A 115,099-nucleotide genomic window follows, 5' to 3' on the forward strand; every position below is an offset into this window, starting at 1 on the left:
GGCGCCTTCGCCGGAACGCCGGCTCCTACAGAGGGCATTCCGTGCATCTCTTTCCATTGCTGGTGAACATGAAACCCACACTGCTCGAACTCGAAGACGCCTTCACCCGCCTCACCCTCGCCCCCGAACTGGGCGGCAGCATCGTCAACTGGACCGTGCGCAGCACCGGCCAGCCCTTGTTGCGCCACGCCGATGAGCAGGCCTTGAATACCGGTCTTCCCGGTAAACTGGGCTGCTTCCCTTTGGTCCCGTGGTCCAACCGCATCGCCGAGCGGGGTTTCGACTGTCCGGATGGCTGGCTGGCCCTGGCGCCCAACAGCCCCGATCCGTTTCCGATTCATGGCAGCGCCTGGCAGCAGCGCTGGCAGGTGGTTTGCTCAACCGCTGACGAAGTGCTCCTGCAACTCGATAGCAGTGAGCCCTTTGCCTACAGCGCCCGTCAACGATTCCATCTGAGCGAAGGCCGCCTGAGCATCGAATTGAGCGTCACCCACCTGGCCGAACATGCGGCCTGGCATGGCCTGGGGCTGCACCCGTACCTGCCACGCAGTGTCAACACGAGATTGCAGGCCACGGCCCGACAGGTATGGATGTGCGATGAGAAAAAAATGCCGACGCAACGGGCTGCGTTACCGGCCGAATGGGATTTCCAGCAGCCCGGGGCGCTGCCCCGGACGCTGGTCGACAACGCGTTCTGCAACTGGGACGGCCACTGCCTGATCCAGCAGCCCGACCTCGGCTACGAGCTGGAATGCCAGGCCAGCGGCAGCGATTATTATCTTCTTTATTGTCCGCCAGGGCTGGCATTCTTCTGCATCGAACCGGTCAGCCACCCGGTCAACGCGCACCACTTGCCCGGCCGGCCGGGGTTGCGTTTGCTGGAGCAGGGGCAATCCACTGAACTGGCCTTCACACTGCAGTACCGCCCCTTGTAGGAGCCCGGCTTGCTGCGGGCGGCGTTCCGACGAAGGCGTCCTGAAGTGCGCCTTCGCCGGCAAGCCGGCTCCTACAATTTTTCAGAGGCGCGCCCGGAACAGCATGTAGACAGCGACGATCAGGCAGATACTGGCGAATCCCAGCTGCAACGCCCGCGCCGGCACCCGCGCGCACAGCTTGCGACCGACGATCATGCCGACGATGCTGGATACGATGAAGGCCACGCCCAGGCCGTCGATGCGCACCCCGGCATGCAAGGCGCCGATCACGCCGATGGCCGAGATCAAACTGATGACCATCAGGGACGTGGCGATGATGCCGCGCATCTGCACGTCGGTCAGTTGCTTGAAGGCCGGCACGATCAGAAAACCCCCGCCTACCCCCAGCAACCCCGAGACCACACCGGTCACCGCACCGAGGGCCGCGAGGGTCGCGGTGCATTTGGCGGTCCAGGAGAAGCGCCCGGTCTGCTGGTCGAGCATGCAGTTTTTCTGGCCCCAGTTGGCATGGCCATGGTCGCTCGGCCCCTCCTCCTTGCGCTCGCGCCGCAACATCCGCGCGGCCACCATGACCATCAGCAGGCTGAACAGGATCATCAGGACTTTTTCCGGCAACTGATGGGCGAAGTAGATGCCCAGCGGCGAAAAGACCGCCCCCAGCAGGGCAATCAACAGTGCCGCGCGATAGCGCACCAGGCCATGGCGCAAGCCATCGATGGCACCGACCGCCGCCGCGCTGCCCACCGCGAACAGGGCGACTGGCGCCGCCGTGGTCATGCTCCAGCCCAGTCCCAACACCAGCGCCGGCACCGCTAGAATGCCGCCCCCGGCTCCGGTCAAACCGAGCACCAACCCCATGACCACACCAAAAAAACTCGCCAGCAACATAGAACGCTCGTAATCCATGACAAAGGCCGGGAACGCCCGGTATCGATTGATGACAGGATAGAGCCCGCGTGGTTTTTTCGTTAACAGAATTGTCGCGGGCTGGTCAGCGCGGGGAAAATGAAACTACCCTCATGACTTACCCTTGAAGAAACAACCTCCATGCCAGCCCTGATTGAAGCCTTCTTCGACGACGCCTCGTCCACCTACAGTTACGTGATCTACGAAAATGACGGTGGGCAGTGTGCGATCGTCGACCCGGTGCTCGACTACACCCCGGCTGCCGGACGCACCGGCACCCTGCAGGCCGACCGGATCATCGCGTTCGTGCGCGAGCACCGCCTGCAGGTGCAATGGCTGCTGGAAACCCACGCCCACGCCGATCACCTGTCCGCCGCGCCCTACCTGCGGCGGGAGTTGGGCGGCAAGATCGCCATCGGCGAGTCGATCTGCAAGGTCCAGGGGGTGTTCAAGACCCTGTTCAACCTTGAGCCGGAATTTTCCATCGACGGTTCACAGTTCGATCACCTGTTCGCCCCGAACGAATCCTTCCGCATCGGCAACCTCAAGGCCACCGCCCTGCATGTGCCAGGCCATACCCCGGCGGACATGGCTTACCTGATCGGCAGCGACCTGATCCTGGTCGGCGATACCCTGTTCATGCCCGACGTCGGCACCGCCCGCTGCGACTTTCCCGGCGGCGACGCGCACCAGATGTTCGCCTCGATCCACAAGCTGCTGGCCTTCCCCGCCAGCGTGCGCCTCTACGTCTGCCACGACTACCCGCCCGAGGGCCGGGAACCGCAGTGCATGACCACCGTCGGCGAGCAACGAAAAAGCAACATCCACGTGCGCGACGGCATCGACGAAACCACCTTCGTCGCCATGCGCACCCGCCGCGATGCCGGGCTGGGCATGCCGACGCTGCTGCTGCCGGCGATCCAGGTCAATGTACGAGCGGGGAATCTGCCGCCGGCGGAAGACAATGGGGTGACCTACCTGAAAATCCCCATTAACAAGCTGTGAGATATTGATCGTTCCCACGCTCCGCGTGGGAATGCATCCCGTGACGCTCTGCGTCACATCCAAAGCGGAACGCGGAGCATCCCCGGCGGCATTGCCACGCTGCACGGGTGAACGATCAGGTACCCAGGGTCAAGCCATTGGCCGGCAACGGCAGCGCCGTCTTGTAGCGCACCTGCTTGAGCGCAAAGCTCGAGCGGATATTCGCCACCCCAGGCACCTTGGTCAGGAAGTCCATCATGAAGCGCTCCAGCGACTGAATGGTCGGCACCAGTACGCGAATCAGGTAATCCGGATCGCCGGCCATCAGGTAGCACTCCATCACCTCGGGCCGATCGGAGATGGCCTCTTCGAAATGCTGCAACGCCTCCTCCACCTGTTTCTCGAGGCTGACGTGGATGAACACGTTGACGTGCAGCCCCAGCAAATCGGCGTCCAGCAAGGTTACCTGCTCACGAATCAGCCCCAGCTCCTCCATCGCCTTGACCCGGTTGAAACACGGCGTCGGCGAGAGGTTGACCGAGCGTGCCAGGTCGGCGTTGGTGATGCGGGCGTTCTCCTGAAGGCTGTTGAGAATGCCGATATCGGTACGGTCCAGTTTGCGCATGAGACAAAAACACCTGTTTTTTATGTTTATGTAGATTTTTTATCTGCAAATGATCTTGAGCGCAATGAAACAGAGAGAAATATTCTTCTGGGCCGGGCCTATGATTGTTGTAGGACAAGATTTCTTCTACAGAACGAAATCTGTCAGCTCACTACAAGAAATTCACAAGATCGAGCGTAGAAGCCATGAACCAAGCGTACGAACCGCTGCGCCTGCACGTTCCCGAACCCTCGGGCCGCCCCGGCTGCAAAACCGACTTCTCCTACCTGCACCTGACCGATGCCGGCACGGTGCGCAAACCCCCTGTTGACGTTGAACCGGCTGACACGGCTGACTTGGCCCGTGGCCTGATTCGTGTGCTTGACGACCAGGGCAATGCCCTGGGTCCGTGGGCCGAAGGCGTGCCGGTCGAGATCCTGCGTAAAGGCATGCGTGCCATGCTCAAGACGCGGATCTACGACAACCGCATGGTGGTTGCCCAGCGCCAGAAGAAAATGTCGTTCTACATGCAGAGCCTTGGCGAGGAAGCCATCGGCAGCGCCCAGGCCCTGGCCCTGAACATCGACGACATGTGCTTCCCGACCTACCGTCAGCAAAGCATCCTCATGGCCCGCGACGTGCCGCTGGTAGACCTGATCTGCCAACTGCTGTCCAACGAGCGCGATCCGCTCAAAGGCCGTCAGCTGCCGATCATGTATTCGGTGAAAGACGCCGGTTTCTTCACCATTTCCGGCAACCTCGCCACCCAGTTCGTCCAGGCTGTGGGCTGGGCCATGGCCTCGGCCATCAAGGGCGACACCAAGATTGCCTCGGCCTGGATCGGCGACGGCGCGACCGCTGAATCGGACTTCCACACCGCCCTGACCTTCGCCCACGTGTACCGCGCACCGGTGATCCTCAACGTGGTCAACAACCAGTGGGCGATCTCCACCTTCCAGGCCATCGCCGGTGGTGAGGCCACCACCTTCGCCGGTCGTGGCGTCGGTTGCGGCATCGCCTCGCTGCGGGTCGACGGCAACGATTTCTACGCGGTCTACGCCGCTTCCGCCTGGGCCGCCGAACGTGCGCGCCGCAACCTCGGCCCGACCATGATCGAATGGGTCACCTACCGCGCCGGCCCGCACTCCACCTCGGACGATCCATCGAAATACCGTCCCGCCGACGACTGGAGCCACTTCCCGTTGGGCGACCCGATCGCGCGCCTCAAGCAGCACCTGATCAAGGTTGGCCACTGGTCCGAGGAAGAACATGCAGCCGTCAGCGCCGAACTGGAAGCCGAAGTGATCGCCGCACAGAAAGAAGCCGAACAGTACGGCACCCTTGCCGGCGGCCAGATTCCAAGCGCCGCGACCATGTTCGAAGACGTCTACAAAGAGATGCCGGAGCATTTGAAGCGCCAGCGTCAAGAGTTGGGGATCTGACATGAACGATCACAACAACAATATCGAGCTGGAAACCGCCATGACCACGACCACCATGACCATGATCCAGGCCCTGCGCTCGGCCATGGATGTGATGCTTGAACGTGACGACAACGTCGTGGTGTTCGGCCAGGACGTGGGCTATTTCGGCGGTGTGTTCCGCTGCACCGAAGGCCTGCAGGCCAAGTACGGCACCTCCCGCGTATTCGACGCGCCGATCTCCGAAAGCGGCATCGTCGGCACCGCCGTGGGCATGGGCGCCTACGGCCTGCGCCCGGTGGTGGAGATCCAGTTCGCCGACTACGTGTACCCGGCCTACGATCAGATCATCTCCGAAGCCGCACGCCTGCGTTATCGCTCGGCCGGCGAATTCACCGCGCCGCTGACCCTGCGCATGCCCTGCGGTGGCGGCATCTACGGCGGCCAGACCCACAGCCAGAGCATCGAGGCACTCTTCACCCAGGTATGCGGTCTGCGCACCGTCATGCCGTCCAACCCCTACGACGCCAAGGGTTTGCTGATCGCCTCCATCGAAAACGATGACCCGGTGATCTTCCTGGAGCCGAAGCGCCTGTACAACGGCCCGTTCGACGGCCACCACGACCGCCCGGTGACCCCGTGGTCGAAACACCCCGCCGCACAGGTTCCGGACGGTTACTACACGGTACCGCTGGACGTTGCCGCTATCGCCCGTCCGGGCAAGGACGTCACGGTGCTGACCTACGGCACCACCGTTTATGTGTCGCAAGTGGCCGCTGAAGAAAGCGGTGTCGATGCCGAAGTCATCGACCTGCGCAGCCTGTGGCCGCTGGATCTGGAAACCATCACCAGATCGGTGAAGAAAACCGGCCGCTGCGTGATCGTTCACGAAGCCACCCGCACTTGCGGCTTCGGTGCCGAACTGACGGCGCTGGTGCAAGAGCATTGCTTCCACCACCTGGAAGCGCCAATCGAACGCGTCACCGGCTGGGACACCCCGTACCCGCACGCGCAAGAGTGGGCGTATTTCCCTGGCCCGTCCCGTGTGGGCGCGGCTTTGAAACGGGTCATGGAGGTCTGAATGGGCACGCACGTCATTAAAATGCCGGACATTGGCGAAGGCATTGCAGAAGTAGAATTGTCGGTATGGCACGTCAAGGTCGGCGACATGGTCGTCGAGGATCAGGTGCTGGCCGATGTCATGACCGACAAGGCGATGGTGGATATTCCGTCACCGGTCCATGGCAAGGTAATCGCCCTGGGCGGCCAGCCAGGTGAAGTGATGGCGGTCGGCAGTGTGCTGATCAGCATTGAAGTCGAAGGCGCGGGAAACGTTAAGGAGTCGGCGCAACCGGCACCGGCCAAAGAAGCGCCAGTTGCAGCGCCGAAAGTCGAAAGCGTGGTGCAAAGCAAGCCAGTCGTTGCCGCAGCGCCAAAAGCCGCCGTGTGCCAGGGCCCGATGGTCGCCCGCGAAGCCAATGAGCGTCCCCTGGCCTCTCCTGCCGTGCGCAAGCACGCGCTGGACCTCGGTATCCAGTTGCGCCTGGTCCGTGGCACCGGCCCTGCCGGCCGAGTGCTGCACGAAGACCTCGAGGCCTACCTGGCCCAGGGTCAGTCGAATGCGTCGACCGTCAGCAGCGCTTACAGCCAGCGCAACGACGAAGAACAGATCCCTGTGATCGGCATGCGCCGCAAGATCGCCCAGCGCATGCAGGACGCCACCCAGCGTGCCGCTCACTTCAGTTATGTCGAGGAAATCGACGTCACGGCCGTGGAAGAACTGCGCGCACACCTCAACGAAAAGCACGGTGCCACCCGCGGCAAGCTGACCTTGCTGCCGTTCCTGGTCCGCGCCCTGGTCGTCGCCCTGCGTGATTTCCCGCAGATCAACGCGCGCTACGACGACGAAGCCCAGGTCATCACCCGCCTCGGCGCGGTGCATGTCGGCATCGCCACCCAGGCCGATATCGGCCTGATGGTACCGGTGGTACGTCACGCCGAAGCCCGCAGCCTGTGGGACAACGCCCAGGAAATCTCCCGCTTGGCCACCGCCGCCCGTAACGGCAAGGCCAGCCGCGACGAACTGTCCGGATCGTCCATCACCCTGACCAGCCTTGGCGCATTGGGTGGCATCGTCAGCACCCCGGTGCTGAACCTGCCGGAAGTGGCGATCGTCGGCGTGAACAAGATCGTCGAACGGCCGATGGTAGTCAAAGGGCAGATCGTGATCCGCAAGATGATGAACCTCTCCAGTTCCTTCGATCACCGGGTGGTCGACGGCATGGACGCGGCGCAATTCATCCAGGCCGTGCGTGGCCTGCTGGAACAACCCGCCACCTTGTTTGTGGACTGATATTTGTTGGAGAGCACGATGCAAACTCTGAACACCACACTGCTGATCATCGGCGGCGGTCCTGGCGGTTATGTGACGGCGATCCGTGCCGGCCAGTTGGGCATCCCGACCCTCCTGGTGGAAGGCCAATCCCTGGGCGGTACCTGCCTGAACATCGGCTGCATTCCGTCCAAGGCGCTGATTCACGTCGCGGAACAGTTCCACCAGACGCACAATCACAGCCAGCATTCGGCCCTGGGCATCAGCGTTTCGGCGCCAACGCTGGATATCGGCAAAAGCGTGGAATGGAAGGACGGCATCGTCGACCGCCTGACCACCGGCGTCGCGGCCCTGCTGAAAAAGCACAAGGTCCAGGTCATCCAGGGCTGGGCCAAGGTCGTCGACGGCAAGACCGTCGACGTCGGTGACACGCGCATCCAGTGCGAGCACCTGGTGCTGGCCACCGGGTCGAAAAGCGTCAACTTGCCGATGCTGCCCATTGGCGGGCCGATCATCTCCTCCACCGAAGCCCTGGCGCCGACGTCCGTGCCCAAACGCCTGGTCGTGGTGGGGGGCGGCTACATCGGCCTGGAACTGGGCATTGCCTATCGCAAGCTCGGTGCCGACGTCAGCGTGGTCGAAGCCCAGGAGCGCATCCTGCCGGCCTATGACGCTGAATTGACCCAGCCGGTGCACGATGAACTGAAAAAGCTCGGCATGAAGCTTTACTTGAAGCACAGCGTGCAAGGCTTTGATTCACAAGCCAATACTTTGCAAGTTCTGGATCCGAATGGCGACACCCTGAACCTGGAAACCGACCAGGTGCTGGTAGCCGTCGGTCGCAAACCCAACACCCAGGGCTGGAACCTCGAAGCGCTGAACCTGGACATGAACGGCGCATCGATCAAGGTCGACGACCGCTGCCAGACCAGCATGCGCAACGTGTATGCCATCGGCGACCTCAGTGGCGAACCGATGCTCGCCCACCGGGCCATGGCCCAAGGCGAGATGGTGGCCGAGCTGATCAGCGGCAAGCACCGCGAGTTCAACCCCACCGCCATTGCCGCCGTGTGCTTCACCGACCCGGAACTGGTGGTGGTCGGCAAGACCCCGGACGAAGCCAAGGCCGCTGGCCTGGATTGCATCGTGTCGAGCTTCCCGTTCGCGGCCAATGGCCGGGCGATGACGCTGGAATCCAGAAGCGGTTTCGTGCGCGTGGTCGCTCGTCGGGACAATCATGTAATTGTCGGCTGGCAGGCGGTGGGTGTCGGTGTCTCCGAATTGTCCACGGCGTTCGCGCAAAGCCTGGAAATGGGCGCGCGATTGGAAGACATCGGCGGCACCATCCATGCGCATCCGACCTTGGGCGAAGCCGTTCAGGAAGCGGCGTTGCGGGCCCTGGGGCACGCGTTGCACCTGTGATTCAAAGCGTACACCGAACCTGTAGGAGCCGGCTTGCTGGCGAAGGCGATGGATCTGGCACACCGAGTCGCATCGATCGCTGGCAAGCCAGCGCCTACAAGGAATGTAATCCGGGCTGCGAAATCGGTCCGGAATGAAGTATTGTTGTCCCATCCAGAAAACGTCAGAAACATTGAACCGTTTCGGCGGTTGTTAAGTGATAGAGGGTGTCATGGGTAACGAAAGCATCAATTGGGACAAGCTGGGTTTTGACTACATCAAGACCGACAAGCGCTATCTGTCGCACTTTCGCGATGGCGAGTGGGACAAGGGCACCCTGACAGAAGACAATGTGCTGCACATCAGCGAAGGCTCCACGGCCCTTCACTATGGCCAGCAATGCTTCGAAGGCCTGAAGGCCTATCGTTGCAAGGACGGTTCGATCAACCTGTTCCGCCCGGACCAGAACGCCGCCCGCATGCAGCGCAGCTGCGCGCGCCTGCTGATGCCACAGGTCTCTACCGAGCAGTTCATCGAAGCGTGCAAGGAAGTGGTCCGCGCCAACGAGCGCTTCATCCCGCCGTACGGCACTGGCGGCGCGCTGTACCTGCGTCCGTTCGTGATTGGCGTAGGTGACAACATCGGCGTGCGCACCGCACCCGAGTTCATCTTCTCGATCTTCTGCATCCCGGTCGGCGCCTACTTCAAGGGCGGCCTCACCCCGCACAACTTCCTGATCTCCAGCTACGACCGCGCCGCCCCACAAGGCACCGGCGCAGCCAAGGTCGGCGGCAACTACGCCGCCAGCCTGATGCCGGGCTCCCAGGCCAAGAAAGCCCACTTCGCCGACGCCATCTACCTGGATCCGATGACCCACACCAAGATCGAGGAAGTCGGTTCGGCCAACTTCTTCGGGATCACCCACGACAACAAGTTCGTGACCCCGAACTCGCCGTCGGTGCTGCCGGGCATCACCCGCCTGTCGCTGATCGAGCTGGCCAAGTCGCGCCTGGGCCTGGAAGTGATCGAAGGTGACGTGTTCATCGACAAGCTGTCGGACTTCAAGGAAGCCGGCGCTTGCGGCACGGCGGCCGTGATCACGCCGATCGGCGGTATCAGCTACAACGACCACTTGCACGTGTTCCACAGCGAAACCGAAGTCGGCCCGATCACCCAGAAGCTCTACAAAGAGCTGACCGGCGTGCAAACCGGCGACGTCGAAGCGCCAGCAGGCTGGATCGTCAAGGTCTGACCTGACGTCCCCTGCCATGAAAACGCCGCCCTCGACTTCGAAGGCGGCGTTTTTTTTGCCGCATCAATCATCCCGCGTCAGCACTTCCAGCAACTCGATCTCAAAGATCAGGTTCGAATTCGGCGTGATCTTGCCCATCGTGCGCTCGCCATAGGCCAGGTGCGCCGGCACCAGCAGCTTGCGCTTGCCACCCACCTGCATGCCCAAAATGCCCTGGTCCCAGCCCTTGATCACCCGACCGGTGCCGATCACGCACTGGAACGGCTTGCCTCGACTGTAGGAAGAGTCGAATTCGCTACCGTCTTCCAGCCAGCCACGGTACTGGGTGGTGATCAGCGCGCCCTTGACGGCGGCCTTGCCGTCACCCGGCTCAAGATCAATGATTTGCAGTTCGTCGTTCATGTTCTTAACTCATCTACAGTGCCCTGACTTGCGGGCGCGGACGCAGGTTTTCGCAGAATCCGCCGTCGATGGCAACCGTCGGAACCGAAAGGCCCCTGTGCCGCTCAGAACAAGTATCGACTTCGCACTCAGAAAGGATGCTCTGATGAACGACCTGCGCAGTTTTATTCCGCCGTACATCCTGCATCGTATCGTCGCGCACGGCTCCGAACGCCAGCGTCACAGCGCCATGAGCACGCTGGCCCACGTGCGCACCCTGCGGCACCCGCCTGGCCCACCGGAGCGCCCTGCTGCCGCCGCAATCCTGCCGCCTTCCGGCAAAGCCGGCCAGGCCCAGCGCAGCGTGCATGATGCCCAGGGCAAAATGCTCTTGCCCGGCATGCCGGTGCGCCTCGAAGGGCAGGCAGCGAGCGGCGATCCGGCGGTCGATGAAGCCTATGATGCGCTGGGAGCCAGCTACGATTTCTTCTGGAAGGTGTTGGGTCGCGACTCCATCGACAACAAAGGCTTCGCCCTGGTCGGCAGCGTGCATTATGGCCAGGACTACGAAAACGCCTTCTGGAACGGCGCGCAAATGGTCTTCGGCGACGGCGATGGCGAGATATTCGAGCGCTTCACCCGCTCCCTCGACGTGGTCGCGCACGAACTGACCCACGGCGTGGTCGAGAGCGAAGCGGGCCTGGTCTATGCCGACCAGTCCGGGGCGTTGAATGAATCACTGTCGGACGTGTTTGGCGTGCTGACCAAGCAGTATCTGCTGGAGCAGACCGCCGACCAGGCGGACTGGCTGATCGGTGCGGATTTGCTGACACCGCGCATCAAGGGCATCGGCCTGCGCTCGATGGCCCACCCGGGCACCGCCTATGACGACCCGCTACTGGGCAAGGACCCGCAACCGGATCACATGCGCAAGTTCGTCATCACCCAGGAGGACAATGGCGGTGTGCACATCAATTCAGGCATTCCCAACCGGGCGTTTTACCTGGCAGCCAAGACCTTGGGCGGCTTTGCCTGGGAAAAGGCCGGGCTCATCTGGTACGACGCGCTGTGCGACAAGCGCTTGGACCGCGAGACGTCATTCAGTGCCTTTGCAAAACTCACCCTGGAGCATGCATGGCGGCGCTTCACGGCCAAGGAAGCCCGGGCGGTGCAGCAGGGCTGGTCTGAAGTGGGTGTCGATGCGATGCAGGAGGAACCATGAAAACCTTGCCAACGCTGGATGAGCGCGCAGTCGTGTGCGTTTCGCGCCAGGGCGGTTTTGCCGCGATCCAGGCCATGACTCGCCCCCGGGAGATCGATTTCGCTCAGTGCAGCATCGATCAACGCTCGCGCATCTATGGCTTGCTTGAAGGTTGCCTGCCGCTGGCCAGTTCGGTCGCAGGTGGAGGCGACCAGCGTTTTTACCAGATCGAGTTGCACTACCACGAAGGCGAACACGACGACCAGATGGTGTTGAAGGTGCCGGAAGACCAGGCGCCCGCTGAGCTGGTGCGGCTCTGGGACCTGGGCGAATTGTTGTAGCGGCGTGGCATTGCCCGCCCATAATCTCTATCGCGCGATAGCGTTGACCCAAGACCAGCCTTTATCCTTGTCGACCCGCCGTACCGAGTTGATGGAGTTTTCTAATGCCCCATGAAGGCAGTCTGTTACAAGCCGCAGTCGTTTTTCTGCTCGCGGCCGTACTCACCGTTCCCCTGGCCAAGCGTCTGCAGCTGGGCGCGGTGCTGGGTTATCTGTTTGCCGGAGTGATCATCGGCCCCTCGGGGCTGGGCCTGATCGGCAATCCGGAAAGCGTCGCGCACATCTCGGAACTCGGCGTGGTGTTGCTGCTGTTCATCATCGGCCTGGAATTGTCGCCACGCCGGTTGTGGGTGATGCGCAAGGCGGTGTTCGGCGTCGGGCTGGCGCAGGTGCTGCTGACTGGAGCGCTGCTGGGGGCGTTGGCCCTGTATGTCTTCGGGCAACCCGTCAACACCTCTATCGTGCTGGGCCTGGGGCTGGCCCTGTCGTCCACCGCATTCGGCCTGCAGAGCCTGGCCGAGCGCAAGGAACTGACCAGCCCCCACGGGCGCCTGGCGTTCGCAATCCTGCTGTTCCAGGACATCGCAGCGATACCGCTGATTGCCATGGTGCCGTTGCTGGCGGGCAGCGCTGAAAGCGTCAGCGCTGCCGACGATGTGAACCAGGGCCTGCGCGTGCTGATCAGCATCGCCATCGTGGTGGTCGGCGGCCGCTACCTGCTGCGCCCGGTGTTCCGCGTGGTGGCCAAGAGCGGCTTGCCGGAGGTGTCCACCGCGACCGCGTTGCTGGTGGTGATGGGCACCGCCTGGCTGATGGACCTGGCTGGTATTTCCATGGCCCTCGGCGCCTTCCTTGCCGGCCTGCTGCTGGCGGACTCCGAATATCGGCACGAACTCGAAGCGCAGATCGAACCCTTCAAGGGCCTGCTGCTGGGGCTGTTTTTCATGAGCGTCGGCATGGGTGCCAACCTCAGCCTGCTCCTGCGCGAACCCATCGTGGTGCTGGGGCTGACCGTGCTGCTGATCGCCGTCAAGCTGCCGTTGCTGTTTATCGTGGGTAAAGTCGCCGGCGGCTTGAACAAGATCAGCGCCATTCGCCTGGGCATCGTGCTGGCGGCTGGTGGTGAGTTTGCCTTTGTGGTGTTCAAGATCGGCCGTGACCATGGCTTGTTCGATCCGCGCCTGTACGACCTGCTGGTGTTGGCGATCACCCTGTCGATGGCACTGACGCCATTGTTGCTGCTGCTATGCGCCCGACTGGTCAGCCCGAAGGTGCAACCGGTGGCGGTGCCGGAGCAGTTTCGCGAAATCGATGCCGACGAACCCCGTGTGGTGATCGCCGGCATGGGCCGTATGGGGCAGATCGTCGCGCGCATCCTGCGGGCGCAGAACATCAAGTTCGTGGCCCTCGACACCTCGGTGGAAACCATCGAACTGTCGCGCAGCTTCGGCGGCGTGCCGGTGTACTACGGCGACCCGATGCGCCCGGAAATCCTCAGCGCGGCCAAGGTCGGGAATGCCGAATTCTTCATCATCGCCACCGACGACCCGGACACCAACATCAAGACGGCCGAGCTGGTCCACAAGCTCTATCCGCACATCAAGATCATTGCCCGCGCGCGCAACCGCCAGCATGTGCACCGGCTGGTGGACCTGGGCGCCCACGCGGTGCGCGAAACCTTCTACTCCAGCCTGGAAATGAGCCGCCAGACCTTGATCGGACTCGGACTGACCCCTGAGCAGGCCGATGCACGGATCAAACGTTTCAAGCATCACGACGAACAGGTGCTCGAAGCCCAGCATGCGATCTACGACGACGCAGTGAAGGTCAAGCAGACGGCCCAGGAAGCGCGGGCGGAACTGGCACGGTTGTTTGAGTCGGACCAGTTGGAAGAGCAGGCCAGGAACGGTTGAGGTGAACCTGGCCGCTTTGCGATAAACCACAACCACACGGAGTACACCATGGCTGGCGACACATCCCCCGCGCTCAAGGAAATCTTCAACGCCGAACGCCTGCGGCACATCGCCGCCGAGATGACGGCGGTGTATCCCGGCTTCAATGCCAAGGGTTTCCTGAAACTGGCCAACAACGGTCTGGCCGAGTTGTCGGTGATGCAGCGTCTGGCTCGCGTCAGCGAATGCCTGCACGCGGTATTGCCAGCGGGGTATGAAGCGTCCCTTGCGCTATTGCGCGAACTCGCCCCTCGCCTCAACAGTGGCTTTGTCAGCATGTGCCTGCCGCATTACGTGGCGACCTATGGCGCCGACCGCTTCGAACTGTCGATGGAGGCGCTCAAGTACTTCACCGCGTTCGGTTCTTCGGAGTTCGCCATCCGCCATTTCCTGCGTGCCGATATGCAGCGCTCGCTGAAACTGATGCATGACTGGTCACTGGACGCCAACGAGCATGTCCGGCGCCTCGCCAGCGAAGGTAGCCGACCGCGCCTGCCGTGGTCGTTTCGCCTGGAGCAGATCCAGGCCGACCCGCGCCTGGCGGCGGCAATCCTCGACAACCTCAAGGCCGACCCCAGCCTTTACGTGCGCAAGTCCGTGGCCAACCACCTCAACGACATCACCAAGGACCATCCCGAGTGGGTGCTGGACCTGATCGAGGGCTGGTCGCTGGACAACCCACACACTGCGTGGATCGCCAGGCATGCGTTGCGCAGCCTGATCAAACAGGGCAATTTGCGAGCCCTGGCGATCATCGGCGCGGGGGCCAAGCCTGAAGTGCAGATCATCGATGTGCAGGTCAATCCGCCGGTGATTGGCCTAGGCGAAAAAATCACCCTGTCCTTCGCGGTCAAATCCACGGCCCACAACAGCCAGCGCCTGGTGATCGACTACGCAATCGATTACGTCAAGGCCAACGGCAGCACTTCGGCCAAGGTCTTCAAGCTCAAGGCCCTGACGCTGCCGGGCAACGCGACACAATCCATCGCCCGTGGCCAGCACATCAAGGAACTCACCACTCGCCGGCATTACGCGGGCAAGCACGCGGTGCATGTGCTGGTGAACGGGGAGCGGCTGGCGAGCACCGCCTTCGAAATCCTGGGTTGAGATGCGCGACTGAACATTGCGTTGGTCTTCCGGGCGCCATCGCTCTCACGGCTGGCCCGTTCAACTGTAGGAGCTGGCTTGCCAGCGAAGGCGGCCTGCCAGCCTACCCATCTCTCTCGCGCCCACACGCGATCCACTGTAGGAGCTGGCTTGCCAGCGAAGGCGGCCTGCCAGCCTGCCCATCTCTCTCGCGCCCACACGCGATCCACTGCAGGAGCTGGCTTGCCAGCGAAGGCGGCCTGCCAGCCTGCCCATCTCTCTCCGCCCACACGCGATCCACTGTGGAGCTGGCTTGCCAGCGAAGGCGGCCTGCCAGCCTGCCCATCTCTCTCGCGCCCACACGCGATCCACTGTAGGAGCTGGCTTGCCAGCGAAGGCGGCCTGCCAGCCTGCCCATCTCTCTCGCACCCACACGCGATCCACTGTAGGAGCTGGCTTGCCAGTGAAGGCGGCCTGCCAGCCTGCCCATCTCTCTCGCGCCCACACGCGATCCACTGTAGGAGCTGGCTTGCCAGCGAAGGCGGCCTTGAACATTGCGTTGATCTTTCGGGCCCCATCGCTGGCAAGCCAGCTCCTACAGAGGACCGGGTATAGCGAGAGAGATGGGCAGGCTCACTCACAGGATTTTCACCCCCCGGGAAGAGGATTGGGCCCCAGCAACAATTCCTGCTCCCGCTCACACAACTCCACCACGTAATCCCACATCACCCGCAGCCGCACCGACTTGTGCAGCTCGCGGCGGGTGCTGATCCAGTAGCTGCGCAGGATGCTCTCCTGCGGGAGCAACGGCACCAGGGCGGGATCGTCGCTGGCCATGTAGCACGGCAGCACGGCGATGCCCAGGCCCGCGCGTGCGGCCTGTTGCTGGGCGATGACGCTGGTGCTGTGGAAGACCACCTGCGGGTTGCGGCAGAAGCTGTTGAGGAACATCAGTTCCTGGCTGAACAGCAAGTCGTCGACGTAGCCGATCCAGGCGTGCCGCCCCAGGTCTTCGCGATTGCGCAGCGCTGGCGAACGGTCGAGATAGTCCTGGCTGGCGTAAAGCGCCAAGCGATAGTCGGCCAGCTTGCGCGTGACCAGCATGTCGGCGGCCGGGCGTTCCAGGTGGATGCTGATTTCCGCCTCGCGGTTGAGGATGCTGACGAAACGCGGCACCGCCACCAACTCGACTTCCAGCCCCGGGTAACGCTCGAACAGACCGTTCATGCGGCTGGCGAGAAACATGATGCCCAGCCCTTCCGTCACCCCCACCCGGATCTTTCCCAGCGGCGCCGTGGATTGGGTGATTTCTTCCTGCGCCAGCAGCGCGACGTTCTCCATGGCCTCGGCGTGCTTGAGCAATGCTTCACCGGCCGGGGTCAGCTCGTATCCCTGGGCATGCTGCACGAACAATGCGCTGCCAAGGCTCTTTTCAATGGCCTCGATGTGCCGCGCCACGGTGGCATGGGTGGTGTTCAAGCGGCGCGCGGCAGTGAGCAAACGCCCGCTACGCTGGAGCTCGAGAAAGAAGCGCAGGTCATTCCAGTCGAACATCATCCATCCTTAGGTCAGCGTTGTTTAAAAACGCACAGCAGCTGGGTAAAAACTAACATTCTTTAAACGAAAGCTAACAACTAGGATGGATCCCAACAAGAACAACAAGCGAGGTCAGGGATGCAAGCTTCCCTTGATGAATTCGACTACATCGTGGTTGGGGCAGGTCCCGCCGGTTGTTTGCTGGCCAATCGCCTGTCGGCCAACCCGCAGCACCGGGTGCTGCTGCTCGAAGCCGGCGGTCGCGACAATTACGCGTGGATTCACATCCCGGTGGGCTACCTGTTCTGCATCGGCAACCCGCGCACCGACTGGTGCTTCAAGACCGAGGCGCAACCCGGCCTGCAGGGCCGCACCCTGAGTTACCCGCGCGGCAAGGTCCTGGGCGGCTGCTCGTCGATCAACGGCATGATCTACATGCGCGGCCAGGCTGGCGATTACGACGGCTGGGCGGCCGACGGCAACCCCGGCTGGCGCTGGCACGACGTGCTGCCGTTGTTCAAGAAGAGCGAAAATCATTATGCCGGCGAATCAACCTTCCACGGCGCCAGCGGCGACTGGCGAGTGGAACGCCAGCGCCTGTCCTGGCCGATTCTCGATGCCTTCCGCAGCGCCGCCGAGCAGAGCGGCATCGCCAGCATCGACGACTTCAACCAGGGCGATAACGAAGGTTGTGGCTACTTCCAGGTCAACCAGAAGGCAGGCGTGCGCTGGAATGCAGCCAAGGCGTTCCTCAAGCCGATACGCCAGCGCCCCAACCTGACGGTGCTGACCGGCGTCGAAGTCGACCGGGTGCTCCTGGAAAACGCTCGCGCCTGGGCGGTCAGCGCCCGTTGGCAAGGTCAGGCCAGGACCTTCAAGGCGCGCAAGGAAATCGTCCTGTGCGCCGGGTCCGTCGGTTCACCGAGCATCCTCCAGCGTTCCGGCATCGGCCCCCGCCCGCTGCTGCAGCGCCTGGGCATCGGCGTCGTGCATGAACTGCCAGGGGTCGGCGGCAACCTGCAAGATCACCTGCAACTGCGCCTGATCTACAAACTGGAAAACGCCCGCACCCTGAACCAGATGGCCGGCAGCCTGTGGGGCAAGATGGGCATGGGCTTGCGCTACCTGTATGACCGCAGCGGCCCCCTGTCCATGGCACCGAGTCAATTGGGGGCATTCGCCCGCTCGGGGCCGGAGCAGACTTCAGCCAACCTGGAGTACCACGTGCAACCGTTGTCGCTGGAGCGGTTCGGTGAACCGCTGCATGCCTTCCCGGCGTTTACCGCCTCGGTCTGCGACTTGCGTCCGCAAAGCCGTGGCCGGGTGGAAATCCAGTCCGCCAACCCGCAGCAAGCGCCCTTGATCCAGCCCAACTACCTCAGCCATCCCGAGGACTTGCGGGTGGCCGCCGATGCCATTCGCCTGACCCGGCGAATCGTTGCCGCACCCGCCCTGAAGGCGTTCAAGCCGGTTGAGTATCTGCCCGGCGACAGCCTGCAGAGCGAGGAACAGCTGCACGAAGCCGCCGCGCGGATCGGTACCACCATCTTCCATCCCGTCGGCACCTGCCGGATGGGCAACGACGCGGACGCGGTGGTCGATGCCGAACTGCGCGTGCACGGCATCCCCGGCCTGCGTATCGCCGACGCCTCGATCATGCCGCGCATCACTTCGGGCAACACCTGCTCGCCTACGCTGATGATCGCGGAGAAGGCTGCACACATGATCCTCAACCCCGCCACACGGAGCATCACCGAGACAATGGAACTGGTCACACATCCGTGACCCCAGCACGGACACTGCAGGAGCGAGCCTGCTCGCGATGGTCGCCAACGATAACGCTGGAAACATGACACCACGCGGCGTTCCAAGGCCCTTCGCGAGCAGACTCGCTCCCACAGGAAATGCGTACATCCGACACAACGACAGTAGCGGCGCCAGCCCACAAGGAAAGCGCCGACAGTGGAACAACAAAAACAATCACTGTGAGGGATACCGATATGTCAGAACACGTTCAACCCCTGGAAGCCGTGCGCAGCGCGGGCACCAGCCAGGAAACCCAGAAAGTCATCTTCGCCTCGTCGCTCGGGACGGTCTTCGAGTGGTATGACTTTTTCCTCTATGGCGCCCTCGCGGCGGTGATCAGCAAGCAGTTCTTCGCCGGGGTCAACGACACCACGGCGTTCATCTTCGCCCTGATGGCGTTTGCTGCCGGCTTCATCGTCCGGCCGTTCGGCGCCCTGGTGTTCGGCCGGTTGGGGGACATGATCGGGCGCAAATACACCTTCCTCGCCACCATCGTGCTCATGGGCCTGGCCACCTTCTGTGTCGGTTTGCTACCCAATTACGCGAGCATCGGCATTGCCGCGCCGATCATCCTCGTGGTGCTGCGCATGCTCCAGGGCCTGGCGCTGGGGGGTGAATACGGCGGCGCCGCGACTTACGTGGCGGAGCACGCCCCCATCGGCAAACGCGGTTTCCACACCAGCTGGATCCAGTCCACCGCCACCCTCGGCCTGTTGCTGTCGCTGCTGGTGGTACTCGGTTGCCGGTACTTCACCGGCGATCAGTTCGAAGTCTGGGGCTGGCGCATTCCGTTCCTGTTTTCGATCGTCCTGCTGGGCATCTCGACCTGGATTCGATTGAGCCTGCACGAGTCGCCTGCGTTCGTGAAAATGAAAGAGGAAGGCAAACTCTGCAAGTCGCCGATCCGCGACTCCTTCGGTAAATGGGACAACCTCAAGGTGGTCCTGATCGCCCTGTTCAGCATCAATGCCGGGCAAGCGGTGACCTTCTACGCGGCGCAGTTCTATGTGCTGTTCTTCCTCACCCAGTTCCTGAAAATGGACCCCGCAGTGGCCAACGGCCTGCTGATCGTCAGTGTGACCATCGGCGCCCCCTTCTTCATTTTCTTCGGCTGGCTGTCGGACAAGGTCGGGCGCAAACCGGTGCTGATGCTCGGCCTGCTGCTCGCCACGGCGCTGTACTTCCCGATCTTCAAGACGTTGGCCCACTACGCCAACCCGGCCATCGACCAGGCCAGCCGCCAGGCCCCGATCACCGTGCTGGCCGACCCGGCTACCTGCACCTTCCAGTTCGACCCGGTGGGCAAGGCGAAATTCGACAGCCCCTGCGACAAGGTCAAGACCTTCCTGGTCAAGCAGGGCCTGCCTTACCAGAGCGAAGCGGCCCCGGCCGGCAGTGGTGTGCAGGTCAGCGTCGGTGACATGAAGATCGACGGCTTCGACGAAGCGGCCCTGCGTGGCGCGGTGACCCTGGCGGGTTACCCGCAACAGGCCGATATGCAGCAGATCAACAAGCCGATGATCGTGGCATTGATCGTCGCGCTGATCATCATCTCCGCCATGTGCTACGGCCCGCTGGCGGCGCTGATGGTCGAACTGTTCCCGACCCGCATCCGCTACACCTCGATGTCCCTGCCCTACCACATCGGCAACGGCTGGTTCGGTGGGTTCCTGCCGACGGTGTCATTTGCCCTGGTGGTCTATACCGGGGATATTTTCTACGGACTGTGGTACCCGGTGGTGATTACCGGGGTGAGCCTGGTGGTGGGGCTGCTGTGCCTGCGTGAGACGCGTAACGTCGACCTGGATAAAAACTGACGTTTACCCAATGAGCCTTCGCCTGTAGTTACCCACTGCCGGCGAAGGCGGACTGATAGCCAACCCAGCTCCCACGGCCGCACCTGATCCACTGTAGGCGCTGGCTTGCCAGCGATGAGGCCCGAAAAACGAGCGAAAGGTTCAAGACCGCCTTCTCCGGCATGCCGACGATCTCACTCGTCAATATCAATCAACTCAAACGTCACCTGATCCGGATAGTACGCCACATACTCCTGGATCTGCCTCACTGACACCTTGGGTTTTTCATAGCTCCACGCCGCATTAGCGCCTTCGTGTCCCGGTACCTGCAAGCTGAAATAACTGGCATCGCCCTTGTACGGGCAATAGCTGGTGTGATCGGTACGGGCGTAATACTTCTCGTCGATGTCCTCGCGCGGCACGTAGTACACCGGCGGGTAATTGGCTTCCAGCAACACCAGCGCACGAGACGTCGCTGCCACCTGGAATCCGTGAAATTTCACCAACAGGCAGCCGGGCTGCTCGGCGATGGTGATGACGGGGCTGGGGCCGGAGCTTTTCATGGAATACGCACCTCATGACGGTGATGGACCTGTAACTGCAGGGCTGCACGACGCCCCGGAAACCTCGGTTTATCAGGTATAACCCAAGTAGCCGGCCTGCGACGGCTGCGCAGCCGAACGGATTCACCGGGTCGGGCAAACAGATGCAACGTTTTTGCTGTACATCCATACAGATAATGATTGCTCTCGCGCGCGACTCCCGCCATCCTGTGCTCCTCCCGGACACTGATCGACGATGGTGGTTATGCGGCTGTACCTCTGTGAAAAACCTTCCCAGGCCAAAGACATTGCGGCCGTGCTTGGCGCGCGGCGGCGCGGTGATGGCTGCTGGCTGGGAACGGACGTCACGGTGACCTGGTGCATCGGCCACCTGCTGGAGACCGCGCCACCGGATGCCTATGACGCGCGCTACAAGCGCTGGGTACTGGCCGACCTGCCGATTATTCCCGACAAGTGGAAAATGACCGTCAAGCCGCGCACCGCCAGTCAATACAAGGCGGTCAAGCGCCTGCTCGGCGAAGCGTCCGAGCTGGTGATTGCCACGGACGCCGACCGCGAGGGCGAGATGATCGCCCGGGAACTGGTGGAACATTGCCGCTATCGCGGACCAATCCAGCGCTTGTGGCTATCGGCGCTGGACGATGCCTCGATCCGCAAGGCCCTGGCCGCGCTCCGGCCCGGTGCGCAGACCTTCAGCCTCTATCATTCGGCGCTGGGGCGCTCTCGGGCCGACTGGCTGATCGGCATGAACATGAGCCGGCTGTTCACCTTGCTGGGACGCCAGTCGGGGTACCATGGCGTGTTGCCGGTCGGCCGGGTGCAGACGCCGACCCTGCGCCTGGTGGTAGACCGCGATCGCAGCATCGCCGACTTCGTGCCCGTGCCCTACTGGGCTGTCGAGGTGCAGTTGCTGCACGACGGCAGCACCTTCACCGCGCAATGGCGGGCGGCGTCCGACGTCTGCGACGACCAGGACCGCTGCCTCAACCAGGCACTGGCGCAACGGGCAGCGGCGGCCATGCGCGCGGCCGACAGCGCCAGGGTCATCAAGCTGCGCACCGAGCGCATGCGCGAAGTGGCGCCGCTGCCCTTCGATCTCGGCACCTTGCAGGAGGTCTGCTCGAAAAAGCTTGGGCTCGGTGCCCAGGAAACCCTCGACATCGCCCAGGCGCTCTACGAAACCCACAAGGTCATCACCTACCCGCGCAGCGACTGCGGTTACCTGCCCCTCAGCCAGCACAGCGAAGCACCGGGCATCCTGGCAGCACTGCGCCAGGCCGACCCGACACTGGACGCCTTGCAAGACTACCTGGAACCCCAGCGCCGTTCACGGGCCTGGAACGATGCCAAGGTCAGCGCGCACCACGGCATCATCCCCACCGCCGCGGCGAAGAACCTCGATCGCCTGGTGGGCAAGCAGCGCGCGGTCTACACCCTGATCCGCGCCCGTTACCTGGCGCAGTTCCTGCCCAATCACGAATTCGATCGCACCCAGGCCGACTTCGACTGCGCCGGCGAGGCCTTGCGTGCCGTTGGCAAGCAAATCGTCGAACCGGGCTGGAAACGCGCCCTGCCCGAAGCCCTTGCGCCGGCCAAGGGCCGCGAGGTACCTGCCCCGCAAACCCTGCCCAGCCTCAGGGAAGGGCTCGATTGCGCGGTGGCCGACGTGTTACTCAAGGACCTCTGGACCCAACCGCCCAAACCGTTCACCGAGGGTGACCTGATCAAGGCCATGAAGAACGTCGCCAAGCTGGTGGAAGATCCCTTGCTCAAGCAGAAGCTCAAGGACACCACCGGCATCGGCACCGAAGCGACCCGCGCCTCGATCATCCAGGGCCTGCTCGACCGTGGCTACCTGATCAAGAACGGCAAGGCGCTGGCGGCGACCCCGGCCGCTTTCAGCTTGATCGATGCCGTCCCGCGCGCCATTGCCGACCCGGGCACCACAGCCATCTGGGAGCAGGCCTTGGACATGGTGCAAAGCGGGGAAATGAGCCTGGACGAGTTCGTCACCAAACAGGCTGCCTGGATGAGCAAGCAAGTCAGTCGCTGCGCCGGCCTGAGCCTGACCATCAGCGGCCCGGCCAGCCCTGCCGGGCGCGGTGCCACGCCGTGGAAAAACAAACGCAAGCCGGCCAAGCGCAAGCCCGCGCCCAAACGCACAACAAAAGCTCCTGTGTAGGAGCTGGCTTGCCAGCGATAGCGGAGGTAGAAACGACATAAATGTCGCCTTACGCCCCATCGCCATCAATACCAACCAACCCTTAAACATCTTTTTCGTTTCTGCGCCGCTTTTGCATTTCTGTGCGACAGATCCCACTTCAGAGGCTCCCCCATCCCCCCTTAGCAGTGTAAGTTTGCAGATCTTTCTGATTAAACGATCAGATATTTCCTACAAACCCACCTGCAAAGGAATGCCTCCAGCAATGGACTTTTCACTCAAGCACCTGGCCGCGGCCACCCTGATGTTCGCCAGCCTGTCGTCGTTCACCACTGCTGCCCAAGCCAACATCACCCCGCAACAGAGCGCGATCATCCTCAAGACCTTCAGTGATGAGTCGGTCACCGATTTCCGGCAGTTCCTGACGAGCCTGGCCAAGAGCGACGTCGCTAAAACCTCTGACCTCGGCCCGGCCATCAGTGCCTTCCAGGACAACAAGACGCTGACGCCTGGACAGCAAAACGAAATCCACCGCCTGCTTGGCCTCTATACCCGGATCAAGTACGGCAGCGCGGCCACCGAAACCCTGCGTGAACTGGTGGCCATCCCCACCGTGCGCGTGGACGGCGTCGCCCAGCACGACAATCCCGAGTTCATCAGGATCGCCGAGAAGATCAAGGGCCTGGCCCAGGCATTCAACCTGAGCTTTCGCAACATCGACAACCGCGTCTATGAAATCTCCCTGGAAGGCACCGGCGATGAAGTCGTGGGCATTCACGCCCATGCCGACGTGGTGCCGGTGACGCCAGAGAACTGGGTATTGCAGGACGGCACCCGGCTCGACCCGTTCAAGGTCACCCTGGTTGGCGACCGTATGTATGGTCGGGGTACCGAGGACGACAAGAACGGCATCGTGGTCGCGCTCTACGCCATGAAAGTCATCAAGGAAGAGAAACTGCCGCTGGCCAGGAACTTCAAGCTGCTGGTCGACACCACCGAGGAAACCACCGGCGACGCCATCCCCTACTATTTCGAACGCAACCCCACGCCCAACTACAACCTGGCGCTCGATGGCGGGTACCCGGTGGTGATCGCCGAGAAAGGCTACGGCACCGTCATGGCCAGCTTCGCCAAGCGCCAGGGTCAGGGCAACGGCGCCGAAATCACCTCGATGACCGGCGGCCTGGCTACCAACCAGATTCCGTCGACCTCGGTCGCCACCCTGCTGACAGACAAACCCGCAGAGCTGGCCGCCAGCCTGCAAAAGGCCGGCTCCGAGTACGCCAAGCGCAATGGCGGCAACTTTGAGGTCACCGCCAAGGTTGACGGCAAAGATGTCAAGCTGACCGTCACCGGCGTGTCCGCCCACTCCTCCGAGCCCGAGTCCGGCGTCAACCCGGTGGCCAGGATGCTCGACTTCATCAACAGCCTCGACGGCAAGGTCGCGCTCAAGCACAACCACATCACTGACGCGGCGCGCTACGCTGCCGACAACTGGGGGCTGGACTACCTGGGCGGCAAACTGGGGGTGGGCTTCTCCGATGAGTTCATGGGCCCGTTGACCACCTCCCTGACCTACGTCGGGATGGATGAAAAAGCCTTCAAGCTCGCGGTCAACCTGCGCGTGCCGAAGGGCAAGTCGCCGCAAACGCTGAAATCAGAAATTGCCACCAAGCTCGATGCCTGGAGCAAGCAGAGCAAAATCGCCCCGGCGTTGGACTACTCCATCGCCGAGCCGATGTACCGCAACCCCGAGGGCGAATGGGTCAAGGCTTTGCTCGCCGTGGCCAGCGAAAACCTCGGCATGGAGCACAAGTTCGGCACCTCCGCCGGCGCCACCTCGGTGCATGAACTGCCTAATGGCGTGCAGTTCGGCCTGGCCATGCCGGATGTCAAGTACACCGGTCACAACGACAACGAGTTCAAGACCACTGAGCAGTTCCTGCTCGACCTGCAGATCGTGACCGAAATGATGGGCCGCATCGGGCAGTTGCCGAAACTCTGACCCACCTGGCGCCCCTGCCGTTCTGGTGGGGGCGCTGCGTCGCGGTCGGCTGTACATAGTCATTCCGTCTGTTCGGGCGGATCGACAGGTTACTGGGTTTGCGGTGTGGCCGTCCCGTAGGCAACGGCGCACGGTCCTGTGGCTTTCAAGAAGTAACCTTGAACACGCTTAAACAAGCATTTTCAAGCGAGGCTTGATGCCCTTGCTGCTAATACTGATGCCAAGCGAACGCCAGCGATGAACGCCGCCATCACTCAGTGGTCACAACAAGTGATGGCATCGCAACTGATCACTTGTACCACTCAGCCGCGACGCTTGCATTCCACACATTCCAGGGTGCGCCGGATAACGTCCAGTGGTTTCGGTTCCTGTCTGAAACAGGTGCTGACTGCTGCCATCCAATGCTCCCTTATCGGAGTACGCAAATGACTCAATCAATACGGTTGTTCCTGACGGCCTGGCTTGCGGTTGCCGCACTGGCTTCGGCCAGTTTCCTGAACACGGCAGGCGCCGCCACCGCCGAGGACCTCAACACCGACTCCCGGCAAGCGCTGCAAACGCTGTACAAGACCAACCCCACATCCGAATCCATCTCGCAAAAAGCCAAGGCCGTGCTGGTCTTCCCGAAAATCATCAAGGCGGGCCTGGTGTTTGGCGGCAGCTACGGCGAAGGTGTCTTGTTCAAGGGCAACAAAGCCGTTGACTACTACAACTCGGTCGGCGGCTCCTGGGGCTTGCAGGCAGGCGCCCAGTCCTATGGTTATGTGGTGTTCCTGATGACCGACAAGGCAGTGAAATACATCACCGAAACCAAAGGCTGGGAAATCGGCGTAGGGCCAACGGTGGTCGTGGTGGACGAAGGGGTTGCCAAGAACCTGTCCAGTTCAACGCTGAAGGACGACGCCTACGCGTTCATCTTCGACCAGCAAGGCTTGATGGCCGGGATCAGTATCGAAGGGACGAAGATTTCCTTGATCAAACGCTGAAACCGGCAGTTCAGTGGAATGGCAGCCGGGCCTGTGGAGGTGGTTTATCCATCAGGCAAGGCTGCCACTCGGTCTTGGCAACACGTGACACCGCCCCGCCACCTGGCACGCGGTGATTGACTAAGTGCCCGGGCGCCCTCGCCCTGGATCGGGCCTCCCTACACGCAACGAACGCAAAGCCATGGCCCGTCCGATCATGGCATCACCACGTTAATGGTGATCGTCGTGCACAAGCCCAAGAGACACATGATCCCGACACCATAGAACAGGGTGCGCCAAGGCTGCACGCCCTTGAGGTATGCCAACGTGTGCAGGACTCTGGCGAGGGTGAACAGAACGCTTAACCATGCCGTGATGCAAGCAGGTGCATTCATGGCAACGGCGAGCCCGCCCAGCGCGAAGAATGCCGGAATGCTTTCCAGGTCGTTCGTCCAGGCCCTTGCCGCGCGAGTCACTTGCGCAAGCTCGTTTTCACGAGCGATTCGATTGAAAACGGCGGCGTCCTCTGTGTTCGTGAATGCCCTGAAGCGTATGCGCAAGAAGCCCTGGTAACAGGAGATCGCGAACATCTTGAGGAACAGCACAACCACGCAGAGTGCGTAGACGGTCATCGCACTGGTCATGCCTGGCGCGCCCTGTCAAAGCCTTTGACCACGAGGTAAAGCAACGGCCCCACGGAAACGAATACAGCAGTCAGTATCAGGTAGGGAAGCAGGCCAATGAGTGAACCACCTCGCGATCGGTTGTCTTTCGCCATCCAAATGCAGGCCAGCGCTGCCATAAGGTACAAGTCGATGACCAACTGGGCAGTGTCAGGTCGGGAAATCAGCTCACGCCCAAAGGCCAACAGCGACTGCTCAGCATTGAGCATCGTCCAGCCGGTATACATCGAAAAGAGCACCAGCGATGCCAGTGCAATGAGGCGAAGTACCATAGTCCTGTCCTTGGTAGGGTTTCTGGCACAGTAGTGGTAGGGTTGCTGGCGCTCAATGACCTGTGAGGTCATTGAAGCCAGGCACAAGGACGTCAAAGGCGAAGCATGAGCAATCACCTGTTCCATCATAAACATCCCCCGCCAGCCACATCGGCGGGCCAGCACTTGCGCCTGCTGCGTCGGCAGGCAGGGCTAAGCCAGCTCGATCTTGCACTCATGGCCGGGGTTTCTCAGCGCCACCTCAGTTGCGTTGAAACCGGCCGTGCCAAGGCGAGCACCAGTACTTTGCACGCCATACTTTCGGCCCTTGGGGCGCCGCTGGATCACTGCAACGAAGTCTTTCTTGCCGCTGGGTACGCGCCTCGCTACGCCGCAACATCGCTCGATGCACCCGCCCTGGAAATGGTCCACACGGCCATCGATCACATCCTGCGTGCGAACAATCCGGCGCCTGCCATCGTTATCGACAGCAACTGGGATATCACTGCTGCGAACGTGAGCACGGGGCTACTGTTGGCGATGGCGGGAGTGGCGCAGGACGTGGCGTCAGGTTTCAATCTGCTGGAAACACTGCTCTGCCCCGGCGGGCTCGGTGATCGGTTGGCCAATGCACAGGAGATTCGCGCTGCTGCGTGGCAGCGCGCCTCCAGAGAGTCAGTCGGCAATCCAGCCCTCGCAAAGCGCTTGCACAACCTGCCAGCTCCGGCCATTGCCTTGCAGACACCCGCTGCCAGCCCTTTGCTGCTGACCCGTGTGTGCACCCCGGATGGAGAGTTGAGCTTTCTCTCAACCTTCACTACCTTCGGCATGCCCCTGGACATCACCGTGGAGTCGCTGCGAATCGAACATTTGATACCTGCCGATGTGATGACCAGGTGCAGGATGATGCAAGCCTTCGAAGATTGGAACGCGGATGGCGGCCAATCATGAGTGGCCGCAATCGAGCCGAGCAGCCGGTCACGTGTCTATCAAGTCAGGGGCGATTCAAAAAGCCCTGCTCTAGAATGGCCCCCAGGTGAGCGGGGATCGCTTGCCAAGTTTTCACTCAAAGGATGAACACGATGGGCCGCACCAACCATATCTGCCTGATGGCGAACTATAACGATTGGATGAACGCAAAGGTTTATGAGGCGGCCAGAAGCCTGACAGATGAAGAGCTGTCAGTGGACAGGAAAGCATTCTTTGGTTCTATTCTCGGGACGTTGAACCACCTGGTGGCCGGGGACACTATCTGGCTAAAGCGATTTGCCAAGCACCCAGCGAACCACTTGGCTCTGGAGCCGATTCGACAGCTCCCTGCCCCCCAAAGCCTCGATCAGTCACTGCTCTCGAATATTCGAGAACTTTCGGCACATCGCGTTTGGCTCGATCAGGTAATTGTCGAGTGGTCTCGCTCGATGACAGAGTCGGATCTGGATTACACGCTCAATTACACAAGCATGAATGGAACCCCCGCTGACAAGAACTTTTATGGCTTGGTCATGCATTTCTTCAACCACCAGACCCATCACCGAGGCCAAGTTACGACTTTGCTGTCACAAGGTGGTGTCGATGTAGGCGATACTGATCTGGTCCTCCTCATTCCTTCCGAGTCCCATACATAATCTAATAATCAGCACTAGCTGGTCGCAGGCCACAGTGTCGATGACACCTTCGAGTCAACGGCTACCCGTCCTCGACGACGCGCACGCGCTTAACGATCAACCCAAACCTGCGACAATGCTGCCTCTTCGGGCTTGGTAACTTGCGTGGCAAACGTTCAGGTATTTGAATAACAGATTCGCGAGGAGCCGCCACATTGGAATTGAGACAACTGCGCTATTTCGTAAAAATCATCGAGCTTGGCAGCCTGGGACGTGCGGCACTTGAACTGGACGTTGGCGTGTCAGCCCTCAGTCAGCAAATCTCCAAGCTGGAAAGCGAACTGTGCACCCGCCTCCTGAATCGAACCTCCACCGGTGTGACGCCCACTAGCGCCGGGTTTGCGTTTCTACACCATGCCCAATTGACGCTACGCCAGGCTGAAAACGCAATCATGGCCGCTCATCGCGGGCGAATGAGCGGTTATGTCAGCGTCGGCTTGCCGCCGACTACCGCAACAGTGCTCGCGTTGCCGTTGATCAACGCAATGCGTGCGCGTTATCCGGACATACAACTGCATTTGGTGGAAATGCTTTCCGGCCACTTGGCGGCGCAACTCAACGCACGGCAAATTGATCTGGCCATCCTGTTCCAGCTCGAAGGGGGTAAACGCTGGAGCGTGACGCCGCTGCTGGATGAAAAGCTCTTTGTCATTGCCTCGCCCAGCCTGCCACAGGCGCCTTCCGGTGAAAGCGTGCAGTTAGCCGACCTCGGCGGCCTGCCGCTGGTGATGCCCAGCGCGCAACATGGATTGCGCTCGGCATTGATGAGCGCGTTCGAGCGGGTCGGGCTAACACCCAATGTCATTATGGAAGTCGACGGTCTGGCTGTGTTGATGAACGCCGTTCGGGCAGGTCATGCAGCAACGATACAACCGGGGGCGGCCGCTGCATTGAAGGACAGGTCCGGACTTTCAGTGATCAGGATTGCCGATCCCCATGTGGGCCGGCGTAATCTTCTGGCGACGCTGGCTGACGACGAACTTTCTCCGGCGGCGCTGGCAACGCGGTTGGTCATCGTCGATGTGGCGCGACAGCTGGTCGTCGACAGACAATGGCCTGGCGCTACGTGGATAGAAGGGGTAGACGTGTCATCCTCCTTCACCTGACGACCAAGCCTTTAGAAAAACTAAACACCCCGCGTCAAAAGCAGCCTTTCGACCACTCCTTCCCCACCCTATCGTTCTCCCCACTCGCAAGGAGCACTTCGTTCCCGCTTCCTTGCAAATCGAGGAGCGATAATGATCGATGTCTTAATCATAGGGGGTGGCAACGCTGCCTTGTGCGCCGCGCTGATGGCGCGAGAAGCGGGCGCCAGCGTGATGCTGCTGGAAGCCTCGCCGAAAATCTGGCGCGGTGGCAACTCCCAACACACCCGTAACCTGCGGTGCATGCACGATGAACCGCAGGACGTGCTGATCGATGCCTATCCGGAAGAAGAATACTGGCAAGACCTGCTGAAGGTCACCGGTGGCCTTACGAATGAAAAGCTTGCACGCATTGCCATTCGCGCATCGTCTTCTTGCCGCGATTGGATGCGTTCACACGGCGTGCATTTTCAGCCACCGCTGTCCGGCGCGCTGCACGTGGCACGGACCAATGCATTTTTCATGGGCGGCGGCAAAGCGCTGGTCAATGCCTATTTCCGCAGCGCCGAGCGCCTGGGTGTAAAAGTTCGCTACAACGCGCAAGTGACCGACATCGAGTTGGATGAGGGGAAATTCGTCGCCGCCCATGTGGGCGAACATGAGATCGATGGTCAGCGTTTCGCCGCCGAACGCATTGAAGCCCGGGCCTGCGTGTTGGCGGCCGGCGGTTTCGAATCCAACCGAGAGTGGCTGCGCGAAGCGTGGGGTCAGAACGAACGCGGTGAATGGCCATCGGACAATTTCCTGATCCGGGGCACCCGATTCAACACCGGCATTTTGCTACGGCGCATGCTCGACCTTGGCGCCGATGTGATCGGCGATCCGACGCAAGCACACATGGTCGCGATTGATGCCCGTGCGCCACTCTACGACGGCGGCATCTGCACCCGAATCGACTGCGTATCGCTGGGTGTGGTGGTCAATCGTGATGGCGAACGCTTCTACGACGAAGGTGAGGATTTCTGGCCAAAACGGTATGCGATCTGGGGACGTCTGGTGGCCGGACAACCCGGTCAGCAGGCGTATTCGATCATCGATCAACAAGCCATCGGCCGCTTCATGCCGCCGGTCTTTCCCGGCACCACCGCCAATACTCTGCAAGACCTTGCCCGCCAGTTGAAGCTGCCTCAAGAAAAATTCGTCAAGACGGTCGAGGACTACAACAGCGCCTGCCGCGTTGGCACGTTCGATCACACGGCGTTGGACGACTGCCATACCCAAGGACTGATGCCCGCCAAAACCCATTGGGCGCGGCCATTGGTGAAACCACCTTTCTACGCCTACCCGCTTAAACCGGGTGTCACGTTCACCTACCTCGGCCTCGCCACCGACGAAACCGCTGCCGTGCATTTCAACGGCAAGGCGAGCCCCAACCTGTTCGTCGCGGGAGAAATGATGGCCGGCAATGTTCTGGGCAAGGGCTACACCGCCGGCATCGGCATGGCCATCGGTACCGCGTTTGGCCGCATCGCCGGTGTGCAGGCGGCCGCTTCGGTGGGCTTTGGCGTTTCATCTGCAAACACGGAGTCTCGACATGCAACTGTTTGATCCCCAAGCGTCGGGCGGGTTGATCCCGGTGTTGAACCTTGACGAAAGTGAAGTCCAGCGGCAGATGACTATCTGCAATGCCTGTCGTTATTGCGAAGGCTTTTGCGCGGTATTTCCGGCGATGACCCGGCGCCTGGAATTCACTCAGGCCGACATCCATTACCTGGCGAACCTGTGCCATAACTGCGGCGCGTGCCTGCACGCCTGTCAGTACGCCGCCCCACACGAATTCGACGTCAACATTCCCAAAGCCATGGCCAAAGTGCGCCTGGATACCTACGCCGAATACGCCTGGCCGCCCGTGATGGGCAGGTTGTATCAGCGCAACGGCCTGACCCTGGCGCTGGCTTCCGGTGGGGGACTGGCCTTGTTTTTATGCCTGACCCTGATGCTCATGGGCAACCTGTTCACGGCCATTCCCGGGGGCAACTTCTACAGGATTTTCCCGCATAACACCCTGGCGCTGATGTTCGGCTCAGTGTTCGGCTTTGCGGTCCTTGCCCTGACCATGGGGGTACGGCGCTTCTGGCGCAACGTTTCACCGGTCGCAACGCCACTGCCGTTGAAAACGTCCGCTGCACTGGAGGCTACGGCCAACGTCGCGAAGCTCAAATACCTGGACGGCGGCCATGGCGAAGGCTGCAACAACGCCGACGATCAATTCACCTTGTGGCGCCGCCGATTCCACCACCTCACCTTCTACGGCTTCATGCTGTGCTTGGCCGCCACCGGTGTCGCCACGCTCTTTCACTATCTGCTGAAGTGGTCGGCGCCTTATCCGGTCTTCAGCTTGCCGGTGATGTTGGGGATTGCCGGTGGCATCGGCCTGTTGATCGGCCCGGCGGGTCTGCTTTGGCTGAACCTGCGTCGCAACCCTGCGCACGGCGATGAGAACCAAAAACCCATGGATCGCGGCTTCATCGCCCTGCTGTTTCTGGTCAGCGCAAGCGGCCTGGCGCTACTGGCTTTGCGCGAAACCAGCGCCTTGGGCTTGATGTTGGCTATCCATCTCGGCCTGGTCATGGCGTTTTTCTTGACCATGCCCTACAGCAAATTCGCCCACGGAATCTTCCGCAGCGCAGCGCTGCTCAAACACGCCATCGAGAAGCGTCAACCCAACCCGATCAACGCCGGCAGCGACTGACGCTTAAAGCACTCATTCCAAAAACAATAGTGAGCATAACGGTAGCCATGATGAAAACGACAACGGCAACAACCCGAGCCAAGGGGTCCAAATTGGGCGCCATTTTGCGGGTCACCAGCGGTAATTTTCTCGAGCAGTTCGACTTCTTTCTGTTCGGGTTCTACGCGACCTACATCTCCCAGACCTTCTTTCCAGCCACCAGCGAGTTTGCCTCGTTGATGATGACCTTCGCGGTCTTCGGCTCCGGATTCCTCATGCGTCCGTTAGGCGCCATTGTGCTGGGGGCGTACATCGACAAGGTGGGCCGTCGCAAGGGGCTGATCGTGACGCTGTCGATCATGGCCGCCGGTACCGTATTGATCGCCCTGGTGCCGGGCTATGCCACCATCGGCGTGGCAGCACCGATTCTGGTGTTGTTGGGCAGGCTGCTCCAGGGCTTCTCCGCCGGCGCGGAAATGGGTGGTGTTTCCGTGTATCTGGCGGAAATTTCCACCCCCGGTCACACCGGTTTCTACACCAGTTGGCAATCGGCCAGCCAACAGGTGGCGATCGTCGTCGCGGCGGCGTTGGGCTACACGATCAATGCCACGATGCAAGCCGCTGAGATCGCCGATTGGGGCTGGCGTATTCCGTTCTTCATTGGCTGCGTGATCATCCCGTTCATTTTCATTATTCGCCGCTCACTGGAAGAAACCGCTGCCTTCACTGCTCGCAGCCATCGTCCAACCACTCGCGAAGTGTTTCGCTCGATGCGTGACAACTGGCGCACCGTACTGGCGGGCGGCTTGCTGGCGTCCATGACCACCACCACCTTCTACCTGATTACGGTCTACACACCGACGTTTGGCAGGACAGTACTGAACCTGAGCACCACCGACAGCCTGGCGGTCACACTGCTGGTCGGTATCAGCAACTTTATCTGGCTGCCCATCGGCGGCGCCCTCTCCGACCGCATTGGCCGTCGGCCACTGTTGCTGGCGATATCGTTGCTGTGCATCTTCACCGCCTATCCCGCCATGCACTGGCTGGCCGAGGCGGCGAGTTTCGAACGACTGCTCGCTGTTCTGCTGTACTTCTCATTCTTCTTTGGCATTTACAACGGCGCCATGGTCGCGGCACTGACCGAAGTCATGCCACAGAACGTGCGGGTGGTCGGGTTTTCACTGGCCTTCAGTTTGGCCACCGCGGTGTTTGGCGGTTTTACCCCGGCCATCTCGACGCTGCTTGTCCAGGCCACCGGTGACAAGGCATCACCTGCCTACTGGCTGATGTTCGCGGCGGTGTGCGGGTTCACGGCGACGACGATCCTGTATCGCCGGCAAAAAGCTTTGGCAGTCAAAACCGTTTAGCTGTCGCGGTCGGAACCGACGTTGGTCACCTCGTGCGCGACGATCAGAGGGTGCTGCATGTCGATCGCTGTCTGCACGTTGTAACCAACGATTTCGGTGCCGCGCATCATCATGGAGCGGGCGTCCGGATCGGTCAGTGAGACCTCAAGGTGACGGCAGGTAAGCCATCGCGCGCGTCTCGCCCATCAGCAGCGAACGATTGAGTTCCGCGCAGGCGCGCAGGTAGTCGGCGACCAGGGTGATCCGCTTGAGCTTGCGCAGATCCTCGCTGTAGTACATCCAGAACTGTCGAGTGACCTCCACCTGGTCCGGCAGCACTTCACACAGGCGCGGGTCGGGCCCCGCGAGAAAGCAGGGAAGGATGGCCAACGCACGCCCTTCCAGCGCCGCATGGTACTGGGAGACTACGCTGGTGCTGCGCAGGCGGCTTTGTGCGCCGGGCAGCAGGTCGTTCAGGTAGAGCAGCTTGAAACTGAAGGCCAGATCCTCGACATAGGTCACGAACGGGTGACTCGCCAAATCCTCGCTACGGGTGATCGGCGGATGATTGGCCAGGTACTCCGCAGTCGCATACAGGCGCAAGCGATAGTCACACAGTCGCGAACACACGTACGGTCCGCGCTCAGGCCGCTCCAGGGTGATGGCAATATCCGCCTCGCGCCGTGACAGGTTGACGAAGTGCGGAACCGGCAAAATGTCCACTGAGATGTGCGGATAGTGAATGATGAAGTGACTCATCTGCGTGGTGATGAAGCAGGAGCCGAAGGCTTCGGTACAGCCGATGCGCAGGTGCCCGGCGAGCCCCCCGGTGGTTCCCGAAACCTCCCCGCAAGCTGCCAGTAGCGTACTTTCCAGTGTTTCAGCGTGACTGATCAGCCGCTGCCCCTCGACAGTCATGACGAATCCCGAAGTTCGGGACTTCTCGAAAAGCAGCGCGCCAAGACTTTGCTCAAGGGCACGGATGCGCCGCGACACCGTGGTGTAATCCACCCCCAAACGACGTGCTGCGCCACTCGCGGTGCGAGCGCGGGCGACCTCGAGGAAGAAACGCATATCGTCCCAATTCACGTGAGATTGCGTTGTGCGTTTTTGCATATTCATCAGGCTTTTCCGCCAATTCTTATTGGAAATTAGCCAACATATACTCGCATTCAGCCTGGCTTGACCAGCATCGTTTCTCAACCGGAAAAGCCCCGATTTCAAACAGGGCCAACGGCCTGGATGCAGGGTAAAAACACTGCTTTCAAGCCGAAAAAGGCATCTGCACGGCAGCGCAATCACTGCCATTTTCGCCCCCGCCGAGGGCTCATACGGCGGGTTACCTTTCGGCGCCACACCCATGGCATTTCAACCTTCCCTCGCCTTCGGAAGATCGCCAGGGCAGCAATGACTCCAGCAGCATTCAGGCGATGTCCCGCATCGGGTCGTCGCCCGGGTACCCGTACGCCCCTGAAAAGGCCGGCAAACAACAACAATTAAAAGCGGAGCCTCACTATGACGATTGACCATCCGAACCATGTCCAGACCTGCGCCCAAGTCAGGGCCAATCCCAAGTTCCAGCACCTCACTCGCCAGCGCGCGCTGCTGGCCTGGTCACTGAGCGGCGCAGTCCTGACCGTCTATTACAGCTTCATCATGGTAGTGGCGTTCGCCCCTGCCTGGTTGCACTTGCCACTGTACGACGGCAGTCACCTCAGCCTCGGTATGCCAATTGGCGTGGCAATCATCTTGCTGTCCTGGTTGCTCACCGCCTGGTACGTGCACACCGCCAACACACGCTTCGACGCGCTCAGCGCGCAGATCCTTCAGGAGACCCGCGCATGAAACGCCTGCCCGCCCTCCTCGCCCTTTGCCCCCTGCTGGTCAACGCCGACACCATCACCGCGCAGAAGCAACCGCTCAATCTGCATGCCATCGGCATGTTCTTCGTCTTCGTCCTCGCCACTTTGCTGATCACTTGGTGGGCGTCCCGCCGTACACGCTCCGCTGCCGATTTCTACAGCGCCGGTGGCGGTATCACCGGTTTCCAGAATGGCCTGGCGATCGCCGGTGACTACATGTCGGCGGCCACTTTGCTGGGCCTCTCGAGCCTGGTGTTCACCAGGGGCTATGACGGCTTCATCTACATCATTGGCTTCTTCGTAGGCTGGCCCATCGTCACCTTCCTGATGGCCGAGCGCCTGCGTAACCTGGGCCGCTACACTTTCGCCGACATTGTCTCTTTCCGCCTGGATCAGACGCGCGTGCGCAGCTTCGCCGCCCTCGGCTCGTTGACGGTGGTGTGCTGCTACCTGGTGGTGCAGATGGTCGGCGCCGGCCAGTTGATCAAGCTGCTGTTCGGCCTCGACTATCGCACGGCGGTGGTTGTGGTCGGCTTGCTGATGCTGGTCTACGTGATCTTCGGCGGCATGCTCGCCACCACCTGGGTGCAAATCACCAAGGCCGTACTGCTATTGGCGGGCGGCACGACCCTGATGCTGATGGCCCTGAGCCGCTTCGGTTTCAGCTTCGAGACGCTGTCGGCCCAAGCTGTAGCAGTGCATGCCAGCGGCGCGCAGATCATGGGCCCGGGCACCTTGCTGGCCGACCCGATCAACGCGGTGTCACTGTCCCTTGGCCTGGTTTTCGGCATCGCCGGCCTGCCGCACATCCTGATGCGTTTCTTCACCGTGCCCAATGCCAAGGAGGCGCGTAAATCAGTACTGTTCGCCACGGTGTTCATCGGCTTCTTCTTCCTCGTGGTCTGCATCCTGGGCTATACCGCCATCGTCATCGTCGGGACTGACCCGCAGTATTACGTCGACGGCAAGCCAGGCGGCGCCATGATCGGCGGCGGCAACATGGTGGCCATGCACTTGGCCAAGGCGGTGGGCGGCAACCTGTTTCTCGGGTTCCTCTCCGCCGTAGCCTTCGCCACCATCCTGGCCGTGGTTGCCGGCCTGGCCCTGGCCGGCGCCTCGGCGATTTCTCACGATCTTTACGCCTCAGTCCTGAAGAAGGGCAAGGCCGACGAGAAGCAGGAAATGCGCGTATCACGCATTGCCACTGTCTGCCTGGGCATTGTCGCGATCTCCCTGGGCATTCTGTTCGAGGGCCAGAACATCGCCTTCCTGGTCGGTTTGACGTTCGGCATAGCCGCCTCTGCAAATTTCCCTGTACTGATCATGGCCATGTACTGGGGTGGCCTGACCACCCGTGGTGCCCTCTATGGCGGTTTGACCGGCCTGGTCAGCGCCCTGGCGCTGGTCATCGGTTCGCCGTCTGTGTGGGTCGGTGTGTTGGGCCACGCCCAGGCGATCTTCCCCTACGACCAACCGGCACTGTTCTCCATGCCTTTAGCCTTCCTGGTCATCGTGGTGGTGTCCAGGCTGGACCGCAGCGAGCGCGCCGACCGTGAACGCGCTGCCTATGCCGATCAGTTCGTCCGCGCCCAGACCGGCCTGGGCGCTGCCATGGCCAGCAGTCACTAGCGCTGCCGTTTTACGGGTCTATGCCCCGAGCGCGAGTGCGCCCCTTAGCGTCGCGCTTTTTTACTCCCCCCTGCTCCGCCTGGCGCAGGGCACCTTCAACGAGCCTTCCCGCCACTGGCCCCGATCAGTGCGGGATCGGCTTGCTCATAACAACACTTCTTCTAATAACAAGAGACAAGCAATGAAACCCACCCTCATCATCCTGTTCCTGGCCGGCAGCAGCCTGGCCTCCCAAGTCCACGCAAGCTTCCTCGCAGACAGCAAAGCCAGCCTGGAACTGCGCAACTTTTACTTCAACCGAGATTATCGTCAGACCAACGCAGCCCAATCCAAACAAGAGGAATGGGCCCAGGGCTTGCTGCTGCGCTATGAGTCTGGCTTTACCGAAGGTCTGGTCGGCGTCGGTTTCGACGCCATCGGCCTGCTCGGCGTAAAACTCGACTCCAGCCCCGATCGCGCCGGTTCCGGCCTGCTCAAACGCCACAGCGACACACGCAAGGGTGCCCAGGACGAATACGGCGAACTGGGCCTGACCGCCAAGCTGCGCGCCTCCAAAAGCACGCTCAAGCTCGGCACGCTGCTGCCCAAGCTGCCGACGGTATTGGCCAACGACTCACGGCTGCTGCCGCAAACCTTCGAAGGCGGTCAGTTGACCTCGCTGGAAATCGAAGGCCTGACCGTGGATGCCGGGCGGCTGACCCAGGTCAACCAGCGCGACTCCTCGAACTATGAGGATATGGGCATCACCCGCACCGGCGCCAAGGGCATCACCAGCCGCCAGGTGGGCAGCGACAGCTTCGATTTCGCCAGCCTGAACTACAAGTGGACCGGCAACCTCACCACCGGCTACGCCTACGGCCACCTCGACAACTTCTACGACCAGCACATGGTCAACCTGACCTACGTACTGCCCGTGACCGCCGGCCAGTCCTTGAAGACCGACCTGCGTTACGCCCGCTCTACCGACGATGGCGGCAGCAATGTCGACAACAACGCGATCGGTGCCATGTTCACCTACAGCCTCGGCGGCCATGCCTTGGGCCTGGGCTACCAGGGCATGAGCGGCGACACCGGTTTCGCCTACATCAACGGTGCCGATGCGTTCCTGGTGAACTTCGTGCAAATCGGCGACTTCGCCAGCAAGGACGAACAATCCTGGCAGGCACGCTACGACTACAACTTCGCGGCCATGGGCGTGCCTGGCCTGTCCTTCATGACCCGCTACCTCACCGGCGACAACATTGACCTGGGCAGCAACCGTCCCGAAGGCAAGGAATGGGAACGCGATACCGACATTGGTTACGTCGTACAGAGCGGGCCGCTGAAAAATGTCGGCGTGAAATGGCGTAACGCGACGGTGCGCTCCACCAACTTCGGCAGCGACCTGGATGAAAACCGCCTGATCCTCAGTTATACCCTGGCGCTCTGGTAATCCCCCCGCAAGACGGGGCCGCTCGTATCGCCTGATGGTGCGAGTGGCCTCGCGTTCAACGCGCCTTAGCTATGATTTTTTTGCACAACGCACCGGTGTTTATGAGCGTTTTTAATTGATTTTTGCATGCATATACTGAACTCAAGCGCCCGGTCTCGAACCGGGCCAGTCCCAACAAAAACAAACAAGGGCATCCACCGTGAAGACATCCATGCTTGCCATCGTCTCCCCGCTTTCAGGTACCTGCACGCGTCCCGTACGCATTGCTGCGCGCAGCGAAGCCCCCCTCGCCGCTTGACCATCCCGTACCCGTTACCGCGCCGATCGCCCTCGCGATCGATGGAGACTTTAATGAACAGCAACTGCCAACCCTTCCTCGCCGCTCGCGATTTCCTGCTGGCCCACCGCACCGATTACGCCACCGCCGCGCGTGACTTCCGCTGGCCGCAACTGAACGAGTTCAACTGGGCACTGGATTACTTCGATGCCATGGCCGAGGGCAACCAGGCCAACGCCCTGTGGATCGTCGAAGAAGACGGCAGCGAGCAGCGCTACAGCTTCCAGCAACTGGCCGCGCGCTCAAACCAGGTGGCTAACCACCTGCGTGCACTTGGCGTGCGCCGTGGCGAGCGCGTCCTGCTGATGCTCGGTAACGACGTCGCCCTGTGGGAAACCATGCTGGCCGCCTTCAAACTCGGCGCGGTTGTCATCCCTGCCACCGCCCTGCTGACTCCCGATGACCTCGGCGACCGTATCGAGCGCGGCCAGGTTCGTCACCTGGTGGTCGGTGCCGCCCACGTCGACAAGTTCGACGGCCTGGGTGAAGGCTGCAGTCGCATTTGCGTCGGCCCGGCCCCCGCCGGCTGGACGCCGCACAGCGCCGCCAGCGAGTATTCCGAACAGTTCGACATCGAAGGGCGCACCCTGGCCACCGACCCGATGCTGCTGTACTTCACCTCCGGCACCACCTCCAAACCGAAGATGGTGCTGCACAGCCATCAGAGCTACCCGGTCGGCCACTTGTCGACCATGTACTGGATCGGCCTGCAGCCGGGTGACCTGCACTTGAACATCTCGTCACCGGGTTGGGCCAAGCACGCCTGGAGCTGTCTCTTCGCCCCGTGGAACGCCGGCGCCTGCATCTTCATCCACAACGTCGCGCGCTTCAGCGCCCCGGCCCTGCTCGGCGCCCTGGAGCGCTACGGCGTCACCAGCCTGTGCGCTCCGCCCACCGTGTGGCGCATGCTGATCCAGGAGGACTTGACCAGTTACAAGGATCGCTTGAACCTGCGCGAGCTGGTGGGTGCCGGTGAGCCGCTCAACCCGGAGATCATCGAGCAGATCCTGCATGCCTGGAACTTGCCGCTGCGTGACGGCTTCGGCCAGTCGGAAACCACCGCCCTGGTTGGCAACACGCCCGGTCAACTGCTCAAACCCGGCTCCATGGGCCGTCCGCTGCCGGGCTACCAGGTGACCATGCTCGACCCTGACGGTGTCCCCGGCAATGAGGGCGAGGTTGCCCTGCCGCTGGACGTGCGTCCGCTCGGGCTGATGCTGTGCTATGAGGACAGCCCGGAAAAAACCGCCGAAGTGATGCGCGACGGTTTCTACCGCACCGGCGATACCGCTCAGATCGACGAGGACGGTTATGTCACCTTTGTCGGCCGCGCCGACGATGTGTTCAAAGCCTCCGACTACCGCATCAGTCCCTTCGAGCTGGAAAGCGCACTGATCGAGCATCCGGCAGTGATGGAAGTGGCCGTGGTGCCTAGCCCTGACCCGCTGCGCCTGGCCGTACCCAAGGCGTTTCTGATCCTGGCCCATGACGAACCCGGGAGCGCCGAGCTCGCCGGCAATATCCTCGCCTTCGCCCGCGAGCACCTGGCGCCGTACAAGCGGGTGCGGCGCATCGAATTCGTCAGCGAACTGCCCAAGACCATCTCCGGGAAAATCCGCCGGGTGGAACTGCGACAAATGGAAGTGCAGCGCCGGCAGAGTGATGCACGCGGCGCTCATGAGTACTTCGAAGAAGACTTCCCACAGCTCAAGGGCTGAACCCGGGCCGGTTCGCCGGCCTTCCTGAATTCAATTCCGACCGCTCGGCCATCCAGGCCGAGTGGCTTAACTCGCCCCAAAGAAAGTAGGCAGAACTGAAAATGACCTCTTCCAGCATTCCAAGCGTCAAGCTCCTCATCAACGGCGAATTCGTCGAATCGCGCACCACCGAGTGGCGCGACGTGGTCAACCCGGCCACTCAGGAAGTCCTGGCTCGCGTACCCTTCGCCACCGCCGAGGAAATGAACGCCGCCGTGGCCAGCGCCAAGGAAGCCTTCAAGACCTGGCGCAAGACGCCGATCGGCGCTCGCTCGCGGATCTTCTTCAAATATCAGCAACTGATCCGCGAGAACATCAAGGAACTGGCCGCCCTGCTCACCGCCGAACAGGGCAAGACCCTGCCGGATGCCGAAGGTGATGTATTTCGCGGACTGGAAGTGGTCGAGCACGCCACTTCCATCGGCAACCTGCAGATGGGTGAATTGGCCAACAACGTCGCCAATGGCGTCGACACCTACACCCTGATGCAGCCGCTGGGCGTGTGCGCCGGCATCACCCCGTTCAACTTCCCGGCGATGATCCCGTTGTGGATGTTCCCGATGGCCATCGCTACCGGCAACACCTTCATCCTCAAGCCATCCGAGCAAGACCCGTTGGTGACCATGCGCCTGGTCGAACTGGCGCTGGAGGCCGGTGTACCCAAGGGGGTGCTCAACGTCATCCACGGCGGCGTCGATGCGGTGAACCTGATCTGTGACCACCCGGACATCAAGGCCGTGTCCTTCGTCGGTTCGACCAAGGTCGGCACCCACGTCTACAACCGCGCCACCCAGAACGGCAAACGCGCACAGTGCATGATGGGCGCCAAGAACCACGCCATCGTCCTGCCCGATGCCAACAAGCAGCAGACGTTGAACAACCTGCTGGGCGCCTCGTTCGGCGCCGCCGGCCAGCGCTGCATGGCCCTGCCGGTGGTGATCCTGGTGGGTGAAGCGCAGAGCTGGCTGCCGGACCTGATCGAGCGGACCAAAACCCTCAAGATCAATGGCGGCACCGAACCAGGCACCGACATCGGCCCGGTGATCTCCTGCGCGGCCCTGGATCGGGTCAACAGCCTGATCGCCAGCGGCATCGAAGAAGGCGCCCGGCTTGAACTGGATGGACGCAACCCAAGCGTGCCGGGTTATCAGGACGGCAATTTCGTTGGCCCGACCATCTTCTCCAACGTCACTGCGCACATGTCTGTGTACCGCGAGGAAATCTTCGGCCCGGTGCTGTGTGTCATGCACGCCGCGAGCCTGAGCGAGGCGATCGAGATCATCAACGCCAACCCGAATGGCAACGGTACCGCCCTGTTCACCCGCTCCGGCGCTGCGGCCCGGCACTTCCAGGAAGAAATCGATGTCGGCCAGGTGGGCATCAACGTGCCCATTCCAGTACCGGTTCCGCTGTTCTCCTTCTCCGGTTCGCGCGCCTCCAAGCTCGGCGATCTGGGCCCTTACGGCAAGCAAGTGGTGACCTTCTACACCCAGACCAAGACGATCACCCAGCGCTGGTTCGACGAGGATGACACCGGCGGTACGGTGAACACCACCATCACCCTGAAATGATCTCTGCCGGCCGGCGCACAACGTCGGCCGGCCAGAAACTGAACGGTGCAATACCAGCCATTTCTGGTCGATGTGCACTAGCGCGTCACCACTCGCAAAAGGTAGTCATCATGCATATCGGTTTTCTCGGCCTGGGCAACATGGGCGGCCCAATGGCCCGCAACCTGCTCAAGGCTGGCCACAGCCTGACCGTCTTCGATCCCTTCCCGCAGGCAATCGCCGCCTTGGTCGAGGCCGGCGCCAGCGCCGCGGACTCGCCTGCCGGCGTGGCCAAAGCCGGGGTTGAAGTGATCATCACCATGCTACCAACCGCAGACCACGTGAAGCAGGTCTATCGCGGCAAGGACGGCCTGTTGGCCAATATTGGCCAGGGCGTGCTGTTGATCGACAGTTCGACCATCGACCCGCTCAGTGCCCGCGAGGTGGCCAAATTCGCCCTTGCCCAAGGCAACCCAATGCTCGACGCGCCGGTCTCCGGCGGCACCGGCGGCGCGACGGCGGGCACCCTGACGTTCATGGTCGGCGGCCCGGTCAGCGTGTACGACCAGGCCCTGCCGATCCTTTCGGCGATGGGCAGGAACATCGTGCATTGCGGTGCAGCAGGTAACGGCCAGGTGGCCAAGATCGCCAATAACATGCTGCTCGGCATCTCCATGGTCGGCGTCGCCGAAGCCATGGCCCTGGGTGTGGCCCTGGGCATGGACGCCAAGGTGCTGGCCGGGGTCATCGGCACTTCCACGGGTCGCTGCTGGAGCTCGGAGATCAACAATCCGTTCCCGGGCGTGCTGGAAAATGCTCCGGCCTCGCGCGGTTACAGTGGCGGCTTCGGTACCGACCTGATGCTCAAGGACCTGGGCCTTGCCACTGAAGCCGCTAAACAAGCGCGTCAGCCGGTGGTGCTCGGTGCTGCCGCGCAGCAGCTGTACCAGACCTTCAGCCTGCAAGGTAACGGCGGTCTGGACTTCTCCGCCATCATCAAACTGTTCCGTGGGGAAGCCCAAGCATGAGCCCGCAGCAAGCCCCGGTGCTGGCCACTGTGCGCAACCGCATCGGTCACCTGACGCTGAATAGGCCAGGCGCGTTGAACACCCTGGACCTGCCCATGGTGACGCTGCTTTGCCAGCACCTGTGGGTCTGGGAACAGGACCCCGAGATCGTCGCCGTGACCCTGCGTGGCGCCGGGGAAAAAGCGTTCTGTGCCGGTGGCGATATCCGCATGCTGTACGACAGTCACAAGGCCGGCGACAACCTGCACGAGCGGTTTCTCGAGGAGGAGTACACCCTTGACGAGTACCTGCATGGCTACTCCAAACCGGTGCTGGCGCTGCTCGATGGTTTCGTCCTGGGCGGCGGCATGGGACTGGCGCAGGCTGCCTCGCTGCGAGTGATCACCGAACGCACGCGGATGGGTATGCCGGAAGTCGGCATCGGCTTTTTTCCCGATGTCGGCGGCAGCTATTTCCTCCCGCGCCTCCCGGGTGAGTTGGGTATCTATCTGGGGGTCACAGGCGGCCAGGTACGTGCCGCCGACGCGCTCTATGCCAAGCTGGCCGACTACTATCTGCCCAGCGAGCGGCTGGCCGAACTGGATGCCGCGCTGGATCACTTGAACTGGACTTGCGCGCCCGACGAAGACTTGCAAGACCTGCTCGCGGGCCTGGCCACCGAGCGTATTGCGGGATCGGAACTCAAGGCGTATCGCCAGGTGATCGATGAATATTTCGCCCTGCCCGATGTGCCGGCGATTCGCAATGCGCTGCAGCGCGAGCAGCGCCCCGAGTTGCGCGACTGGGCCGAACAGACGGTCGAGCTGCTCGACAGCCGCTCGCCGCTGGCAATGGCTACGACACTGGAACTGTTGCGGCGCGGTCGATACCTGAGCCTGGCCGATTGTTTTGCCCTGGAGCTGCACCTGGACTACCAGTGGTTCGACAAGGGTGACCTGATGGAAGGTGTGCGCGCCCTGATCATCGACAAGGACAAGACCCCACGCTGGAACCCGCCAACCCTGGCGGAACTGATACCTGCGCGGGTGCAGGCCTTTTTCAGCGACTTTCACCCGGCCTCTGGCAAACCCCTTCGCACCGCCCGTTCGGCAGGAGACTCGCAATGCACGATATCGAATTGAACGAAGAACAACGCATGATCCGCGACATGGCGCGCGACTTCGCCCGCAGCGAAGTCGGCCCGCACGCCCCGGCCTGGGAAAAGGCCGGCTGGATCGATGACGCCGTGGTGGCGCAAATGGGCGAACTAGGCCTGCTGGGCATGGTCGTGCCGGACACCTGGGGCGGCAGTTACACCGACTATGTGGCCTACGCCCTGGCCGTGGAAGAAATCTCAGCGGGCGACGGCGCCCTCGGCGCATTGATGAGCATCCACAACTCAGTGGGCTGTGGCCCGCTGTTGAAATATGGCAGCCCAACCCAGCAAGACAGCTGGCTGCCGCTTCTGGCCAGCGGCCAGGCCATTGGCTGTTTCTGCCTGACCGAGCCACAGGCCGGCACCGAAGCACACAACTTGCGCACGCGCGCCGAACTGCGCGACGGCCAGTGGGTACTCAATGGCGCCAAACAATTCGTCAGCAACGGCAAACGCGCCCGGCTGGCTATAGTCTTCGCCGTCACCGATCCGGAGCTGGGTAAAAAGGGCCTGTCGGCTTTCCTGGTGCCGACCGACAATCCCGGATTCGTAGTCGATCGCAGCGAACACAAGATGGGCATCAAGGCATCCGATACCTGCGCGGTGACCCTGAACAACTGCACGATACCCCAGGATCATTTGCTGGGTGAGCGCGGCAAAGGCCTGGCCATTGCCCTGTCCAACCTGGAAGGCGGTCGCATCGGCATCGCCGCCCAGGCCCTGGGCATCGCCCGTGCCGCCTTCGAGGCCGCGCTGGCGTATGCCCGCGAACGCATCCAGTTCGGCAAGCCGATTATCGAACACCAAAGCGTGTCCAACCTGCTGGCTGATATGCACACCCGGCTCAATGCCAGCCGCCTGCTGGTGCTGCATGCCGCGCGTCTTAAAAGCGCCGGGCAAGCGTGCCTGTCAGAAGCCTCGCAAGCCAAGCTGTTTGCCTCGGAAATGGCTGAGCGCGTGTGCTCCAGCGCCATGCAGATCCATGGTGGTTATGGCTACCTGGAGGATTACCCGGTGGAACGCTACTACCGCGATGCGCGCATTACCCAAATCTACGAAGGCACCAGCGAGGTCCAGCGCCTGCTGATAGCCCGCGAGCTGGCCCACTACGCGCTCTGAGCCCCAGGCCGGACGCTCCCTGCGTGCGGCCGCCCCTTTTTCTGCCCGCCTTCCGGAGTTGCCCATGCTCGGCCTGCGTAATATTCCCATCAGCCGCCGCCTGTGGTTGATCCTGCTGACGTCCATCCTGATGCTGCTGACGCTCGCTGGCCTGATGCTCAAACAGAACCATGACGACCTCCATGGGGCCAAGGCGCTGAAAACCCGCCACGTGGTCGAGACGGTCAGCGGCATCCTGCGCCATTTTCACAACCTTGAAGGCCAGGGTCTCGATCGTGAGCAAGCGCAACAACGGGCCAGCGCGGTCATACGTGAGCTGCGCTATGACCGTGGGGATTACTTCTGGATCGAAGACCTCGACACCCGCATGGTCATGCATCCCAATGCCAACCTCGAGGGCAAGCGCATGGCCGGCACCCGCGACCCTGATGGCAAGGCACTGTTCGACGAGATGGTTACCGTGGCAAACCGCGACGGCTCCGGCCTGGTGCACTACCGCTGGCCAAAGCCGGGCTCCGACGTGCCGCTGGAGAAGGTTTCCTACGTCGAACTGTTCAAGCCCTGGGGCTGGATCGTGGGCTCGGGTATCTACATCGACGACGTGCAAGTCGAGTTCCGCCGCCAGCTGGTTCAGGCCTTCGTCATTGTGATGACGATCGCCCTGCTGCTTAGCGCGCTGATCCTGCTGATCGCCCGCAGCATAGCCTCGCCACTGGCGCAGGTGGTCAATGCAATGGAGAACATCGCCAGCGGCGAAGCCGACCTGACCCACAACCTGGACAGTCGCTGGCGTGATGAGCTGGCCGCTGTGAGCCGCCACTTCAACGGGTTTACCAGCAAACTGCGCTCTGTGATCGGGCAGTCCGTGCAGACCGCCGACAGCCTGGACAAGGCCTCGCATTCGCTCGGAGAGATTGCTGGCGACAGCCAACGCCACAGCCAGCAGCAGTCACAGCAAATGGAACTGGTGGCCGCCGCCATTCACGAAGTTTCTTACGCTGTGCAGGAAGTGGCGAAGAACGCCGAGCACGCTGCAAATGAGGTACGTCAGGCCGATCAGCAGGCGCGCCAAGGTCAGCACAACATCGACAGCAGCCTGCGCCAGATCGACCAGTTGTCCGACACCATCGGCCAGGCCGTCGAAGTGATCCAGAGCCTGGCCCAGGAAAGCACCCAGATCGGCAGCGTACTGGAAGTGATCCGCGCCATCGCCGAGCAGACCAACCTGCTGGCGCTGAATGCCGCCATTGAGGCGGCGCGAGCTGGAGAACAGGGCCGCGGATTCGCCGTGGTAGCAGACGAAGTGCGCCTGCTGGCCCAGCGCACTCAGCAGTCCATCACGCAGATCCAAGTCATGATTGAGCGCCTGCAGGGCAACTCGCAAGCGGCGGTAAAAGTCATCAATGCCAGCAGCCAAGCCGCTCAACAAACCGTGGAGCAGGCCCGCGAAACCGGTGAAAGCCTGTCCCAGATCATCACTGCGCTGCGCAACCTCACGCAGCTGAACGCCTCAATGGCCAGTGCCACCCTGGAGCAGTCCCACGTCGTCGAGGACATCAACCAGAACGTCATACGTGCAGCTTCGCTGGCCCACGAAAATGCCCTGGCAGCAGACCAGTCCAACGAAGCTAGCCAGAAACTGCGTCAACTGGCGGGCCAGCTCAATGGGCTATTGGGGCAGTTTCGCGTATGAGATGGATAAGCGCGGATGGAAATGATCCCATGACTGCCTCCCAGCCAATGACGTCCCGTTGCACCAGCCCGAAATCTGTTAGGGCGAGCCCCACCGAACAAGTGCACCACTCGCGCTTCCTGGAAACCCGCAGTAAAGCGCTCGAGCTGTTCGCCAAGTGTGGCTTCAGCCGGGTAAGCATGCGCGACCTGGCCTCCCATCTGGGCATCAAGGTCGGCTCCATTTACAACCATATTGATAGCAAGGAAGCACTGCTGTACGAATTGATCGAGGAACTCTACGAACAGTTGCTTCATGGCGCCATCCTGGTAAGCCGTCGCAAATCCGCACCCGCCGAACGACTCCACGGCCTGTTTGAGGCGCACCTCCTGCTGCATGAGCGTATGGGGGAGCATTTCCGCCTGGCGGAATATGATCTCCATTGCCTGAGCCACGAACAGCAAGCCTTGATCCTGACCCTACGTCGGCGCTATGAGGCACACTTGGTGGGAACGATAGAGCAGCTCACGGGTACAGCGGCGAGCGCCATCCAGCGCGCTACCTTGAGCAGCATTGTTTCCCTGCTAAACCAGCTGCCGGCCTGGATTGGAGAGTCCCAGGCTGGTAAGGGAGCACGGCGCAAGTTGCTGCATGAGATAGCCATGGGAGCCCTCCACGGTGCATTGCAGGCGACTCATGCATCCGGTTGAAATCTCGAAAAACCGATCATCTAACGCGCGTGAGACAGCGCCCCTAAATGCCAACATGTACATTCGGCTGTAGCTCGTTGAGGCAGTCCCTTCCACCCGCTGCACGTTAACATGTTGGCGGGTTAAATCAGCGCCTGACCCCAGCGGAAGCCTCCCTCATTAGTCGAAACCTGTGAGGGCAAGCTTGCTTGCGCAAGCGGTGGGTGACTCGACAGGGATGTTGAAGCTTCTGGCTTCTTCGCGGGCAGGCTCGCACAGCAGCACAAAGCGACTACGCCACCTGCATCAACTTCGCATACACCTGCAAATGGTGGTCGTCATCGCCAAACTGACGGGCAACCATCAACAGGTGCTTGGCATGGTGCGACTGCATGTATTCCCAAGTCAGGCCGATGCCGCCGTGCAACTGGATGCCCTGGTCGGCGACAAAGCGGCTGGCGCGGCTGACGATGAACTTGGCTGCGGACAGGACCCGGCTGCGCTCGTCACTGTCGGCCTGATCGGCGACGCAGGCGGCGTACAGGGTCATTGAAGTGGCCTGGTCCAGCTCGATTCGCATATCGACCATGCGGTGCTGCAATGCCTGGAACTTGCCGATCGGCTGGCCGAACTGCTGGCGGGTCTTCAAGTAATCGAGCGTCAACGCACAGGCTACCTCCATGCTGCCAACGGCCTCCGCGCATTGGGCTGCGATGCTGCGGCCCTGCTGGTAACGCAAAGCCGGCAAGGCCTGGCCCGGTTCGCCAAGGAGCGCGTCGCTGTCGACGAACACATCTTCGAGAAACAGATCGCAAGCCTTGCGCCCATCCACGGTGTCGAAGACGCGCCGATGCACGCCGCGAGCTTGCGGGTCGAGCAGGAACAGGCTGATGCCGTTCTCATCGCGCACGTTATCGCTGGTGCGTGCCGAAACCACGATCAACCCGGCGCTTTGCCCACCGACAATCACGGACTTGCGGCCGTTGAGTTTCCAGCCACCGGTTACCGGCTCGGCGAAGGTCTGCACGTCACGCAATTGGTAATGACTCTGCGGCTCATCGACCGCCACCGCCAGTTGCAGGCTGGCGCTGGCGACTTGCGGCAACAGTCTGTCTTTCTGCGCTTCGCTGCCCAACTGGGCGATCAGGCCACCGGCAAAAATCACCGAATGCAAGTAAGGCTCAAGGCAAAGCCCGCGACCCAGCTCGGTCATGATCAGCATGTTCTCTATGCCAGTACCCGCATAGCCGCCATACGCCTCGTCAAAAGGCACGGCGCACAACCCCAGTTCGCCCAACTGCTGCATGAACGACGCGCTGAAGCCGTGGGTGCTTTGGCGATACTGTTCACGATGCTCGAAACCGTAAACATCGCGCACCAGGCGCGCGGCGGTTTCCTGCAGCATCAGTTGCTCTTCTGTCAGTTTGAAATCCATGATCGGGTGCGCCTTAGAGTTCGAGGATCATTTTCGCGATGATGTTTTTCTGGATTTCGTTGGCCCCGCCATAGATCGAGGCCTTGCGCGCATCCAGATACTGATAGGTGGCCGCGCTGCTGTAGTCCGTGTACAGCAACGGCTCACTGCCGTAATCCAGTTCATCCTGAATGAACGGCATGGCATACGGGCCCACGGCTTTGCTAATCAACCAGGTGATCGCCTGCCGGATCTCGGTACCCTTGATCTTCAGGAGCGAGCTCTCCGCGCCAGGGACTCCACCATCGCGAACCGCTGCCAAAGTACGCAGGCTGCTCATTTCAGCGGCCATCAACTGCATCTCGACTTCGGCGATTTGTGCCCGAAACAGCGGGTCGTCTATCAATGACCGGCCATCGCGCCGTTCTTCACTGGCGATGTGTTTCAGACGGTTGAGCAGCGCTTTGTTGTGCGCAATTCCGCCAATGCTTGTGCGTTCATGAGTCAGCAAATACTTGGCACAGGTCCAGCCCTGATTTTCCTCGCCGACCAGATTGGCCACCGGTACCCGAACGTTGTCGAAGAACACTTCGTTGACTTCATGCTCGCCGTCGAGGGTGATGATTGGTCGTACAGTGATGCCCGGTGTCTTCATGTCGAGCAGCAGGAAGGAAATGCCCCGCTGCTGGCGAGCCTCCGGGTCGGTGCGTACCAGGCAGAACATCCAGTCGGCATAGTGCGCCAGGGTGGTCCAGGTTTTCTGGCCGTTGACCACGTAGTGATCGTCCTCGCGTACGGCACGGGTTTTCAATGACGACAGATCGGAGCCCGCACCCGGTTCGGAGTAACCCTGGCACCACCAGTCATCGCAGCTGAGTATGCGCGGCAGAAACCGAGCCTTCTGCTGCGCCGTACCGAACTTGATGATGACCGGGGCCACCATCTTCAGGCCGAACGACACAACCTTGGGAGCGCCGGCCGCGAAGCACTCTTCGTCGAAGATATGCTTCTGCACGTCCGACCAGCCCGTGCCACCGAACTCGACGGGCCAGCCTGGAGCCAGCCAGCCCCGGCGGTTCAGCGTCCGCATCCACTGCACTTGATGCTCTTTGCTCAAGCGCTTGCCTTGGGATATCCGCTCGGCGAACTCGGTCGGCAGGTGGTCGCGCAGGAACGCCCGGACGTCCTCGCGAAAGACGCGTTCGTCCGCTGTGAAATCAATGTCCATCCATCCACTCCAAAAAAACCTTTGCTCAGGCACTTATCCGAATGCTGCAAAAACCTGTGGAGTCGGGCTTGCCCGCGTCCACAGGGATCAGAGGCTATTCAAGGATTTCACTCGTCGAAAATGATCACCGAGCGAGCCAACTCACCACGGCGCAACTCATCGAACGCATCGTTGATCTGCTCCAGCTTGATGCGCTGGGAAATCATTTCGTCGAGCTTGAGCTTGCCGGCCATGTAGAAATCCACCAGGCGCGGCATGTCCACCGGGAAGCGGTTCGACCCCATCAACGAGCCCTGGATGCGGCGTTCGTGCAGCAGTTGCAGCGGGTCCAGTTCGATTTTCAGACCGGGCTTGAGCATGCCGATCACGGTGGCGGTACCGCCGCGCGCCAGCATGGCGAATGCTTGTTCGGCGGTTTGCTTGAGGCCGATGCATTCGAAAGCGTGGTGCACGCCGCCCCGGGTCAGCTCCATCACTTGCTTGGCCGCATCGCCGTTCTTGCCATTGATCAGGTCGGTGGCGCCGAACTGCTTGGCCAACTCCAGTTTGGAGTCGAGCATGTCGATGGCGATGATCCGCCCGGCCCCGGCCAGTGCCGCGCCGTTGATGGCTGCCAGACCGATACCGCCACAACCGATCACGGCCACAGTTTCACCCGGACGCACCTTGGCAGTGTTGAATACAGCACCAGTGCCGGTGGTGACGGCACAACCGAGCAGCGCGGCCCGGTCCAGTGGCATGTCACGACGAATCGCGACACAGGCGTTTTCATGCACCAGCATCTGCTCGGCGAATCCTGACAGGTTGACGAACTGAGGGATTGGCTTTTGCACGTAGGTCAAGCGTGATTCTTCGTCCTTGCCACGCTTGGTTTCCGGCGACACGCAGCGCGCCAAGTGGCCGGTCACACAGTGATCGCAGTGGCCGCAAAACACAGTCAGGCAAGTGACTACGTGATCGCCCGGCTTGACCGAACGCACTTCGGAACCGACCTGTTCAACCACGCCGGCGGCCTCATGACCCAATACCAACGGCCCCGGATACGGGAACGAGCCATCAATCACATGCAAATCCGAATGGCAGACACCGACCGCTTTGGTACGGATCAGCACTTCACGCGGCCCCGGTTTGCTGATGCCCACTTCTTCAATGACCAGCGGGGCTCCAACCTGGTGGAATACAGCAGCTTTCATGGCAGTTCTCTCAAGAATGAAATGGGGTTCAGGCCGGGTTCGGTGCGGTACGCAGCACGGCTTTGGCATGGCTGAAGGTGCGGAAACCGTCGATGCCGTGATAAGCACCCATGCCGCTCTGACCGACGCCGCCGAACGGCAGGCCTTCGGTACTGGCATGGCTCAACACGCCATTGAGGGTCACGCCACCGGAACAGGTGCGGCTCAGCACATGCGCTTCCTCGGCGGCATCGTTGCCGAAGTAATACAGGGCCAACGGACGCGGGCGCGCATTGATCCGGGCGATCACTTCGGTGATGGAGTCGTAGGGTTTGATCGGCAGCAGCGGGCCGAAGATTTCGTCCTGCATCACTTGCAGGTCGTCTCCCGGGTCGCGCAACAGAGTCGGCACAATCTTGTTGCGCGTCCCCTCGTTAAAGTCTTCCGCGGCCGCGTTCAGTTCGATCAGCTCGACACCGGCGTCGCGCGCTTCACTGAGGTAGCCCAGCAAACGCTCGTAATGGCGGCTGTTGATGATCGAGGTGTATTCGGGGTTGTCCTTGAGCGTCGGCAAGAACCCGGCAACCACTGCTTTGGCAATGGCAATGAAGGTATCGACCGATTCCCTTGGCACAAACACGTAATCCGGCGCGACGCACAGCTGCCCGGCGTTGAGCAGCTTGCCGATGACGGTCTTGGCCACCGCGTCCTTGAAATCCGCAGTACGGGAAATGATGGTAGGCGACTTGCCGCCCAGTTCCAGGGTCACCGGGACCAGGTTTTGCGCCGCCGCGCGCAGAACGTGTTTGCCGATGCTGGTAGCCCCAGTGAACAACAGATGGTCAAACGGCTGACCGCAGAACGCCTGGCCAACATCCGCACCGCCCAGCACCACCGCCACTTCGTCTTCGGCGTAGACCGAACGGATCAGCCGCGCAATCAGGGCCGAAGTATGCGGGGTGAATTCCGAGGGCTTGATCATCACCCGGTTGCCGGCGGCCAAGGCGCCGGCGAGTCCGCTGAAGACCATGTAGCCCGGGACGTTCCACGCGGTGACAATGCCCACTACACCCAGGGGCTGATACTGAACCCAGGCTTCACCGGCTCTGGCCTTACGCTTTTCAGGACGCATCCACTCGGCCACTTCGGCCTGGGTCTGCTTGAGGGTGGCCAGCGGCGACAACACTTCGCTGCCCCTGGAGAATCCAGGGCTGCGATGACCGAAGTCAGCTGTCAGGGCGTCGATGATTTCCTGCTCGTGGCGGACCAGTAGACCGATCGCCCGCCCGAGCAGTTCGCAGCGCTGCTCGGCGCTCCAGGGTTCGCTGCCCAGGAAGGCCGCCCGCTGTATTTCCAGAACCGAACGGATGTCCGTGCTCGTCCAACTCTCGATGGCGCTCATCACTACCTCTCTTGTTGTTGTCTGGACGCCACCGCGATTGCGCAGCAGTGCGTCGGGTTGGCTGCATGGTTGTCCATCGGTCGCGCCGCGCCGCCACCCGGATCAGGTGGGTGGCGATTCAAGACGACCGGTTCAGGCCAGAATGCCCATCGCCTTGGCGCTGTTGATGGCCTGGGTACGACGGCAGGCGCCGAGCTTGACGTTGATGTTCTTAGCGTGGCTCTTGACGGTGTTCACCGAAATGAACAGACGATGGCTGACTTCGCGCACCGACATGCCTTCGGCCAGCAGCTTGAGCACCGAGACTTCGCGCGGTGTCAGGCCGTCCTGGTAATCCGCCACGCCGGCAGGACGCGCCGAGGGAGTTTCATCGCTGTAGCCATCGATTTCACGGGTCTGGTTCCGGGCTTTTTGCAGGCCAATTGGCTCCTGATAACACACACGGTCGATCTTGCCCCAGTGCATGCGCCGCTCGGCTTCGTGCAACAGTAAATGCGCCTTTTCGCTGTCATCACTGCGCGAGGCGATCTCGGACAACAGCAGGTAGGCATTGAGCACAAATGGCGCGCAGCAATCGCGGACCTGCAATAGACCCGCTTGCAGGACCTGTTCTGCTTCAACCATCCGTCCTTGCTGCACCAGCAACTCGCCCTGCAGGAGCATCAGCCGTCCGAGCAGTGGATAGGGTTGGGTCCGGCTGCCCGTCAGTTGCGCAAGTTCGGTGCGCAACAGCGATTGCGCCAACCCTGGCTGCCCTTGAAGCATCATCAAGCGCACCCGATCGCTGTTCACCAGCACTTCGGCCTCACGACTGCCCCGCCGCCGGGCAAGCTCCAGCGAGTGCTCCAACAACACCTGAGCCTCGCTCAGTTCGCCGGATTTCATGGCGATGCGCGCCAACGTGCACTGGCACAACAGCACCGATAGCCAGTCCTGGGCCGTCAAATGGCGAAGTGCCGAATGGCAGTGCAGACGCGCCGGCTCGTGCTGCCCACGCAGCGCGTGCAGGGTTCCATACAGCGCCTGCCAGTTCGCCAACAGACGTTGATTGCGCTGCTGATCGGGCAGCGGGAAAAAATGCCCAAGCCGTTCCAGGCATTCCTCGGCTTCGTCCAGCCGGCCGCTGAACAGCAGCGCCTTGGCGCACAGGTAAATCAGGCGCGAGCTGCTGTGCAGCAACTGCGGTTCGATGCGTTCGCGCCAGTCCATGAAGCGGTCCAGGTGCCGTTCGCTCAAGATCCAGCTCAGCCATAACCGCTCCATGTAACTGGCCGCCACTTCCGGCTGATCGGCACTGAGCGCCTGCTCGACTGCATCATCGACCTGACCCAGGACGCTGAGCAGTTGGCAGGCACGCAAGCGCAGCCGATTGAGCGGCAGGCCGCTCAATCGGTCTTGCAGCGCCTGCGCCACAGCGGGCAACAAGCGAAACCAGCCGGGCTGCTGGTCGATCTGGACGAGAAAAGCCTGTTCGTCGAGCAAGCTCTTGAACACCCGGGCGCCCTGCTGTCCTTCCCAGAGTTGCTCGCAAAGGTCGGCGCTGGCCTTGGACAAGTGGGCCAGCCCGTAGAGAATCTCGCGCTGTTCGTCGTTAAGGCGCGCACACAGTTCACGCTCAAGGTACGGACCGAGCAAGGCCGAGGGCAGCAGACGAACTCCCGCACACCACCCAGCCGTTTGATGCCACAGTTCTTCCTTGGCGGCGGTATCAGCGGTCGGCATGAGCAAACTGACCAGCGATTCGAATTCATCAGGTTGCAGGGCCAGTTGCCGGGAGTCCAGCTCCAGCAATTCGCCGCTGAGCATCAGTTGCGGGAGGTTCCATTCAGGGCGTTGGCGGCAGGTGACCAGGATTTGCAAGTTTGGGTTTTGCAGGGACAGGAGCTGGTCGAACCAGTGGTTCAGATCCGTTGGCATTTGCGACGGCAGATCATCGAAGACCAATCGAAGTGGCACGACCGCTGAGGCATTATTGCCTGAAAGGGACTCTTCGCTGGCCAGCCAGCTGCTACAGGAGTCAGCGAGCCCTTGCAGGAGCTGGCTGGCCAGCGAAGGCGATGGATCAGCCGCCACCCACCCCAGGGCATCAGCCAGCATCAAGCCCAAGGACTCCAACGTCTGCGCTCGCCCGCCAAGACTTACCCAGACCACCCGCCCCGGCTCAGCCTCTACCCGCAAGTACTCGCGCAACAACGCTGTTTTTCCATAACCGGCAGGCGCGCAAAGCAGCTGCAACCGGCGCTGCTCGCGCTTGAGTTCGTCGCACAAATGCGGCCGTGGCACAAACATGGCGGACCTCGCTGATGGTGTGAGGTTGCCATCATTGGACGAGAAAACTGTTTGCGCGCCACCCACATCAGGTGGGGGCTGTCGGAATGCACAACGCCCTGCGAACAGGGCGTTGGTTCCAGCGAGGTTGAACACTCAGCGGATGCCGGCGTTACGCAGCGCAGACGGGGTGAAGTCGGTCATCTTCGCGGTCATGCCATAGGCCGTTGCATGTTTGGCCTCATTGGTCATCGCCAACACATTGTAGCGACCCGCAATCAGGTCATAGATCCCGAGCATGGCGAAGTTAGAGGCACCACGCTCGTAGTCGTTGATTGCATAACCTTCGGCGACACGCCACAACTGTCCACGGCCGTCGTAGTGATCGACTTCGGCAAGCTGCCAGGTATCTTCGTCGAAATACAAGTCACGCTTGGCATACACATGGCGCTGGCCAGGTTTCAGGGTCGCCTCGACGTGCCACACGCGGTGCAGCTCATAACGGGTCAGGTCCTGGTTGATGTGCCCCGGCTTGATGATGTCGTCGTACTTAAGCTTCGGCGACTGCAGGCGGTAGTTGTTGTACGGGATGTACAGTTCCTTTTTTCCCACCAGTTTCCAGTCATAGCGATCCGGCGCACCGTTCATCATGTCGGTGTTGTCAGCGGTACGCATGCCATCGGAACCATTGCCTGGTCCGTCGTAGGCCACTTGCGGGGCGCGACGCACGCGGCGCTGACCGGCGTTGTAGACCCACGCCAGACGCGGCTCCTTGACCTGATCGATGGTCTCGTGGATCAGGATCACACTGCCGGCCATGCGCGACGGAGCGGTGATTTCCTGTTTGTAGTAGTACAGAACGTTTTCGCCCTGACCGCCTTCCACGCCTTCCATCAACTGCGGGAACGCCAGCTGGTCGTTGTACTCGACGATGGAGTACGAACCATTGGTTTGCGGTGCGGCCTGGGCCGCCTGGCGCTCCATGTTGCCGCCGCGATAACGGTTGGTGTGATTCCAGTAAACCTCGACACCGTTCTTCGGAATGGGGAACGGAAAGTAACGGGTTTGTGCGAAGTTCAGCAGGCCGTTGCCGTCCGGCGTCAGTTCGGTGCTCACCGCGCTTTTCTTGGCAATGTCATAGATGTTCTGCGGCGAAGCCGCTGTGCGCTGGGTCTTGTACACCGGGATCTTGTAGCTATCCGGATAGCGCTTGAACATCGCCAGTTGGCCCGGTGTCAGCTTGTCCTTGTACTGGTCGGCATTGGCCGCGGTGATCACCAGTTGCGGCTTTTCACCGGCGAACGGATCGCCGAGAAAGCCGTTGTCGAGTGCCGCCGCGCCGGGTTTCAAACCACCGGTCCAGGCAGGAATACTGCCGCTGGCATTGCCCTCTTTCTGGGCGCCCAATGGCGTCAGGCTAGTGCCCAATTGGGCGGCTTCCTGTGGGGTAACCGCAGCCATTACACCCGTGGCCAGCAGCGACAGACTCAGGGCGCCAGCGCGCAGGATCAGACGTGCGTTCATGTTCAGACAGTTCATGTTCAATTACCTCTGGGGCAGCGTTGCGTCAGAAATTCACGCCGAAGCTGAGCGCAACGTAGTCGCGGTCGACGTTGGTATTGAAATCGCCACCGAAGTAGTTGGTGTAACTCAGGCTGGCGGTGTAGGTGTTCTGGTAATCGGCATCGACGCCCAGACTGACGGCTTTGGAGCCTTCATCGAAGTTCGGGCCGTAACCCTCGACGTCGTGGGACCAGGCGATGTTGGGCGACAGGTTGATGCCGGCGAACACGTTCTGGTAATCCAGCTTGCCGCGCAGGCGATAGCCCCAACTGTTGCTGGTGTAGAAGCCATCGTCATTGCATTCCTGCGCCGGGTTGCTCGCCGATGGCGTACCGGAGGCGGTGCCGCGACAAGTGGCCGCGCCCGCAGCGCCCGGCAGTTCGCCGGAACCGAAAGCCGGGCTGCGACCGAAGCGCAGGTCCGAACCATCCGCCTTGCCCAGGTCATTGATGTGGTTGTAACCCACCTCGCCCACCAGGGTCAGACGACTGGCCCCCAGCACCTGATCGAAGAACTGGGTCGCGGTCACTTGCGCCTGGGTCACCGGCATGCGCTTGTAGCCATTGACTTCGGCGCCCAGGTTGCGACCGGCGAAACCGGTGGTAATCAACGGCGAGGTCGCACCGAAGGTGGCGGCGGACAACAGGTCAGCGGTGTTCAGTTGCAGCGGCATGTTTGGCCGGTAGCTGACTTCCCCCCCTAGCGACACACCCGAGACGTTGGTCTGGAAGCTCAGGCCGTACAGGCGAATGTCTTCCGGATAATCGATGAAGTAGCCGGTGCTGCGTGCAGAGGTCACGCCACCGGCAGCGCTGCTCATCTGATGGATGCTCAGGTACGGGTTGCGGCTGTGGTAGTTCATCGCGTAGGCGCCGAACTCGGTGTCGTTCGCCTCCGGAACGTACCAGCGCAGGGCCAGGCCATATTGACCGCTATCGCGGGCATCGTTGTCTTTGAGGCGAGGAATGAACGCGTCATCCGAACCGGCTGCAATGGCGGCCAGACCGCCGGTATTGCTGGCCTTGCCCGGGGGCAGGTCAAGACCGGCGATTACCAGCCGGTCGTTACAGCCTTGCGGCACGCCATCATTGCCGAAAAACGTACCGCAGTTGTCGACGATCGATTTGTCCCACTCCAGCTGATAGAACGCTTCGGCGGTGATGTTGTCCGCCAGGCCCTGCGACACATAAAGCAGGTTGACCGGAATCAAACCTTCTTTCACCTCGGCACCCGGGCGACGCAAAGCAGCGACGTCGATTGGGTTGATGCTGTTAATCGAGTTGCCAATGAACGTACTCTCGCCCCAGCTCACCACTTGCTTGCCCAGGCGAACGTTGCCGACCTGATCGCCGATGCTGTAGTTGTGGTAGACGAAGCTGTCGAGGAACATCGCCCCGGACGATTTCGCCGCGCGGTCACGTCCCGAGTCATCGATGTCGTAGGACGGACGGCTCTCGTCCATCAGTTCGAAGTCATACCAGTATTTGCCCCGCACAAAGGCGCCGCTGTCGCCGTACTTCAGTTCCAGGTCATGCACACCCTTGAAGATCTTCGAGAAAGTTTCACCTTTCTTGAAGTTCAGGCGGTTGTCGTCGGTGGTCCGCGAGGCGGACTCGCCACCGCTGACGCCCTGAGAGTTGAAGTTGGAAATGAACTGTTTGTCCGGATCAGCCACAGACCAACTGGCGCCGATCGACAACGACGAGTCGAACGTCCCTTGAATCTCCCCGATATTGAAATTCACAGCGTGAGCCTGATTGCTCGCGCAAGTGGCAAACATTACAGCTACGGCCAGCAGACTTGGCTGGAAGACTCCGCGCATTGTTGTTTTTGTCATGCGGTTTCCCCGATTGAAGATGACGTGGTGAGTGCCCATGCTAGCGAGGCTCCCCTGTTGTCCTCACACCCGAATGGGTGATTTGGATGAAGCGTTTTTCAAGGTTTTTTCTGACGCGTAACGCCCGGTTCAAGATGCGCTCGGCGGGCGTTACGCTCGGTGACACTCAAGAGCAATGTGTTGGGTTGGCGAGCTCGCTTGATCGTTAACGACCATCGCGAGCAGGCTCGCTCCTACACTTTTCCGTACAGCGTGACCACGCAGGCACCACCCAGGCCAAGGTTGTGCGCCATCGCCAGGCGCACGCCCTCGACCTGGCGCTGCTCGGCGTTGCCGCGCAATTGCTGCGTCAGCTCATAGCACTGCGCCAGACCGGTAGCGCCCAACGGGTGCCCCTTGGACAGCAGGCCACCAGACGGGTTGATGACGATTTGCCCGCCATAGGTGTTGTCGCCGTCCATGACGAATTTTTCCGCGCCGCCCTCGGGGCAAAAGCCCAGGGATTCGTAGCAGATCACTTCGTTTTGGGCGAAGCAGTCGTGCAACTCGCAGACGTCGATGTCTTTCGGACCGACGCCCGCTTTCTCGTAGACCTGGCCGACGGCGGCGTGCGTCATGTGCGTACCGACCCAGTCAAGCATCGACGGCTTTTCGAAATTGAAGGATTCAGGGGTATCGGTGGTCATCGACTGGGCAACGATTTCGACGTCACGGCGCAGGCCATGCTTCTTGGCAAAACGCTCGGAAACCAGGATCGCCGCCGCGCCACCGCAAGTAGGCGGGCAGGCCATCAGGCGGGTCATGACGCCTGGCAGAATCACCGGGTCGTTCATCACGTCTTCGACGCTGAGCACCTTGCGAAACAATGCGAGCGGGTTGTTGGCTGCATGACGGCTGGCCTTGGCGCGCACAGCGGCGAAGGTTTCCATTTTCATGCCGTATTTCTGGATGTACTCGCGCCCCGCACCACCAAACGTACGGATAGCCTGAGCCATGCCATCCATATCGGCGGTCAGACCACGCAGGATCGGCAGGAAGCGTTCGCGGGTCGGCGGGCGGTCGTCCCAATGGGATTTCAGCGCACCTGCCTGCATCTGTTCGAAGCCGACCGCCAGTACGCAATCGACAGAACCGGACTCAATGGCCTTGCGTGCCAGGTACAAGGCGGTAGAACCGGTCGAACAGTTGTTATTGACGTTGACCACCGGAATCCCGGTCATGCCGACTTCGTAGAGAACAGTCTGGCCGCAGGTGGAATCGCCGTAGACATAACCGGCGTACGCCTCTTGCACCAGCTTGTAATCAATGCCCGCATCGTCCAGGGCGCGACGCACCGCTTCGGCGCCCATCTGTACGTAGGTCGGGCTCTCGCTGGGCTTGCGGAACGGGATCATGCCGACGCCGGCTACCAGTACTTTTTCGCTCATATTGTCACCTGAAAAAATGAGGGGGAAAGGATCACAACTGGCGCGCGATGAGTTCGCGCAGCACTTCGCTGGTGCCACCGAAGACGCGGGTCACGCGCATGTCGACGAAGGCGCGGGCGATTGGGTACTCCATCATGTATCCGTAGCCGCCGTGCAGCTGGACCATGTCGTCGATGCACTTCCACAGGGTTTCGGTGGCGAAGAGCTTGGCGATGGCCGACTCCTGCACCGTGAGGCGCCGACGCATGTGTTCGCCGATGTAGTGGTCGATAGTCAGGCGCACGGCCGTGGCCTGGGCCTTGATATCGGCCAGCTTGAATTTGGTGTTCTGGAAGTCCCAGACAGTCTGGTTGAAGGCCTTGCGGTCTTTCACGTACTCGACGGTCTGCTCCAGCAGGCGTTCGAGTTTGGCGGCGCAATACAGCGCGATCACCAGGCGCTCCTGCGGCAGCTCTTCCATCAGGTGCATGAAGCCTTTGTTTTCTTCACCGAGCAGGTTGCCCACCGGCACGCGCACGTCGTCGAAGAACAGCTCGGCGGTGTCGGCGGCGTGCTGGCCGACCTTTTCCAGCTTGCGCCCGCGACGGAAACCTTCACGGTTGCATTCGACCATGATCAGGCTGCACCCCTTGGCGCCGGCGCTCGGGTCGGTCTTGCACACGACCACGACCATGTCGCAGGTCAGGCCGTTGCTGATGAAGGTCTTGCTGCCGTTGATTACCCATTCGTCACCGTCACGCACTGCGGTAGTGCGGATCGCCTTGAGGTCGGAACCAGTGCCAGGCTCGGTCATCGCCACGGCCAAAACGGTTTCGCCGGTGCAGATTTTCGGCAGCCATTTGTGTTTTTGCTCTTCGGTGCCCAGACGCACGATGTACGGCGCGACGATGTCCGAATGCACCCCCAGGCTCCAGCCCGAAACACCGGCGCGGTACAGCTCTTCAATCAACACCGCCGAGTGACCGAAGTCACCACCGCCACCGCCGTATTCAGTCGGCACGGTGAGGCACAGCAGATTGTGACGACCGGCCTTGAGCCAGGTTTCCCGGTCAACCTGGCCAGCGGCGTCCCACTGCGCCTGCTTGGGCAGGCATTCACGCTCGAAGAAACGCCGCGCGGATTCACGCAGCATTTCGTGGTCTTCACGGTAGACAGTACGGTTGATGTGCATCGGGATCTCCAGTGGGTGGCCAGGCAAGGCTTGCGCCTGGTTCGTGAGTCCACTGTATTGACGCGGGCGGGTAGTGAAGCCACCCGGATCGGGTAGCGAATGGCTGGAGGAAAACGATCTGAAGCACTGGCGCAAAAACTGTGGGAGCGAGCCTGCTCGCGATAAGGTCGTCACATTCAGCATTGATGTTGACTGGCATACCGTCTTCGCGAACAGGCTCGCTCCCACAGGAGTTGTGGAGGGGTTATTTGCGCAGTTCGCGCTTGAGGACTTTGCCGGCTGCCGAAAGCGGCAGCTCGTCGCGGAACTCCACGCTCTTCGGGCATTTGTAGCCGGCGATGAACTCCCGGCAATACAAGCGCAATTGCTCGGCATCGACCTGGGCGCCGGGCTTGCGCACCACCACCGCGTGCACCGCCTCGCCCCATTGCTCATGGGGCACGCCGATCACCGCCGCCAGCGCCACCGCCGGATGTCGCGCGAGGACATTTTCGACTTCCGCCGAATAAATATTTTCACCGCCGCTGACGATCATGTCCTTGAGGCGGTCGACGATGAACAGGTAACCCTGCTCGTCCATGTACGCGGCGTCGCCGGTGTACAGCCAGCCATCGCGCAATGCCCTGGCGGTTTCTTCGGGTTTGTTCCAATAGCCCTGCATGATGTTCGGCCCGCGCACGATAATCTCGCCCACCGTGCCTCGCGGAACTTCCTGGCCTTGCGGGTCGACGATCCTCACGTTGACGCCCAACCCGCCCCGCCCGACTGAACGGGACAAACCGCTCTGGCGCGCTTGCGGCGTGTGATTGCACGGCAGATTGCTCGACACCACCGGGCAGGCTTCGGTCAGCCCGTAGGAATGAGAAAGCTCCAGTTCCGGAAGCCGGGCCAACACCTGTTCCACCATTTCGCCGGCGCTGGGTGACGCACCGTAGGTCAGGCGTTTCAGGCTACCGAGGTCATGGCGATCGAAGTCTGGATGGGCCAGCAACGCGAGGATCATGGTTGGCACCAGCAACGTCTCGGTTATCCGCTCCCGCTCGATCACCTGCAGCACCTCATCCGCGTCGAAACTCGACAGCAGTACATGGCTTTCACCGGCCATGAACTGGATCAACGCGCGGGCCATGCCGGCAACGTGGAACAGCGGTGCGACGTGCAACAACCGGCCATCGCGTATCGGCGGCATGTCGACCATGCGTGGCATGCACGCCGACCACAGGTTCAGATGGGACTGCATGACCCCCTTGGGAAACCCGGTGGTGCCGCCGGTGTACATGATGCAGGCAAGGTCTTCCCCGCCACGCCCGGCATCCTCGACCGGCGTTGCCTGGGCCAGCAACTGCTCGAAACCGAGCATGCCCGGCGGCACTTCACCGTCCCCGGCGTAGATAAACCGTGGCGCCTGACGGGCGCTCTTGCGGATACCTTCGGCCATCGCCGCGAAGTGCTCGTCGACAATCAGGAAGCCGGTGGCGCAATCGTCCAGCGAATAGACAATCTCCGCCACGCTCCAGCGAATGTTGACCGGGTTGAGCACCCCGCCGCCCCACCACACGCCCATGATGTATTCAAGATAACGGTCGGAGTTGAGCGCCAGCATGCCGACCCGGTCACCCGCCGCCATGCCGAGGTTCTGCAAGGCGCCCGCCAGGCGAGCGACACGTTCACCAAACTGGCGATAGGTCTGGCGGCGATCGCCGAAGATCGTCGCCAGGTGCTCCGGGTTTTGCTGCAGGGTGCGTTGCAGACACTGGGTCATGTACATGGTGTCTTGCCTTTCCAGGTGGTGAAGACACCGTTGGCCCGCAACACCAGGCGCTCGCCGACCTTCAGCAGGCAGCTGGCGTTGATGAAGGTGCCACCGGTCTTGAGCACTTCCACATGCGCCTCCAGCCATTCGCCTTCGCGCACCGGTCCGATGTAATCGACGTTCAGGTTGACCGTCAGCGCAACCGATGGCGGCCGCAAATGGCGCCGTAACACGACGCCGAAGGCGCTGTCCGCAACCGTGGCGAGGAAACCGCCATGGGCGATGCGCACATAGTTGAGGTGGTGCGGTTGCAGACGCACGGCCATGATCGGCCGTTCATCATGGAGGAAGAAGTCACCGCAATTGCGCAGGAAGCCCGAGAGGCCCTCCAGCGCTGTGAACCCCTCGGGAATCGTTGCCCCTCCATTGTCCAGCGCCATCAGCTCACACCCCGATCCCTGCCGGCCCAGAACGGTTCGCGCAGGTCGCGCTTGAGCACCTTGCCGGCACCGGACAGCGGCAGCGCGGCGCGGAACTCGACCGACTTCGGTGTCTTGTAGCCGGCGATCTGCCGACGGCAATGCTCGATGATCTCGGCGCCAGCCGCTTGGCGATCCGGTTTGAGCACGATCACCGCGTGCACCGCCTCGCCCCACTGCGCACAGGGAATGCCGATGACCGCGCAGGAGGCGACCGCCGGGTGACTGGAGATAGCGCTTTCGACTTCCCCCGAATAGACGTTCTCGCCACCGCTGACGATCATGTCCTTGAAGCGGTCGACAATATAGATATAACCCTCGTCGTCCATGTATGCGCCGTCGCCGGTGTGCATCCAGCCGCCCCGCAGAGCCTCTGCGGTTTCTTCGGGTTTGTTCCAGTAGCCCAGCATGATATTCGGGCCACGCACAAGCACTTCGCCAACCGTGCCACGCGGGACTTCATTGTCCTGTTCATCGACGATGCGCACGGTCACACCGAGTCCAGGACGCCCGGCCGAACGCAATCGACCATTGGCGATGCCCTCGGGACCGTGGTTTTCCGGGCCGTTGGCGGAAATTGGCGGCGCGGCTTCGGTCATGCCGTAGCCTTGGGTGAACTCCACATTGGGCAAGGCTTTCAGGGCAAGTTCCAGCAAAGGCACGGCAATCGGCGAGGCGCCGTAGGTCAGGCTGCGCAGGCTGCTGAGGTCATGACTGGCAAACTCCGGATGCATGATCAACGCCTGGACCATGGTCGGCACGATCAGGATGTCGGTGATGCGCTCGCGTTCGATGGCCTGCATCACGTCAAGCGGGTCGAAGGCCGGGACGAAGATGCTCGGCAAGCCCAGCAACGAAATCAGAATCACCCGCGACAGCGCCGCCAGGTGAAACATCGGCGCGATGTGCAGGGTCAGCGCATCGGCTGGCACCGGGACATCGGCGGCGCGGGCCACGGCAGCCGTCCACAGGTTCATGTGCGACTGCATCACGCCTTTCGGCCGGCCGGTGGTGCCACCGGTGTACATGATGCTGGCCAGGTCATCACCACCACGGAAGGCATCATCGACCGGCTCGGCATCACGAATGAGCTGTTCGTAAGACAGCATGCCTTGGGGGGCCGGACCATCGCCAATATGGATCAGCAGCGGTCGTACTTTGGCAGCGCTAGCAATGGCTTCGGCCATCGGCAGAAAGGTGTCGTCGATCATCAGGATACGGGTGTCGCAGTCGTCCAGCGAGTAGGCGATTTCCGGCACGGTCCAGCGGATGTTGACCGGGTTGACCACGCCACCGCCCCACCAGGTGGCGAGGTAGTACTCGAGAAATCGGTCGCAGTTCAGACCGAGCAAACCCACGCGGTCGCCGGTGTGCATGCCTCGTTGCTGCAAGGCGCTGGCCAGGCGAGCAACGCGGTCGGCCAACTGTGCGTAAGTCTGGCGCCGGTCACGGAAGACCGTCGCCAGAGCGTTGGGGCGTTGCTGCAAGACACGGTGTAGTCCTTGGGTCAGATACATGGTCGTTTCCTGTGAATTATTGTTGTCAGGCCGAGGCGAATACTTGGGTGAAGTGCGCCGTCAGGCGCCGGTGTATTTGGGCGCGCGCTGCTCGACACTGGCCACGCGCCCTTCGGCGTAGTCCTTGCTGTCGCGCAGCAGCCCCCAGTGAAGATGGGCCTGGGTGACGAAGTCACGGGGAGTCAGGTGCGCGGTTTGCAGCGCCAGACGCTTGATCGACTGCACCGCCAGAGGACCGTTGGCAGCGATGCATTCGGCCAGGCTCATAGCCGCCGACAGCAACTGGTCCCGGGGCACCAGGTCGACGATCAGGCCGATCCGCAAGGCTTCCTGCGCGCTGATTGGTTCCCCGGTCAGGGCCATTTTCATGGCGTAGGCCGAGGGCACTGCACGCAGCAGGTACTGCACGCCGCCGGCGGCAGGAATGGTGGCGTCGCGCACTTCGGGCAAACCGAAAGTGGCGCCCTGCGCAGCGAGGCGCAGGTCGCATTGCAGTGCGAGCTCAAGGCCCCCTCCGAGACAAGCGCCATTGACCGCCGCAATGAGCGGCTTCCAGACCTCAAGATCGCTGAGGTCGAACAAGCGCGTGTAGCCGCCCTCCTCGGCTTCGGTTTCGCGACTCTTCATGGAACTGGCGACATGACCGACTGCCGGCAACAACGACTCCTTGTGGCTCGCGCCGCAGCAAAACACCCGATCACCGGCACCGGTCAGCACGATGACCCGCACCTGCTCATCATCCTGGCAAGCCACCAGGGTCTTGCGCAGGTGCATCAGGTCACTGACGGTCAGTGCATTTTTCGACGGTTGCGCATCGAGCATAATGAGTGCCACGTGATCGATGATCTTGAACTGAATGGCCATGAGCTAACTTCTATGTTGTTTTTATGGGGGGAAGATCAGGCCTTGAAGCCCAGACCCAGGGCATGCAAACGCTCGAACAATTCCAGCTCGGCGGCGACACTTTCCGGATGCTTCAGCTCCAGTGCGACCGTGCGGCGGTTGCGCCCAGCGATGTCCGCATGCTTGCCTTCCAGCTTCGGGCCCAGGTCGGTCGCCTTCACCGGACGGTCGATACGCACAACTTCGCCGCCCATATCGGCCAGCAGTCTGGTGCCAAAAGGAGCCGGACCGATTGCCTCAAACTCCACTACTCGAATGCCGCTCAGTACGCCCATTGCCGCCGTTCCCTTGTTCTGACAGAGCACCAGCCAGCCCTCCTATTTTGTCCCATCCAGTAAATCAATCCGCTAACTTGCGACCACCACCCAGATCGGGTGGCGGATGCCAAACACAGGGTCATGACTGCCCGACGGTGCGTTACACTCCTGAGAATTCAGTGCAATCTCATAACAAAAAAAACTCGGATAGCCCCATGGACAAACCCCGCAAGTCCAATGCATCGGACACGCCTGCCAGCCTGGCCTCGAATCCGACTCAGTCGCCGATCGTCAGCACCAAGCTGGTCCCGCCACGCAACGCCGGGCGGTTGATTTCCCGCGAGCGCCTGCAAGAGCAAATGCTCAAGGCACGGCGCCAGCGTTGCATCGTGCTCAAGGGGCCGGCCGGTTGCGGCAAGACTTCGACCCTGATCGCCTGGCGTCAGGCGCTGCTACCGCTGGGCTTTGATGTGGCCTGGTTGACCTTGTCGGCCGACGACAACGAACTGACGCGGTTTCTCGACTATCTGCTGGCCAGCCTCGGCCAGGTTGATCCTGTGCTCATTCAGGAAGCCATCCAACTGGAAGGTCGCGGTGTCGACAGCGAGGCGGTGGAACGCACGGTCATCACCCTTGTGCGCAGCATTGCCAACCGTTCCCGCGAATTGGTACTGGTGCTCGACGACCTGCACCATCTGACCGACGTCGGTATTCACCAAGCCTTGCAGTGGCTGATCGATTACGCGCCCGCCAATCTGCACCTGGCGCTGGTGTCACGTAGCGCCGTGCCTTTGTCGCTGGCGAGGTTGCGCAGCCAGGAACTGGTGCTGGAATTGAACCTGCGAGATTTGCGCTTCACACCCGTCGAGTCCGAACAGTTTCTCAAGGCGCAACTGGGCGATATCAGCGCCCAGGACGCCAAGCGGATGCATGAACTGACCGACGGCTGGGTTGCTGGGCTGCAACTGCTGGCTGTCAGCCGCAAGAAAAATCGACCGGTCGTCGCAGCAAACGACCAGACACAGGTGCGCGACGATCAGGCGTTCGCGAAGTTTTTTGAAATCGAAGTGCTGTCCCATCTGTCGCCGACGGATCTGGACCTGCTGCTGCTGATGGCCGTCTGCAACCGTTTCTGCGCCTCGTTATGCGCCGCCCTCGGTGGTAACCCGGAAGCGGTCCGCGAAGCCAATGCCCTGCTGGCACACCTGGAACGGGACAATCTGTTCCTGATCCCGGTGGACAGCGCCCAACGTGAGACCTGGTATCGCCTGCATCCGTTGCTACGCGAAACATTGCTCAAGTACTTTGATTCGCGCAGCAAGACAGAACAGCAGGCGGTGCACGCGCGGGCCTGGGCCTGGTTCCGTGACCATCAGCATCTGGATGAAGCAGTGCACCATGCCGTGATGGCTGGCGACCCCGATGCCGCTGCCGACCTGGTGCAACAAAACGCCGAAACGCTGTATGCCCACGGCGACTTGCGCATGTTGATCGAGCTGGTTCGCCTGCTGCCGGTCGAGCAGGTGCAGGCGCGGGTCAAACTGCGCATTCTCAAGGCACGCATGCAACTCTATGCCCGGGATTTCGTCGCCTGCGCCAATAGCCTCGATCAACTGTTCAACGACGTGCCCGAGCGTGATGTCCATGATCGATTCATGATCGCGTTACTGCGTGCCTCTCTGGCGCTGCAGCGCGATGACACGGACGCGGCAATGACGGTACTGCCGCAATTGCTCGATCCGCCCCAGGGCAGCAACAGCGTGTCCATCGGTTCATGTGCCAATATCCTTTCCTGGCTGTACATGCACCGGGGCGAGTACGAAAAAGCGCGCCAGATACAACTCGACCGGCCCCTGCTGCTGATCAATGGCGAGCCCCTGCTGGGTACCACCGCCGGCAGCCTGCAAGGTCGCTGCATGATTGGCTTGAGCCACGCTCTCGAAGGCCAGATGAAGCAGGCGGAGCGGGTCTATCGGGATGTGATGCATGAAGCCGCGCAGTGCGGCAAGGTCGGTGCCGACGCGACTTATCTATCCGCTGCGTTGCTGGGCGAAGTGCTGTACGAGACTAATGACGTTGACGCCGCGTTCAAGCTGCTGTCGGGCTGGATCGATATCCTGGAACGAATCTCCATTCCGGATTCGGTGCTGCGCGTAATGCAGGTGCTGTGGAATGTGCAATGGCTGGCGGGCAATCATCAGGAAGCCCTGGCCTATGTCGAGCGACTCGATGAGTACGCGACCAAACTCGGCCTGGAACGCCTGCAAGCCTATTGCCTGACCTGGCAGGTGCGCTGGCTGATGATTCTCGGCGAGCACTCCCGGGCACACACCAAACTGGCGCGCCTGGAAGCCATCGATGCGCGCCACCCGGATGCCGGGCAAAGTGCCCTCAAGGAAATCCACATCCTGGCCGAGAACGCCCGGGCACGCTGGCAGATTCAACAAGGCGACCTGGTCGGTGCCTTGAAGCGTATCGAACAACTGATCGAAACCTGCGAACGGCACCGCCGCCAGCTTGGCACCGTGCGCCTGCTCGTGTTGAGCGGGGTGATCGAGTTCCAGCGCGGCAATGTCGATGCCGCGCGTGATCACGTCATGGAGGCGCTGCGCCGTGGACAACGCTTCGGCTTGTTGCGCAGCCTGCTCGATGCTCACCCGGACGCACTGAAACTGATCTCCGATATCGCGAGCAAAGAGACCCTGGACCCGGTGCTCGCGTTCTACGTCGAGCGCCTGCAAGCGGCCCAGGCGACCGCGCCCGCCGTGCCGGGCGATAAACCTTCCACTCCCCCTGCAAGCAAACCCCTTGCCGCCGGCATGGAACCCTTGAGCGAACGGGAAATTGAAGTGGTGCGCTTGCTCGCCCAAGCCTTGCCCAACAAAAAAATCGCCCGCGCGTTGGGTCTCTCCCCGGAAACCGTGAAATGGCATTTGAGCCATATCTACAGCAAGCTTGGCGTCAGCAGTCGTGATGAAGCAGTGGCACGGGTGCGGGATCTGGAATCGCAGCACCGCGAAAACACTTAAGACCTCACGTGGACCTGTAGTCGCTGGCTTGCCAGCGACGGCGTCTGCGCCTTTCCACAAAAAGTGATTTTTACCTTGCCACCCGCCTCGGGTGGCGTTCCAAGACGTCCTCCACCCTATCGTAACCCTCAGTTCAAAGGCGCACCTCGCGCCTTGCATCAGCGCCAGGCTCAAGCAAGCCGGCCCGTGATCATTGAGGAGTCTTGCGTGCATATCGCCCGAACCGTTTTCCGCGACGACCATGAAATGTTTCGCACCACCGCGCGCCGTTTTTTCGAACGCGAATGCGTGCCGCGCCAGGCCGCCTGGGACAAGGCCGGTCAGGTCGACCGGGAAACCTGGCTCAAGGCCGGCCGCGAAGGCTTGCTCGGCATTACCCTGCCCACCGAATACGGTGGCGGTGGGGGTGACTTTGGTCACTGCGCAGTATTCAACGAGGAGTTCGCCCGGGCGGGTGTGAGTGGTGCCTATTTCGGCATGCACTCCGACGTTATCGCGCCGTACATCAATCGCTGCGGCAACGAAGAACAGAAACAGAAGTGGCTGCCGGGCATCTGCTCTGGCGAGATCATCCTGGCCATCGCCATGACCGAACCCGGCACCGGCAGCGACCTAAAGGCCGTGCGCACCACCGCCGTGCGCGATGGCGACGAGTACGTGATTAACGGCAGCAAGACCTTCATCAGCAACGGCCTGACGGCTGACCTGGTCATCGTCGTCTGCAAGACCGATCCAGCTGCCGGTGCCAAGGGCATCAGCCTCATCGCCGTGGAAGCCAGCCGCGCCGGCTTCAAGCATGGCCGCAAGCTGGACAAGGTTGGCCAGCATGCGCAGGACACTGCCGAGTTGTTCTTCGACAACGTCCGCGTGCCGGTCGGCAACCGCCTTGGCGAAGAAGGCCTGGGTTTCTCCTATCTGATGGGTGAACTGCCGCAGGAGCGCTTCTCGATCGCGGTGTCCGCCGCCGCCAAGCTGGAGCGCCTGCTGGAGCAGACTCTCGAGTACGTGAAGGACCGCAAGGCCTTCAACCAGACCGTGTGGGACTTCCAGAACAGCAAATTCAAGCTCGCCGACATCAAGGCCCAGGCCACGGCGATGCGGGTGATGGTCGACTACTACCTGGGCGAGCACATGCGCCGCCGCCTGACCCTGGAAGAAGCGGCCATCGCCAAGCTGTACACCACCGAAACCCTGTGGAAATGCATCGACGACATGGTCCAACTGCACGGCGGCTACGGCTACATGATGGAGTACCCGATCGCACGCGCTTTCGTCGACTCACGCGTCAATCGCATCTACGGCGGCACCAGTGAAGTCATGCGCGAAATGATCGCGCGCAAGCTCTGACCCTCAAAACAAAAAGGAAAAACACGATGAGCCAAAAGGTATTCGTTGCTGGCGTCGGCATGATCCAGTTCAAGAAACCGGGGACCAATGAGCCCTACGATGTCATGGGTGAACAGGCGATTCGCCAAGCCCTGACTGACTCGGGCGTGAACTTTAATGACATCCAGCAGGCGTACGCCGGATACGTCTACGGCGACTCGACCTGTGGTCAGAAAGCCCTGTACCGCGTGGGCATGACCGGCATCCCACTGGTCAACGTCAACAACAATTGCGCCACCGGTTCCAGCGCCCTGTTCCTGGCGCGCCAGGCCGTACAAAGCGGCGCTGTGGATTGCGCGCTGGCCTTTGGTTTCGAACAAATGAACCCGGGCGCGCTGAAGTCCGCCTGGACCGACCGTGCCCCCGCCACCGAGCGGGCGCTCAAGCTGACCAACGAACTGGTCGGCATGCCGGACCTGCCAACGGCTATCCGCCAGTTTGCCGGTGCCGGTTACGCGCACATGCAAAAGTACGGCACAAAGCTTGAGACCTTCGCCAAGATCCGCGCCAAGGCCAGTCGTCACGCGGCCAATAACCCGTTGGCAGTGTTCCGCAATGTGGTCAGTACCGAAGAAGTTCTGGCTGCGCCGATGCTATGGGAAGGCGTGCTGACCCGCCTGATGGCCTGCCCGCCGACCTGCGGCGCGGCCGCCGCCATCGTGGTCTCCGAAGCGTTCGCGAAGAAGCATGGCCTGCGCACCGACGTGCTGATGGCTGGCCAGGCGCTGACCACAGACCTGCCAAGTACCTATGACGCCAAGGACATGATCCGCGTGGTCGGTTTCGACATGACGCGCATGGCCGCGGATATCGCCTACAACCAGGCCGGCATCGGGCCTCGGGACATCGACGTCATCGAGTTGCACGACTGCTTCGCGCAGAACGAACTGCTGACCTATGAAGGCCTGGGCCTGTGCGTCGAGGGCGGTGGCGAGCAATTGGTCAACGACGGCGACAACACCTATGGCGGCGAATGGGTGACCAACCCGTCCGGCGGCCTGCTCTCCAAGGGCCACCCTCTGGGCGCCACCGGCCTGGCCCAGTGCTATGAGCTGACCCACCAGTTGCGCGGCACCGCCGAACAACGCCAGGTGCAGAACGCGCGCATCGCGGTGCAGCACAACCTCGGCCTGGGCGGCGCCTGCGTGGTGACCGTGTACCAGAAGAACTGACGCGCCCGCTCAGCAAAGGAGCCATTTCGATGATCGACAAGAAACACATCGGCAGACAACTGCCCACCTTCCTCGTCAACGCCGAAGCCGGGCAACTGCGCTTCTTCGCCAAGGCCACCGGGGAAACCAATCCGATTTACTTCGACGAGCAGGCTGCCCGCGATGCCGGTCACCCCAACCTGCCGCTGCCGCCGACCTTTCTGTTCTCGCTGGAGTTCCAGATCCCGTCGAACGCCTGGCGTGACGAATTGGGCATCGTCACTGCGCGCATCCTGCATGGCGAAGAGTCGTTCCGTTACCACCGCATGGCCTATGCCGGCGACACGTTGCGATTCGATGTGCGCATCGCCGACATCTACGACAAGAAAGGCGGTGCCCTGGAATTCGTGGTGCGCGAAACCCGAGTCACCAATCAGCACGGTGAGCACGTCGCGGACCTGCGCAGCGTGCTTGTGCAGCGCAACAGCTGAAGCGGAGAACACAGATGAACGCGATAAGCCTGGACAAAATCAACATCGGCGACACCCTGCCGTCACTGGCCCTGCCGCCCATCAACCGCACCACTCTGGCCCTGTTCGCCGGTGCGTCGGGTGATCACAACGCCATCCACATCGACACCGATTACGCCCGCCGGGCCGGCATGCCCGACGTGTTCGCCCACGGCATGCTGTCGATGGCCTACCTCGGTCGCTTGCTGACCCAGTGGGTTGACCAGCGCCAGTTGCGCGAGTTCGGCGTGCGCTTTCTCGGCATCACGCACCTGGGTCACCAGGTCACCTGCACCGGCACCGTGGTTGACCGCTTCGAAGCGGACGGCGAGCAAAGGATCAAGGTCGAAGTGCGCACCACCAATCAATACGGCGAAACCAAGATCGTTGGCGACGCCGTGATCGCTCTGTAAACAAAACTGATAACTGAGGAGCAACATCCCATGGCAAAACTCGAAGGCAAAGTCGCACTGGTGACCGGTTCCGGTCGTGGCATCGGTCAACAGATCGCCCTGAAACTGGCGAGCGAAGGCGCGCGCATCGTGATCAATGACCTGGACGCCGATCCGGCCTTTGATACCGCTGAAATGATCCGCAAGATGGGTGGTGAAGCCGCCGTGTGCCACGGCAACGTCAGCGCACCGGACTTCGGCGACCGCTACATCAAGACCGCGATGGACAGCTTCGGCAGCGTCGACATCATCGTCAACAACGCCGGCTACACCTGGGACGACGTGATCCAGAAGATGAGCGACGAGCAGTGGTACGCGATCCTCGACTGCCACATGACCGCGCCCTTCCGCATCCTGCGTGCTGCTTACCCGATCCTCAAGGCCCAGGCCCAGGCTGACGCGGCGGCAGAGCGTGAAGTGTTCCGTAAGGTGGTAAACATTTCCTCGGTGTCGGCCCTCAATGGCAACGCCGGGCAAACCAACTATTCCTCGGCCAAAGCCGGTGTAATCGGCATGACGCGTGCATTGGCCCGTGAATGGGGTCGTTTCAAGGTCAACGTCAACGCCGTGGCTTTCGGCTTCATCGAAACCCGCATGACCAAGGCCGATGCCCATGCAGGCGCTACGGTGAACATCGAAGGTCGCGACATCCGTGTCGGTATCAGCCCGGAAGCCGCCAAGTCGTTCGCCCAACGTAACCCGCTGGGCCGTCCGGGCACCGTGCAGGAAGCGGCGGATGCCGTGTACCTGTTCTGCTCGCCAGAGTCGAACTACATCACGGCGCAAACCATCGCTGTCGCCGGGAATCTGCAATAAACAAACCGTGGGAGCGAGCTTGCTCGCGATGGACGCCAACGTTGACGCAGGCCGCCTGACTGACCGCGTTGTCCTGACGTTTTTCGCGAGCAAGCTCGGTCCTACAGGCCGCAGGATCACACCATGAACATGACTGATAGCAACATCCGCCTGGCCGCCATCAAACTGATCTCGCGCAATGGCGACGGCTCGCTGAGCTTGCGTCAGATCGCCACTGAAGCCGGCGTCAACCCCTCGACGCTGTGCCTCTACTACAAAGGCAAAAACGAGTTATTGCTGGAGCTGATTCTCGAGTACTTCCAGGCAGTATCCCGGGAGTGGGCCCGTCGTTGTCCCAAAAAGATGGCGACCGCCGATGTGAAACTGCTCACCTTCATCGCCTGTCACATACGCTATCACCTGGAACACCAGAAAGAGGCCATGCTCGGCAATCTGGAGTTGCGAAGTCTCCCCGAAGAGGATCTGGAGCTGGTCCGCCAAGCCCGACGCCACTATCTGAAAGCGCTGCAGGCGTTGTTGGAACAAGGCGTCAAGGAAGGTTCGCTGAGCTGTGCCGAACCCAAACTGATGGCGCGCACCCTGTTCAACATGCTGACCCATGCCTGCGTCTGGTACCGGACCGGTGGCCGCCGCAATATCGATGTCGTCATCCGCCATTACTCGGAACTGGTACTGAAAATGCTTGGCGCCGCCCCCCCACCTTCGCCTCCTGTGCCTGCTCCGCGAGCCGTGATCACCCGCCGTCCCATGCTTTTGGATGTGCACCCATGAGCGATCTCATGCAACCATTCTCCATGGCTGGCAAGACGGTTCTGGTGGCCGATGCGGCCACTCGACTGGGCGCACATTTTGCCCGCCTGATCAGCCGTGCCGGAGCCCGTGTAGCCCTCGGTGGACAACACCCGGCACAGTTGGAGCAACTGGCGGCGGACTTGCGTTGGGATGGTGGCGAAGTCTTGATCGTTGCACTCGACAGTGCCCGCCGACCGAGCATCGAAGCCGCACTGGATACCGTCCAAAAACGCTTCGGCAGCGTCGATGTGCTGATCAACAACAGCGCCGAACGCGAACACATCGCCCTGAACAATCACGTCGTCCACTGCACCAGCCTGCACATGATCAGGGCCGAGCGCGGTGGCAGCATCGTTAACATCGACCCGCCGCCGCGCCCGATCAGCGAGCCGAACCCGTGCCTTCGTTCCAACAGCAGCCTGATCCGCATGAGCCGCGCGATGGCCCAGTCGCTGACGCCACACCGTATTCGCGTCAACGTTATCGCTGCCGGTCGCGGCAAGGATGCAGGCCTGCAGGAACTCGACGGTCCATTGCTGTTGCTGGCCAGCGGCGCCGGAGCCAGCGTCACCGGCGCGGTGCTGCACATCGACAACCGCAACGCCTGACACCACACCATTCACTGCAGGCGCCTGTCCAGCCACCTGATACGGGTGGCGCGATCCTTTTGACGACGCTTGAACATGGCCGCTGTTCGCTCTGCGCGACGCCCGTCAACAAGGAACCAGTCAGATGACTCGCATAAAAAAATGGCTGCCGAAACTCGCCCTCCTGGCAACAACGGTCATGGCATTGTCGGCAACTGCCGGGGCTGCCGAAAAACCCAACATTCTGGTGATCTTCGGCGACGACATCGGCCAGACCAATATCAGCGCCTACTCAATGGGTGTGGTCGGCTACAAGACGCCGAACATCGACCGCATCGCCCATGAAGGTATGTTGTTCACCGATTATTACGCGGAGAACAGCTGCACCGCCGGACGCTCGTCGTTCATTACTGGCCAGTCACCACTGCGCACCGGCCTGTCCAAGGTTGGCGTGCCGGGCGCACCGATCGGTATCCAGAAACGTGACATCACCATCGCCCAGGCCCTCAAGTCACTTGGTTATGCGACCGGTCAGTTCGGCAAGAACCACTTGGGCGACAAGGATGAATTCCTCCCGACCAACCACGGTTTCGACGAGTTCTTCGGCAACCTCTACCACCTCAACGCCGAAGAAGAACCCGAGCGCCCGTATTGGCCCAAGGATGACCCGGACTTCGTCAAATCAAGAACGCCACGTGGCGTGATCCACAGTTATGCCGACGGCAAGATCGAGGACACCGGTGCCCTCACCTCCAAGCGCATGGAAACCATCGACGACGAAACCACTGCTGCGGCGCAAACATTCATCGAGAAGCAGGCCAAGGCCGATAAGCCGTTCTTCGTCTGGATGAACACCACGCGCATGCACGTGTTCACCCACGTGCGTGAGTCAATGAAAGGCCAGAGCGGCATGCCCGGCAACGAATATGCCGACGGAATGCTTGAACACGACGGCGACGTCGGTAAATTGCTGAAAACCCTCGACGACCTGAAAATCACCGACAATACCATCGTCGTCTACACCACCGACAACGGTCCGAACCAGTTCTCTTGGCCGGACGCGGCAAATACGCCGTTCCGTAACGAAAAGAACTCCAACTGGGAGGGTGCGTACCGGGTCCCTGCCTTGATTCGCTGGCCGGGCAAGATCAAGGCGGGTGAAGTGTCCAACGAGATGTTCTCGGGCATGGACTGGTTCCCTACCCTGCTCGCGGCAGCGGGCGAAACCGACGTGAAAAACAAGCTGCTCAAAGGTTGGGCACCTACTTCGGGCGGTACCAATTTCAAGGTGCACCTGGACGGTTTCAATCAATTGCCTTACCTGACCGGGCAGCAACCAAAGGGCGAGCGCAAGGAGTTCTACTACTTCAACGACGACGGCGTACTGGTGTCGATGCGGTATGACAACTGGAAAGTCGTCTTCGCCGAGCAACGCGATCCCGGTGGATTCACGGTGTGGAGCAGCCCGTTCGTGCCGTTGCGAGTCCCGAAACTGTTCAACCTGCGAATGGACCCTTATGAGCGAGCGGACATCGTCTCTGACCAATATTACGATTGGACGGTGAAGAACTCTTATCTGCTGGCGGCGGGAGTGGCCAAGGCCGCGAGGTTCCTCCAAACCTTCGTCGAATACCCGCCTAGCCAGAAACCGGCAAGCTTCAGCATCGATCAGATTCGTGCGGTGGTGGACGCGAAAATCGAAGAGAAAAACAAAGCTCAAGCCAAGCCATGAGATGAGGCCGCCACCGACCTGCCGGTCGGCGGCAACATTAGTGGTTCAGCTTCGCGTTATAGGGGAGACTTCCTTTTTTCACCGGCAGCTATCGGCCGACTCCATCACGTATCCCCCACAGGGCGATCATTGCTTTGTGCCGAGTGCCGCCATGTAGCGGGCGACCGCTTCGGCATCGGCCTGGGAAAGTGCATGATCCTCCGGCAACATCGGCGCACCGTTGGGGCGTTGTCCGGTCTGCTGAAGCACCATGATCTGATGGCTCATATAGCTGGCATGCTGGCCCGCCACCCGTGGAATCAGCCCATTGCCCCCGCCGTCCGTCCCGTGGCAAGCGCTGCACGCTGGGACGCCCCTCGCAGGCAAGCCCTGGCGAAAGATCACTTCGCCTCGCGCATCTGTCGACCCGGTGTCAGCCTGCATGGCTCGCTGGCTCGCAAAATAGTCGGCCAGTTCGGCAATCTGAGTCTTGGTCAAATGGGACAATCCCCCCATGTACCGGCTGTCAGTTGCAGCGCTACGTCCATGGTTTTTGAAATCGGTCAGTTGCAACTGCAGATACTCGTTTTGCTGACCCGCCAACTTGGGAAACACGGGTGAGACAGACTCCCCCGTCAGCCCATGGCACAGTGAACAAACGCTGTCCACCATGGCTATCCCCGACTGGGTGGACGTTTGCTGGAGCGCCTCCTCGCTTGTACCCATACAGCCCATGAGCGTAGCCAGGCAAAGGGCCAGAACAAGAGGTGACCCGCTATCCGAAGGGCGCATGCTGGATACGTTCATGACTGTTACCCCAAGCGTTGGCGAATCACTATCTTCGCCTGGGGGATTGCGCTCTTTATTGATAAACCTCAACCAATCGTCTTTGGGGGGGAGGAACTCAAAGCCCTTTCGGCGCGGCACACCTCAAGGATTTCGTCCGCCAGTTCGGAATCATCCGGGCGGGCTTTTAGTTGACCCCGCTATTACCACTGTTGGTATAGCTATTTGTGTAGTGAGGCATGACCCTGCCTTGCAGTATTCGGATAGCGCGGATCACCCGATCCGGGCATCATCACCGCCCCCGCTCATAGCCCTTCCTCCGACAAGAATGTACTGCGTCAAATCCGGCCTCATAAACCGTCTCTATACTCAGCCAGAACCACAGAACGGAGGACTCCCATGCGCTACGCCTTCAAATTGAAAAATGGTGCCATGGTCCTTTTCGATCCAGACACCGCCTTGCTTAGCATCACGACACCCCATGGAGAAGTTCAAAGCACAACGATAGGGAGAGCTGAATCGCGTCTACTGGACCTGCTGCTCATGGAGCCCGGCCAGACTAAAAGCCGTGAGGAGATCATCGACTACACCTGGAATGACCGCGTCGTCGCCTCTGGCAGTTTGAACCAGGCGGTTTTTTCCCTTAGAAACATTCTCAACGACAGTCGTGATCACGAGATCCTGATGACGGTTCCGCGAAGAGGTTATTGCTTCAACCGTCTCTATGTAGTCGAAGTTCCCACAGAACTGCCGACACCCTCAGAGGAAGCCACGCAAACTCCTGCGCTCGGCATTGAAGAGCCAGCGCCAAACCGCCCTGATGATCTTGCAGTGCCTTCAAAAAAGAGCCGAACATCAACTTTCCTGACCAAAGCCCAGGTAGTTGGGTATGTCCTGACCTTGGCTGTCTGCGCGTACACGGGTTTCCACTCTGGTTTCGACACACCAAAAATGGAAGTTTCCAGCGTAAAACATAACGAACTGGTCATCCACGCCATAGGCCAGAGTGTCGCCGAAGCGCAAACACTGAGGGATCTTTCGGCGAACCAGGTTCAACAGCTGTCGCCAAACCTCAAAGGCGAGGTCTGGCTGAACCAGTTTAAATCAAACTACTCTGTTTCGTGTGTTCGTCCGGATCTAAGCACTACAAACCTGCAACTCAATAGCGAGCAAAAAGACCTTGCACCGATGATTCGGCAATGTTTGGAAGTCACCCTATGAAGTCAATTTCGTCCTCAACTATTCACTGGATCGTGCTTGCAATCATCAATGCCGCCTGTATTTTTTCCCTGACTTATTCGCCCTCTTATTACATGGAAAATATCAGTTATCAAACCATGACCCGACAATGGCTGGAGGATTCCAATCAACTCAACACAGAGGAATACCTGACCATCGGCCATGGCCGCCTGACACAAACCACGCTGGAAAGCCTGAATGGAAAAATCCGTAACGCTACCATTTCGGCCCAGATTATCCGGGAAAGCAATCATCATGTGCAGATAAAAATCAGTAACGTCAAACTCAGCCAAGACAACGAATTATTCGCCATTGAAAAGACACCCGACCTGTTTTTCAGGCGTCAATTCGTGTTGCAGGAAGGCGCCGTTCTAAACTACGAACTGCTCCCCACCTCCAATAAAAACGCCGTTTGTTTTTATGTCCACGATATAGGCCGCTTGCGCTGCATGAATCACTGAGTTACCCGCAATCGATCAAATCAGAACAAAAATAATAATTACTAATTTGAATCAATCCCCTGCCCCCCGCAACATCCCGCCTTTATAGCGCTCGGAGTCGCTTGTTGGCGTTCAGCGCACCATGCCGGCTCCACACGCCCGTTGAAAACATGCATTTTTGCGAGCCGTCAGATCAATGATAACCAGGATCCTCGCCGTTCTAGCTCTTACTGCAATATCGTTTCACTCAGCGGCACACAATAGCACTCCATCGGCAGCACCGACATCGAATTCTACGAATTGGAGCTGAGGCCGAACGAAACAATCAAGCTCAGACAATTGAAAATATACTCTGAAAAGGAAGTCCATGATGATGAAGATGCGCTTGGCAACGCCCTGCCTGCCCCGCCACACAATATCAACAATCAGAGTCACGATCTGTCGCTGACTCCAGTTTGAGCAAAATATGGGTTTTTGACTTCAACCAGCACCGTGGGAGCAGGACTATCCGCCGGCACTGCCTGAAAACATCATCAACAAGGAACGCACGTCAATGCTGCTAAAAAACCTCGCAACCGTATCCTTTGGTGTATTGCTGTCTCTCAAGGCCTTGGCTGATGACAAGGAACTCTATGGCGCCAACCTGACCGGTAATGAAAGCAAAAAGAACACCCCAAACAATGAAAATTCTGACTACAGGATTGTCACAGACTATCGTGCTGAGGTTTTTTTTGCGTTTGATGCGGCAGCCATCGGTCCGGCAAACCAGAACACCGCGATTTTTGGTTCGAAACTGCCACCCGATAAACTTCAAGGCCTGGTCGAGTTATCCTCGGGCGACGCGTACGTCTTTACTGCGGCATTGTCGATGCCTGAGAAAAATCCGGGCACTGTCCATTTAGCTGAAGAGCGTTCTATTCCATGAGTATCATGATCCCTGATGAAATCTTTCATGTAACGTCCACTCCCGCGGACATGGCCCAGCGAACAGTTGGCCATTGGCAGTTGAGCCTCGCCCCATTGGAGCACGAAGCAAACATCAGGCAGCACACGCTCTTTCAGGGTGCCAGGCTTCAATGCAGTCGGCTGGAGTTTGATTCAGCCGTCACCCTGATCGGCTCTGTCCCACATGGTTTTGTCACCTTGGCCATTTCACAGGCTGTGGTGGCTCGCCCCACTGTCAATGATCATCAATTGTGGCCTAACGAAATGATCGTGGTGTATAGCGACGAGCCCGTTTACTGCACCTGCGGGCCCAATGAGACGCTTTTCACCCTGACCACGACGTTGGAACATTACACTCATTGCCTTGGAAACCATTCAGCCATCGACGTGCTGGTAGATCGAAAGGAACAGCGCTTTCAGGTTGCGCATTTCAAGTTAATGCAATCTGCCATCCAGGCCATCAACGCCTACTCTGTTGAGATCAACGAGCCTCATTTGAAACCGCTCAACCACGCTGAAGTTTCAGCGGCGGAAAGTGCGTTGCTGATTTCCCTGCTACGGGCCCTGACACCTGTAGGCCGCCGCACGCTCAACCCGCCGAGAAGAAGAACAATCGCAATACAAGCAATGCAATACATTCATGAAAATACCCGCAAAGCCCTCAACATGAAGGCGCTGGTCAGGCAACTGGAAACCACAACCCGTAGCTTGCACCATGGTTTCATCGAGACATTCGGAGTTTCACCGATCGCTTACATCAAGAACCTGAGGCTTGCTAATGTCCACCGAGACTTGATCCGCAACACTTGGCCAACGGTCACTGAAACGGCCATGTATTGGAACTTTCACCATCTTGGCCGGTTTTCCAAGGCTTATCAGGATGTCTATGGAGAAACGCCCTCGGAAACGGCCAGGCGCAACGCTGCAAAACTGGCAGCGGCCGCCAAAAATAACAATCAATAATTTTCATCCAACGGCCTGAATTGTCAGCATGCTTATTTCTACCCAAGGGGATAAGCATGCGCTATCGCTTGAATTCGCTACCACTCAAACAGAAAGTCATCTTTTGCCTTGCCGCCTATTTATCGGGGGTAGCGTTAGCCTGGTTAATCAACACCTATTAACCGCATTCAAAAATATCAATCAATGATTTCAATCAGTCGTCCTGTTCATTCAAATTCTCGACCAACACCCATCGACAACCTGTAGAAGGACCCTGCCTCACATGCTATTTCGAAACCTTGGCTTCGTTTCCCTGCTTTCGCTGCTGTCTTTTCAAGCGCTCGCTGATGACAAAGGTTTATATCTTGGCGCTGGCGTAAGCAGCATTGAAACCGACAAAGTCCATTTGAACGATGAGGACACCAGTTATAAGGTTTTTGCAGGTTATCGCCTCAACGGTTATCTGGCCTTCGAAGGTGCCTTCGTTGATCTCGGCCAGTTCGAAGACAAGAATCTGGATTTCGACGGTAAATCCGTTCAGGCCAGTGCCCACCTCGGTTTTCCGTTGGGGGACCGGGTACGCGTTTTCGGCATTGTCGGTGCCCATGCCTGGGATGCTGACGGTAATGCCGCCGATGATGATACGGGTGTGGACCTGACCTACGGTGCCGGCGTTGAAGTTGATGTATTTCGCAACATCGGCGTCCGTGCAGAATATGAAGTATTGCAGGTCGGTAACATGGACCTGAATCAAACAACGGCCTCTGCTTACATTCTCTTTTAACCCCCCCTCCTGAATCGAGCGACCCGGCGGGTCGCTCAACCTCGAAACGTAATCCTCACCGCACACCCCCCTTGCCACTGCGCCAGGAAGCTACTGGAACGGGCTACGTACTGTCCCCGGCAACCAGTCCTTAACGATCGACACCCCTTACAACGAGAACAAAGCTCCGGCTTCAACAGGTGTTTAGTTCTCAATCACATTTGCGTATGATAATGATTCTCTATAACACCAAATCAAATGTGAGTCCGCATGTCCGCCCCAGCCCTCCTGTGTTCACCCAGCTCCGTTATGCCGCGCGCGCCTCTGGCACTGCGCCCCTTGGCTCTTGCAGTGCACATGCTTGCCGCCGGTGTCGTCTTCGTTGCGCCTTGCGTGCACGCGGCGCAACAGACTGAACAGACAGAGACAGGAAGCTCTGTGACCTTGGCGCCTATCGCTATCACGGAGACCGCAGTTCGCGAGCGCAGCGCCGTCACCGAAGACACCCACTCCTACACGACTGACGCTGCTCGCACGGCCACGCCGTTGAGCATGTCGCTGCGCGAGACGCCGCAATCGGTCAGCGTCATCACCCAGCAGCGCATCCAGGACCAGGATCTGAAAACCATCCTCGACGTGGTCAACAATGCCACCGGCGTGTCGGTCAACCGCTATGAAACAAGCCGGGCGCAGTTCAACGCCCGGGGCTTTGAGCTCAACTCGCTGATGATCGATGGCGTACCCACCATCTACGAGCAGCCATGGAGTTCGGGGGAGATTTTCAGCAGCTTGGCCATGTATGACCGCGTTGAAGTGGTTCGTGGCGCCAACGGCCTGATGACCGGTGCGGGCGACCCTTCCGCGTCCCTCAACATGGTGCGCAAGCGTGCCAACAGCACTGAGCTGAAGGGTTCGGTGGAACTGAGCGCCGGCACATGGGACACCTATGGCGCCTTGGCCGATGTGTCCACGGCGCTGAACGAGGAAGGCACGATTCGCGCGCGGCTGGTCGGTGAAACCAATGAAGGTGACACCTGGATCGACATGAACTCGAACAAGCGCCAGACCCTCTACGGCACCATGGACATCGACCTGACGCCGGACACCACGCTCTGGTTCGGCTTGAGCCGGCAGGAAAGCAATGCCGACTCGCCAATGTGGGGCGGCCTGCCCGTCTGGTACGCAGACGGCGGCCGCACCAACTGGAGCCGCTCGAAGACCACCTCCGCCGATTGGAGCAAATGGGACACTACTTACGAAACTTACTTCGTCAATCTCGACCACCGCTTTGCCAACGACTGGCAAGTCAACCTCAGTTATAACCGTGGCGAGCGCACCGGCGACTCTTCGCTGCTGTACCTGTCCGGCAACCCAGGCAGGAACGGCAGCTCGGGCATGTTTTCGTTCCCGGCGACCTACAAGACCGAGACCACCCAGGACGACTACGGCATCCGCTTCAATGGCCCGTTCTCGTTCCTGGGTCGTGAGCACGAATTGGCCTTCGGCTACGTGGACAGCAAGCAGAAGTTCGACGCCGATTCACTCGACGCGCAAACAGGCTTTGACGGGGTGGCCGATTTCGATGCCTACAACGGTAAATTCCCCGAGCCGATCTGGGGCCCGAGGACCGACTACGGCTACAGCGAGACCCGCCAGAAAGGACTCTACGCAGCCACCCGCCTGAACGTGACCGACGATTTGAAAGTGATTCTGGGCGCGCGTGAGAGCTGGTACGAGAAAACCAGCGATGACATCTACTCGCAAGTGAGCAAGGTCGATGTCGATCATGAGCTGACACCCTATGCAGGCGTGGTCTACGACCTCACCGACAACCTCTCGGCCTATGCAAGCTACACGGAGATCTTCCTGCCGCAGTCGGTACGCGACAGCAGTGGCCAGCAACTGGAGCCGATCGTTGGCCAGAGCAGTGAAATCGGCCTCAAGGGTGAGTACTTCGATGGCCGCTTGAACGCCTCCGCGGCGATTTTCCAGATCAAGCAGGACAATCTGGGGCAGAGCACCGGCGAGCTGATCGACCCAAACAACCCTGTCGGCGGCTTCGCCTACGAGGCCAGTGAAGGCGCGACCAGCAGGGGTTTCGAGCTGGAAGTGTCAGGCGAGCTCGCCACGGACTGGAATGCCTCCTTGGGTTACACCCAGTTCAAGGCTGAAGACGCCCACGGCGACGACGTCAACACGTTGTACCCGACCAAGTTGCTACGCACCTTCACCACCTACCGTCTGCCAGGCGCTTTCAACAAGCTGACCATTGGCGGCGGCGTCAACTGGCAGGATTCGATCTACACCTACGCCATCAATCCGGCAGGCAATTCCGAGAAGATCCAGCAGGACGCCTACGCCCTGGTCAACCTGATGGCGCGCTACGAAATCACCGACAACCTCTCGGCCCAGGTGAATGCCAACAACGTCACCGACCAGAAGTACTTCGACATCTTCGATGCCTACGGTGCCCTGACGTATGGCGCACCGCGCAGTATTACCGCCTCGGCGAAATATCGCTTCTAAGCCAACGGATCGGGTGGCGCGGCTACCCGAGTTGAACGCAAAAAAAGCACGACACTGGCCTGGCGCGGGTGTCGTGCTTTTTTTTGTCCCAATCAAATGTTATGTTATATCAGTTCCTTGACTGTCGATTGTTCATCGACAGAGCAACCCACTCCCTGCCTGCGACTTTCGATGACAAACCTCGTTCAAATCCCACCCATCACCCGCGTAAACCAACGCCTGATGTCCATCGATGCCCTCAGGGGATTGGTGATCCTGTTCATGCTGCTCGATCACGTGCGCGAGACGTTCTTCCTGCACCGCCAGGTCACCGACCCGATGCTCATCGACAGCACTGAACCCACATTGTTTTTCAGCCGCACGCTCGCCCACTTATGTGCGCCGGTGTTCGTTCTGCTCACGGGCTTGTCCGCGTTTCTGTACGGTGAAAAGCACCAGGGCAAGCGCGATGTATCGGAGTTCCTGTTCAAGCGCGGCCTGTTCCTGGTGGTACTGGAATTCACCCTGGTGAATTTCGCCTGGACCTTCCAGTTCCCGCCCACCGTGATTTACCTGCAGGTGATCTGGGCGATTGGCGTCAGCATGATTGCCCTCGCTGCACTGGTCTGGCTACCGCGGCCGATCCTCTGTGCCCTGGGCCTGGTCATCGTCGCCGGGCACAACCTGCTCGATCCCCTGCACTTCCCGGCCGATTCGGCGTTGCACATCCCCTGGGCGATTTTGCATGATCGCGGCTGGATCGAATTCTCTGACAGCTTGCGCCTGCGCACCTCCTACCCGGTGCTGCCATGGATCGGAGTCATCGCCCTGGGTTACTGCATCGGCCCCTTGTTCGCCCGCGCAGCCTCGACCACCCTGCGCCAGCGCTATCTGTTGCTGGCCGGGAGCAGCGCCTTGATCGGATTCATCGCCTTGCGCCTGGTCAACGGTTATGGCGAGGCCGGTTGGGTGGTTTATGAAAACACCACGCACACCCTCATGAGTTTCTTCAACATCACCAAATACCCACCTTCCCTGCTGTTCCTGGGCCTGACGCTAGGCGTGGGGTTGTTGCTGTTGCTGGGCTTCGAGCGCGCCCGACAACAGAAGTGGATCAGCGCCCTGGCAGTCTTTGGCGCGGCACCGATGTTCTTCTACTTGCTCCATCTTTATGTGTTGAAAGTGTTGTACCTGATCAGCGTGGCATTGTTAGGCCGCAACCAGGGCGACTACTTCGGCTTCGACGGCATCGGGGCTGTGTGGCTGACCGCCGCGCTCCTGGCTACGACGCTGTATCTGCCGGTGCGCTGGTTCGCCGCACTGAAGGCGCGTCGGCGCGATATCGGCTGGCTCAAATATTTCTGATCGGGAGACGGGTTCGCCTCGGGCGGCATGATCGACTACCATGCCGCCGCCGGTTTCCACATGGGATTAATAGGGAATCCGTGATGCTGCCAACGCATCAAACGGAACTGCCCCCGCAACTGTAGGTGCTGAGCCTGCTCCTGAACTGCCACTGGGATCGCTTCCCGGGAAGGCTGGAGCAAGCGATGACGCACCAGTCAGGAGACCTGCCGGCCAAGCAACAATCACTAACCGGCGGGGTGTCCGGGGAGGACATCCTTGCGCGCGCGTCACTCAGGTGACGGGCCCTGCCGTACTTTTTCGGCAGCGTTCGATGATGTGTTTCCAGACCCTTGCGCCGAGTACGGTTCAAATGGAGATTGCATCATGCTGTTGCCCCGCTTTGTTGCCCTCGTCGCTGGCCTGGGTGCTGCTTCCCTCGCCTGCGCCGCACCGACCGATTACCCGCTGACGGTGGAGAACTGCGGCAGCACGCTGACGTTCGCGCACGCCCCTGCCCGGGCGGTGACCATCGGCCAGGCCGGCACGGAAATGCTCTTTGCCCTGGGGCTGGGTGACCAACTGGTTGGCACTTCGCTGTGGTTCAATGATGTGCTGGGCCAGTACCAGGCGCAGAACGACAGGATCGAACGCCTGGCCGACAACGAGCCGAGTTTCGAGTCGGTGATCGGCAAGCGCCCGCAGCTGGTTGCTGTCGAGCTGGAATGGATGGTCGGCCCGCAAGGCTCAGTCGGTACACGCGAGCAGTTTCACGAGCTGAAGATTCCAACTTATCTGATGCCCTCGGACTGCGAGTCAAAGGACAATCTGGTCGGGGCCGACGGCACCCGCCTGGCGCCATTTCGTATTGAAAGCCTCTACAAGAGCATCACCCAGCTGGCCGAGATCTTCGATGTCCAGGCGCGTGGGCAGCAGCTTAACGCACAACTGCAGGCCAGCCTGGCCAGGTCCATTGCCTTGGTTCAGGACAAAGATCTGAAGCACACCAGCGCGCTGGTCTGGTTTTCCAGTGCCAGCCTGGATATCGACCCCTATGTCGCCGGGCAAAAGGGCATTCCCGACTTCATGCTCAACACCCTGGGCGTGCGCAATGTCGTGCAGTCCGACGAAGAGTGGCCAACGGTTGGCTGGGAAACCATCGCCAAGGCCAACCCGACTTTCCTGGTGATCGCGCGCATGGATCGCCGTCGCTACCCGGCTGACGACTATCAAAAGAAACTGCAATTTCTGCGCAGCGATCCTGTGACCCGCAACATGGACGCGGTGAAAAACAATCGCATCATTATCCTCGACGCCATGGCCATGCAGGCCAGCCTGAGAACGTTCGACGGCCTCGAAGCCCTGGCCACGGCCATCAACGGCTACGACCTGCCGCAATGACCAGGACGCTGATTCGCAGTCTGCTTGCGTTGCTGATGTTGCTCCTGGCCGTGATTGCCGGAGTGGCCATCGGCGAAACCCCCATTGAACCGACCGTGGTGTTGCAGGTGCTGGCCAACAAACTGTGGTCGGCAGGTTTTGCCCTCGATCCCATCGACGAGGGCATCGTCTGGAACTACCGCCTGACCCGCGCACTGGTGGCGGCGGCATGCGGCGCGGGCCTGGCGACCTGCGGGGTGATCCTGCAATCGCTGCTGCGCAACCCGCTGGCCGATCCCTACCTGCTGGGCATTTCCGCAGGGGCTTCGACGGGCGCGGTACTGGTGGCGTTGCTGGGATTTGGCGCCGGAGTGATTTCGATGTCGGTCGGGGCATTTGCCGGTGCTGTCGCTGCCTTTGCCGTGGTGGTGTTGCTTGGCCGGGCGAGCGGTTCGCCTGGCAGTACCTCGCAGATCATTCTGGCGGGGATCGCCGGTTCGCAACTGTTCAATGCGCTTACGGCGTTCCTGATCACCAAGTCGGCCAGTTCCGAACAGGCTCGCGGCATCCTGTTCTGGTTGCTGGGCAATCTCAGCGGCGTGCGCTGGCCATCGGTGGGGCTGGCCGTGCCGGTTGCGCTTGCAGGTCTAATGGTTTGCCTGTGGCATCGGCGTGCGTTGGATGCCTTCACCTTTGGCGCCGACTCCGCGGCCTCGCTCGGCATTGCGGTGCGTCCCGTGCAATGGCTGTTGATCAGCTGCGCCGCCCTGGTGACGGCGGTGATGGTGTCGATCGTCGGCTCCATCGGTTTCGTCGGGCTGGTCATACCCCACGCCGCAAGGCTGTTGCTGGGCACTCGGCATACGCATCTGCTGCCGGCCAGTGCGCTGGGCGGCGCGGTGTTCCTGATCGCCGCCGATGTGCTCTCGCGCACGCTGATCAAGGGCCAGGTGATTCCGGTTGGTGTGATCACTGCCTTGGTCGGCGCGCCGGTGTTCGCGTTGATCCTGGTCGGTCGGAGGAATGCCCGATGAATGCAGCCGCGCCTGCCCTCCATGACCCCGTGCTGAGTTGTTCGGGCCTGGGGTTCTCGATCCGCGACGCCAAGTTGCTGCACGACATTCACCTGGACATCCAGGCTGGCGAGACCCTGGGCCTTGCAGGGCCCAACGGCTCGGGAAAATCCACCCTGCTGAAACTGCTGGCCGGCGTGCGCAGCCCGAGCCTGGGAGCCATCCATCTCAACGGCCAGAACCTCAAGACGCTGTCACGGCGAACCATCGCACAAACCCTGGCAGTGGTTGAGCAGCAGGCCGACACTCTGGATGCGATCAGTGTGTTCGATGCCGTGGCCCTGGGCCGAACGCCGTGGCTGTCGGCCTTGAGCCCATGGTCGGATGCAGACGATGACATCGTCCATCAAGCCTTGCGCGACGTGGATGCGACTCATCTAAGCAGGCGCACCTGGCGTAGCCTCTCCGGCGGCGAGCGCCAGCGCGTGCATATCGCTCGCGCCCTGGCCCAGCGCCCGCGAATCCTGTTGCTGGACGAACCGACCAATCACCTGGATATCCAGCACCAGCTGGCGATCTTGCAGGTTGTTCATGCGTTGCCCGTGACCACTGTCATTGCCCTGCACGACCTCAACCAGGCACTCGCCTGTGATCGCTTGGCCGTGCTGGAAAAGGGCCGCCTGGTGGCCCTGGGCAAACCGATGGAGGTGTTGACCCCACAACGCCTGCTGGACACCTTCGGCGTCCATGCGCACTACCTCATCGACCCCTTTGACGGCGCGCAGATCCTGCGCCTGCGTTCATCCTGATCCTGTTTGTGGACACCGCGAAAATGCCTACCCGATCCGCCTTTCTCCTCGCCCTGGCCAGTCCGTTCACGCTGGCTGATTCGGCGCAATCGCAGTCCAACGGCTTTGTCCTGGACAGCGCCTGGAGCGTACTCAATCGCACCGTTTACGACCATCGCGAGTACCGTCATGGCGCCCGCAACAACGCGGCGCGCAATGCCTACAAACCCCGTGACGAACGTAATGGCTACGCCGAAGAATGGGGATACGGGCTGATGGGTACCCTGCAATCGGGTTTCACCCAGGGCCTGATCGGTGTGGGCATGGATGCCCACGCCTATCTCGGCACACAACTCGACAGCGGCGGCGGCCGCGCCGGCAAAGCGCGCTTGCTTGGGCTGGACAACCAGGGGCATCCCAAGGACGAGTTCAGCCGCGGCGGTGCAGCGATCAGATTCCGCGCGTCATCGACCGTGTTGAGCTATGGCGAACAGCGGGTGAAAACCCCGGTGTTCAGTTCCTCCGATAGCCGCCTGCTGCCGGAAACCGCCACCGGCGTGTTCCTTTCCAGCAACGAGTTCGAGGCACTGAAGCTGGTAGCCGGGCACTTCACCGACAGTACCGATCGCAACGCCAGCAGCCATGACCAGGGCCTGGTGGTCAACTATTCCAACGCCGTAAAAGGCAACACCTTCGACCTTGCGGGCATGGTCTACACCCCGGCAAAGCACCTGAACCTCAGCCTCTATACATCGCGCTACGAGGACACCTGGAACCAACACTACCTGGGCGCCACCTTCCTCCAGCCGCTGGGTGAACAGCGCTCGTTGGCATTCAACCTCAACCTGTACCGCAGCACTGATGAAGGCAAGTCGTTATCCGGCACAATCGACAACACCACCTGGAGCCTGATGTCCACTTACACCCAGGGGCCCCATGGCTTCAGCCTCGGTTATCAGCAGGTGGATGGCAACACGCCGTTCGACTACGTCACCCGTGGCGCTATCTTCATCAGCAATTCCGTGCAGCTGTCGGACTTCAACGCTCCCAATGAACAGTCCTGGCAGGCTCGCTACGATCTGGATGTCACCCCCTGGGGAGTGCCGGGCCTGTCCATGAGCGCCGCCTATGTACGCGGCAGCCAGATCGATGGCAGCCACGTCGACCCGCAAGGAGGCTATGCCTGGCTGGGTTATGGTGAAGGCGGCAAACATTGGGAGCGTGACCTGGAGGTGCTCTATGTGGTGCAAGGTGGCGCGGCAAAAGGCACTACACTGTCGCTGCGACACAATGTTCATCGAGGCAACACAGCCCAGGCAGAACTGGACACGGACCAGATTCGCCTGGCGGTCGAATATCCACTGACAGGAAGGTTCTGATCCTGTTTATGGAGCCGTTGGTAAATGTTGTGCTGGTGAATTTTAACCGTGCTCTCCACGCCCGTATAAAAGTCGCTGAAGGAAAACCAGATGCTTTATTTCCAGCAAATGTTGGGCATTGCCGTGTTTTCCATCACCGGCGTGCTGGCCATCAAGAAAGCCGATGTGGATTTGTTTGGTGCCGTGGTGCTCGGCATCATCACCGCCATTGGCGGTGGCACGATCAGGGACCTGCTGCTGGATCTGCCGATCTTCTGGATCGCCGATTTCAATTACATCTGGGTCGCCCTGTTCGCTGCGCTGCTGGCGTTCTTTTGCACGCAACGCCTGCAACGACGTTACCGTATCCTGCTTTATCTCGACGGTCTGGCGGCGGCGCTGTTCGGTTTGTCGGCCACCGAGAAAGTCCTGGCCTTGCAGCTTGCCGCGCCCCTGGCCGTGATGATGGGCGTGCTGACCAGTATCGGCGGCGGTATCGTCCGGGATGTCCTGGCGGGACGGGTTTCACTGCTGATGTCGCGGGAGATTTACGCCACGCCCATTCTGTTGGGCTGCACCCTCTACGTCCTGTTGCGCGACGTATTCCCGACCATCTGGGTGGCCGGCTGGATTGCCTTGATCTTCACCTTCGGCTTGCGGTTCCTGGCCATCTACAAGCAACTGCAGATGCCGGCCATTTTCTCCACCCGGCAGGGATGATTTGGCGACGGGGGTCCGCGCAGCGGCTGAACCCCCTCCCCGGTCTGCTGCGTCAGAGGACTGGAGGTCAGCACCAGCAGCCCCGACTGTTCGAACAGCGACGCCCCCGACAACGCCTCAAGCTCGCGCCAGATGCGGTGGGAATTGCGCACGATGGGAACGTACTGCGCGCCCTCACCCACCGAAAGCCGGGTAATGCGCGTATCGCCATGGCTGGAGCCCAGGTTGTGCGGCGGATGATGACGGTCGATACCGACAACATTCACCCCCGCCTTCGCCAACTGGTACACCGTTGCGGCGCCCATGGCGCCCAGGCCCAGAACCACTGCATCACATCGTTCGGACATCCATGTTTACCTTGCAAAAAGAGCCAAGTTGGGAGGTAAAACGATTAAAAATCAAAGACTAAAAGAGCATATGCATATGCTCGAGCGGGTGCTGGCAGCTGCGGTTCGGCACAGGCGAATCGCTTGGCTCTGGTAATGGGTATCGGGTTAGGATAATCGGACACTGGAATGGACCCTCTCGACCCAAGGACGCGACTTTTATGCAATTCCCCTTTTCTCAACCCAGCGAGCGCTTGCACGATCGCCGATTTACCTTAGCGGGCAACAGCCACGGGCCCTCCGGTGCCGGCACGGTAGGCGTCGATCACGCGGGACGCACCACGCTGGCCTTTGTATGGGGCTGGTTGTCGGGGGTGACTGGAGATGGAGAGTCCAGCTACGTCGAGCTTGCTGCGTAGCCAACTGCAAAAACCTGTCAAACCCTGATCTGCACGTGACAACACCGGAGGATGAAATGAAAGGAAGCTGCGCTTGTGGGACCGTGGGTTACGAGATCGACAGCATCGATATGCCCATCAGCCATTGTCATTGCAGTACCTGCCGCAAGACCCATGCCGCCGCTTATGTCTCCACGGCGGGCGTGTTGAGAGAGCATTTCCGATGGACCCAAGGCCTGCAGGCGTTGCGGGTTTTCGAGTCATCACCCGGGAAGCTGCGACACTTCTGCTGCCACTGTGGATCGCACCTTGCCGCTGAACGTACCGGCTCGGCCGCAATAATCGTGCGCGTGGCCACCTTGGACGAGGCGCCTGGCAGCAGCCCCGAATACCACATCTGGACGGAGCAGGACGTGGCCTGGCTGGCCGGGGAAGATCTGCCCCGATACCCGCAATGGCAGCCTGGACGATAACGGCAACGTCGCCTGGCCCTATCACCTCTGTATGACAGTCACTCGCGAGGAAGCCCATGATCGATAGCTCTGCCGTTTTGACGGTTTTCCTGGTCTACCTGGCCGGCGTCGTTATCCCCGGGCCAAACTTCGTCGCCGTGGTTCATAAGGCGGTGGCGGCTACACGGTCGCAAGCCCTGGCCCTGGTGGGGGGTATCGTCCTGGTCAACCTGTTCTGGTCCAGCTGTGCCATTGCAGGTCTGGGCATTGTCTTTGCTGCGTTCCCCTGGGCTGCGCTTGTGGTGAAGGTTCTGGGCGCCGCCTACCTGATGTGGTTCGGCTTGCGCCTGCTGATCAACGCGGGCAAGCATGCGCCTGGCCGGCCAGATGAGGCCGTCGCCGGTAGTTGCAGGCAGTCCTTTGTCCAGGGGGTGGTGACCAACATTGGCAACCCCAAGTCCATGGCATTCTATGCCGCGGTTTTTTCAGCCGCAGCCCCCGCCCACGTTTCGCCAGGCACCTTTGCGTCGATGCTGGCGGTTGTCGTGGTGGTGTCGATGGCCTGGTATGGCATGGTCGCCATCGCCCTTTCGCAACCCAGGATTGCTGGCGCATATCGTGGGAAGAAAAAAGCCATCGATCGATTGTGCGGTGGGTTGATTTTGTCCCTGGGGATCCGCCAGCTGGTTTAGCCATCTTGCGATGGCTACCGGATCTGCGCGCCCTCGCGTGCATAAAGCGTCACCGAGGCGCGCAGCTTGTTGCTGCCGAAAGCACACATCTTGTCGAACGCCTCGTGGCTGACCGGAAGATGCTGGCAGTCGAGTGCCTGACGGTGCTGACTGTGATCGATGTCCGGGTCATGGAGGTAGACGAAGTCTTCATCGTAATTCGTGACGATGACCCAGTGCGGGGCTTTGGAGCGCGTCAGGCGGTAGCTGCTGATCAACACCAGCGGTAGACCGCCGACCTTCAGCGTGCGCGCCAGATCCAGCTGGTTGCTGCTGACCTGCTCCACATCACTGTGGCGAAGTTGCGCGCAGAACTCTTCGTGTACCAGGCGCATGACCTCCTTTTTATGTGCATCGCGCACCCCGTCGAGAAACAGCGGACCTTTGATGCTCACTTGCAGGCGCACGCGAAATCCCCGGCGCCAGGCGGCCAGTGCCAATCCCTGGGGACTGCAGCCGCCGTGCCCCGACGTCATGAACACCGTCGTGGCTTCACGCCAGATCTGCAGTTCGTCCCGGCGTTCGATCACGCGCGCAGGTTGCAAGGCCTTCATGGCCATCAGGAGGCAAGCCGGACCGCAGGTGAATTCAGTGGTTTGCTGGTAGTAAGGCACCTGGAATTCGAGGCTTTGCCGAGGGTGCAGAACGCGCTTCTCCAGACGCAATGCATCGGCATGGTCTTCGTAGTAGTCGTGAACCACCGCGAAACGTCGATAGCCGTTACGCTCATAAAGACCGATAGCCACGGGATTATCCGGCCGCACCTCAAGGCGCAGGTAGGCACAATCGTGATCGCGGGCACACGCCTCCGCCCGGTCCAGTAGCTGTTTGCCCAGACCGAGGCCGCGACTGTGGCTGGCGATGGCGATTGAATAAAGACGCGCCAGCGAGGTGCCTCGGTGAAACAGCACCAGGCAGTAGCCCATCAATTGACTGCCGTCCTGCGCCACGATCAGGCTGGCATGGGCGCGGCTGATCATCCACTGGAAACTGCGTGCAGTCAGTCGGTCAGAGGTAAAACATTGGTTCTCAAGTTCCAGCAGAGACTTCAGGTCATCCTGTGTAGCGTTGCGAAATAACAGACTCATGGCCGCACCGTAAAAGTTGCGTAACGAAACGAGACTTTTTAAAAGTATCGTGCTTAATAGATAAGGACTTGTTCTCCAACGGACCTTTTCATATGTCAGCGGTACAGGGCGGCTTGCGTGAAGTATCAGAGCAAAATCGGTTAACGGCAATATCCAACCTGACTTATTTAGAGCAGGCGCCGGGACGATCCAGCCAGGTGATTATTATTGTCGAACGAAAGGAAGACTGGGCCTCTTACTTTCCCTCGGAGGACGTGATGAGTGCCCAGGAGTACCTGGAACAACCGCTTGAGATCGAGGCCGGCAAGCGCGTCCAGGTCATTAACCTGTGTCGCAGCTACAAGTATCTGGGGCACGGTTATTACTGTTCGCTGTTGGCGGAAGCACGCGGCCATAAAGTTATTCCGTCCGTACGCACTATCAGCGAACTGACCAAAAAATCACTGTATGGCCTAGCGCTGGATGATCTCGGTAAAACGTTGGACAAAGCACTGAGCAACCATGTTTACAGTAATACCGAAGGCTTCACGCTCACGCTGTACTTCGGTAAAACCAACCTTGAACCCTTACAGGACCTGGCACGGCAAATTTTCGAAGCCTTCCCTTGCCCGATACTCTTGATAGAGTTCCGTAAGAGTAACAGTTGGCGCATCGACGGAATAAAATCCGGCGTCTTGCACAAGTTGCGCGAAGACCAGGAAGACGCGTTTGCCAACTCGCTGGACAGCTTCAGCCGCAAGGTATGGCGAATGCCACGCTCACCCCGGGTGGCCCGCTACGACCTGGCCATATTGCATGACCCCCACGAAGCGCTGCCGCCTTCCAATGCCAAGGCCCTGGAAAATTTCATCCGGGTCGGCAAAGGCCTGGGCATTGATGTCGATCTGATCGAAAAGAAAGACTACTCACGAATCGCCGAGTACGACGCCCTGTTGATTCGCGAAACCACCAGCGTGGACAACCACACCTATCGCTTCGCCAAGAAGGCGGAAAGCGAGGGCCTGGTAGTGATGGACGACCCCACTTCCATCTTGCGCTGTACCAACAAGGTGTACCTGGCTGACCTGCTCAAGAGCCATCAGTTGGGCATGCCGGCCACCGAGATTCTCTACAAGGAACGACCGGAAGATTTCGAGCGAGTCGGTGAACGCCTGGGCTTTCCATTAGTCCTGAAGATTCCCGATGGCTGCTTTTCCCGGGGCGTGATCAAGGTCGAAAGCCAACAGGCACTGCTGGAAGCCACCGCCGAGCTGTTCGAACACTCGGTGTTGCTGCTGGCCCAGGAGTTCTTTTACACCGAGTACGACTGGCGCATCGGCGTGCTCAACCGCAAACCGATTTTCGCCTGCCAGTACTTCATGTCCAAAGGGCACTGGCAAATCTACAACCACAAGGCCAAGGGCCAGGACATCAACGGGGAATGCCGCACCCTGGCGGTCCACGAGGCCCCGCGAGCGGTGGTCGAACTGGCGGTGAAGACCGCCAACCTCATTGGTGACGGATTGTACGGGGTCGACCTGAAGCAGTCAGGGGACAAGGTGGTGGTCATCGAGGTCAACGACAACCCGAACATGGACGCGGGCATCGAAGACGCTTTTTTGCAGGACGACCTGTACTCCCTGGTCCTGGAAGAGTTCATTCGCCGCCTGGAGCTGAAACGTCGCGGTCAGGCGTGGTGACACTTGATCCGCTACGCAGCCTGCAAGACACTGGTTTTTTCAGTCGATAACGCCATAGGCCAGACGTGATCAAGAGCTTTCAACTTGCCCATGGGGCACTGGTACCGGTTGAGCACCTCGATGCCGATGTGATGTTGTTCAGCAATCCCGATGCGGCGGAACGGGATCTGTTGCGCAGCGATTTCAAACTCGACGATCACGCGCTGGCGTCGGCACTGGACCCGGACGAAGTGTCCCGCATCGAATTCCATCCGGATAACCTGTTCCTGATCTGGAAGCGGCCGGAGAGTTACTCGGGCGGAGAGAGCCTGGCTTTCGAGGTCTCGTCGTTCGGCTTGCTGTTCTCTCAATCACGCTTGCTGATCATCGCGACGGACGATAGCCAGTTGAGTGGCCTGGGGCAACGGCACCCCTTGCACACACCGCAGGATGTGCTGCTGGACATCCTGTTCAACAACCTCCACCACTACCTGGGTCACCTCAAAGTGATCAAGATGGTGGCGCGCGAGTTGCAGCAGAAATTCAACGCCTCGATGGAAAATCGACATCTGATCCAGATGTTCAATCTCAGCGAAAGCCTGATCTATTACATCAACGCGATTCACAGCAATGGCGCAGTCCTGACCCGGCTGCGCAACCATGCGGAAAAAGAGCACTTCAGCGCCGAGGCGATCGCACTGATCGACGACCTGATCATCGAGAACACCCAGTGCAACAAACAGGCGGAAATCTACTCCAGGGTGTTTGCCGGCCTGATCGATGCACGGGGCAATCTGATGAACAACACCATGAACAACCTGCTACGCAAACTGACGTTGATCAATGTGGTGTTCCTGCCTCTGAACCTGATCGCCAGCATCGGCGGCATGTCCGAGTTCAGCATGATGACGTCCGCCGTTCCCTGGTGGGTGGCCTACCCGCTGTTTCTCACGGGAATGCTGGTTGCAGGGGGCCTGATGGTGGTCGCGCTCAAGCGTTTGACCCGGGGTTCATCCAGCATCAATGGTCCGCATTGAACGCTTGCGTCGATTCACGATTCGCCGTCAAGCAATCTCACCCTGTGGCAATCCGCGGGTCCGAGCTTGCGCCCGCTCGATGAGCGCACCTCGATAGGCATCAGCGGCTGGCCGGATGCGTTGTCCAGCAGCACGGAACGGGTCTCTTGGGGCTTGAACAGGAAACGTTCGCCCCACTGCCGCATGCTGACCACCACTGGAAAGATCTCCCGGCCTTTTTCCGTCAGCACGTACTCCTTGTAGGCGCTGCCATCCGACGCCGGTCGCACGTCGAATACCCCGACCTCGACCAGCGTCTTCAGGCGCGCTGCGAGAATGTTCTTGGCCACGCCCAGGCTTTTCTGAAATTCGCTGAAGCGGCGAATGTCGTCAAACGCGTCGCGGATGATCATCAGGGACCAGCGATCGCCGATGGCCTCCAGCGTTCTGGCTACCGGGCATTCGTTGCCTGGCGGCGAGGCGTCTTCGTGCATTGTTCACCCCATGGAATGTGGTTGCAATTTGAAACCTGATGCAGCAACAATGGAATCAGGTTTTGATTTGCAACCAGTTTAACCCCATGGAGGCGCACATGACAGCAGATGTCGATTCAGCCATTGCGAACTGCAGGATCGACCGCCCTGCAGGGCTTTCACCGCCACTCACATGGCTGTTTTCCATCACCTGCGCGCTGGCAGTCGCCAACGTTTACTTCGCCCAACCGCTACTCGACTCCATGGCCCAGAGCCTGGGAGTGGCCTCGTCAATGATCGGGGTCGTGGTGACGGCGACCCAGGTGGGTTACGCGCTGGGATTGCTGTTCATCGTCCCGCTGGGGGACCTGGTCAACCGTAAGCGACTGATACTGACGCAGGTGCTGCTGTCTGCTGTGGCGCTGGCGGCGGTGGGTGCCGCGCAACAATGGCTGGCCCTGTTGGCGGCCATGATCGTGATGGGCTTGCTGGCGGTGGTCGTTCAAGTGCTGGTGGCCTACACCGCCGTGCTGGCAACGCCCTCACAACGCGGGCAAGCCGTGGGGACGGTCACCAGTGGCATTGTCCTGGGCATCCTGCTGGCGCGGTTTACTTGCGGGGTTATCGCGGACTTCGCGGGTTGGCGTGCCGTGTATTTTGTGTCTTCGGCACTGATGCTGACCCTCGCGACGGTGCTGTGGAAAGTGGTGCCCGCCGCACCATCGCCTAAACACCGGCACAACTACTTCGCGCTCATCGCTTCGCTGTTCGAGCTGTTCGTCAGTGAACCCACGTTGCGCACCCGGGGCCTGCTGGCGCTGCTGATCTTCGGCGCTTTTTCCGTGCTGTGGACATCCATGGTCCTGCCCTTGAGCGCCCCGCCGCTGTCGCTTTCCCACACGGCCATCGGCCTGTTCGGCCTGGCCGGTGTCGCCGGTGCCCTGGCAGCCAGGCGCGCCGGTCGCTGGGCCGATAAAGGCCTGGGACAACGGGTGACCGGCATTGCCCTGGGGCTGCTGACGCTGTCCTGGTTGCCCATCACCTTCGCCCAATCGTCCCTGCTCGCGCTGGCCTGCGGCGTCATCCTGCTCGACTTCGCCGTCCAGGCCGTGCACGTCACCAACCAGAGCTTCCTGTTCGCCGCACGACCCGATGCCCAGAGCCGCATGGTCGGCGCCTACATGTGTTTCTACTCGGTCGGCAGCGCAATGGGTGCCGTCGCGGCGACCCAGGTGTATGCGCTATGGGGTTGGCCAGCCGTCAGCCTGCTGGGCGCCTTGATCAGCGCCAGTGCCCTGGTGTTGTGGTGGCTCACGTCGCCTTGCTCGACGGTCGATCAAGGATGACACCGCGGCCATGGCGTGGCATCGAACCCCAGGGCTCATGCAGCCAGGCTCTCTCGAACCATGTCAAAAAAGGTCGTCAGGATACGCCGGGAACTCTGCGCGCGCAGGCAGACCAGGGTCTCGGTGAAGCGCCGCTGACAATCGATGATGGGCAGCCCGCGCAATCGCGAGTCAAAGCCCAGTTCGGTCGCCGAGACGACACCGGCGCCCATCCCGATCGCCACGGCTTCGCGCGCGGCTTCACGCCCATCGACTTCGATCGCCTTGCGGATGCGCAACCCCGCGGCTGCCATCTCTTCCTCCAGGCACAGGCGCGTCACTGAGCCTTTTTCGCGCAGGACCAGCGGCGTGTCGTGCAAGTCGCGCAGGCTGATGGATTCGCGTTGCGCCCAGGGATGGTCAAGCGCGACGAATGCGAGCATCGGATCGCTGCGCAGGGGCAGCGACAGCAGCCGGTCGTCCTCGATATTGCGTCCCAGCAGGGCAATGTCGGCCTGATGACCGAACAAGCGCTGCAGCACTTCATCGGTGTTGGCCGTTTCAATCTTCACGTCGATACCGGGGTAACGCCCACAAAAGCGCGCGACATAGGGCAGCACGTGCACCGGCGCATCCACGGCAAGGTTCAGGCTTCCCGTGGACAGGGTTCGATAGTCCATCAGCATGTCGTGGGCATCGACACTGATATCGAACAGGCGCCGGGTCAGGCCGAACAAGCGCTCGCCCACTTCGGTCAGGCGCACCAGGCGCTTGTCGCGGTAGAACACCATCACCCCGTAGTACTCCTCGAGCTTGCGCACCTGATCGGACACCGCCGGTTGTGACAGGCAGAGCTGCTCGGCCGCACGGGTGAAACTGCCGTTGATGGCGACGGCGTGGAAGGCCTTGAGTTGGGTATGGGAAATAGTCATCGGGGCGGCCTTTGCATAGTTTCAACTTATTCATGCATACGTTAAATCGATTTTATTTATAGACGATGAACTGCAAGCATGATTTCCACAAGCCCGCCCTCGCATCAACCCAGGAATGCCTGATGGAAATCGAACGTTTCGCCGTGACAAAACGCCGTTCGGACAGCGTCCGCTATGACAACCATCTCTACATCGGTGGCCAGGTGGCCACGGACCTCAGTGGCGATATCGAGGCCCAGACCCACGAGGTGCTCGCCAGTATCGAACAGCTGTTGCTCAGTGCCGGCAGCAGCCGCAAGCAGGTGCTTTCGGTGCGAATCCTGCTCGCCCATCGCGAGGACTATGCAGGGCTGAACAAGGTCTGGGACGCGTTCTTTCCCGAAGGCCACGCCCCCACGCGGGCCTGCACCCTGGCGCAATTAATCGACCCCGGCTGGCGCGTGGAAATGATCGTGGTCGCCGCGTGCGCCTGATTGCCTGCTGAACCCTGCCCCCAACTTGCTGCAACGGAGATGACCCCATGCGCCCCTACTGGCTCGATCAGGCCCTGAAAACCCAACCCGACTCGCCCTGCCCGCCGCTGCGGCAGAACACCCGCGCCGATGTCTGTATCGTCGGTGGTGGCTACACCGGTTTATGGACCGCCATCATGCTCAAGGAACAGAATCCCGAGCTGGATGTGGTCATCGTCGAAGCCGACATCTGCGGTGCCGGTGCCAGTGGGCGCAATGGCGGCTGCGCGCTGTCCTGGTCGGCCAAGTACTTCACCCTGGAGCGGCTGTTCGGCGTCCAGGAGGCCATACGCCTGGTCAAGGAATCGGAGCAAAGCATCTACGCCATCGGCAGCTTTTGCGACAAGTACGCGGTGGATGCCGATTACCGACTCGATGGCACGCTTTACACGGCAACCAACCGCGCCCAGGTCGGTTCGACCGACGCCGTGATCGCCGCGCTGGAGCGCAATGGCATCAACTCGTTCTCCAAATGCGCGCTGGCTGACGCGCAGCGAATGGCGGGTTCGAGCCGACATCTCGAAGGCTGGTTCTCGCCGGCGGCAGCCAGTGTGCAACCGGGCAAGCTGGTGCGCGGCCTGCGCCGGGTGGCGCTGGAACTGGGGGTACGGATCTACGAAGGCTCGCCCATGACCGGCCTGGAAGAGGGGCTGCCCGCCACCGTCAACACGCCGAACGGCAACGTGACCTGCGACCGGGTCGTGTTGGCGATAAACGCCTGGATGGCGCGTGCCTTTCCACAGTTCCAGCGTTCGGTGGCCATCGTCTCCAGTGACATGATCATTACCGAGCCAAGGCCTGACCTGCTCGAGCGGATCGGCCTGACCAGCGGGGTCACCGTTCTCGACTCGCGCATCTTCGTGCACTACTACCACAACACCCCGGACGGTCGGATCATGCTCGGCAAAGGCGGCAATACCTTCGCCTACGGCGGGCGCATCCTGCCAGTGTTCGACCAGCCTTCGCCCTACAAGGGATTGTTGCGCAACACCCTGGCAGAGTTCTTCCCGGACTTTGCCGATGTCGGCATCGCCGCCACCTGGAATGGCCCCTCCGATCGCTCCGTCACCGGGCTGCCTTTCTTCGGTCGCATGGGTGCAAGCGGCAACGTCTTTTATGGCTTCGGCTATTCCGGCAGCGGCGTCGGTCCGTGCCATATGGGTGGGCAAATCCTCTCGTCGCTGGTGCTGGGGGCGGACAACCCCTGGACACGCTCGCCGCTGGTGCAAGGCCCGCTCGGCCACTTCCCACCCGAGCCGATCCGCTTCCTGGGTTCGCTGATGGTGCGCAACGCCATTCGCCGCAAAGAGCGTGCCGAGGACCACAACCTGCGCCCCCGTCGAATGGATGTGCGCCTGGCGAAATTCGCCGCGGCAGCCGGTAAGTCAGACAAGGGATAAAGCCTCGATCCACGGCGAACCCTGTCCGACCCTTTCAAAGCCAGCCAGTCATCGCGCTGGCTTTGCCTTTTCCCCCAGCCCCCCGCGATCCCGAGCCGAACGCAGACGTAATCTGCGCTGACAAGGGGCGCCTGTTGATTTTTAACTTATAAGCCCAGCTTGTTTGTGACATGTGATAAATCGATTTCAGTTATTTTTCAGCGAGTGTTTTTATTGGCCCATGCATCACTCCCCCACAAAAACAACACCGCCGGAGAAGATCATGACCAAAGCTGAATTTCCGCCCACACAAGCGCTGGCTACCCCAGCCCTGGGTGAACCCTACCTGCTGACCCCTGGCCCGTTGACCACGTCCAAAGCCACCAAGGAAGCCATGCTGCGCGACTGGGGTTCATGGGACGTTGCCTTCAATCAGGTCACGGCTGACGTGCGCCAGAGCCTGCTCAGCATGGCCGGGGTACAGGACGACAGCTTTGCCTGCGTGCCATTGCAAGGCAGCGGCAGCTACTCGGTCGAGGCCGCTTTGGCCACGGCCATCCCTCGGGACGGTAAAGCGCTGGTGTTGATGAACGGTGCCTACGGTCAACGAGCCACCAAGACCCTCGAGTACCTCGGTCGCGCCTTCATCACCCTGGACAAAGGCGATTACCTGCCGCCGCAACCCGAGGAAGTAGACGCCCTGCTCAGGGACAACCCGGACATCACCAACGTCTTTCTCGTCCATTGCGAAACCAGCTCCGGCATTCTCAATCCGCTGCGTGAAATCGCCGATGTGGTGAAGGCTCATGGCAAGAGCCTGATCATCGATGCCATGAGTTCCTTCGGTGCCGTGCCGTTGACGGTCAATGACATCGCCTTCGACGTGGTGGTCTCCTCTGCCAACAAATGCATCGAGGGTATTCCAGGGTTCGGCTTCGTCATCATCCGCCGCACCGTGCTGGAGGCCGCCAAAGGCCGGGCCAACTCACTGAGCCTCGACCTCTACGAGCAATGGCTGTACATGGAGCGCACCGGCCAATGGCGTTTCACGCCACCGACCCACAGCGTGGTGGCGTTCCATAAGGCCCTGGAGCAGCACAATGCCGAAGGCGGCGTGCATGGCCGCCTGGCACGCTACACCCGCAATCGCGATGTGCTGGTCGCCGGCATGCGCGAACTGGGCTTCAGAACGTTGCTTGAAGACCGTTGGCTGTCGCCGATCATTACCACGTTCTTCAGCCCCGACCATCCGAACTTCGAGTTCAAGCGTTTCTACGATGAACTCAAGGCCCGCCAATTCATCATCTATCCCGGCAAACTGACGGTCGCCGACAGTTTCCGTATCGGCTGCATCGGCCAGATCGACGAGTACATCGTCCATCAGTTGCTGCGCGCCATCGCCGACAGCCTTGTGGCGATGAACGTCGACATGCAACAGCCGACAGGCTGACCGCCCCTTTAAAGGTCCTTGTCAATTCGAGCACGGGTGCAATGGGTAGCACCTTTGGACGGGGATCTTTTTTTAAACATGGACTCGCTGACTTTTCGCCCGGCAACGCCGCGAAGGCGTCAGCGACCGCGTCAATTTAATACCTGAAGCCCGATGCCATCTCACGGCCATCTCATCGATGCCGTGTGCGTGGACAGGTTTCCTGTACCGAAAACAAAAACAACAACGTACCCCATTACTTTGCGCTGTCTGGCACCACATACGGGATCAGAACACCATGAACAAGAACGCTACAAGCCCTCTCGCAACCGGCTGGAAATCGCTCCAGCGCTGGCGCGTGCAAGTCTTCCTCATCACCTGGGTGGCGTATGCCGCCTTCTACTTTACCCGCAAGGCGTTTTCTGTCGCCAAACTGGGTATTGGCGAAGACCCGGACTTCATGCTCGAAAAGGCCATGATGGCCAATCTCGACGCCCTCTATCTAACCGCCTATGCAGTGGGGCAGTTTCTCTGGGGCAACTTCTCTGACCGCTTCGGCCCCAGGGTGGTGGTACTGAGCGGGCTCGTCATCTCGGCGCTGGCCGCGCTGCTGATGGGGACCTACGCCACCCTGCCGATCTTCGCCTCCTGCATGCTGGTCCAGGGCCTTGCCCAGTCCACCGGCTGGTCGGGCCTGTGCAAGAACGTCGGCAGTTTCTTCAGCACCGGTGAACGTGGCCGCGTGCTGGGTTACTGGAGCACCTCCTACGCCTTCGGCGGCCTGGTGGCCACGCCGTTTGCCGGTTGGTGGGCCTACAACCACTACCACGACTGGCGCCTGGCGTTCATCAGCAGCGCGGTCGTGGTACTGGTGGTGGCGGTGTTGTTCTTTTTCCTGCAACGCAACCGGCCTGAAGACGTCGGCTTGCCGCCTGTCGAGATCGAAATCGAACCCGTCAGCAAGGTCGTCGTTCCACGCGAAAGCATGTGGGCCGGCTTGCGCACGGTGATGAAAAACCGAACCGTGCTGTTCCTCGGGCTGGCCTATTTCATGCTCAAGCCGGCGCGCTACGCCATCCTCCTGTGGGGGCCGGTGATCATCTACGAACGCATGCCCGAGATCGGCAAGGTGGCCTCCGCCATCGTCCCCACTTCCTTTGAACTGGCGGGCCTGATCGGTCCGATCCTCATCGGCATCGCCTCGGACAAGTACTTCGGCGCTCGTCGAATTCCGGTCTGCGTCCTCAGCCTGGTGGTCCTGACGGTCTGCCTGGGGTTGTTCGTTCCCGCCATGCAGAGCGGCAGCCTGTACATGGTGGTCGGCCTGCTGTTCATGATGGGCCTGACGCTCTACGGACCGGATTCGATGATCAGCGGCTCGGCGGCAATCGACTTCGGCAGCAAAGATGGCGCCGCCTCCGCCGCAGGCTTCGTCAATGGCTGCGGGTCTGTGGGTGCGGTCCTGGGTGGCTTGCTGCCGGGTTACTTCGACACCATCACCGTGTTCCTCGTCTTCACCGGCGCTGCACTGTTGGCCAGCTTGATGCTGGTGCCGTTCTGGAACAGTCGCCCGAAAACCGTGGAAAACATAACGCTGGCCTCGACTGCGGTGCCACCGGTCATTGTCGGCACCAGTTCCTGAACCCGAATCAACAAATCACTTATCACTGGAGCAATCACCATGCACTACAAACAACCTTCTCAACTGCAAGCCGTGGTTCTGGATTGGGCAGGCACCGTCGTCGACTTCGGCTCTTTCGCACCGACCCAGATTTTCGTCGAAGCCTTTGCCGAGTTTGGTGTTGCGGTTTCACTGCAGGAAGCTCGCGGGCCGATGGGTATGGGCAAGTGGGATCACATCCGCACGCTGTGCAACGAGCCGCAGATCGCCGATCGCTACCACGCCGTCTTCGGTCGGTTGCCAACCGACGATGATGTCACCGCCCTCTATGAGCGCTTCATGCCTTTGCAGATCGAAAAGATCGCCCTGCACTCGGCGCTGATTCCCGGTGCACTCGACACCATCAATGGCCTGCGCGACAAGGGTCTGAAAATCGGTTCCTGCTCAGGTTACCCGGCGGTGGTCATGGAAAAAGTCGTGGAACTGGCACGCAAGAACGGCTATGTCACCGACCACGTTGTAGCGACCGACGAAGTGCCCAACGGGCGCCCGCACCCGGCTCAAGCCCTGGCCAACGTCATTGCGCTGGGCATCAGCGACGTCGCCGCTTGCGTGAAGGTCGATGACACCTGGCCCGGCATTCTCGAAGGTCGCAGCGCGGGCATGTGGACCGTCGCGCTGACCTGCTCCGGCAATGCACTGGGCCTGACCTATGAAGCATTCAAGAATCTCTCCCTGGAGGAACTGGCTGAGGAGCGCGCGCGCATCATCAAGATGTTCGAGGGCTCTCGTCCCCACTACCTGATCGACACCATCGTCGATTTGCCGGCGGTGATTGAAGACATCAACGCTCGCCTGGCCCGTGGAGAAACCCCTCAGGGCTCCTGACCCGCCAAGGCCTGTGCTACTGACAGTGGCCGTCCCAGGGGCGGCCACCTTCCAAAACAACAAGAGAACGCCACCATGAACTACGCCCACCCTGGCACGCCCGGTGCCATCGTTTCCTTCAAGTCCCGTTATGGCAACTACATCGGCGGCGAGTTCGTCGCGCCGGTCAAAGGGCAGTACTTCACCACCACCTCGCCGGTAAATGGCGAACCGATTGCCGAATTCCCGCGCTCCACGGCCGAAGACATCGACAAGGCCCTGGACGCGGCTCATGCGGCCGCTGATGCCTGGGGCAAGACCTCGGTGCAGGATCGCTCGTTGGCGCTGCTGAAAATTGCCGACCGCATCGAACAGAACCTGGAGCTGCTGGCTGTCACCGAAACCTGGGACAACGGCAAGGCCGTGCGCGAAACCCTCAATGCCGACATCCCGCTGGCCGTGGATCACTTCCGCTACTACGCCGGTTGCATCCGTGCCCAGGAAGGCAGCTCGGCGGAAATCAACGAACACACCGCGGCCTACCACTTCCATGAACCCCTGGGCGTGGTCGGGCAGATCATCCCGTGGAACTTCCCGATCCTGATGGCCGCGTGGAAACTCGCCCCGGCCCTGGCCGCCGGTAACTGCGTGGTGCTCAAGCCGGCCGAGCAAACCCCGCTGGGCATTACCGTACTGGTCGAGCTGATCGGCGACCTGCTGCCACCGGGCGTACTGAACATCGTCCAGGGTTACGGCAAAGAAGCCGGCGAAGCCCTGGCCACCAGCAAACGCATCGCCAAGATCGCCTTCACCGGCTCGACCCCGGTCGGTTCGCACATCATGAAATGCGCGGCGGAAAACATCATTCCGTCCACCGTGGAGCTGGGTGGCAAGTCGCCGAACATCTTCTTCGAGGACATCATGAAGGCCGAACCGTCCTTCATCGAAAAAGCCGCCGAAGGCCTGGTGCTGGCGTTCTTCAACCAGGGCGAAGTCTGCACCTGCCCTTCCCGCGCCCTGGTGCAGGAATCGATCTACGACGAGTTCATGGCCGTCGTGATGAAGAAAGTCCTGCAGATCAAACGTGGCGACCCACTGGACACCGACACCATGGTCGGCGCCCAGGCGTCCGAACAGCAATTCGACAAGATCCTTTCGTACCTGGAAATCGCCAAGGGCGAAGGCGCCGAGCTGCTGACCGGCGGCAAGGTGGAAAAACTCGAGGGCAACCTGGCGAGCGGGTATTACATCCAGCCGACCCTGCTCAAGGGCACCAACAAGATGCGCGTGTTCCAGGAAGAAATCTTCGGCCCGGTGGTGAGCATCACCACCTTCAAGGACGAAGCCGAAGCCCTGGCCATCGCCAATGACACCGAGTTCGGCCTCGGCGCCGGCCTCTGGACCCGCGACATCAACCGCGCCTACCGCATGGGCCGCGCGATCAAGGCCGGGCGTGTCTGGACCAACTGCTACCACCTCTACCCGGCGCACGCCGCGTTCGGTGGCTACAAGAAGTCCGGCGTCGGCCGTGAAACCCACAAGATGATGCTCGATCACTATCAGCAGACCAAAAACCTGCTGGTGAGCTACGACATCAATCCGCTGGGCTTCTTCTAACCTGGCGCGACACCGTGTAACAGCTTTCGCTGGCAAGCCAGCTCCTACAGATCGTGCAATACCTGTCGGGGCTTGCCGCCAGCGAAGGCGTCTTCCGGGGCTGGATGCCCAATTTTCCAAGCTATGCTGATAAAACCTGTTTCTGCACTTGAGACCCGTAGCATGGCAACACCAGGCAAGCCTTCCTCGCTCACCTTCAAGGTCATGGCGTACCCGGCTGGAATTCTCCTCGTCACCTGGGCGGTCATGAAGCTGCTCGACAGCCAATTTGACCTGACGTTGTTGGCAGATACCAAGGTCTGGCTGTCAGGTTTTGCGGATTGGCTTGGGCTGCAAACACCCATTCCGAACTGGTCGCTGCTGATGATTATCGTGATTCTGATCGGCACGCTGTCTGTGGCGATCTACTACGCCCGCATCACTGACGGCGCTTACGTTGAGCTTCACGAGATCGAGCGAAAAATTTACAAAAGGAACAACCCCCAGTTTCCACAACTGACCGATGACCAGACGCTGCTGATGGAAGCCTTGGCCTATCATGCGAACTTCAGGAAAATTGCCAACCTGAACTCGGTTTGCAAGCTTGTCTCACTCAGCACGGCAGAAGTTGAAACCGGCCTGAAGCAACTCCAGGTCAAGGGACTGGTGCGGCAAAAAGTGACACGGGGCACGTTTGGCACCACCATTTATGAACTGACCCTGGCAGGCAAGGATTATGCGCTGGAGCGGCTTGCGCTCACGTAGTCCAGACGTACGCGGGGCTTGCCCCTCGGCCGAATTCGTATCACGCAGAGGCCGGCCATGCCCAATGCACGAAGCGAACGATCTGGACGCATTGTCAGGCGCATTCAACCTGCTGTGCCATTTAAAAATCTTCCGCCTCGGGCGCACGGAAGGCCTTGCTGTAGTAGCCGGACGGGTCGAAACAGCAAACGTGCTTTTTGCCGGATGCGAGCATATCGCAGGCATCGCCAATTCGTTTGGCGCGTGTCTTGAGTTGCTTGGCTGAAGTAATCCAGTGGATCCAGTCGACTCGTGCGAGGGTCGTTGCAGTGTTCCAGACTTTATGCGCCTCGGGGGTGGCAGCCAGTGCTTCCTGCAAGTCTGCCGGGATGTCAGGCTCGGGCTCCTTCTTCACCGGGGCCAGTTCCAGTGTGACGATGTCCCCAGGGGCCGCGCCCGCGGCTTCGAGTAACGCTCCGCTAACCCGCAGCCAATGACTCAGCTGACCATCCGGCTCAAGGGTTGCCTGGAAAGGGTGCCCGTCGATTGTGCCTTCAACGGTCGTCCTGCCTCGCCTCGGAAGCCGTTCACTCGCCTCTCTTGGCAGTACGACGTACACCCATGACCTATCATCACCCGGCTTTGCCGGACGGATAAGCTTCGCTTCGAATCGGGATTTCACATCGATTGTGGTCATTACACTCCTCCATCTGATACGCCTGACTCGGCATTCCTACAGCCGTTGACGGTTTCGCTGCTGTTTAACCTTGTACATCTCGCGCCAGGTCCGAGGGTCCGGAGGGGTATCGGAGAAAAGTGAAAGAAACCTGATCCATCTGGACGAGCCAATAGCTAAGGGGGGCTTCAAGTATCGACTAATCGGTGGATGACTGAACAGTGCAGGGTTTCACCCAGCTGAATCAGACTGCCGCGTCTCACGCCCGATGGTCGTTGCCTTTCGCCTGTCTCCGGCCTGTGGCTAAGCTTAATGAATCGGGGTGCATTGAAACCTGGGTGATTGCGACCAACTGCGGATCCGGGCAGGCGTCACCAGGGTGCGCCTGCAGGAGACGACCATGTACGCGGTGATAAGAACCTATCTGGGTAGCGGCACAAAGCAGCTTTTCGAACGTTTGGAAGAACGCAGGACCGACGTTGAAGCGGCCCTGCGACAAGTGCCTGGCCTGGTCAGCTACACGCTGCTCAATACCGGTGATGGCGGTACGGCGGTGACTGTCTGCACGGACAAGGCCGGCAGCGATGCGAGCTTGAAAGTGGCGCGGGAGTGGATTCAGAACAATGCATCGGACATCCGCGCGCAGCCGCCGATCGTGACGGAAGGTCCGGTCATTGTGCAAATCACGTGATCACCCTGACGGTTACCCGGGCACGTGGTTCGTCCAGCATAACGAATCAAGCCCCGAGGAGTCGGGGCTTGATGGTCAGACGGTATCAGGACTTGCGTCCCCCGCCTCCGCTCATATCATCATCCTTGCGTCCCATTCCAGTGGACTTGTCGCGGTCATCGGCAGTGTTGCCGCCGCGTCCGCTGCCTTGCCCGCCGGTGGACGATTGGTCAGCCCTGTTGGACTGTTGCCCGCCTGAAGCCTGGCCACCTTTTTGGCCTGGTTTGTTCATGTTTTCCTTGTCGTCGGCCCATTCGCCTCCGCGGTTGGTTCCCTGCCCGCCTCCGGCCATGCGATCGCTGTCACGCGATGCTTGTCCGCCAGAAGCCTGACCGCCTTTTTTGCCGGCATCAGCCGCCTTGTCCCGATCAGTGGAAAGATTGCCGGGATTTTTGTTTCCTGTATTGGCCATTTCTATTCACCTCTGCATCGTTGGTACGAGCGTGGGCTCGTATACGTCGGAGGACGGGTAAAACAGAAAGTTTGAAAGGAATTACAGCGCTCGCGACGAGTGGATCCGGCTGTTTGGTTCCATTAAAAACCCGCGCAGACGATGGACGGCCAGGGCCTGATGCTGGGGCGTTTTGCGAAGGTATCCAGACCAATCCCTCGATGTTAACTAGACTTGATGTGTCCTCCATGCCTCATACCCAGGTGGTCAATCGATGACTGAACACATCGTGCATTTTCACTGCCAGATCGATCAGGGCACCACCGAGCGCTTCCGCGACTGTTGTCTGGAAGCCATCGACCAGGGCGCCACCTCGTTGCTGCTCAACCTGTCCACGAGCGGGGGTAGCACCAACTTTGGCTTCACCCTCTATACCTTCCTCAAGTCTTTGCCGGTACCGCTCTGCGCGATCAACGCGGGCAACATCGAGTCCATGGGCATCATCATGTTCCTGGCGGCCGGCCGGCGTATCACCTCGCCCCACTCACGCTTCCTGATTCACCCGATGAACTGGTACTTCAGCCAGAAATCGGTGGACCACCAGCGCCTGCGTGAATACCTGTCGAGCCTGGACAACGACCTGGCGCGCTACGTGCAGATCTTCACCCTCGAAACGGCCGACGCCGAGACCAAGCTGGATATATTCCATTGCCTTTCGGCGGAAGAAAAAGTCATCGCGGCCCACGAATCCCTGGCCTATGGCATTGCCCATGAAATGAAGCAGATGATGTTTGCCGATGACGTCAAACACTGGAAAGTCAGCGGTGGATGAACAAGGCGCACTGCGGTTTCGGCTTTCTGTCATCCCGATGGAACATTGACAACAGCCCAGCCTCTATCGCAACACCAGCGAACCCGAGGATGGCATGATGATCGACTCATTGACCGGTATGAAGCCAGGCGAGCGCTACACCGTCGAGAGCCTTGAACGCACACGACATTTCCCCGGCTTCTTTCTCGACGGCAAGTATTATCTGGGACCCGAACTGATGACCGCTGTCGGGTGGCTGGAAGGTCAGCAATTTTTTTATGACGAACTTGATCCCACGGGCGAACCGGTATTCCCGGATCGGCTCGCTGGGCGCATCGAAGACCTGACGCTGGTTCTGGCTGATGGCGCTCGCCTGAAACTCAACAAGGTCCGATTCAACGCCCCGCTGGATTCACCTTCGCCAGCGGGTGGCCGGCGCGACAACGAGCGCAGACCTTCCCTGCTGGCTGCGGTATGCGCCTCGTTGTTGCTGGGTGGATGCCTGTATGCGCTCAGCCGTCGTGGACGGCGTGAGCGCTTGCGGCCGCCTATTCGGTGACCGCTGCAAGGTGGTCCGCCGCGGGCTCTGCACTGCCGATCGGCGCATTGAGCAGCAGGAAGTACGCCAGGGCCGAACACAGCGCCACCACCGCACTGATCATGAACGCTGTGTTGAACGATCCCGAGTACTGGATGCTGAAGCCGGTGACGATCGGCGCGACGGAGCCGGCGATGTAGCCGCCGAAGTTCTGGATCGAACCGAACGAGGCCACCCGGCGGCTGTCAACGATCGTGTTGACGATCATCCAGGCCGTGGCGCTGGCCATGTTGATGCTGAACAGCGCCAGGCACAGCAGGATGATGCAACCGGTCAGGCCCGTGACAATCGACAGCGGCAAGGTGAACAGCGCCGCCAGTACCAGCCCCGTGATCACGCCGAACTTGCGGCTGGCCAGGATGCTCATGCCACGGCGCACCAGCATGTCACAGAAGCGCCCGGCAACGATGGTGCCGACCGCGCCAAAACCATAGGCCAGCGACACCAGCCACGCGGTCTTGTACAGGTTCATGCCATGCTCGCGCTCGAAGTAACCGGGCAACCAGGTCAGGTGCAGCCACAGCATGTAGATCACGCCCATGAAGCCCAGGACCGCACCCCAGGTACTGCGGTGTTTGAACAGGTCGAGCCAGCCGGCGAAGTAGGACACCTTCGGTGCCTGCGCATCGACTGCCTGCACGCGGGTCTGTTTCTCGGTGGGTAACGGCTTGCCTTCAGCCGCCAGCTCGGCCAGGTATTGCGCCTTGCTCTTGTAGAAGGCCAACCAGCACACGCCCAGGACGATTCCGATCGCCCCGGTAATGATGAACATGCCGCGCCAGCCGAAGTTGACCATGAACAGCGTCAGCAACGGTGGCGCCAGGCATGGGCCAAGGCAGGTCGACGACCAGACGATGCCCGTCGGGGTCCCGCGCTCATTGGCATCGAACCATTCGGACAGGGCCTTGGCCGCCGAGGGAAACATCGGTGCTTCGCCAATTCCCAGCAACACGCGCAGGCCCATGAAGCCGGCAAAGCTGTTGACCATGCCAAAAGTCGACTGCGCCACCGACCAGGCCAGCAGCGAGGCGCCCAGGGCGATCTTGCTGCCCAACCGATCGATGATCAGGCCCATTGGCAACTGCGCAAACGCGTAGGCGATGGAGAACGCCGACAACAGGATGCCCATTTGCGAGGGGCTGATCATCATGTCCTTCTGGATCGAGGTGTTGGCGATCGACAGCGCACTACGGTCCAGGTAGTTGACCATGCCGATCAATAGCAGGAAGACAACGGTGATGCGTTGATACTTCTTCAGTGGGTTCATCTGATGGCCTTTATTATTGTTATTGAAGCGGTGTAGAAGCGAGCTTGCTCGCGAAACACTTGAGCACGACGCGTTTATTCAGAATGCACGCGTCATCGTTAACAACCTTCGCGAGCAAGCTCGCTCCTACAGAGGGAATCAGGTAAGCGCTGGCAGTTGCAACTGCGCGGCCGTCTGGTTGAGCTCGTCCACCACCTTCTGCGACAGGCTCAGGCCTTCGTCCAAGGCCTGCTCACGCAGCTTCAGGCCCGCCTGGCCCGGCAGGCGCACCGGGCGCTCGGGGTCGACCGCTCGACTGCCCAAAATCAACTTGCTGAGGAACGAGGTTTCGTCAGTGAACGCATCCAGCCCGCCGAAGAAGCGTGGGTCGATCACCACGGTCGTGGCCGAGGCGCCCCACTGCTCCGGACCGTCCTTGCGCCCGTGACCGGCGAGGCCCGAGGTCAGGGCCTCGACCAGGATCGCCAGGGCAAAACCCTTGTGCCCGAAGGCCTGTCCACCCAAGGGCAGGATGCTGCCCGGCGGGGTGCTGAAAAAATCGGCCGGGGCGTCGCTCACCTGGCCTTCGTTGCTCATCAGCACCGGGTGCGGCAGTCGGCTGCCGGCGTCGCGGCATTGACCGACCAGGGCCAGGGTCACGGTGGACATGCTCACATCCAGCAGGATCGGCGCGCCCCGGGTCGGGATACCGGCGGCAATCGGGTTCGGCGTGTAGATCGGGTCGATCCCGCCGTGGGCGCACACCAGCCCGACCGACGGGTCCGAGGAATACACCATCGCGACGAGGCCACGGTCGGTGTAGGGCTTGAGGTAAGCAGCCAGGCAACCGATGTGCGCGGCACGGCGCACCACGGCGATACCGATGCCCTGCTCCGTGGCGCCCTTGGCCGCGCTGTCCAGCGCACGGCTGACACAGTAGGGACCGAGCACGTAGTGACCGTCGAACAGGCTGGAAATACCGCTGTCGGACACCCGTTCGAGGTTCTCGGCCCTGGCCTTGACTTGCCCGCTGAGCATCCCGCCGATATAGCGGCTGACCAGGTTGAGGCCGTGAGTGCGATGGCCCAGCAATTCGCCTTCGAGCAGCACCCGGGTCACCACCTGGGCGACCTCGGCATCGGCTCCGGCTTTTTCGAACAGTTGCTCGACGAACGCGGTCAGCGTTGGCGCGGCGTAGCGTTTAGCTTCAGTCATAGATGCTGCTCCCTGATCAATTCAACGCCGCTGTGGTGTGCTTGCCATCAACCAGGCGTTGCAGGCCCAGCGGGTTGGCGTTTTTCAAGGCATCGGGCAGCAACGCGTCGGGTACGTTCTGGTAACACACCGGGCGCAGGAATCGATCGATCGCCAGGGTGCCGACCGACGTGCCGCGGGCATCGGAGGTGGCCGGGTAAGGGCCGCCGTGGACCATGGCATCACAGACCTCGACACCGGTCGGATAACCGTTGAGCAGCACCCGGCCGACCTTCACTTCCAGCGCGCCGAACAGCTCACTAAAGCCAGCGAGATCATCGTCCTCGGCCAATAGCGTGGCGGTGAGCTGGCCGCGCAAGGCAGCGACGGCGCGCATCAATTCAGCCTTGTCCGCGGCCTGGACGACCACCGTGCAAGGGCCGAACACCTCCTCCTGGAGCAATTCATCCTGATCCAGCAGCAAGCTGATATCGGCCTCGAACAGTTGCGGTTGCGCCTGGTTGCCCGCTTGCGACAGGCCGCTCAAATGTTTGATCCCAGGGTGCGACCGCAACGCCTGCAGGCCTTTGCCGTAACTGTTCAGGGTGCCTGGATTGAGCATGGTCTGCGGGGCCTGTTCGGCCATGTGCCCGGTCAGTTGCTCGATGAAGCTGCTGAACGCCGGTGAGCGAATACCCAGCACCAGCCCGGGGTTGGTGCAGAACTGGCCACAGCCCTGCACCACCGAGGCGGTCAGCTCCCGGGCCATTGCCGCGCTGCGGTTGGCCAGGGCCTGGGGCAGCACCAGCACCGGATTGATGCTCGACATCTCGGCGAACACCGGGATCGGTTGCGGCCTGGCGGCCGCCATGTCACACAGGGCGCGGCCACCCTTGAGCGAGCCGGTAAAGCCCACTGCCTGGATACCCGGATGCTTGACCAGCGCCTCGCCGACGCCGGCACCGAAGATCATGTTGAACACGCCGGCCGGCATGCCCGTGCGCTCGGCCGCCCGTACCAACGCCTCGGCCACCCGCTCGGCGGTGGCCATGTGTCCGCTGTGGGCCTTGAACACCACCGGGCAACCAGCGGCCAGGGCGGCGGCGGTATCGCCTCCCGCCGTGGAGAACGCCAGGGGGAAGTTGCTGGCGCCGAATACCGCCACCGGGCCGACGCCGATGCGGTACTGGCGCAGGTCCGGACGCGGCAAAGGGTTGCGTGCCGGCAGCGCCTGGTCGATGCGTGCGCCATAAAAATCACCACGACGCAGCACTTGGGCAAACAAGCGCATCTGGCCACTGGTACGCCCGCGCTCACCCTGGATCCGCGCGCTCGGCAGCGCCGTCTCCTGACAGGTCAGGGCGATGAAATCCTCGCCCAGCGCGTCGAGTTCATCGGCAATGGCCTCAAGGAATTCGGCGCGGCGTACTGCCGGCAGCGTGCGAAACGAGGCAAAAGCTGCGCTCGCGGCCGCCACCGCGGTATCGACTTCCACCAGGGTGGCCTGATGGAAAGCGCCAGGCAGGCGTTCGCCGGTGTGGGCGTCGATGCTGTAGACCAGGGTGTCGCCCAGGGCACTGCGCTGGCCGGCAATGAAGTTGTATCCGGAAAATTGCATGGTGTTCGCCTTGTGAAAGTTGCGGGGCTGTCAGTCAGGTCACGGCGCCGATCTGCCAGGGCACGAATTCGTTTTGCCCATAGCCGTGTTGTTCGCTCTTGCTGCGTTCGCCGGAAGCGATTCGCAGCATCTGCGCGAAGATGTAGGCGCCGCGTTCTTCAATGCTGGTGGAACCGTCGGCGATGCCGCCGCAGTTCACGTCCATGTCTTCTTCCTGGTGCTCGAATACGCGGTTGTTGGTCGCCAGCTTGATCGAAGGCGCTGGTGCGCAGCCGTAGGCCGAGCCACGGCCGGTGGTGAAGGCGATCAGGTTGGCGCCGCCGGCGACCTGGCCGGTGGCCGAAACCGGGTCGTAGCCTGGGGTGTCCATGAACACCAGGCCCTTGGCCCGGACCGCTTCGGCGTACTGGTAGACATCCACCAGGTTGCTGGAGCCGGCCTTGGCCACCGCGCCCAGGGATTTCTCGAGGATGGTGGTCAGGCCCCCGGCCTTGTTGCCGGCCGAAGGGTTGTTGTTCAGTTCGGCGTTCATGCGGCGGCAGTAGTCTTCCCACCAATGGATGCGCGCGATGAGCTTTTCCCCTACTTCGCGGCTTACGGCGCGGCGCGTCAGCAAATGTTCGGCGCCATAGATCTCCGG

The 115,099-nt window shown here is 60.8% G+C and carries 100 protein-coding genes, 3 pseudogenes and 1 riboswitch (1 of these 104 cut by a window edge); of the genes and pseudogenes, 69 read left to right on the forward strand and 34 right to left on the reverse strand.

Annotated elements, in window-relative coordinates:
• Window positions 1–68: 68 nt before the first annotated feature.
• Complete coding sequence (locus tag NQL71_RS24035) at window positions 69–935, forward strand: aldose 1-epimerase (RefSeq protein WP_274643501.1); 867 nt, start codon at window positions 69–71, stop codon at window positions 933–935.
• An 81-nt stretch (window positions 936–1,016) separates the two neighbouring features.
• On the opposite strand, the gene NQL71_RS24040 is transcribed toward NQL71_RS24035, so the two are convergent.
• Entirely contained in the window at window positions 1,017–1,823 is an 807-nt protein-coding gene (locus tag NQL71_RS24040; protein ID WP_046817404.1) for a sulfite exporter TauE/SafE family protein, read from the reverse strand.
• A gap of 159 nt (window positions 1,824–1,982) precedes the next feature.
• Between NQL71_RS24040 and NQL71_RS24045 the strand changes: the two genes are divergently transcribed.
• Window positions 1,983–2,846: an MBL fold metallo-hydrolase gene (locus NQL71_RS24045; protein WP_274643455.1), complete on the forward strand. Its 864-nt coding sequence runs from the start codon at window positions 1,983–1,985 to the stop codon at window positions 2,844–2,846.
• Between the two features lie 115 nt (window positions 2,847–2,961).
• On the opposite strand, the gene bkdR is transcribed toward NQL71_RS24045, so the two are convergent.
• Window positions 2,962–3,450: a Bkd operon transcriptional regulator BkdR gene (bkdR, locus tag NQL71_RS24050; RefSeq protein WP_008059350.1), complete on the reverse strand. Its 489-nt coding sequence runs from the start codon at window positions 3,448–3,450 to the stop codon at window positions 2,962–2,964.
• Between the two features lie 185 nt (window positions 3,451–3,635).
• On the opposite strand from bkdR, the gene NQL71_RS24055 reads away from it, so the two are divergent.
• The 5 genes from NQL71_RS24055 (at window position 3,636) to NQL71_RS24075 (ending at window position 9,835) form a co-directional block, all read left to right on the forward strand.
• Window positions 3,636–4,871, forward strand: coding sequence for a 3-methyl-2-oxobutanoate dehydrogenase (2-methylpropanoyl-transferring) subunit alpha (locus NQL71_RS24055; RefSeq protein WP_077183836.1), 1,236 nt, complete (start codon window positions 3,636–3,638; stop codon window positions 4,869–4,871).
• 1 nt (window position 4,872) lies between these two features.
• Complete coding sequence (locus NQL71_RS24060; RefSeq protein WP_077183838.1) at window positions 4,873–5,931, forward strand: alpha-ketoacid dehydrogenase subunit beta; 1,059 nt, start codon at window positions 4,873–4,875, stop codon at window positions 5,929–5,931.
• Window positions 5,932–7,203, forward strand: coding sequence for a dihydrolipoamide acetyltransferase family protein (locus tag NQL71_RS24065; protein ID WP_077183840.1), 1,272 nt, complete (start codon window positions 5,932–5,934; stop codon window positions 7,201–7,203).
• Between the two features lie 18 nt (window positions 7,204–7,221).
• Complete coding sequence (lpdA, locus tag NQL71_RS24070) at window positions 7,222–8,604, forward strand: dihydrolipoyl dehydrogenase (protein ID WP_046817399.1); 1,383 nt, start codon at window positions 7,222–7,224, stop codon at window positions 8,602–8,604.
• A gap of 211 nt (window positions 8,605–8,815) precedes the next feature.
• On the forward strand, window positions 8,816–9,835 hold the full coding sequence (locus NQL71_RS24075) for a branched-chain amino acid aminotransferase (RefSeq protein ID WP_046817398.1): 1,020 nt from the start codon (window positions 8,816–8,818) through the stop codon (window positions 9,833–9,835).
• Window positions 9,836–9,898: 63 nt separating this feature from the next.
• Here NQL71_RS24075 and NQL71_RS24080 read toward each other — a convergent pair whose 3' ends face one another.
• Entirely contained in the window at window positions 9,899–10,237 is a 339-nt protein-coding gene (locus NQL71_RS24080; RefSeq protein ID WP_077183842.1) for an FKBP-type peptidyl-prolyl cis-trans isomerase, read from the reverse strand.
• Between the two features lie 145 nt (window positions 10,238–10,382).
• Between NQL71_RS24080 and NQL71_RS24085 the strand changes: the two genes are divergently transcribed.
• From NQL71_RS24085 to NQL71_RS24100, 4 genes are all read left to right on the forward strand, one after another.
• The gene (locus NQL71_RS24085) at window positions 10,383–11,438 is read left to right on the forward strand and encodes a M4 family metallopeptidase (protein WP_274643456.1); all 1,056 of its coding nucleotides are present in this window, start codon (window positions 10,383–10,385) and stop codon (window positions 11,436–11,438) included.
• Complete coding sequence (locus NQL71_RS24090) at window positions 11,435–11,758, forward strand: protealysin inhibitor emfourin (RefSeq protein ID WP_077183846.1); 324 nt, start codon at window positions 11,435–11,437, stop codon at window positions 11,756–11,758. Before NQL71_RS24085 ends, NQL71_RS24090 begins: the two co-directional genes overlap by 4 nt.
• 104 nt (window positions 11,759–11,862) lie before the next feature.
• Window positions 11,863–13,671, forward strand: coding sequence for a monovalent cation:proton antiporter-2 (CPA2) family protein (locus NQL71_RS24095; RefSeq protein WP_077183848.1), 1,809 nt, complete (start codon window positions 11,863–11,865; stop codon window positions 13,669–13,671).
• Window positions 13,672–13,719: 48 nt separating this feature from the next.
• The gene (locus NQL71_RS24100; RefSeq protein ID WP_166620421.1) at window positions 13,720–14,817 is read left to right on the forward strand and encodes a DNA alkylation repair protein; all 1,098 of its coding nucleotides are present in this window, start codon (window positions 13,720–13,722) and stop codon (window positions 14,815–14,817) included.
• Window positions 14,818–15,444: 627 nt separating this feature from the next.
• Here the strand turns inward: NQL71_RS24100 and NQL71_RS24105 are convergent.
• Complete coding sequence (locus tag NQL71_RS24105; RefSeq protein ID WP_046817392.1) at window positions 15,445–16,350, reverse strand: LysR family transcriptional regulator; 906 nt, start codon at window positions 16,348–16,350, stop codon at window positions 15,445–15,447.
• 120 nt (window positions 16,351–16,470) lie between these two features.
• Between NQL71_RS24105 and NQL71_RS24110 the strand changes: the two genes are divergently transcribed.
• Window positions 16,471–18,117, forward strand: coding sequence for a GMC family oxidoreductase (locus NQL71_RS24110; RefSeq protein WP_274643457.1), 1,647 nt, complete (start codon window positions 16,471–16,473; stop codon window positions 18,115–18,117).
• Between the two features lie 215 nt (window positions 18,118–18,332).
• Window positions 18,333–19,955, forward strand: a complete 1,623-nt coding sequence (locus NQL71_RS24115; RefSeq protein WP_274643458.1) for an MFS transporter — start codon at window positions 18,333–18,335, stop codon at window positions 19,953–19,955.
• Window positions 19,956–20,128: 173 nt separating this feature from the next.
• Here NQL71_RS24115 and NQL71_RS24120 read toward each other — a convergent pair whose 3' ends face one another.
• On the reverse strand, window positions 20,129–20,497 hold the full coding sequence (locus tag NQL71_RS24120) for a DUF427 domain-containing protein (protein ID WP_046817389.1): 369 nt from the start codon (window positions 20,495–20,497) through the stop codon (window positions 20,129–20,131).
• A 244-nt stretch (window positions 20,498–20,741) separates the two neighbouring features.
• Between NQL71_RS24120 and NQL71_RS24125 the strand changes: the two genes are divergently transcribed.
• From NQL71_RS24125 to NQL71_RS24135, 3 genes are all read left to right on the forward strand, one after another.
• Window positions 20,742–22,679 (forward strand): DNA topoisomerase III, encoded by a 1,938-nt coding sequence (locus tag NQL71_RS24125; protein WP_274643459.1) that lies wholly within the window; start codon window positions 20,742–20,744, stop codon window positions 22,677–22,679.
• Window positions 22,680–22,923: 244 nt separating this feature from the next.
• A complete protein-coding gene (locus NQL71_RS24130; protein ID WP_274643460.1) occupies window positions 22,924–24,663 on the forward strand; it encodes a dipeptidase in 1,740 nt (579 codons plus the stop codon).
• Window positions 24,664–25,088: 425 nt separating this feature from the next.
• Window positions 25,089–25,649 carry a lipid-binding SYLF domain-containing protein gene (locus NQL71_RS24135; RefSeq protein ID WP_046817387.1) on the forward strand — a complete coding sequence of 187 codons (561 nt, stop codon included), beginning with the start codon at window positions 25,089–25,091 and terminating at the stop codon, window positions 25,647–25,649.
• 194 nt (window positions 25,650–25,843) lie between these two features.
• Here NQL71_RS24135 and NQL71_RS24140 read toward each other — a convergent pair whose 3' ends face one another.
• Together NQL71_RS24140 and NQL71_RS24145 are read right to left on the reverse strand one after the other, a co-directional pair.
• The gene (locus NQL71_RS24140; RefSeq protein WP_274643461.1) at window positions 25,844–26,272 is read right to left on the reverse strand and encodes an MAPEG family protein; all 429 of its coding nucleotides are present in this window, start codon (window positions 26,270–26,272) and stop codon (window positions 25,844–25,846) included.
• Window positions 26,269–26,583 carry a DUF2834 domain-containing protein gene (locus NQL71_RS24145; RefSeq protein WP_046817385.1) on the reverse strand — a complete coding sequence of 105 codons (315 nt, stop codon included), beginning with the start codon at window positions 26,581–26,583 and terminating at the stop codon, window positions 26,269–26,271. Before NQL71_RS24145 ends, NQL71_RS24140 begins: the two co-directional genes overlap by 4 nt.
• Before the next feature lie 105 nt (window positions 26,584–26,688).
• Here NQL71_RS24145 and NQL71_RS24150 point away from each other — a divergent pair, with 105 nt between their 5' ends.
• The 6 genes from NQL71_RS24150 to NQL71_RS24175 all read left to right on the forward strand — a co-directional run bounded on the left by NQL71_RS24150 (window position 26,689) and on the right by NQL71_RS24175 (window position 33,412).
• Window positions 26,689–27,513 (forward strand): helix-turn-helix domain-containing protein, encoded by an 825-nt coding sequence (locus tag NQL71_RS24150; RefSeq protein ID WP_274643462.1) that lies wholly within the window; start codon window positions 26,689–26,691, stop codon window positions 27,511–27,513.
• A gap of 131 nt (window positions 27,514–27,644) precedes the next feature.
• On the forward strand, window positions 27,645–28,187 hold the full coding sequence (locus NQL71_RS24155; RefSeq protein WP_274643463.1) for a DinB family protein: 543 nt from the start codon (window positions 27,645–27,647) through the stop codon (window positions 28,185–28,187).
• A gap of 194 nt (window positions 28,188–28,381) precedes the next feature.
• Complete coding sequence (locus NQL71_RS24160; RefSeq protein ID WP_046817382.1) at window positions 28,382–29,332, forward strand: LysR family transcriptional regulator; 951 nt, start codon at window positions 28,382–28,384, stop codon at window positions 29,330–29,332.
• A 132-nt stretch (window positions 29,333–29,464) separates the two neighbouring features.
• Window positions 29,465–30,919, forward strand: coding sequence for an FAD-dependent tricarballylate dehydrogenase TcuA (gene tcuA / locus NQL71_RS24165; RefSeq protein ID WP_077183863.1), 1,455 nt, complete (start codon window positions 29,465–29,467; stop codon window positions 30,917–30,919).
• Entirely contained in the window at window positions 30,906–32,063 is a 1,158-nt protein-coding gene (tcuB, locus tag NQL71_RS24170) for a tricarballylate utilization 4Fe-4S protein TcuB (protein ID WP_046817380.1), read from the forward strand. Before tcuA ends, tcuB begins: the two co-directional genes overlap by 14 nt.
• A gap of 47 nt (window positions 32,064–32,110) precedes the next feature.
• Entirely contained in the window at window positions 32,111–33,412 is a 1,302-nt protein-coding gene (locus NQL71_RS24175; protein ID WP_046817379.1) for an MFS transporter, read from the forward strand.
• Window positions 33,413–33,414: 2 nt separating this feature from the next.
• Here NQL71_RS24175 and NQL71_RS36870 read toward each other — a convergent pair.
• Window positions 33,415–33,558 (reverse strand): annotated as a pseudogene (locus NQL71_RS36870) (IS5/IS1182 family transposase); the annotation flags it as partial.
• Window positions 33,557–34,513 carry a LysR family transcriptional regulator gene (locus tag NQL71_RS24180; protein ID WP_248687886.1) on the reverse strand — a complete coding sequence of 319 codons (957 nt, stop codon included), beginning with the start codon at window positions 34,511–34,513 and terminating at the stop codon, window positions 33,557–33,559. The pseudogene NQL71_RS36870 and the gene NQL71_RS24180, both read right to left, overlap by 2 nt.
• Before the next feature lie 393 nt (window positions 34,514–34,906).
• On the opposite strand from NQL71_RS24180, the gene NQL71_RS24185 reads away from it, so the two are divergent.
• The 10 genes from NQL71_RS24185 (at window position 34,907) to NQL71_RS24230 (ending at window position 47,622) form a co-directional block, all read left to right on the forward strand.
• Entirely contained in the window at window positions 34,907–35,236 is a 330-nt protein-coding gene (locus NQL71_RS24185) for a DUF485 domain-containing protein (RefSeq protein ID WP_046817378.1), read from the forward strand.
• On the forward strand, window positions 35,233–36,882 hold the full coding sequence (locus tag NQL71_RS24190; RefSeq protein ID WP_046817377.1) for a cation acetate symporter: 1,650 nt from the start codon (window positions 35,233–35,235) through the stop codon (window positions 36,880–36,882). The genes NQL71_RS24185 and NQL71_RS24190 overlap by 4 nt, the downstream gene beginning before the upstream one ends.
• Window positions 36,883–37,063: 181 nt before the next feature.
• The gene (locus tag NQL71_RS24195; RefSeq protein ID WP_274643464.1) at window positions 37,064–38,314 is read left to right on the forward strand and encodes an OprD family porin; all 1,251 of its coding nucleotides are present in this window, start codon (window positions 37,064–37,066) and stop codon (window positions 38,312–38,314) included.
• Between the two features lie 351 nt (window positions 38,315–38,665).
• On the forward strand, window positions 38,666–40,369 hold the full coding sequence (locus tag NQL71_RS24200; RefSeq protein WP_166622004.1) for an AMP-binding protein: 1,704 nt from the start codon (window positions 38,666–38,668) through the stop codon (window positions 40,367–40,369).
• 101 nt (window positions 40,370–40,470) lie between these two features.
• On the forward strand, window positions 40,471–41,979 hold the full coding sequence (locus tag NQL71_RS24205; protein ID WP_274643465.1) for a CoA-acylating methylmalonate-semialdehyde dehydrogenase: 1,509 nt from the start codon (window positions 40,471–40,473) through the stop codon (window positions 41,977–41,979).
• 110 nt (window positions 41,980–42,089) lie between these two features.
• Window positions 42,090–42,986, forward strand: a complete 897-nt coding sequence (gene mmsB / locus NQL71_RS24210; protein ID WP_077186332.1) for a 3-hydroxyisobutyrate dehydrogenase — start codon at window positions 42,090–42,092, stop codon at window positions 42,984–42,986.
• The gene (locus tag NQL71_RS24215; RefSeq protein ID WP_274643466.1) at window positions 42,983–44,107 is read left to right on the forward strand and encodes an enoyl-CoA hydratase/isomerase family protein; all 1,125 of its coding nucleotides are present in this window, start codon (window positions 42,983–42,985) and stop codon (window positions 44,105–44,107) included. Before mmsB ends, NQL71_RS24215 begins: the two co-directional genes overlap by 4 nt.
• Complete coding sequence (locus NQL71_RS24220; protein WP_046817372.1) at window positions 44,089–45,240, forward strand: acyl-CoA dehydrogenase family protein; 1,152 nt, start codon at window positions 44,089–44,091, stop codon at window positions 45,238–45,240. The genes NQL71_RS24215 and NQL71_RS24220 overlap by 19 nt, the downstream gene beginning before the upstream one ends.
• A 64-nt stretch (window positions 45,241–45,304) precedes the next feature.
• The gene (locus NQL71_RS24225; RefSeq protein WP_274643467.1) at window positions 45,305–46,933 is read left to right on the forward strand and encodes a methyl-accepting chemotaxis protein; all 1,629 of its coding nucleotides are present in this window, start codon (window positions 45,305–45,307) and stop codon (window positions 46,931–46,933) included.
• Window positions 46,934–46,962: 29 nt separating this feature from the next.
• Window positions 46,963–47,622 carry a TetR/AcrR family transcriptional regulator gene (locus tag NQL71_RS24230; RefSeq protein WP_052760649.1) on the forward strand — a complete coding sequence of 220 codons (660 nt, stop codon included), beginning with the start codon at window positions 46,963–46,965 and terminating at the stop codon, window positions 47,620–47,622.
• 271 nt (window positions 47,623–47,893) lie between these two features.
• On the opposite strand, the gene NQL71_RS24235 is transcribed toward NQL71_RS24230, so the two are convergent.
• From NQL71_RS24235 to NQL71_RS24300, 14 genes and pseudogenes are all read right to left on the reverse strand, one after another.
• Window positions 47,894–49,036, reverse strand: coding sequence for an acyl-CoA dehydrogenase family protein (locus tag NQL71_RS24235; protein WP_077186334.1), 1,143 nt, complete (start codon window positions 49,034–49,036; stop codon window positions 47,894–47,896).
• 13 nt (window positions 49,037–49,049) lie between these two features.
• Window positions 49,050–50,243 carry an acyl-CoA dehydrogenase family protein gene (locus tag NQL71_RS24240; protein WP_274643468.1) on the reverse strand — a complete coding sequence of 398 codons (1,194 nt, stop codon included), beginning with the start codon at window positions 50,241–50,243 and terminating at the stop codon, window positions 49,050–49,052.
• A 107-nt stretch (window positions 50,244–50,350) separates the two neighbouring features.
• Window positions 50,351–51,436 (reverse strand): Zn-dependent alcohol dehydrogenase, encoded by a 1,086-nt coding sequence (locus NQL71_RS24245; RefSeq protein WP_046817368.1) that lies wholly within the window; start codon window positions 51,434–51,436, stop codon window positions 50,351–50,353.
• Window positions 51,437–51,464: 28 nt separating this feature from the next.
• Window positions 51,465–52,817 (reverse strand): coniferyl aldehyde dehydrogenase, encoded by a 1,353-nt coding sequence (locus NQL71_RS24250; RefSeq protein WP_046817367.1) that lies wholly within the window; start codon window positions 52,815–52,817, stop codon window positions 51,465–51,467.
• 132 nt (window positions 52,818–52,949) lie between these two features.
• Complete coding sequence (locus tag NQL71_RS24255) at window positions 52,950–55,106, reverse strand: LuxR C-terminal-related transcriptional regulator (protein WP_248687634.1); 2,157 nt, start codon at window positions 55,104–55,106, stop codon at window positions 52,950–52,952.
• A gap of 135 nt (window positions 55,107–55,241) precedes the next feature.
• Window positions 55,242–56,609: a DUF1329 domain-containing protein gene (locus NQL71_RS24260; protein ID WP_046817365.1), complete on the reverse strand. Its 1,368-nt coding sequence runs from the start codon at window positions 56,607–56,609 to the stop codon at window positions 55,242–55,244.
• Between the two features lie 43 nt (window positions 56,610–56,652).
• Window positions 56,653–58,485, reverse strand: coding sequence for a DUF1302 domain-containing protein (locus NQL71_RS24265; protein ID WP_274643469.1), 1,833 nt, complete (start codon window positions 58,483–58,485; stop codon window positions 56,653–56,655).
• Between the two features lie 233 nt (window positions 58,486–58,718).
• On the reverse strand, window positions 58,719–59,912 hold the full coding sequence (locus NQL71_RS24270; protein WP_077186336.1) for a lipid-transfer protein: 1,194 nt from the start codon (window positions 59,910–59,912) through the stop codon (window positions 58,719–58,721).
• A 31-nt stretch (window positions 59,913–59,943) separates the two neighbouring features.
• On the reverse strand, window positions 59,944–61,083 hold the full coding sequence (locus NQL71_RS24275; protein WP_046817362.1) for an acyl-CoA dehydrogenase family protein: 1,140 nt from the start codon (window positions 61,081–61,083) through the stop codon (window positions 59,944–59,946).
• Between the two features lie 244 nt (window positions 61,084–61,327).
• Window positions 61,328–62,851 carry an acyl-CoA synthetase gene (locus NQL71_RS24280; protein WP_046817361.1) on the reverse strand — a complete coding sequence of 508 codons (1,524 nt, stop codon included), beginning with the start codon at window positions 62,849–62,851 and terminating at the stop codon, window positions 61,328–61,330.
• A complete protein-coding gene (locus tag NQL71_RS24285; RefSeq protein WP_046817360.1) occupies window positions 62,842–63,276 on the reverse strand; it encodes a PaaI family thioesterase in 435 nt (144 codons plus the stop codon). Before NQL71_RS24285 ends, NQL71_RS24280 begins: the two co-directional genes overlap by 10 nt.
• A pseudogene (locus NQL71_RS24290) lies at window positions 63,276–64,835 on the reverse strand (acyl-CoA synthetase); the annotation flags it as partial. The pseudogene NQL71_RS24290 and the gene NQL71_RS24285, both read right to left, overlap by 1 nt.
• Window positions 64,836–64,892: 57 nt before the next feature.
• A complete protein-coding gene (locus tag NQL71_RS24295) occupies window positions 64,893–65,696 on the reverse strand; it encodes an enoyl-CoA hydratase/isomerase family protein (protein ID WP_046817358.1) in 804 nt (267 codons plus the stop codon).
• A gap of 35 nt (window positions 65,697–65,731) precedes the next feature.
• Window positions 65,732–66,010 carry a CoA transferase gene (locus tag NQL71_RS24300; protein ID WP_274643470.1) on the reverse strand — a complete coding sequence of 93 codons (279 nt, stop codon included), beginning with the start codon at window positions 66,008–66,010 and terminating at the stop codon, window positions 65,732–65,734.
• Window positions 66,011–66,207: 197 nt separating this feature from the next.
• Between NQL71_RS24300 and NQL71_RS24305 the strand changes: the two genes are divergently transcribed.
• The 9 genes from NQL71_RS24305 to NQL71_RS24345 all read left to right on the forward strand — a co-directional run bounded on the left by NQL71_RS24305 (window position 66,208) and on the right by NQL71_RS24345 (window position 76,446).
• On the forward strand, window positions 66,208–69,021 hold the full coding sequence (locus NQL71_RS24305; RefSeq protein WP_274643471.1) for a winged helix-turn-helix domain-containing protein: 2,814 nt from the start codon (window positions 66,208–66,210) through the stop codon (window positions 69,019–69,021).
• Window positions 69,022–69,267: 246 nt separating this feature from the next.
• On the forward strand, window positions 69,268–70,368 hold the full coding sequence (locus tag NQL71_RS24310) for an acyl-CoA dehydrogenase family protein (protein ID WP_274643502.1): 1,101 nt from the start codon (window positions 69,268–69,270) through the stop codon (window positions 70,366–70,368).
• A 26-nt stretch (window positions 70,369–70,394) separates the two neighbouring features.
• A complete protein-coding gene (locus NQL71_RS24315) occupies window positions 70,395–71,579 on the forward strand; it encodes a lipid-transfer protein (protein WP_046817354.1) in 1,185 nt (394 codons plus the stop codon).
• A gap of 29 nt (window positions 71,580–71,608) precedes the next feature.
• Window positions 71,609–72,049, forward strand: a complete 441-nt coding sequence (locus tag NQL71_RS24320) for a MaoC family dehydratase N-terminal domain-containing protein (RefSeq protein ID WP_130930739.1) — start codon at window positions 71,609–71,611, stop codon at window positions 72,047–72,049.
• 14 nt (window positions 72,050–72,063) lie between these two features.
• On the forward strand, window positions 72,064–72,480 hold the full coding sequence (locus tag NQL71_RS24325; protein ID WP_046817352.1) for a MaoC family dehydratase: 417 nt from the start codon (window positions 72,064–72,066) through the stop codon (window positions 72,478–72,480).
• A 30-nt stretch (window positions 72,481–72,510) separates the two neighbouring features.
• Window positions 72,511–73,335, forward strand: a complete 825-nt coding sequence (locus NQL71_RS24330) for an SDR family NAD(P)-dependent oxidoreductase (protein WP_046817351.1) — start codon at window positions 72,511–72,513, stop codon at window positions 73,333–73,335.
• A gap of 123 nt (window positions 73,336–73,458) precedes the next feature.
• Window positions 73,459–74,106, forward strand: a complete 648-nt coding sequence (locus tag NQL71_RS24335) for a TetR/AcrR family transcriptional regulator (protein ID WP_274643472.1) — start codon at window positions 73,459–73,461, stop codon at window positions 74,104–74,106.
• Window positions 74,103–74,735, forward strand: a complete 633-nt coding sequence (locus NQL71_RS24340) for an SDR family NAD(P)-dependent oxidoreductase (protein ID WP_046817349.1) — start codon at window positions 74,103–74,105, stop codon at window positions 74,733–74,735. Before NQL71_RS24335 ends, NQL71_RS24340 begins: the two co-directional genes overlap by 4 nt.
• A 124-nt stretch (window positions 74,736–74,859) precedes the next feature.
• On the forward strand, window positions 74,860–76,446 hold the full coding sequence (locus tag NQL71_RS24345) for an arylsulfatase (RefSeq protein ID WP_274643473.1): 1,587 nt from the start codon (window positions 74,860–74,862) through the stop codon (window positions 76,444–76,446).
• Window positions 76,447–76,572: 126 nt separating this feature from the next.
• On the opposite strand, the gene NQL71_RS24350 is transcribed toward NQL71_RS24345, so the two are convergent.
• Window positions 76,573–77,160, reverse strand: a complete 588-nt coding sequence (locus NQL71_RS24350) for a c-type cytochrome (RefSeq protein WP_343228887.1) — start codon at window positions 77,158–77,160, stop codon at window positions 76,573–76,575.
• Between the two features lie 450 nt (window positions 77,161–77,610).
• Between NQL71_RS24350 and NQL71_RS24355 the strand changes: the two genes are divergently transcribed.
• From NQL71_RS24355 to NQL71_RS24410, 12 genes are all read left to right on the forward strand, one after another.
• On the forward strand, window positions 77,611–78,432 hold the full coding sequence (locus NQL71_RS24355; RefSeq protein WP_274643475.1) for a winged helix-turn-helix domain-containing protein: 822 nt from the start codon (window positions 77,611–77,613) through the stop codon (window positions 78,430–78,432).
• Complete coding sequence (locus NQL71_RS24360; protein WP_046817333.1) at window positions 78,429–78,911, forward strand: hypothetical protein; 483 nt, start codon at window positions 78,429–78,431, stop codon at window positions 78,909–78,911. The genes NQL71_RS24355 and NQL71_RS24360 overlap by 4 nt, the downstream gene beginning before the upstream one ends.
• A gap of 532 nt (window positions 78,912–79,443) precedes the next feature.
• On the forward strand, window positions 79,444–79,815 hold the full coding sequence (locus NQL71_RS24365; RefSeq protein WP_274643476.1) for a hypothetical protein: 372 nt from the start codon (window positions 79,444–79,446) through the stop codon (window positions 79,813–79,815).
• Window positions 79,812–80,798 (forward strand): AraC family transcriptional regulator, encoded by a 987-nt coding sequence (locus NQL71_RS24370; protein ID WP_248687641.1) that lies wholly within the window; start codon window positions 79,812–79,814, stop codon window positions 80,796–80,798. Before NQL71_RS24365 ends, NQL71_RS24370 begins: the two co-directional genes overlap by 4 nt.
• A 262-nt stretch (window positions 80,799–81,060) precedes the next feature.
• Entirely contained in the window at window positions 81,061–81,561 is a 501-nt protein-coding gene (locus tag NQL71_RS24375; protein ID WP_046817329.1) for an outer membrane beta-barrel protein, read from the forward strand.
• 417 nt (window positions 81,562–81,978) lie between these two features.
• Complete coding sequence (locus tag NQL71_RS24380; RefSeq protein WP_274643477.1) at window positions 81,979–84,066, forward strand: TonB-dependent siderophore receptor; 2,088 nt, start codon at window positions 81,979–81,981, stop codon at window positions 84,064–84,066.
• A gap of 171 nt (window positions 84,067–84,237) precedes the next feature.
• Window positions 84,238–85,410 (forward strand): acetyltransferase domain-containing protein, encoded by a 1,173-nt coding sequence (locus tag NQL71_RS24385; protein ID WP_274643478.1) that lies wholly within the window; start codon window positions 84,238–84,240, stop codon window positions 85,408–85,410.
• 33 nt (window positions 85,411–85,443) lie between these two features.
• Window positions 85,444–85,638, forward strand: a riboswitch (cobalamin riboswitch).
• A 138-nt stretch (window positions 85,639–85,776) separates the two neighbouring features.
• Window positions 85,777–86,790, forward strand: a complete 1,014-nt coding sequence (locus NQL71_RS24390) for an ABC transporter substrate-binding protein (RefSeq protein WP_248687643.1) — start codon at window positions 85,777–85,779, stop codon at window positions 86,788–86,790.
• An 8-nt stretch (window positions 86,791–86,798) separates the two neighbouring features.
• Complete coding sequence (locus tag NQL71_RS24395; protein WP_248687654.1) at window positions 86,799–87,803, forward strand: FecCD family ABC transporter permease; 1,005 nt, start codon at window positions 86,799–86,801, stop codon at window positions 87,801–87,803.
• Window positions 87,800–88,591: an ABC transporter ATP-binding protein gene (locus NQL71_RS24400; protein WP_166620121.1), complete on the forward strand. Its 792-nt coding sequence runs from the start codon at window positions 87,800–87,802 to the stop codon at window positions 88,589–88,591. Before NQL71_RS24395 ends, NQL71_RS24400 begins: the two co-directional genes overlap by 4 nt.
• Before the next feature lie 23 nt (window positions 88,592–88,614).
• Window positions 88,615–89,949 (forward strand): OprD family porin, encoded by a 1,335-nt coding sequence (locus NQL71_RS24405; protein ID WP_274643479.1) that lies wholly within the window; start codon window positions 88,615–88,617, stop codon window positions 89,947–89,949.
• 90 nt (window positions 89,950–90,039) lie between these two features.
• A complete protein-coding gene (locus NQL71_RS24410; RefSeq protein WP_046817323.1) occupies window positions 90,040–90,648 on the forward strand; it encodes a trimeric intracellular cation channel family protein in 609 nt (202 codons plus the stop codon).
• Between the two features lie 59 nt (window positions 90,649–90,707).
• On the opposite strand, the pseudogene NQL71_RS24415 reads toward NQL71_RS24410, so the two are convergent.
• Window positions 90,708–90,995 (reverse strand): annotated as a pseudogene (locus tag NQL71_RS24415) (FAD-dependent oxidoreductase); the annotation flags it as partial.
• A 200-nt stretch (window positions 90,996–91,195) separates the two neighbouring features.
• Between NQL71_RS24415 and NQL71_RS24420 the strand changes: the two are divergent.
• From NQL71_RS24420 to NQL71_RS24430, 3 genes are read left to right on the forward strand one after another with little or no spacing between them, the layout of a single operon-like run.
• Entirely contained in the window at window positions 91,196–91,393 is a 198-nt protein-coding gene (locus NQL71_RS24420) for a hypothetical protein (RefSeq protein WP_077186359.1), read from the forward strand.
• A 56-nt stretch (window positions 91,394–91,449) separates the two neighbouring features.
• Window positions 91,450–91,845 carry a GFA family protein gene (locus tag NQL71_RS24425; protein WP_166620122.1) on the forward strand — a complete coding sequence of 132 codons (396 nt, stop codon included), beginning with the start codon at window positions 91,450–91,452 and terminating at the stop codon, window positions 91,843–91,845.
• A gap of 56 nt (window positions 91,846–91,901) precedes the next feature.
• A complete protein-coding gene (locus NQL71_RS24430) occupies window positions 91,902–92,516 on the forward strand; it encodes a LysE family translocator (protein WP_046817321.1) in 615 nt (204 codons plus the stop codon).
• A gap of 14 nt (window positions 92,517–92,530) precedes the next feature.
• Here the strand turns inward: NQL71_RS24430 and rimI are convergent, their stop codons facing one another.
• Entirely contained in the window at window positions 92,531–93,643 is a 1,113-nt protein-coding gene (gene rimI / locus NQL71_RS24435) for a ribosomal protein S18-alanine N-acetyltransferase (RefSeq protein WP_274643480.1), read from the reverse strand.
• A gap of 92 nt (window positions 93,644–93,735) precedes the next feature.
• Here rimI and NQL71_RS24440 point away from each other — a divergent pair, with 92 nt between their 5' ends.
• Together NQL71_RS24440 and NQL71_RS24445 are read left to right on the forward strand one after the other, a co-directional pair.
• Window positions 93,736–95,322: a RimK family ATP-grasp domain-containing protein gene (locus tag NQL71_RS24440; protein WP_274643481.1), complete on the forward strand. Its 1,587-nt coding sequence runs from the start codon at window positions 93,736–93,738 to the stop codon at window positions 95,320–95,322.
• A 65-nt stretch (window positions 95,323–95,387) separates the two neighbouring features.
• Window positions 95,388–96,338, forward strand: a complete 951-nt coding sequence (locus NQL71_RS24445) for a magnesium transporter CorA family protein (RefSeq protein ID WP_166620125.1) — start codon at window positions 95,388–95,390, stop codon at window positions 96,336–96,338.
• 14 nt (window positions 96,339–96,352) lie between these two features.
• Here NQL71_RS24445 and NQL71_RS24450 read toward each other — a convergent pair whose 3' ends face one another.
• Window positions 96,353–96,811, reverse strand: coding sequence for a winged helix-turn-helix transcriptional regulator (locus NQL71_RS24450; RefSeq protein WP_046817317.1), 459 nt, complete (start codon window positions 96,809–96,811; stop codon window positions 96,353–96,355).
• 98 nt (window positions 96,812–96,909) lie between these two features.
• Here NQL71_RS24450 and NQL71_RS24455 point away from each other — a divergent pair, with 98 nt between their 5' ends.
• The gene (locus NQL71_RS24455; protein WP_274643482.1) at window positions 96,910–98,136 is read left to right on the forward strand and encodes an MFS transporter; all 1,227 of its coding nucleotides are present in this window, start codon (window positions 96,910–96,912) and stop codon (window positions 98,134–98,136) included.
• Between the two features lie 35 nt (window positions 98,137–98,171).
• On the opposite strand, the gene NQL71_RS24460 is transcribed toward NQL71_RS24455, so the two are convergent.
• Window positions 98,172–99,047, reverse strand: coding sequence for a LysR substrate-binding domain-containing protein (locus NQL71_RS24460; protein ID WP_046817315.1), 876 nt, complete (start codon window positions 99,045–99,047; stop codon window positions 98,172–98,174).
• A 122-nt stretch (window positions 99,048–99,169) separates the two neighbouring features.
• On the opposite strand from NQL71_RS24460, the gene NQL71_RS24465 reads away from it, so the two are divergent.
• The 7 genes from NQL71_RS24465 to NQL71_RS24495 all read left to right on the forward strand — a co-directional run bounded on the left by NQL71_RS24465 (window position 99,170) and on the right by NQL71_RS24495 (window position 107,216).
• A complete protein-coding gene (locus NQL71_RS24465; protein ID WP_274643483.1) occupies window positions 99,170–99,520 on the forward strand; it encodes a RidA family protein in 351 nt (116 codons plus the stop codon).
• Between the two features lie 47 nt (window positions 99,521–99,567).
• Window positions 99,568–100,959 (forward strand): FAD-dependent oxidoreductase, encoded by a 1,392-nt coding sequence (locus NQL71_RS24470; protein WP_274643484.1) that lies wholly within the window; start codon window positions 99,568–99,570, stop codon window positions 100,957–100,959.
• A gap of 262 nt (window positions 100,960–101,221) precedes the next feature.
• Complete coding sequence (locus NQL71_RS24475; protein WP_248687651.1) at window positions 101,222–102,388, forward strand: 2-aminoethylphosphonate--pyruvate transaminase; 1,167 nt, start codon at window positions 101,222–101,224, stop codon at window positions 102,386–102,388.
• A 277-nt stretch (window positions 102,389–102,665) separates the two neighbouring features.
• On the forward strand, window positions 102,666–104,009 hold the full coding sequence (locus tag NQL71_RS24480; RefSeq protein WP_046817312.1) for an MFS transporter: 1,344 nt from the start codon (window positions 102,666–102,668) through the stop codon (window positions 104,007–104,009).
• A 39-nt stretch (window positions 104,010–104,048) separates the two neighbouring features.
• Window positions 104,049–104,876: a phosphonoacetaldehyde hydrolase gene (gene phnX, locus NQL71_RS24485; RefSeq protein ID WP_046817311.1), complete on the forward strand. Its 828-nt coding sequence runs from the start codon at window positions 104,049–104,051 to the stop codon at window positions 104,874–104,876.
• Window positions 104,877–104,951: 75 nt separating this feature from the next.
• On the forward strand, window positions 104,952–106,472 hold the full coding sequence (gene exaC, locus NQL71_RS24490; protein ID WP_274643485.1) for an acetaldehyde dehydrogenase ExaC: 1,521 nt from the start codon (window positions 104,952–104,954) through the stop codon (window positions 106,470–106,472).
• Between the two features lie 162 nt (window positions 106,473–106,634).
• Window positions 106,635–107,216, forward strand: a complete 582-nt coding sequence (locus NQL71_RS24495) for a hypothetical protein (RefSeq protein WP_274643486.1) — start codon at window positions 106,635–106,637, stop codon at window positions 107,214–107,216.
• Window positions 107,217–107,337: 121 nt separating this feature from the next.
• Here NQL71_RS24495 and NQL71_RS24500 read toward each other — a convergent pair whose 3' ends face one another.
• A complete protein-coding gene (locus tag NQL71_RS24500) occupies window positions 107,338–107,892 on the reverse strand; it encodes a YdeI/OmpD-associated family protein (RefSeq protein ID WP_274643487.1) in 555 nt (184 codons plus the stop codon).
• A 379-nt stretch (window positions 107,893–108,271) separates the two neighbouring features.
• Between NQL71_RS24500 and NQL71_RS24505 the strand changes: the two genes are divergently transcribed.
• Window positions 108,272–108,562 carry a hypothetical protein gene (locus NQL71_RS24505; protein ID WP_274643488.1) on the forward strand — a complete coding sequence of 97 codons (291 nt, stop codon included), beginning with the start codon at window positions 108,272–108,274 and terminating at the stop codon, window positions 108,560–108,562.
• A gap of 85 nt (window positions 108,563–108,647) precedes the next feature.
• On the opposite strand, the gene NQL71_RS24510 is transcribed toward NQL71_RS24505, so the two are convergent.
• The gene (locus NQL71_RS24510) at window positions 108,648–109,013 is read right to left on the reverse strand and encodes a KGG domain-containing protein (RefSeq protein ID WP_046817304.1); all 366 of its coding nucleotides are present in this window, start codon (window positions 109,011–109,013) and stop codon (window positions 108,648–108,650) included.
• Between the two features lie 253 nt (window positions 109,014–109,266).
• Between NQL71_RS24510 and NQL71_RS24515 the strand changes: the two genes are divergently transcribed.
• Entirely contained in the window at window positions 109,267–109,824 is a 558-nt protein-coding gene (locus NQL71_RS24515; RefSeq protein ID WP_046817303.1) for an ATP-dependent Clp protease proteolytic subunit, read from the forward strand.
• 97 nt (window positions 109,825–109,921) lie between these two features.
• Window positions 109,922–110,362, forward strand: a complete 441-nt coding sequence (locus NQL71_RS24520) for a short chain dehydrogenase (RefSeq protein ID WP_166620338.1) — start codon at window positions 109,922–109,924, stop codon at window positions 110,360–110,362.
• On the opposite strand, the gene NQL71_RS24525 is transcribed toward NQL71_RS24520, so the two are convergent.
• The 4 genes from NQL71_RS24525 to NQL71_RS24540 all read right to left on the reverse strand — a co-directional run.
• A complete protein-coding gene (locus NQL71_RS24525; RefSeq protein WP_046817301.1) occupies window positions 110,352–111,668 on the reverse strand; it encodes an MFS transporter in 1,317 nt (438 codons plus the stop codon). The genes NQL71_RS24520 and NQL71_RS24525 overlap by 11 nt on opposite strands.
• Before the next feature lie 138 nt (window positions 111,669–111,806).
• Window positions 111,807–112,862, reverse strand: a complete 1,056-nt coding sequence (locus NQL71_RS24530) for an Ldh family oxidoreductase (protein ID WP_274643489.1) — start codon at window positions 112,860–112,862, stop codon at window positions 111,807–111,809.
• 16 nt (window positions 112,863–112,878) lie between these two features.
• Window positions 112,879–114,459 carry an aldehyde dehydrogenase (NADP(+)) gene (locus NQL71_RS24535; RefSeq protein WP_166620339.1) on the reverse strand — a complete coding sequence of 527 codons (1,581 nt, stop codon included), beginning with the start codon at window positions 114,457–114,459 and terminating at the stop codon, window positions 112,879–112,881.
• 34 nt (window positions 114,460–114,493) lie between these two features.
• Window positions 114,494–115,099: the 3' end of a UxaA family hydrolase gene (locus NQL71_RS24540; protein WP_274643490.1), read on the reverse strand. Its footprint extends 942 nt past the window's final position; the window shows 606 of its 1,548 coding nt (coding positions 943–1,548); its start codon lies off the right edge, out of view; it ends in the stop codon at window positions 114,494–114,496.

Origin of the sequence: Pseudomonas serbica, assembly GCF_028823535.1 — a bacterium.
Lineage (GTDB): Bacteria > Pseudomonadota > Gammaproteobacteria > Pseudomonadales > Pseudomonadaceae > Aquipseudomonas > Aquipseudomonas serbica.

What these genes read in the sequence shown, in the direction of transcription:
- NQL71_RS24245 (WP_046817368.1), bottom strand. Translation starts at nt 51,436, where the DNA reads ATGAAAGCTGCTGTATTCCACCAGGTTGGAGCCCCGCTGGTCATTGAA.
- NQL71_RS24385 (WP_274643478.1), top strand. Translation starts at nt 84,238, where the DNA reads ATGACAAACCTCGTTCAAATCCCACCCATCACCCGCGTAAACCAACGC.
- NQL71_RS24355 (WP_274643475.1), top strand. Translation starts at nt 77,611, where the DNA reads ATGCGCTACGCCTTCAAATTGAAAAATGGTGCCATGGTCCTTTTCGAT.
- tcuA (WP_077183863.1), top strand. Translation starts at nt 29,465, where the DNA reads ATGATCGATGTCTTAATCATAGGGGGTGGCAACGCTGCCTTGTGCGCC.
- NQL71_RS24470 (WP_274643484.1), top strand. Translation starts at nt 99,568, where the DNA reads ATGCGCCCCTACTGGCTCGATCAGGCCCTGAAAACCCAACCCGACTCG.
- NQL71_RS24505 (WP_274643488.1), top strand. Translation starts at nt 108,272, where the DNA reads ATGTACGCGGTGATAAGAACCTATCTGGGTAGCGGCACAAAGCAGCTT.
- NQL71_RS24155 (WP_274643463.1), top strand. Translation starts at nt 27,645, where the DNA reads ATGGGCCGCACCAACCATATCTGCCTGATGGCGAACTATAACGATTGG.
- NQL71_RS24345 (WP_274643473.1), top strand. Translation starts at nt 74,860, where the DNA reads ATGACTCGCATAAAAAAATGGCTGCCGAAACTCGCCCTCCTGGCAACA.
- NQL71_RS24095 (WP_077183848.1), top strand. Translation starts at nt 11,863, where the DNA reads ATGCCCCATGAAGGCAGTCTGTTACAAGCCGCAGTCGTTTTTCTGCTC.
- NQL71_RS24525 (WP_046817301.1), bottom strand. Translation starts at nt 111,668, where the DNA reads ATGAACCCACTGAAGAAGTATCAACGCATCACCGTTGTCTTCCTGCTA.
- NQL71_RS24125 (WP_274643459.1), top strand. Translation starts at nt 20,742, where the DNA reads ATGCGGCTGTACCTCTGTGAAAAACCTTCCCAGGCCAAAGACATTGCG.
- NQL71_RS24440 (WP_274643481.1), top strand. Translation starts at nt 93,736, where the DNA reads ATGTCAGCGGTACAGGGCGGCTTGCGTGAAGTATCAGAGCAAAATCGG.
- NQL71_RS24040 (WP_046817404.1), bottom strand. Translation starts at nt 1,823, where the DNA reads ATGTTGCTGGCGAGTTTTTTTGGTGTGGTCATGGGGTTGGTGCTCGGT.
- NQL71_RS24450 (WP_046817317.1), bottom strand. Translation starts at nt 96,811, where the DNA reads ATGCACGAAGACGCCTCGCCGCCAGGCAACGAATGCCCGGTAGCCAGA.
- NQL71_RS24300 (WP_274643470.1), bottom strand. Translation starts at nt 66,010, where the DNA reads ATGGGCGTACTGAGCGGCATTCGAGTAGTGGAGTTTGAGGCAATCGGT.
- NQL71_RS24340 (WP_046817349.1), top strand. Translation starts at nt 74,103, where the DNA reads ATGAGCGATCTCATGCAACCATTCTCCATGGCTGGCAAGACGGTTCTG.
- bkdR (WP_008059350.1), bottom strand. Translation starts at nt 3,450, where the DNA reads ATGCGCAAACTGGACCGTACCGATATCGGCATTCTCAACAGCCTTCAG.
- NQL71_RS24305 (WP_274643471.1), top strand. Translation starts at nt 66,208, where the DNA reads ATGGACAAACCCCGCAAGTCCAATGCATCGGACACGCCTGCCAGCCTG.
- NQL71_RS24215 (WP_274643466.1), top strand. Translation starts at nt 42,983, where the DNA reads ATGAGCCCGCAGCAAGCCCCGGTGCTGGCCACTGTGCGCAACCGCATC.
- NQL71_RS24140 (WP_274643461.1), bottom strand. Translation starts at nt 26,272, where the DNA reads ATGACCAGTGCGATGACCGTCTACGCACTCTGCGTGGTTGTGCTGTTC.
- NQL71_RS24200 (WP_166622004.1), top strand. Translation starts at nt 38,666, where the DNA reads ATGAACAGCAACTGCCAACCCTTCCTCGCCGCTCGCGATTTCCTGCTG.
- NQL71_RS24335 (WP_274643472.1), top strand. Translation starts at nt 73,459, where the DNA reads ATGAACATGACTGATAGCAACATCCGCCTGGCCGCCATCAAACTGATC.
- NQL71_RS24255 (WP_248687634.1), bottom strand. Translation starts at nt 55,106, where the DNA reads ATGTTTGTGCCACGGCCGCATTTGTGCGACGAACTCAAGCGCGAGCAG.
- NQL71_RS24455 (WP_274643482.1), top strand. Translation starts at nt 96,910, where the DNA reads ATGACAGCAGATGTCGATTCAGCCATTGCGAACTGCAGGATCGACCGC.
- NQL71_RS24475 (WP_248687651.1), top strand. Translation starts at nt 101,222, where the DNA reads ATGACCAAAGCTGAATTTCCGCCCACACAAGCGCTGGCTACCCCAGCC.
- NQL71_RS24045 (WP_274643455.1), top strand. Translation starts at nt 1,983, where the DNA reads ATGCCAGCCCTGATTGAAGCCTTCTTCGACGACGCCTCGTCCACCTAC.
- NQL71_RS24260 (WP_046817365.1), bottom strand. Translation starts at nt 56,609, where the DNA reads ATGAACGCACGTCTGATCCTGCGCGCTGGCGCCCTGAGTCTGTCGCTG.
- NQL71_RS24530 (WP_274643489.1), bottom strand. Translation starts at nt 112,862, where the DNA reads ATGACTGAAGCTAAACGCTACGCCGCGCCAACGCTGACCGCGTTCGTC.
- NQL71_RS24115 (WP_274643458.1), top strand. Translation starts at nt 18,333, where the DNA reads ATGTCAGAACACGTTCAACCCCTGGAAGCCGTGCGCAGCGCGGGCACC.
- NQL71_RS24310 (WP_274643502.1), top strand. Translation starts at nt 69,268, where the DNA reads ATGTTTCGCACCACCGCGCGCCGTTTTTTCGAACGCGAATGCGTGCCG.
- NQL71_RS24325 (WP_046817352.1), top strand. Translation starts at nt 72,064, where the DNA reads ATGAACGCGATAAGCCTGGACAAAATCAACATCGGCGACACCCTGCCG.
- NQL71_RS24460 (WP_046817315.1), bottom strand. Translation starts at nt 99,047, where the DNA reads ATGACTATTTCCCATACCCAACTCAAGGCCTTCCACGCCGTCGCCATC.
- NQL71_RS24120 (WP_046817389.1), bottom strand. Translation starts at nt 20,497, where the DNA reads ATGAAAAGCTCCGGCCCCAGCCCCGTCATCACCATCGCCGAGCAGCCC.
- NQL71_RS24285 (WP_046817360.1), bottom strand. Translation starts at nt 63,276, where the DNA reads ATGGCGCTGGACAATGGAGGGGCAACGATTCCCGAGGGGTTCACAGCG.
- NQL71_RS24085 (WP_274643456.1), top strand. Translation starts at nt 10,383, where the DNA reads ATGAACGACCTGCGCAGTTTTATTCCGCCGTACATCCTGCATCGTATC.
- NQL71_RS24135 (WP_046817387.1), top strand. Translation starts at nt 25,089, where the DNA reads ATGACTCAATCAATACGGTTGTTCCTGACGGCCTGGCTTGCGGTTGCC.
- NQL71_RS24090 (WP_077183846.1), top strand. Translation starts at nt 11,435, where the DNA reads ATGAAAACCTTGCCAACGCTGGATGAGCGCGCAGTCGTGTGCGTTTCG.
- tcuB (WP_046817380.1), top strand. Translation starts at nt 30,906, where the DNA reads ATGCAACTGTTTGATCCCCAAGCGTCGGGCGGGTTGATCCCGGTGTTG.
- NQL71_RS24405 (WP_274643479.1), top strand. Translation starts at nt 88,615, where the DNA reads ATGCCTACCCGATCCGCCTTTCTCCTCGCCCTGGCCAGTCCGTTCACG.
- NQL71_RS24220 (WP_046817372.1), top strand. Translation starts at nt 44,089, where the DNA reads ATGCACGATATCGAATTGAACGAAGAACAACGCATGATCCGCGACATG.
- NQL71_RS24375 (WP_046817329.1), top strand. Translation starts at nt 81,061, where the DNA reads ATGCTATTTCGAAACCTTGGCTTCGTTTCCCTGCTTTCGCTGCTGTCT.
- NQL71_RS24065 (WP_077183840.1), top strand. Translation starts at nt 5,932, where the DNA reads ATGGGCACGCACGTCATTAAAATGCCGGACATTGGCGAAGGCATTGCA.
- NQL71_RS24510 (WP_046817304.1), bottom strand. Translation starts at nt 109,013, where the DNA reads ATGGCCAATACAGGAAACAAAAATCCCGGCAATCTTTCCACTGATCGG.
- NQL71_RS24180 (WP_248687886.1), bottom strand. Translation starts at nt 34,513, where the DNA reads ATGAATATGCAAAAACGCACAACGCAATCTCACGTGAATTGGGACGAT.
- NQL71_RS24240 (WP_274643468.1), bottom strand. Translation starts at nt 50,243, where the DNA reads ATGGACATTGATTTCACAGCGGACGAACGCGTCTTTCGCGAGGACGTC.
- NQL71_RS24500 (WP_274643487.1), bottom strand. Translation starts at nt 107,892, where the DNA reads ATGACCACAATCGATGTGAAATCCCGATTCGAAGCGAAGCTTATCCGT.
- NQL71_RS24275 (WP_046817362.1), bottom strand. Translation starts at nt 61,083, where the DNA reads ATGCACATCAACCGTACTGTCTACCGTGAAGACCACGAAATGCTGCGT.
- NQL71_RS24230 (WP_052760649.1), top strand. Translation starts at nt 46,963, where the DNA reads ATGACTGCCTCCCAGCCAATGACGTCCCGTTGCACCAGCCCGAAATCT.
- NQL71_RS24110 (WP_274643457.1), top strand. Translation starts at nt 16,471, where the DNA reads ATGCAAGCTTCCCTTGATGAATTCGACTACATCGTGGTTGGGGCAGGT.
- NQL71_RS24250 (WP_046817367.1), bottom strand. Translation starts at nt 52,817, where the DNA reads ATGAGCGCCATCGAGAGTTGGACGAGCACGGACATCCGTTCGGTTCTG.
- NQL71_RS24400 (WP_166620121.1), top strand. Translation starts at nt 87,800, where the DNA reads ATGAATGCAGCCGCGCCTGCCCTCCATGACCCCGTGCTGAGTTGTTCG.
- NQL71_RS24465 (WP_274643483.1), top strand. Translation starts at nt 99,170, where the DNA reads ATGGAAATCGAACGTTTCGCCGTGACAAAACGCCGTTCGGACAGCGTC.
- NQL71_RS24225 (WP_274643467.1), top strand. Translation starts at nt 45,305, where the DNA reads ATGCTCGGCCTGCGTAATATTCCCATCAGCCGCCGCCTGTGGTTGATC.
- NQL71_RS24075 (WP_046817398.1), top strand. Translation starts at nt 8,816, where the DNA reads ATGGGTAACGAAAGCATCAATTGGGACAAGCTGGGTTTTGACTACATC.
- NQL71_RS24350 (WP_343228887.1), bottom strand. Translation starts at nt 77,160, where the DNA reads ATGGGCTGTATGGGTACAAGCGAGGAGGCGCTCCAGCAAACGTCCACC.
- NQL71_RS24195 (WP_274643464.1), top strand. Translation starts at nt 37,064, where the DNA reads ATGAAACCCACCCTCATCATCCTGTTCCTGGCCGGCAGCAGCCTGGCC.
- NQL71_RS24370 (WP_248687641.1), top strand. Translation starts at nt 79,812, where the DNA reads ATGAGTATCATGATCCCTGATGAAATCTTTCATGTAACGTCCACTCCC.
- NQL71_RS24280 (WP_046817361.1), bottom strand. Translation starts at nt 62,851, where the DNA reads ATGTACATGACCCAGTGTCTGCAACGCACCCTGCAGCAAAACCCGGAG.
- phnX (WP_046817311.1), top strand. Translation starts at nt 104,049, where the DNA reads ATGCACTACAAACAACCTTCTCAACTGCAAGCCGTGGTTCTGGATTGG.
- NQL71_RS24360 (WP_046817333.1), top strand. Translation starts at nt 78,429, where the DNA reads ATGAAGTCAATTTCGTCCTCAACTATTCACTGGATCGTGCTTGCAATC.
- NQL71_RS24425 (WP_166620122.1), top strand. Translation starts at nt 91,450, where the DNA reads ATGAAAGGAAGCTGCGCTTGTGGGACCGTGGGTTACGAGATCGACAGC.
- NQL71_RS24055 (WP_077183836.1), top strand. Translation starts at nt 3,636, where the DNA reads ATGAACCAAGCGTACGAACCGCTGCGCCTGCACGTTCCCGAACCCTCG.
- NQL71_RS24105 (WP_046817392.1), bottom strand. Translation starts at nt 16,350, where the DNA reads ATGTTCGACTGGAATGACCTGCGCTTCTTTCTCGAGCTCCAGCGTAGC.
- NQL71_RS24190 (WP_046817377.1), top strand. Translation starts at nt 35,233, where the DNA reads ATGAAACGCCTGCCCGCCCTCCTCGCCCTTTGCCCCCTGCTGGTCAAC.
- NQL71_RS24430 (WP_046817321.1), top strand. Translation starts at nt 91,902, where the DNA reads ATGATCGATAGCTCTGCCGTTTTGACGGTTTTCCTGGTCTACCTGGCC.
- NQL71_RS24535 (WP_166620339.1), bottom strand. Translation starts at nt 114,459, where the DNA reads ATGCAATTTTCCGGATACAACTTCATTGCCGGCCAGCGCAGTGCCCTG.
- lpdA (WP_046817399.1), top strand. Translation starts at nt 7,222, where the DNA reads ATGCAAACTCTGAACACCACACTGCTGATCATCGGCGGCGGTCCTGGC.
- mmsB (WP_077186332.1), top strand. Translation starts at nt 42,090, where the DNA reads ATGCATATCGGTTTTCTCGGCCTGGGCAACATGGGCGGCCCAATGGCC.
- NQL71_RS24390 (WP_248687643.1), top strand. Translation starts at nt 85,777, where the DNA reads ATGCTGTTGCCCCGCTTTGTTGCCCTCGTCGCTGGCCTGGGTGCTGCT.
- NQL71_RS24420 (WP_077186359.1), top strand. Translation starts at nt 91,196, where the DNA reads ATGCAATTCCCCTTTTCTCAACCCAGCGAGCGCTTGCACGATCGCCGA.
- NQL71_RS24320 (WP_130930739.1), top strand. Translation starts at nt 71,609, where the DNA reads ATGATCGACAAGAAACACATCGGCAGACAACTGCCCACCTTCCTCGTC.
- rimI (WP_274643480.1), bottom strand. Translation starts at nt 93,643, where the DNA reads ATGAGTCTGTTATTTCGCAACGCTACACAGGATGACCTGAAGTCTCTG.
- NQL71_RS24130 (WP_274643460.1), top strand. Translation starts at nt 22,924, where the DNA reads ATGGACTTTTCACTCAAGCACCTGGCCGCGGCCACCCTGATGTTCGCC.
- exaC (WP_274643485.1), top strand. Translation starts at nt 104,952, where the DNA reads ATGAACTACGCCCACCCTGGCACGCCCGGTGCCATCGTTTCCTTCAAG.
- NQL71_RS24235 (WP_077186334.1), bottom strand. Translation starts at nt 49,036, where the DNA reads ATGGATTTCAAACTGACAGAAGAGCAACTGATGCTGCAGGAAACCGCC.
- NQL71_RS24175 (WP_046817379.1), top strand. Translation starts at nt 32,111, where the DNA reads ATGATGAAAACGACAACGGCAACAACCCGAGCCAAGGGGTCCAAATTG.
- NQL71_RS24270 (WP_077186336.1), bottom strand. Translation starts at nt 59,912, where the DNA reads ATGAGCGAAAAAGTACTGGTAGCCGGCGTCGGCATGATCCCGTTCCGC.
- NQL71_RS24495 (WP_274643486.1), top strand. Translation starts at nt 106,635, where the DNA reads ATGGCAACACCAGGCAAGCCTTCCTCGCTCACCTTCAAGGTCATGGCG.
- NQL71_RS24480 (WP_046817312.1), top strand. Translation starts at nt 102,666, where the DNA reads ATGAACAAGAACGCTACAAGCCCTCTCGCAACCGGCTGGAAATCGCTC.
- NQL71_RS24060 (WP_077183838.1), top strand. Translation starts at nt 4,873, where the DNA reads ATGAACGATCACAACAACAATATCGAGCTGGAAACCGCCATGACCACG.
- NQL71_RS24080 (WP_077183842.1), bottom strand. Translation starts at nt 10,237, where the DNA reads ATGAACGACGAACTGCAAATCATTGATCTTGAGCCGGGTGACGGCAAG.
- NQL71_RS24295 (WP_046817358.1), bottom strand. Translation starts at nt 65,696, where the DNA reads ATGGCCATTCAGTTCAAGATCATCGATCACGTGGCACTCATTATGCTC.
- NQL71_RS24515 (WP_046817303.1), top strand. Translation starts at nt 109,267, where the DNA reads ATGACTGAACACATCGTGCATTTTCACTGCCAGATCGATCAGGGCACC.
- NQL71_RS24185 (WP_046817378.1), top strand. Translation starts at nt 34,907, where the DNA reads ATGACGATTGACCATCCGAACCATGTCCAGACCTGCGCCCAAGTCAGG.
- NQL71_RS24205 (WP_274643465.1), top strand. Translation starts at nt 40,471, where the DNA reads ATGACCTCTTCCAGCATTCCAAGCGTCAAGCTCCTCATCAACGGCGAA.
- NQL71_RS24150 (WP_274643462.1), top strand. Translation starts at nt 26,689, where the DNA reads ATGAGCAATCACCTGTTCCATCATAAACATCCCCCGCCAGCCACATCG.
- NQL71_RS24145 (WP_046817385.1), bottom strand. Translation starts at nt 26,583, where the DNA reads ATGGTACTTCGCCTCATTGCACTGGCATCGCTGGTGCTCTTTTCGATG.
- NQL71_RS24315 (WP_046817354.1), top strand. Translation starts at nt 70,395, where the DNA reads ATGAGCCAAAAGGTATTCGTTGCTGGCGTCGGCATGATCCAGTTCAAG.
- NQL71_RS24265 (WP_274643469.1), bottom strand. Translation starts at nt 58,485, where the DNA reads ATGACAAAAACAACAATGCGCGGAGTCTTCCAGCCAAGTCTGCTGGCC.
- NQL71_RS24410 (WP_046817323.1), top strand. Translation starts at nt 90,040, where the DNA reads ATGCTTTATTTCCAGCAAATGTTGGGCATTGCCGTGTTTTCCATCACC.
- NQL71_RS24100 (WP_166620421.1), top strand. Translation starts at nt 13,720, where the DNA reads ATGGCTGGCGACACATCCCCCGCGCTCAAGGAAATCTTCAACGCCGAA.
- NQL71_RS24365 (WP_274643476.1), top strand. Translation starts at nt 79,444, where the DNA reads ATGCTGCTAAAAAACCTCGCAACCGTATCCTTTGGTGTATTGCTGTCT.
- NQL71_RS24520 (WP_166620338.1), top strand. Translation starts at nt 109,922, where the DNA reads ATGATCGACTCATTGACCGGTATGAAGCCAGGCGAGCGCTACACCGTC.
- NQL71_RS24035 (WP_274643501.1), top strand. Translation starts at nt 69, where the DNA reads ATGAAACCCACACTGCTCGAACTCGAAGACGCCTTCACCCGCCTCACC.
- NQL71_RS24330 (WP_046817351.1), top strand. Translation starts at nt 72,511, where the DNA reads ATGGCAAAACTCGAAGGCAAAGTCGCACTGGTGACCGGTTCCGGTCGT.